102 protein-coding genes, 2 tRNA genes, 1 pseudogene and 1 riboswitch (1 of these 106 only partly in view) are annotated in these 112338 nt (G+C 71.9%); of the genes and pseudogenes, 49 read left to right on the top strand and 56 right to left on the bottom strand.

All coding sequences use genetic code 11. The features are described 5' to 3' along the window. The 3 genes in view from ABZ490_RS20045 to ABZ490_RS20035 are tightly spaced (at most 34 nt apart) and all read left to right on the top strand, a layout consistent with a single transcriptional unit that may run on beyond the window. Positions 1-64 carry the 3' portion of a transcriptional regulator gene (locus tag ABZ490_RS20045; protein ID WP_358991724.1) on the top strand. The gene continues 935 nt to the left of window position 1, outside the view, so only the last 64 of its 999 coding nucleotides appear in the window; the start codon falls outside the window, past its left edge; it ends in the stop codon at positions 62-64. Between the two features lie 34 nt (positions 65-98). Next, the gene (locus ABZ490_RS20040; protein ID WP_358991721.1) at positions 99-677 is read left to right on the top strand and encodes a roadblock/LC7 domain-containing protein; all 579 of its coding nucleotides are present in this window, start codon (positions 99-101) and stop codon (positions 675-677) included. Beyond that, complete coding sequence (locus ABZ490_RS20035; protein ID WP_358991718.1) at positions 653-1027, top strand: hypothetical protein; 375 nt, start codon at positions 653-655, stop codon at positions 1025-1027. Before ABZ490_RS20040 ends, ABZ490_RS20035 begins: the two co-directional genes overlap by 25 nt. A 47-nt stretch (positions 1028-1074) precedes the next feature. Here ABZ490_RS20035 and ABZ490_RS20030 read toward each other — a convergent pair whose 3' ends face one another. The 3 genes from ABZ490_RS20030 to ABZ490_RS20020 form a co-directional block, all read right to left on the bottom strand. Further along, positions 1075-1659 carry a hypothetical protein gene (locus ABZ490_RS20030; RefSeq protein WP_358991716.1) on the bottom strand — a complete coding sequence of 195 codons (585 nt, stop codon included), beginning with the start codon at positions 1657-1659 and terminating at the stop codon, positions 1075-1077. A gap of 133 nt (positions 1660-1792) precedes the next feature. Then, complete coding sequence (locus ABZ490_RS20025; RefSeq protein WP_358991713.1) at positions 1793-2662, bottom strand: MurR/RpiR family transcriptional regulator; 870 nt, start codon at positions 2660-2662, stop codon at positions 1793-1795. Continuing rightward, positions 2659-4167, bottom strand: coding sequence for an aromatic amino acid ammonia-lyase (locus tag ABZ490_RS20020; protein ID WP_358991710.1), 1509 nt, complete (start codon positions 4165-4167; stop codon positions 2659-2661). The genes ABZ490_RS20025 and ABZ490_RS20020 overlap by 4 nt, the downstream gene beginning before the upstream one ends. A 141-nt stretch (positions 4168-4308) precedes the next feature. Here ABZ490_RS20020 and ABZ490_RS20015 point away from each other — a divergent pair, with 141 nt between their 5' ends. From ABZ490_RS20015 to ABZ490_RS19995, 5 genes are all read left to right on the top strand, one after another. Then, positions 4309-5343, top strand: coding sequence for an ABC transporter ATP-binding protein (locus ABZ490_RS20015; RefSeq protein WP_358991707.1), 1035 nt, complete (start codon positions 4309-4311; stop codon positions 5341-5343). After that, entirely contained in the window at positions 5340-5981 is a 642-nt protein-coding gene (locus ABZ490_RS20010) for an ABC transporter permease (protein WP_358991704.1), read from the top strand. Before ABZ490_RS20015 ends, ABZ490_RS20010 begins: the two co-directional genes overlap by 4 nt. Position 5982: 1 nt before the next feature. Beyond that, entirely contained in the window at positions 5983-6645 is a 663-nt protein-coding gene (locus ABZ490_RS20005) for an ABC transporter permease (protein WP_358991700.1), read from the top strand. A gap of 11 nt (positions 6646-6656) precedes the next feature. Next, positions 6657-7589 carry an ABC transporter substrate-binding protein gene (locus ABZ490_RS20000; RefSeq protein ID WP_358991697.1) on the top strand — a complete coding sequence of 311 codons (933 nt, stop codon included), beginning with the start codon at positions 6657-6659 and terminating at the stop codon, positions 7587-7589. 120 nt (positions 7590-7709) lie between these two features. Next, the gene (locus ABZ490_RS19995) at positions 7710-8138 is read left to right on the top strand and encodes a hypothetical protein (RefSeq protein ID WP_358991869.1); all 429 of its coding nucleotides are present in this window, start codon (positions 7710-7712) and stop codon (positions 8136-8138) included. Between the two features lie 354 nt (positions 8139-8492). Here ABZ490_RS19995 and ABZ490_RS19990 read toward each other — a convergent pair whose 3' ends face one another. Next, positions 8493-9881 (bottom strand): cystathionine beta-synthase, encoded by a 1389-nt coding sequence (locus ABZ490_RS19990; protein ID WP_358991694.1) that lies wholly within the window; start codon positions 9879-9881, stop codon positions 8493-8495. 149 nt (positions 9882-10030) lie between these two features. On the opposite strand from ABZ490_RS19990, the gene ABZ490_RS19985 reads away from it, so the two are divergent. From ABZ490_RS19985 to ABZ490_RS19975, 3 genes are all read left to right on the top strand, one after another. Further along, entirely contained in the window at positions 10031-11074 is a 1044-nt protein-coding gene (locus ABZ490_RS19985; protein ID WP_358991691.1) for an SGNH/GDSL hydrolase family protein, read from the top strand. Between the two features lie 107 nt (positions 11075-11181). Continuing rightward, on the top strand, positions 11182-12402 hold the full coding sequence (locus tag ABZ490_RS19980; protein WP_358991689.1) for an acetyl-CoA C-acetyltransferase: 1221 nt from the start codon (positions 11182-11184) through the stop codon (positions 12400-12402). A 281-nt stretch (positions 12403-12683) separates the two neighbouring features. Continuing rightward, on the top strand, positions 12684-13475 hold the full coding sequence (locus ABZ490_RS19975) for a hypothetical protein (RefSeq protein ID WP_358991686.1): 792 nt from the start codon (positions 12684-12686) through the stop codon (positions 13473-13475). A gap of 45 nt (positions 13476-13520) precedes the next feature. Here ABZ490_RS19975 and ABZ490_RS19970 read toward each other — a convergent pair whose 3' ends face one another. Continuing rightward, a complete protein-coding gene (locus ABZ490_RS19970; RefSeq protein ID WP_358991683.1) occupies positions 13521-13832 on the bottom strand; it encodes a hypothetical protein in 312 nt (103 codons plus the stop codon). A 104-nt stretch (positions 13833-13936) separates the two neighbouring features. Between ABZ490_RS19970 and ABZ490_RS19965 the strand changes: the two genes are divergently transcribed. Beyond that, complete coding sequence (locus ABZ490_RS19965) at positions 13937-14164, top strand: DUF4287 domain-containing protein (RefSeq protein ID WP_358991680.1); 228 nt, start codon at positions 13937-13939, stop codon at positions 14162-14164. Between the two features lie 83 nt (positions 14165-14247). Here ABZ490_RS19965 and ABZ490_RS19960 read toward each other — a convergent pair whose 3' ends face one another. The 3 genes from ABZ490_RS19960 to ABZ490_RS19950 form a co-directional block, all read right to left on the bottom strand. Next, a complete protein-coding gene (locus ABZ490_RS19960; RefSeq protein WP_358991677.1) occupies positions 14248-15150 on the bottom strand; it encodes a Bax inhibitor-1/YccA family protein in 903 nt (300 codons plus the stop codon). 214 nt (positions 15151-15364) lie between these two features. Further along, the gene (locus ABZ490_RS19955; RefSeq protein ID WP_358991674.1) at positions 15365-16540 is read right to left on the bottom strand and encodes a 4-hydroxybenzoate 3-monooxygenase; all 1176 of its coding nucleotides are present in this window, start codon (positions 16538-16540) and stop codon (positions 15365-15367) included. Positions 16541-16695: 155 nt separating this feature from the next. Beyond that, positions 16696-16779 (bottom strand) — tRNA-Leu (locus ABZ490_RS19950). Between the two features lie 432 nt (positions 16780-17211). On the opposite strand from ABZ490_RS19950, the gene ABZ490_RS19945 reads away from it, so the two are divergent. After that, on the top strand, positions 17212-17982 hold the full coding sequence (locus ABZ490_RS19945; protein WP_340378351.1) for an ABC transporter ATP-binding protein: 771 nt from the start codon (positions 17212-17214) through the stop codon (positions 17980-17982). Beyond that, entirely contained in the window at positions 17982-20510 is a 2529-nt protein-coding gene (locus ABZ490_RS19940) for an FtsX-like permease family protein (RefSeq protein WP_358991670.1), read from the top strand. The genes ABZ490_RS19945 and ABZ490_RS19940 overlap by 1 nt, the downstream gene beginning before the upstream one ends. A 70-nt stretch (positions 20511-20580) precedes the next feature. On the opposite strand, the gene ABZ490_RS19935 is transcribed toward ABZ490_RS19940, so the two are convergent. The 12 genes from ABZ490_RS19935 to ABZ490_RS19880 all read right to left on the bottom strand — a co-directional run bounded on the left by ABZ490_RS19935 (position 20581) and on the right by ABZ490_RS19880 (position 34198). Next, positions 20581-21870: a cyclopropane-fatty-acyl-phospholipid synthase family protein gene (locus ABZ490_RS19935; RefSeq protein ID WP_358991666.1), complete on the bottom strand. Its 1290-nt coding sequence runs from the start codon at positions 21868-21870 to the stop codon at positions 20581-20583. A 233-nt stretch (positions 21871-22103) separates the two neighbouring features. Then, positions 22104-23489: an NAD(P)/FAD-dependent oxidoreductase gene (locus tag ABZ490_RS19930; RefSeq protein WP_358991663.1), complete on the bottom strand. Its 1386-nt coding sequence runs from the start codon at positions 23487-23489 to the stop codon at positions 22104-22106. Positions 23490-23935: 446 nt separating this feature from the next. Further along, positions 23936-24895, bottom strand: a complete 960-nt coding sequence (locus ABZ490_RS19925; protein WP_358991660.1) for a Ppx/GppA phosphatase family protein — start codon at positions 24893-24895, stop codon at positions 23936-23938. Between the two features lie 124 nt (positions 24896-25019). Further along, positions 25020-25547, bottom strand: a complete 528-nt coding sequence (locus ABZ490_RS19920) for a DUF501 domain-containing protein (protein ID WP_358991657.1) — start codon at positions 25545-25547, stop codon at positions 25020-25022. A gap of 26 nt (positions 25548-25573) precedes the next feature. Beyond that, positions 25574-26050 carry a septum formation initiator family protein gene (locus ABZ490_RS19915; protein WP_358991654.1) on the bottom strand — a complete coding sequence of 159 codons (477 nt, stop codon included), beginning with the start codon at positions 26048-26050 and terminating at the stop codon, positions 25574-25576. A 104-nt stretch (positions 26051-26154) separates the two neighbouring features. Beyond that, positions 26155-27456 (bottom strand): phosphopyruvate hydratase, encoded by a 1302-nt coding sequence (eno, locus tag ABZ490_RS19910; RefSeq protein ID WP_358991651.1) that lies wholly within the window; start codon positions 27454-27456, stop codon positions 26155-26157. Between the two features lie 347 nt (positions 27457-27803). Beyond that, entirely contained in the window at positions 27804-28520 is a 717-nt protein-coding gene (locus ABZ490_RS19905; protein ID WP_358991648.1) for a transglycosylase family protein, read from the bottom strand. Between the two features lie 3 nt (positions 28521-28523). Beyond that, a riboswitch (cyclic di-AMP (ydaO/yuaA leader) is annotated at positions 28524-28693 on the bottom strand. A gap of 205 nt (positions 28694-28898) precedes the next feature. Beyond that, positions 28899-29888 (bottom strand): transglycosylase family protein, encoded by a 990-nt coding sequence (locus ABZ490_RS19900; protein WP_358991645.1) that lies wholly within the window; start codon positions 29886-29888, stop codon positions 28899-28901. A 191-nt stretch (positions 29889-30079) separates the two neighbouring features. Next, a complete protein-coding gene (locus tag ABZ490_RS19895; protein ID WP_358991642.1) occupies positions 30080-31390 on the bottom strand; it encodes a cytochrome P450 in 1311 nt (436 codons plus the stop codon). 64 nt (positions 31391-31454) lie between these two features. After that, positions 31455-32480 carry a nucleoside triphosphate pyrophosphohydrolase gene (locus tag ABZ490_RS19890; RefSeq protein ID WP_358991639.1) on the bottom strand — a complete coding sequence of 342 codons (1026 nt, stop codon included), beginning with the start codon at positions 32478-32480 and terminating at the stop codon, positions 31455-31457. Between the two features lie 84 nt (positions 32481-32564). Continuing rightward, complete coding sequence (locus tag ABZ490_RS19885; protein WP_358991636.1) at positions 32565-33209, bottom strand: SurA N-terminal domain-containing protein; 645 nt, start codon at positions 33207-33209, stop codon at positions 32565-32567. A gap of 158 nt (positions 33210-33367) precedes the next feature. Further along, complete coding sequence (locus ABZ490_RS19880) at positions 33368-34198, bottom strand: glycoside hydrolase domain-containing protein (RefSeq protein WP_358991633.1); 831 nt, start codon at positions 34196-34198, stop codon at positions 33368-33370. A gap of 214 nt (positions 34199-34412) precedes the next feature. Between ABZ490_RS19880 and ABZ490_RS19875 the strand changes: the two genes are divergently transcribed. Beyond that, positions 34413-34790: a hypothetical protein gene (locus tag ABZ490_RS19875; RefSeq protein ID WP_358991630.1), complete on the top strand. Its 378-nt coding sequence runs from the start codon at positions 34413-34415 to the stop codon at positions 34788-34790. A 16-nt stretch (positions 34791-34806) separates the two neighbouring features. On the opposite strand, the gene ABZ490_RS19870 is transcribed toward ABZ490_RS19875, so the two are convergent. Then, positions 34807-35553, bottom strand: coding sequence for an HNH endonuclease family protein (locus ABZ490_RS19870; RefSeq protein ID WP_358991627.1), 747 nt, complete (start codon positions 35551-35553; stop codon positions 34807-34809). A 194-nt stretch (positions 35554-35747) separates the two neighbouring features. On the opposite strand from ABZ490_RS19870, the gene ABZ490_RS19865 reads away from it, so the two are divergent. After that, positions 35748-35942, top strand: a complete 195-nt coding sequence (locus ABZ490_RS19865; RefSeq protein WP_358991624.1) for an antitoxin — start codon at positions 35748-35750, stop codon at positions 35940-35942. Between the two features lie 210 nt (positions 35943-36152). Here ABZ490_RS19865 and ABZ490_RS19860 read toward each other — a convergent pair whose 3' ends face one another. Beyond that, positions 36153-37052 (bottom strand): hypothetical protein, encoded by a 900-nt coding sequence (locus tag ABZ490_RS19860; RefSeq protein WP_358991621.1) that lies wholly within the window; start codon positions 37050-37052, stop codon positions 36153-36155. A gap of 107 nt (positions 37053-37159) precedes the next feature. Between ABZ490_RS19860 and ABZ490_RS19855 the strand changes: the two genes are divergently transcribed. The 3 genes from ABZ490_RS19855 (at position 37160) to ABZ490_RS19845 (ending at position 39016) form a co-directional block, all read left to right on the top strand. Further along, positions 37160-37717 (top strand): TetR/AcrR family transcriptional regulator, encoded by a 558-nt coding sequence (locus ABZ490_RS19855; protein WP_358991618.1) that lies wholly within the window; start codon positions 37160-37162, stop codon positions 37715-37717. Positions 37718-37808: 91 nt separating this feature from the next. Continuing rightward, the gene (locus ABZ490_RS19850) at positions 37809-38579 is read left to right on the top strand and encodes an SDR family oxidoreductase (RefSeq protein WP_358991615.1); all 771 of its coding nucleotides are present in this window, start codon (positions 37809-37811) and stop codon (positions 38577-38579) included. 59 nt (positions 38580-38638) lie between these two features. Next, positions 38639-39016: a MerR family transcriptional regulator gene (locus tag ABZ490_RS19845; RefSeq protein ID WP_358991867.1), complete on the top strand. Its 378-nt coding sequence runs from the start codon at positions 38639-38641 to the stop codon at positions 39014-39016. A gap of 16 nt (positions 39017-39032) precedes the next feature. Here ABZ490_RS19845 and mfd read toward each other — a convergent pair whose 3' ends face one another. The 3 genes from mfd to ABZ490_RS19830 all read right to left on the bottom strand — a co-directional run bounded on the left by mfd (position 39033) and on the right by ABZ490_RS19830 (position 46203). Beyond that, positions 39033-42566 (bottom strand): transcription-repair coupling factor, encoded by a 3534-nt coding sequence (gene mfd / locus ABZ490_RS19840; RefSeq protein ID WP_358991612.1) that lies wholly within the window; start codon positions 42564-42566, stop codon positions 39033-39035. A gap of 269 nt (positions 42567-42835) precedes the next feature. Next, positions 42836-45418 (bottom strand): FtsX-like permease family protein, encoded by a 2583-nt coding sequence (locus tag ABZ490_RS19835; protein WP_358991609.1) that lies wholly within the window; start codon positions 45416-45418, stop codon positions 42836-42838. Next, entirely contained in the window at positions 45415-46203 is a 789-nt protein-coding gene (locus tag ABZ490_RS19830) for an ABC transporter ATP-binding protein (protein WP_358991607.1), read from the bottom strand. Before ABZ490_RS19830 ends, ABZ490_RS19835 begins: the two co-directional genes overlap by 4 nt. A 511-nt stretch (positions 46204-46714) precedes the next feature. On the opposite strand from ABZ490_RS19830, the gene ABZ490_RS19825 reads away from it, so the two are divergent. The 3 genes from ABZ490_RS19825 (at position 46715) to ABZ490_RS19815 (ending at position 50550) form a co-directional block, all read left to right on the top strand. Beyond that, on the top strand, positions 46715-48322 hold the full coding sequence (locus ABZ490_RS19825) for an MFS transporter (protein ID WP_358991604.1): 1608 nt from the start codon (positions 46715-46717) through the stop codon (positions 48320-48322). Between the two features lie 177 nt (positions 48323-48499). Continuing rightward, positions 48500-48907: a DUF485 domain-containing protein gene (locus tag ABZ490_RS19820; protein WP_358991601.1), complete on the top strand. Its 408-nt coding sequence runs from the start codon at positions 48500-48502 to the stop codon at positions 48905-48907. A gap of 59 nt (positions 48908-48966) precedes the next feature. After that, on the top strand, positions 48967-50550 hold the full coding sequence (locus ABZ490_RS19815; RefSeq protein ID WP_358991865.1) for a cation acetate symporter: 1584 nt from the start codon (positions 48967-48969) through the stop codon (positions 50548-50550). Between the two features lie 75 nt (positions 50551-50625). Here ABZ490_RS19815 and ABZ490_RS19810 read toward each other — a convergent pair whose 3' ends face one another. From ABZ490_RS19810 to ABZ490_RS19800, 3 genes are all read right to left on the bottom strand, one after another. Next, positions 50626-51477, bottom strand: coding sequence for a cellulose-binding protein (locus ABZ490_RS19810; protein WP_358991598.1), 852 nt, complete (start codon positions 51475-51477; stop codon positions 50626-50628). A 221-nt stretch (positions 51478-51698) separates the two neighbouring features. Then, complete coding sequence (locus ABZ490_RS19805) at positions 51699-54482, bottom strand: SUKH-4 family immunity protein (protein WP_358991595.1); 2784 nt, start codon at positions 54480-54482, stop codon at positions 51699-51701. 8 nt (positions 54483-54490) lie between these two features. After that, the gene (locus ABZ490_RS19800; RefSeq protein ID WP_358991592.1) at positions 54491-55486 is read right to left on the bottom strand and encodes an SMI1/KNR4 family protein; all 996 of its coding nucleotides are present in this window, start codon (positions 55484-55486) and stop codon (positions 54491-54493) included. A gap of 316 nt (positions 55487-55802) precedes the next feature. On the opposite strand from ABZ490_RS19800, the gene ABZ490_RS19795 reads away from it, so the two are divergent. After that, positions 55803-56336, top strand: a complete 534-nt coding sequence (locus tag ABZ490_RS19795) for a YwqJ-related putative deaminase (protein ID WP_358991590.1) — start codon at positions 55803-55805, stop codon at positions 56334-56336. A 79-nt stretch (positions 56337-56415) separates the two neighbouring features. Further along, positions 56416-56913: an SUKH-3 domain-containing protein gene (locus ABZ490_RS19790; protein WP_358991587.1), complete on the top strand. Its 498-nt coding sequence runs from the start codon at positions 56416-56418 to the stop codon at positions 56911-56913. Positions 56914-56922: 9 nt separating this feature from the next. On the opposite strand, the gene ABZ490_RS19785 is transcribed toward ABZ490_RS19790, so the two are convergent. Beyond that, the gene (locus tag ABZ490_RS19785; protein ID WP_358991584.1) at positions 56923-58233 is read right to left on the bottom strand and encodes a histidine kinase; all 1311 of its coding nucleotides are present in this window, start codon (positions 58231-58233) and stop codon (positions 56923-56925) included. A 133-nt stretch (positions 58234-58366) separates the two neighbouring features. Between ABZ490_RS19785 and ABZ490_RS19780 the strand changes: the two genes are divergently transcribed. From ABZ490_RS19780 to ABZ490_RS19750, 7 genes are all read left to right on the top strand, one after another. Then, a complete protein-coding gene (locus ABZ490_RS19780; protein ID WP_358991581.1) occupies positions 58367-59227 on the top strand; it encodes a hypothetical protein in 861 nt (286 codons plus the stop codon). Between the two features lie 14 nt (positions 59228-59241). Then, positions 59242-59313, top strand: a tRNA-Gln gene (locus tag ABZ490_RS19775). 112 nt (positions 59314-59425) lie between these two features. Then, positions 59426-60874 carry a bifunctional UDP-N-acetylglucosamine diphosphorylase/glucosamine-1-phosphate N-acetyltransferase GlmU gene (glmU, locus tag ABZ490_RS19770; RefSeq protein WP_358991578.1) on the top strand — a complete coding sequence of 483 codons (1449 nt, stop codon included), beginning with the start codon at positions 59426-59428 and terminating at the stop codon, positions 60872-60874. Between the two features lie 83 nt (positions 60875-60957). Beyond that, positions 60958-61932 (top strand): ribose-phosphate diphosphokinase, encoded by a 975-nt coding sequence (locus ABZ490_RS19765; protein WP_358991575.1) that lies wholly within the window; start codon positions 60958-60960, stop codon positions 61930-61932. Between the two features lie 183 nt (positions 61933-62115). After that, entirely contained in the window at positions 62116-62712 is a 597-nt protein-coding gene (locus tag ABZ490_RS19760) for a 50S ribosomal protein L25/general stress protein Ctc (protein ID WP_358991572.1), read from the top strand. Positions 62713-62796: 84 nt separating this feature from the next. Continuing rightward, positions 62797-63399 (top strand): aminoacyl-tRNA hydrolase, encoded by a 603-nt coding sequence (gene pth, locus ABZ490_RS19755; protein WP_358991569.1) that lies wholly within the window; start codon positions 62797-62799, stop codon positions 63397-63399. Between the two features lie 42 nt (positions 63400-63441). Beyond that, positions 63442-63993, top strand: a complete 552-nt coding sequence (locus ABZ490_RS19750; RefSeq protein WP_358991566.1) for a hypothetical protein — start codon at positions 63442-63444, stop codon at positions 63991-63993. Positions 63994-64099: 106 nt separating this feature from the next. Here ABZ490_RS19750 and ppc read toward each other — a convergent pair whose 3' ends face one another. Beyond that, positions 64100-66853, bottom strand: a complete 2754-nt coding sequence (gene ppc / locus ABZ490_RS19745; protein ID WP_358991563.1) for a phosphoenolpyruvate carboxylase — start codon at positions 66851-66853, stop codon at positions 64100-64102. 308 nt (positions 66854-67161) lie between these two features. On the opposite strand from ppc, the gene ABZ490_RS19740 reads away from it, so the two are divergent. After that, positions 67162-68172 carry an acyl-CoA desaturase gene (locus ABZ490_RS19740; protein ID WP_358991560.1) on the top strand — a complete coding sequence of 337 codons (1011 nt, stop codon included), beginning with the start codon at positions 67162-67164 and terminating at the stop codon, positions 68170-68172. Beyond that, positions 68169-68855: a TetR/AcrR family transcriptional regulator gene (locus tag ABZ490_RS19735; RefSeq protein ID WP_067251129.1), complete on the top strand. Its 687-nt coding sequence runs from the start codon at positions 68169-68171 to the stop codon at positions 68853-68855. The genes ABZ490_RS19740 and ABZ490_RS19735 overlap by 4 nt, the downstream gene beginning before the upstream one ends. Before the next feature lie 41 nt (positions 68856-68896). Here ABZ490_RS19735 and ABZ490_RS19730 read toward each other — a convergent pair whose 3' ends face one another. The 3 genes from ABZ490_RS19730 to ABZ490_RS19720 all read right to left on the bottom strand — a co-directional run bounded on the left by ABZ490_RS19730 (position 68897) and on the right by ABZ490_RS19720 (position 70302). Next, positions 68897-69070: a CsbD family protein gene (locus ABZ490_RS19730; RefSeq protein WP_358991557.1), complete on the bottom strand. Its 174-nt coding sequence runs from the start codon at positions 69068-69070 to the stop codon at positions 68897-68899. A gap of 72 nt (positions 69071-69142) precedes the next feature. Next, complete coding sequence (locus ABZ490_RS19725; RefSeq protein WP_358991554.1) at positions 69143-69505, bottom strand: glyoxalase; 363 nt, start codon at positions 69503-69505, stop codon at positions 69143-69145. Further along, complete coding sequence (locus tag ABZ490_RS19720; protein ID WP_358991551.1) at positions 69505-70302, bottom strand: trans-aconitate 2-methyltransferase; 798 nt, start codon at positions 70300-70302, stop codon at positions 69505-69507. The genes ABZ490_RS19725 and ABZ490_RS19720 overlap by 1 nt, the downstream gene beginning before the upstream one ends. Positions 70303-70421: 119 nt before the next feature. Between ABZ490_RS19720 and tamR the strand changes: the two genes are divergently transcribed. Beyond that, positions 70422-70919, top strand: coding sequence for a MarR family transcriptional regulator TamR (tamR, locus tag ABZ490_RS19715; protein ID WP_055636625.1), 498 nt, complete (start codon positions 70422-70424; stop codon positions 70917-70919). Here tamR and ABZ490_RS19710 read toward each other — a convergent pair. Further along, positions 70878-71675, bottom strand: coding sequence for a response regulator transcription factor (locus ABZ490_RS19710; RefSeq protein ID WP_358991547.1), 798 nt, complete (start codon positions 71673-71675; stop codon positions 70878-70880). The two genes, tamR and ABZ490_RS19710, sit on opposite strands and share 42 nt — an antisense overlap. 272 nt (positions 71676-71947) lie before the next feature. Here ABZ490_RS19710 and ABZ490_RS19705 point away from each other — a divergent pair, with 272 nt between their 5' ends. Continuing rightward, positions 71948-72403, top strand: coding sequence for a GNAT family N-acetyltransferase (locus tag ABZ490_RS19705; protein ID WP_358991863.1), 456 nt, complete (start codon positions 71948-71950; stop codon positions 72401-72403). 16 nt (positions 72404-72419) lie between these two features. Here the strand turns inward: ABZ490_RS19705 and galK are convergent, their stop codons facing one another. From galK to galT, 3 genes are read right to left on the bottom strand one after another with little or no spacing between them, the layout of a single operon-like run. Beyond that, positions 72420-73586, bottom strand: coding sequence for a galactokinase (gene galK, locus ABZ490_RS19700; RefSeq protein WP_358991544.1), 1167 nt, complete (start codon positions 73584-73586; stop codon positions 72420-72422). Beyond that, entirely contained in the window at positions 73586-74548 is a 963-nt protein-coding gene (gene galE, locus ABZ490_RS19695) for a UDP-glucose 4-epimerase GalE (protein WP_358991541.1), read from the bottom strand. Before galE ends, galK begins: the two co-directional genes overlap by 1 nt. Next, positions 74545-75606, bottom strand: a complete 1062-nt coding sequence (galT, locus tag ABZ490_RS19690; protein ID WP_358991538.1) for a galactose-1-phosphate uridylyltransferase — start codon at positions 75604-75606, stop codon at positions 74545-74547. Before galT ends, galE begins: the two co-directional genes overlap by 4 nt. 121 nt (positions 75607-75727) lie before the next feature. Here galT and ABZ490_RS19685 point away from each other — a divergent pair, with 121 nt between their 5' ends. Further along, positions 75728-77416 (top strand): sodium:solute symporter family protein, encoded by a 1689-nt coding sequence (locus ABZ490_RS19685; protein WP_358991535.1) that lies wholly within the window; start codon positions 75728-75730, stop codon positions 77414-77416. 37 nt (positions 77417-77453) lie between these two features. After that, on the top strand, positions 77454-77822 hold the full coding sequence (locus ABZ490_RS19680) for a hypothetical protein (RefSeq protein ID WP_358991532.1): 369 nt from the start codon (positions 77454-77456) through the stop codon (positions 77820-77822). Positions 77823-77826: 4 nt separating this feature from the next. On the opposite strand, the gene ABZ490_RS19675 is transcribed toward ABZ490_RS19680, so the two are convergent. The 9 genes from ABZ490_RS19675 to ABZ490_RS19635 all read right to left on the bottom strand — a co-directional run bounded on the left by ABZ490_RS19675 (position 77827) and on the right by ABZ490_RS19635 (position 91836). Continuing rightward, complete coding sequence (locus ABZ490_RS19675) at positions 77827-78753, bottom strand: dihydrodipicolinate synthase family protein (protein ID WP_358991529.1); 927 nt, start codon at positions 78751-78753, stop codon at positions 77827-77829. Next, positions 78750-79766: an ABC transporter ATP-binding protein gene (locus tag ABZ490_RS19670; RefSeq protein ID WP_358991526.1), complete on the bottom strand. Its 1017-nt coding sequence runs from the start codon at positions 79764-79766 to the stop codon at positions 78750-78752. The genes ABZ490_RS19675 and ABZ490_RS19670 overlap by 4 nt, the downstream gene beginning before the upstream one ends. Further along, the gene (locus ABZ490_RS19665; RefSeq protein WP_358991523.1) at positions 79763-81727 is read right to left on the bottom strand and encodes a dipeptide/oligopeptide/nickel ABC transporter permease/ATP-binding protein; all 1965 of its coding nucleotides are present in this window, start codon (positions 81725-81727) and stop codon (positions 79763-79765) included. Before ABZ490_RS19665 ends, ABZ490_RS19670 begins: the two co-directional genes overlap by 4 nt. Next, complete coding sequence (locus tag ABZ490_RS19660; RefSeq protein ID WP_358991520.1) at positions 81727-82683, bottom strand: ABC transporter permease; 957 nt, start codon at positions 82681-82683, stop codon at positions 81727-81729. Before ABZ490_RS19660 ends, ABZ490_RS19665 begins: the two co-directional genes overlap by 1 nt. Positions 82684-82687: 4 nt before the next feature. Further along, positions 82688-84283, bottom strand: a complete 1596-nt coding sequence (locus tag ABZ490_RS19655) for an ABC transporter substrate-binding protein (protein WP_358991517.1) — start codon at positions 84281-84283, stop codon at positions 82688-82690. 699 nt (positions 84284-84982) lie between these two features. Next, on the bottom strand, positions 84983-85684 hold the full coding sequence (locus tag ABZ490_RS19650; protein WP_358991514.1) for a response regulator transcription factor: 702 nt from the start codon (positions 85682-85684) through the stop codon (positions 84983-84985). A 258-nt stretch (positions 85685-85942) separates the two neighbouring features. Then, the gene (locus ABZ490_RS19645; RefSeq protein ID WP_358991511.1) at positions 85943-88054 is read right to left on the bottom strand and encodes a PQQ-binding-like beta-propeller repeat protein; all 2112 of its coding nucleotides are present in this window, start codon (positions 88052-88054) and stop codon (positions 85943-85945) included. Positions 88055-88136: 82 nt separating this feature from the next. Continuing rightward, positions 88137-89858, bottom strand: a complete 1722-nt coding sequence (locus ABZ490_RS19640; protein WP_358991508.1) for a PQQ-binding-like beta-propeller repeat protein — start codon at positions 89856-89858, stop codon at positions 88137-88139. A gap of 169 nt (positions 89859-90027) precedes the next feature. Next, complete coding sequence (locus tag ABZ490_RS19635; protein ID WP_358991505.1) at positions 90028-91836, bottom strand: ABC-F family ATP-binding cassette domain-containing protein; 1809 nt, start codon at positions 91834-91836, stop codon at positions 90028-90030. 157 nt (positions 91837-91993) lie between these two features. Here ABZ490_RS19635 and ABZ490_RS19630 point away from each other — a divergent pair, with 157 nt between their 5' ends. Continuing rightward, entirely contained in the window at positions 91994-92587 is a 594-nt protein-coding gene (locus ABZ490_RS19630; protein WP_358991502.1) for a Uma2 family endonuclease, read from the top strand. An 8-nt stretch (positions 92588-92595) separates the two neighbouring features. On the opposite strand, the gene ABZ490_RS19625 is transcribed toward ABZ490_RS19630, so the two are convergent. From ABZ490_RS19625 to rsmI, 6 genes are all read right to left on the bottom strand, one after another. Beyond that, entirely contained in the window at positions 92596-93492 is an 897-nt protein-coding gene (locus ABZ490_RS19625) for a 4-(cytidine 5'-diphospho)-2-C-methyl-D-erythritol kinase (RefSeq protein ID WP_358991499.1), read from the bottom strand. Next, complete coding sequence (rsmA, locus tag ABZ490_RS19620) at positions 93489-94400, bottom strand: 16S rRNA (adenine(1518)-N(6)/adenine(1519)-N(6))-dimethyltransferase RsmA (RefSeq protein ID WP_358991496.1); 912 nt, start codon at positions 94398-94400, stop codon at positions 93489-93491. Before rsmA ends, ABZ490_RS19625 begins: the two co-directional genes overlap by 4 nt. 34 nt (positions 94401-94434) lie before the next feature. After that, positions 94435-95814, bottom strand: coding sequence for a ubiquitin-like domain-containing protein (locus ABZ490_RS19615; RefSeq protein WP_358991492.1), 1380 nt, complete (start codon positions 95812-95814; stop codon positions 94435-94437). An 84-nt stretch (positions 95815-95898) separates the two neighbouring features. After that, on the bottom strand, positions 95899-96801 hold the full coding sequence (locus ABZ490_RS19610; RefSeq protein ID WP_358991489.1) for a TatD family hydrolase: 903 nt from the start codon (positions 96799-96801) through the stop codon (positions 95899-95901). A 93-nt stretch (positions 96802-96894) separates the two neighbouring features. Then, the gene (locus tag ABZ490_RS19605) at positions 96895-97293 is read right to left on the bottom strand and encodes a hypothetical protein (protein WP_358991486.1); all 399 of its coding nucleotides are present in this window, start codon (positions 97291-97293) and stop codon (positions 96895-96897) included. Positions 97294-97585: 292 nt separating this feature from the next. Further along, entirely contained in the window at positions 97586-98458 is an 873-nt protein-coding gene (gene rsmI / locus ABZ490_RS19600; RefSeq protein ID WP_358991483.1) for a 16S rRNA (cytidine(1402)-2'-O)-methyltransferase, read from the bottom strand. A 127-nt stretch (positions 98459-98585) separates the two neighbouring features. Between rsmI and ABZ490_RS19595 the strand changes: the two genes are divergently transcribed. The 5 genes from ABZ490_RS19595 to ABZ490_RS19575 all read left to right on the top strand — a co-directional run bounded on the left by ABZ490_RS19595 (position 98586) and on the right by ABZ490_RS19575 (position 105490). Beyond that, complete coding sequence (locus ABZ490_RS19595) at positions 98586-100340, top strand: phospholipid carrier-dependent glycosyltransferase (RefSeq protein ID WP_358991861.1); 1755 nt, start codon at positions 98586-98588, stop codon at positions 100338-100340. A gap of 131 nt (positions 100341-100471) precedes the next feature. After that, a complete protein-coding gene (locus tag ABZ490_RS19590) occupies positions 100472-101086 on the top strand; it encodes a DUF1326 domain-containing protein (RefSeq protein WP_358991480.1) in 615 nt (204 codons plus the stop codon). Then, a complete protein-coding gene (locus tag ABZ490_RS19585; protein ID WP_358991477.1) occupies positions 101074-101850 on the top strand; it encodes a DUF2182 domain-containing protein in 777 nt (258 codons plus the stop codon). Before ABZ490_RS19590 ends, ABZ490_RS19585 begins: the two co-directional genes overlap by 13 nt. A gap of 182 nt (positions 101851-102032) precedes the next feature. After that, positions 102033-103652 (top strand): penicillin-binding transpeptidase domain-containing protein, encoded by a 1620-nt coding sequence (locus ABZ490_RS19580; RefSeq protein WP_358991474.1) that lies wholly within the window; start codon positions 102033-102035, stop codon positions 103650-103652. A gap of 173 nt (positions 103653-103825) precedes the next feature. Beyond that, positions 103826-105490, top strand: a complete 1665-nt coding sequence (locus tag ABZ490_RS19575; protein WP_358991471.1) for a penicillin-binding transpeptidase domain-containing protein — start codon at positions 103826-103828, stop codon at positions 105488-105490. 31 nt (positions 105491-105521) lie between these two features. On the opposite strand, the gene ABZ490_RS19570 is transcribed toward ABZ490_RS19575, so the two are convergent. After that, positions 105522-105872 carry an SsgA family sporulation/cell division regulator gene (locus ABZ490_RS19570; protein WP_358991468.1) on the bottom strand — a complete coding sequence of 117 codons (351 nt, stop codon included), beginning with the start codon at positions 105870-105872 and terminating at the stop codon, positions 105522-105524. 191 nt (positions 105873-106063) lie between these two features. Here ABZ490_RS19570 and ABZ490_RS19565 point away from each other — a divergent pair, with 191 nt between their 5' ends. The 6 genes from ABZ490_RS19565 (at position 106064) to ABZ490_RS19540 (ending at position 110940) form a co-directional block, all read left to right on the top strand. Next, entirely contained in the window at positions 106064-107113 is a 1050-nt protein-coding gene (locus ABZ490_RS19565) for an energy-coupling factor ABC transporter permease (RefSeq protein ID WP_358991464.1), read from the top strand. Positions 107114-107117: 4 nt separating this feature from the next. After that, the gene (gene cbiQ, locus ABZ490_RS19560) at positions 107118-107879 is read left to right on the top strand and encodes a cobalt ECF transporter T component CbiQ (RefSeq protein WP_358991461.1); all 762 of its coding nucleotides are present in this window, start codon (positions 107118-107120) and stop codon (positions 107877-107879) included. Further along, the gene (locus tag ABZ490_RS19555; RefSeq protein WP_358991458.1) at positions 107867-108631 is read left to right on the top strand and encodes an ABC transporter ATP-binding protein; all 765 of its coding nucleotides are present in this window, start codon (positions 107867-107869) and stop codon (positions 108629-108631) included. Before cbiQ ends, ABZ490_RS19555 begins: the two co-directional genes overlap by 13 nt. 11 nt (positions 108632-108642) lie before the next feature. Continuing rightward, on the top strand, positions 108643-109110 hold the full coding sequence (locus tag ABZ490_RS19550; protein WP_358991858.1) for a MarR family transcriptional regulator: 468 nt from the start codon (positions 108643-108645) through the stop codon (positions 109108-109110). A 102-nt stretch (positions 109111-109212) separates the two neighbouring features. Beyond that, positions 109213-109668, top strand: a complete 456-nt coding sequence (locus tag ABZ490_RS19545) for an organic hydroperoxide resistance protein (RefSeq protein ID WP_358991454.1) — start codon at positions 109213-109215, stop codon at positions 109666-109668. A gap of 105 nt (positions 109669-109773) precedes the next feature. Further along, on the top strand, positions 109774-110940 hold the full coding sequence (locus ABZ490_RS19540) for a serine hydrolase domain-containing protein (protein ID WP_358991451.1): 1167 nt from the start codon (positions 109774-109776) through the stop codon (positions 110938-110940). A gap of 6 nt (positions 110941-110946) precedes the next feature. Here ABZ490_RS19540 and ABZ490_RS19535 read toward each other — a convergent pair whose 3' ends face one another. The 3 genes and pseudogenes from ABZ490_RS19535 to ABZ490_RS19525 form a co-directional block, all read right to left on the bottom strand. Next, positions 110947-111222: a DUF1876 domain-containing protein gene (locus ABZ490_RS19535; RefSeq protein WP_358991448.1), complete on the bottom strand. Its 276-nt coding sequence runs from the start codon at positions 111220-111222 to the stop codon at positions 110947-110949. 67 nt (positions 111223-111289) lie between these two features. After that, on the bottom strand, positions 111290-112120 hold the full coding sequence (locus ABZ490_RS19530) for an arylamine N-acetyltransferase (RefSeq protein ID WP_358991445.1): 831 nt from the start codon (positions 112118-112120) through the stop codon (positions 111290-111292). A gap of 5 nt (positions 112121-112125) precedes the next feature. After that, a pseudogene (locus ABZ490_RS19525) lies at positions 112126-112338 on the bottom strand (EamA family transporter); the annotation flags it as partial.

The raw sequence follows: 112338 nt of genomic DNA, 5'->3' as shown, positions 1-112338 counted from the left end.
CCGTGTCAACGACCCCGACATCACCTTGCTGAAGAGGCTCAGAGATGCGCTGGAGGCCCTTTGAGCGGCAGCGACCGCGCGACGGGAGGAGTGAACTGATGGCCGCCGGGCCCGAGATCCTCGAAGAGCTCCGCCGGTTGCGGGCCCGGCTGCCGCAGCTGACCGGTGCGCTGGCGGCCGGTGTGGACGGCCTCGTCCTCGCCCACGACACGCCCGGCGTGGAGCCGGAGGGGGTGGCCGCGCTGACCGCCGCCGCCCTGGGCGTCGCCGTACGGCTCACGGACAGCACCGGGCAGGGCGATCTGCGCGAGCTGCTCGTGCGCGGGCGGTACGGCTATGTCGCGACGTACGCGGCGGGCGGCCACGCCGTGCTGACGGTGCTCGCGCAGGACCGCGTCAACGTCGGCCGGCTGCACCTGGAGGGCCGCCGGGCCGGGGCCCGGATCGGGGAGCTGGTCGACGCGTACGAGGCGAGGGCGCGCGAGGCGCGGGCCCGGGAGCCGAGGGCCGCGCCCGCCAAGCCGCCGGACCGGCCGCCCGTGCGGACACCGGCCCGGCCCGCCGCCGCCCCCCTATGGACCAGATCGGCGCGCGACACCACCACGGACGCGCGCACCACCACGGAAAGTCGAGAGGAACCGAGGAACACGTCATGGCCAACACCGAAACCGCACTGAAAGAGGCGCTCGCCACCATTGAGGGCGCATCGGCCGCCGCGCTCGTCGACTACACCAGCGGGATGGCGCTGGGCACGCTGGGCGGCACCAAGACCTTCGATCTCAACGTGGCCGCGGCCGGCAACACCGACGTGGTGCGCGCCAAGATGCGCACCATGGAGCACCTCGGGCTGAAGGCCCAGATCGAGGACATCCTGATCACGCTGTCCGACCAGTACCACCTGATCCGTCTGATCAGCGGGCGCGGCGGCAACGGGCTCTTCCTGTACCTCGTCCTGGACGCCAAGCGGGCCAACCTCGCGATGGCCCGCCACCAGCTCAGGAAGATCGAGGAGGACCTGGAGGTCTAGGACAGTCCCGTCGGGCGGAGGAATCCCGTCAGACGCAAGGAATCCCGTCAGGCGTAGGAGGGAGTGCCGCGGCGGGTGCCGCCCGGGGCCGCGTCGCCCGCCCCGATGCCGGTGCTGCGGTACGCCTTGACCGCCTTTCCGGCCGGACGGCCTCCGTACCGGCCGAGCCAGTCGACGCGCACCCACAGCAGCGCGTCCCCGGCCCGCTCGCGCCGCCCCAGCCAGGCGGCCTTCAGCCGCAGCCCGGTGCCGCAGCCGGCGATCAGCATGCCGACGGCGGCGGGCACGGCGAAGGAGCCGGCCAGCGCGGCCGCGAAGGCGAGCAGCAGCCACCAGCGGTGGCCGCGCCGCCACGTGCGGACGGTGACCGCCCGGTCCTGGAGCACATCGTGCTTGCCGGCCCGGGCGGCACCGCCCGCGAGCGCGGTGTAGCGCCTGCGGCCGTACAGCGCGACCACGGCCGCCGCCACGAGGAACAGCGCGGCCCCCGCCATGACCCCGATCCGGCGGCCGGTGATCCCGGGCGGCAGGACGCCGACCCCCGCCGTGAACACCCCGCACCACCACAGCGGTGCGGCCCCGGCCCGTACGACGACGGCCACCCGGGCCAGCCCTTGACCTCCGCGCGCCACGTCCGTCTCCTCTTCGCCCGGTCTTCGCCCCGGTCTTCGCCCCGGCACAGTTGTCGTTGGCCGTCCAGGCTAGAGAGCGAACGTGAGACGAGTCTGAGAGCGGCCCCGGCTGCCGGGCCATTCGGCTGCCGGTCTACTCGACGAACAGCCCGCGGGCCGCCGCCCGGGTGTCGAACTCCTCCAGGCGGGCCTGCGCGTCGGGCAGGTCGTCGCACATCGCCTCCAGCAGGACCCGGCCCAGCAGCATCGGCGCGCACGCCGTGTCGAAGGCGAGGCCGGTGCCGACGGCGGCGGGCAGCAGCAGGTCGGAGACCTTGGCGACCGGGGCGAACGCGGAGTCGGCGACCGTGACGACGGTCAGCCCCGCCTCCTTCGCGCAGGTCAGCGCGTCCATGACCTCACGCGGGTGCCGGGGCAGGGCGAAGCACAGCAGCGCGGTCGCACCGGCGCGCACGGCGGCGTCGATCCGGTCCTGGATCATCGTGCCGCCCTCGTTGAGCAGCCGGACGTCCGGGTGGACCTTGGCGGCGAAGTAGGCGAAGCCGTAGGCCTGGGAGGCTGCGGCCCGCAGGCCCAGCACCGGGAGGGGCCGGGAGGCGGCCAGCAGCCGGCCGGCCCGGTGCACCGGGCGCGGGTCGGCGAGGAGTTCGGCGAGATGCCGCAGGTTCTCGATCTCGGCCTCGACGGCCTGCTGGTACTCGTTGTACGAGGCGGAGCCGGCGGGCTGGTCGGCGGGCGCGACCTCGCGCAGGTGCCGGCGCAGGGCGGGGTAGCCGTCGAAGCCGAGGGCGACGGCGAACCGGGTCACGGAGGGCTGGCTGACGCCGGCCAGCTCGGCCAGCTCGACGCTGGACAGGAACGGCACGTCGGCGGCGCGCCGCACCATGCTGTGGGCGATGCGCCGCTGGGTCGGTGTCAGCCGGTGCCCCTCGAAGAGCGCCTGCAGCCGTCCGGCGGGGGTGTCCGCCCCACCCCTGCCGTCCATGTCGGTCTCCCCGTTCATGCCCCGCTCCCCCTCCAGATGTCCGTGAACCGGTCCAGCAGCCGGGCCGCCGCGCTCACGTCGTCCGTGAGCGGCCGGTCGGCCTGGTCGGCGTCGAGCGCCGCCTCGGCGAGCTCCAGCGCCGCCCCGGCCGGGAGTCCCGGCTCGGGCCGCAGCTCGCGCTGGCGCAGCGCCCGTACGGCGGCGACGAGTTCGCAGCCGACCACGAGACGGTACGCGGCGCAGGCCCGCAGTGTCTGCCGGGCGGCGAGCGAGGCGAAACTGGCCTGTTCCTCGACGCCCCGGGAGAGTACAGCGTGGCCGAGCGACGCGGGCGCGGAGAAGGCCCGCAGGTCGCCGAGGGCGGCGCCGGCGGCGTACTCCAGGATCATCACTCCGGAGGAGGCGGGCCGCTCGTCGGCGAGGAAGGGCCGCAGCCGGGTGTAGGCGGGCTCGTTGAGGGTGGAGAGCCGGGCGGTGGACAGCCGCGCGACCTGCACCAGCGAGAGTCTGAAGTGGTCCAGGGCGAGGGCGAGCTGGGCCTGGTAGAAGCCGCCGTGGTGGTAGGCGGTCTGGTCCTCGGGGGAGATGAGGGGGTTCTCGGCGGCGGCGTTGATCTCGATGCCGAGCACCTCCTCCAAGGCGTCGGCGGCGTCGTGCGCGGGGCCGTGGATCTGGGGCAGGCAGCGGAAGCCGTACGGGTCCTGGATGCGCCCGAGGGGCGGGGTGGGCCGGTCCTCGGCGCCGATCAGCCTGCGCATGCGGCGGGCGGCCTCGCGGGAGCCGCGGTGGGGGCGGGCGGCGTGCACGGGGGCGGCGTACGCCTCGTGCGAGCCGTCGACGGCGAGCAGCGAGAGCGCCGCGACGACCTGGGTGGCCTCCAGCAGTCCGCGCAGCTCGTCGAGGGCGAGGGCGGACTGGCCGAGGGTGAGGGCGTTGCTGCTGATCAGGGCGAGGGCGTCGTTGTTGTCCAGCTGCTGGGGCGCGGGGGCGCCGTCGCCGCGCCAGGGGTGTTCGCCCGCCAGCGCCAGCCCCACCTGGGCCAGGGCCGCCAGGTCGCCGGTGCCGACCGAGCCGAACTCGTTGACGACCGGGTGCGCGCCGCCGGTCAGGGCCTCGCACAGGGCGGTGACGACGCCGGGGCGCAGTCCCGCGCCGCCGGCGAGGAGCTGGTTGGCGCGGACGGCGAGCATGGCGCGGACCTGCCGGGCGGGGAGTTCCTCGCCGATGGCGCCGGCGTGGCTGCGCAGCAGCCGGAGACCGTGCTCGGCGGCCTCCTCGGTGGGCACGTCCTCGTTCCGGTTGGCGCCGACGCCGGTGGAGCGGCCGTAGACGCGTCCGGTCGCGGCGATCTGCCGGGCGGCGTCCCAGACCTCGGTCATCCGGAGCATCGCGTCGGTGCCGGGCACCGGCCGGGCGGTGCCGTCGGCGAGGCGGACGACGTCCGGGACGCCGAGGGCGACGCCGTCGAGGACGACCAGGCCACTGTGCACGACCCCCGGGCCATCCACGATCTGAGACGACATTGACCCCAAACCCTTCCCAATGTGGACACTCGATCTTGCCCAACGGTCATCTGTTACGTCGGATTAACGCCGAACCGTTGACAAGCTATTCAGTCACCAAGAACTCTGCATGACGTTATACAGCCGGGCAAGGGACATCTCATGATCCAGTTCGATGCGGTCCACAAGCGCTTCCCCAACGGCACGACAGCAGTGCACGACCTCACCCTGGACATGCCGGAAGGCGGCGTGACCGTGCTGGTCGGCTCCTCCGGCTGCGGCAAGACCACCACCCTGCGGATGGTCAACCGCATGGTGGAACCGACCTCCGGAACCATCAAGGTCGGCGGCAAGGACGTCACCCGGCAGGACGCGGCCGAACTGCGCCGTTCCATCGGGTACGTCATCCAGCAGGCGGGCCTCTTCCCGCACCGCACGGTGCTCGACAACATCGCCACCGTGCCGCTGCTGCTCGGCCACGGCCGCCGCCGGGCCCGCGCCCGCGCCGCCGAGCTCCTGGAGACCGTCGGCCTCTCCGCCGACGCCGGGAAGCGCTACCCGCACCAGCTCTCCGGCGGGCAGCAGCAGCGCGTCGGCGTGGCCCGCGCGCTCGCCGCCGACCCGCCGGTGCTGCTCATGGACGAGCCCTTCGGCGCGGTCGACCCCGTCGTGCGCACCCAGCTCCAGGACGAACTGCTCCGGCTCCAGAAGGAGCTGAGCAAGACCATCGTCTTCGTCACCCACGACATCGACGAGGCCGTCCGCCTCGGCGACCGCATCGCCGTCTTCCGCACCGGCGGGCACCTCGTCCAGTGCGCCTCCCCGGCCGAGCTGCTCGCCCGCCCCGCCGACGACTTCGTCGCCGACTTCCTCGGCGCCGAGCGCGGCCTGAAGCTGCTCTCGCTGAAGACCCTCGCGGGCGTCCCCCAGGGCCCGGCCCCCGAGGGCGGCGCCTGGACCCTCGTCCTCGACGAGGCCCGCAAGCCGCTCCACTGGGCCAACCAGGACGCCGAACTGCCCGTACGGCCGCTCAGCGACGACGACTCCCTGCTGTCGGCGCTCAACGAGTCCGTCGCCTCGCCCACCGGCCTGGTCGCCCGCGTCGACGCGGCCGGCGTCCTCACCGGCGTCACCTCCCGCGACGACATCCACGAGCACGCGGGCCAGGCCCACGCGGAAGCCCGGGTGGCCGCATGACCATCGACTGGTCCTGGATAGCGGGCCACACCGACGACCTGACCACGCTCACGATCTCCCACCTCCAGGCCGCGCTGACCGCCGTCTTCTTCGGCCTGCTGATCTCGCTGCCGCTCGCCGTGGTCGCCCACCGGATCCGTCCCCTGCGCGGCTTCCTCCTCGGGCTCTCGAACGTCCTGTTCACGATCCCGTCGATCGCGATCTTCGTGCTCCTGCTGCCGGTCAGCGGGCTGACCCGCACCACGACCGTCATCGGCCTGACCGTCTACACCCTGGTCGTCCTGCTGCGGAACACGGTCGAGGGCCTCGACTCGGTGCCGGCGCGGACCAAGGAGGCGGCCAAGGCCATGGGCACCCGCCCGCTGCGCACGCTCCTCACCGTCGAGCTCCCGCTCGCGCTCCCCGTGATCATGGCGGGCGTCAGGATCGCGACCGTCATGTCGATCTCCCTGGTCTCGGTCGCCACCTACATCGGCGACGGCGGCCTCGGCCAGCTCTTCACCGACGGCTTCCAGCGCGACTTCCCGACCCCGGTGATCGCGGGCGTGGTCCTCACGATCCTCCTCGCCGTCGTCGCGGACGCGGCGCTGGTCGCCCTCCAGTACGTCCTGACCCCGTGGAAGAGGCGGCGAGCCTGACATGTACGAACTCTTCACGAACCTCGGCTCCTGGCTGACCAGCGGCACCCAGTGGTCCGGCACCGACGGCATCGCCCACCGGCTCGCCGAGCACCTCCAGTACTCGCTGCTCGCCACCCTCATCGCCGCCGCGATCGGCCTGCCCCTCGGGCTCCTCATCGGCCACACCGGCAAGGGCGCCTTCCTCGCCATCAACCTGGCGTCGTTCGGCCGCGCCCTGCCGACCGTCGGCCTGGTGGTGCTGGTCTTCCTGGCCGGCGGGCTGTCGATGCTGCCGGTGTACGTCGCGCTGGTCGCCCTCGCGGTCCCCTCGATCGTCACCAACACCTACGCGGGCATGACGGCCGTCGACCCGGAGGTGAAGGACGCGGCCCGCGGCCAGGGCATGCGCGGCCACCAGGTCCTCCTCCAGGTGGAGCTGCCCCTCGCGCTCCCCCTGATCATGACCGGCCTGCGGCTCGCGCTCATCCAGGTCGTCGCCACGGCGACCATCGCCGCGTACGTCTCCTTCGGCGGCCTCGGCCGCTATGTCTTCGACGGCCTGGCCCAGCGCGACCTCGTGCAGGTGATGGGCGGCGCGGTGCTGGTCGCCGTGGTCGCCGTCACGCTCGACCTGCTGCTCTCCGGCCTCCAGCGCTTCCTCTTCCGCCACCGCACCGCCTAGGGACACCGCCCATGAACCGTCGTACCCTCCTCGGTGGCCTGCTCGCCGCCGGCTCCGTGCCCGTCCTCGCCGCCTGCTCCAGCGGCATCACCTCGCTGAACGAGCAGAACGGCTCGACCGCCGGCGGTGGTTCGAGCAAGGGCGGGATCACCATCGGCACCGCCAACTTCACCGAGAACCAGGTGCTCGGCTTCCTGTACGCGGCCGTGCTGGAACAGGCCGGCGTCAAGGTGAAGGTCCGCCCCAACCTCGGCACCCGGGAGATCGTGATCCCCGCGCTCAAGGCGGGCGACATCGATCTGCTGCCCGAGTACCAGGGCGCCCTGCTCAACTACCTCGCCCCGAAGGACGACTCCGCCGAGCCCGGCACCATGCAGAACGCGCTCACGGTGGCGCTGCCCGGCGGCCTCCAGGTGCTGCCGTACGGACAGGCCGCCGACTCCGACTGCTTCGTCGTCACCCGGGCGACCGCGCAGAAGTACGGCCTGACCTCCCTCGCCGACCTGGCCAAGCAGAACGGCAAGCTGGTCATCGGCGCCGCGCCCGAGGTGAAGAAGCGGCGGGTGGGCGCGGTCGGTCTGCAGGAGGTGTACGGCGTCGAGTTCAAGGAGTTCAAGTCGCTGGACTCCGACGGACCGCTGGTCAAGGGCGCCCTGAAGAAGGGCGATGTGGACGTGGCGAACCTGTTCACCACCGACACGGACATCGAGGCCAACGACTGGGTGGTGCTGACCGACCCGAAGAACCTCATCCCCAGCCAGCACATCGTGCCGCTCATCGCCGACCGCAAGGCCGACGACACGGTCCGCAAGGCCCTCGCCCGGCTCGGCAACGTGCTCACCACCGAGCAGCTCACCCAGCTCAACAGCCAGGTCGACAACGACAAGAAGGACCCCGAGGACGTGGCGAACGCGTACGCCAAGCAGCACGGGCTGGCGAAGTAGGCGAGGCCCCCCGGTCGGGTCCACCCCGGTGGACCCGACCCGGAAGAGGGGGGCTGTCCCCCGTGCGCGGGGCGCCCGCACTCCCTACCGTGGAGGTCCATGACGGGATGGGAGACCACCATGGACGCGCGCGACAGCGACCTGAAGAGAGAACTCGACGCCACTCTGCAGACCCGCAGGGAGCTGGGCGAGGAGTACGAGTCCGCGCTGGTGGACTCCTTCCTGGAGAAGGTCGACCAGCGCATCGACGCGGCGGTGGAGCGCCGGGTGCGCAGGGGGTTCGCGGAGGCGCAGACGGCGACGGCCCGTGATTCCCGTTCCCCGAGGGCCACGGACTCCTGGGGCGAGCGGTTCGGCTTCGGCATCGTGTCGCTGGTGCTGGCGGTCCCGCTGTCCGCGATCGGCGCGGGCACCGCGCAGCTGCCCGGGCTGATCGTCACCTGGGTGGGCATCGTCGGCGTCAACGCCGTCCAGGCCGCCCGCAGCAACCCCGGCCTGTTCGGCGCCGCCCGCCGCCGGTCGTCGAAGGACGACGCCTGGAAGGACTGAGCGGAAGGACTGAGCCGACGGAGAAAGCTGTGCGCGGGGACCGCCGCACCCCCGTTGCCGGGGGGCGGGACGACGGCGGTCCCCGCGAGGGACGCGGGCCGGGTCAGGCCGGGCTTGCGCGTCCATGGCGCCTGTGGAGGTCCGGGAGCCGCTCCGGAGGTCCGTGACGCCGTTCGGTTGCCGGCCCGGGCGGGGAGCCGCTCCCGCCCTGCCGACACCCACTAATGTGCCGGACCCGTGTTAAGCGGGTGCTGCGCGGACGTGACGCGCTCGTACCACTTCCGCGAAGTCCATCACTTCGGTAGGTAAACGGAACTTCGCCGCCGGCACCGGCAGTTCACCGGACGTTCGCCGTCACTTGCCGCCCTTGGCCAGGAAGGCCAGCAGGTCCTGACGGCTGACCACACCGGTGGGCTTGCCCTCGACGAGGACGATCGCGGCGTCCGCGGTGCCGAGCACGGACATCAGGTCGCCGACCGGTTCGCCGGAGCCGACCTGCGGCAGCGGGGCCGACATGTGCTTCTCCAGCGGGTCGGAGAGGGAGGCCCGCTGGGTGAACAGCGCGTCGAGCAGCTCGCGTTCGACGACCGAGCCGACGACCTCCGCGGCCATGACGTCCGGGTGGCCGGCGCCCGGCTTCACGATCGGCATCTGCGAGACGCCGTACTCGCGCAGCACCTCGATGGCCTCGCCCACCGTCTCGTCCGGGTGCATGTGGACGAGGGACGGCATCGCGCCGTGCTCCTTGTCGTTCAGGACGTCGCCGACGCGCGCGGACGGGCCCTCGTCCTCCAGGAAGCCGTAGTCGGCCATCCACTCGTCGTTGAAGATCTTCGAGAGGTACCCGCGGCCGCTGTCCGGCAGCAGCACGACCACGACGTCGTCGGGGCCGAGCCGCTCGGCGACCCGCAGCGCGGCGACGACGGCCATGCCGCAGGAGCCGCCGACGAGCAGGCCCTCTTCCTTGGCCAGCCGGCGGGTCATCTGGAAGGAGTCCTTGTCGGAGACGGCGACGATCTCGTCGGCGACGGTCCGGTCGTAGGCGGTGGGCCAGAAGTCCTCACCGACGCCCTCGACCAGGTACGGCCGCCCGGAGCCGCCGGAGTAGACGGACCCCTCGGGGTCGGCGCCGACGACCTGGACGCGGCCGTCGCTGGCGTCCTTCAGATAGCGCCCGGTGCCGGAGATGGTGCCGCCGGTGCCCACGCCCGCCACGAAGTGGGTGATCTTCCCTTCGGTCTGCTCCCACAGCTCCGGGCCGGTGGAGTGGTAGTGGGAGAGCGGGTTGTTGGGGTTGGAGTACTGGTCGGGCTTCCAGGCGCCGGGCGTCTCGCGCACCAGCCGGTCGGAGACGTTGTAGTAGGAGTCCGGGTGCTCGGGGTCCACGGCGGTCGGGCAGACCACGACCTCCGCGCCGTAGGCCCGCAGTACGTTGATCTTGTCGGTGCTCACCTTGTCGGGGCACACGAAGATGCACTTGTACCCCTTCTGCTGCGCCACGATGGCCAGCCCGACCCCGGTGTTGCCGCTGGTCGGCTCGACGATCGTGCCGCCCGGCTTGAGCGCGCCGCTCTCCTCCGCCGCCTCGATCATGCGCAGGGCGATGCGGTCCTTCACGGAGCCGCCCGGGTTGAAGTACTCCACCTTGGCCAGAACGGTGGCCTGGATGCCCTGGGTCACGCTGTTGAGCTTCACCAGCGGGGTGTTGCCGACGAGGCTGATCATCGAGTCGTGGAATCGCACCGTTGTCTCCGGTTGCTTGCAAAAACAGTGGTCGTAGTGGTTACGCCAGCCTACGGCCCGTCCGTGAGGTTCACTCCCCGTCGAGATTGGCCGACGGTCCGTACGGGGCAAGGAGTGGGTGTACGGACACGAGGAGGTGGCGGCGAGGCATGACGAGCATGTCGAGGGCGAGAGTGGCCCGGCGCATCGCGGCCGGCGCGGCCTACGGCGGCGGCGGCATCGGCCTGGCCGGGGCGGCGGTCGTGGGACTGCTGCTGGCGGAGGCGCAGCTGGCCCGGCGCCATGTGAACGGAGTCGGCGAGCACCACCGCGCCCCGCACGCGGACGGCCGCTACGGGCGGACCTACGACGCCCCCGGCACCCCCGCCGCACCGCCCCTGCGGCTGGTGCTGCTCGGTGACTCCACGGCGGCCGGCCAGGGCGTCCACCGCTCCGGCCAGACCCCGGGCGCCCTGCTGGCCTCCGGCCTCGCGGCGGTCGCGGAACGCCCGGTGGAGCTGCGCAACGTCGCCCTGCCCGGCGCCCAGTCCGACGACCTCGACCGGCAGGTCGCGCTGATCCTGGGCACCTCCGACCAGGTGCCCGACATCTGCGTGATCATGATCGGCGCGAACGACGTCACCCACCGGATGCCGCCGACCCGCTCGGTGCGGCACCTGTCGGCGGCGGTACGGCGGCTGCGCACGGCCGGTACGGAGGTGGTGGTCGGCACCTGTCCCGACCTGGGCACGATCGAGCCGGTCCCGCAGCCCCTGCGCTGGCTGGCCCGCAGAGCCTCCCGTCAGCTGGCGGCCGCCCAGACGATCGGTGTGATCGAACAGGGCGGCCGCACGGTGTCGCTGGGCGATCTGCTGGGCCCCGAGTTCGAGGAGAATCCGCGCGAGCTGTTCGGCCCGGACCACTACCACCCCTCGGCGGAGGGGTACGCGACCGCCGCGATGGCCGTCCTGCCCACGCTCTGCGCCGCGCTCGGCCTGTGGCCGGAGGAGGAGCGCCCGGACGTCTCCCGCCGCGAGGGCTTCCTGCCGGTGGCCCGCGCCGCGGCCGAGGCGGCGTCGGAGGCGGGCACCGAGGTCACGGCGGCGATGCCGACGGGCCCGCGCGGCCCCTGGGCCCTGCTGAAGCGGCGCCGCAGGAGGAGGGTCGAGGAGACCGAGCCGAGCCGGCCCGCCCCTGACCAAGCAAGCGCTTAGAAAGTGCGGTCAGGGTCACACCGCGACACGGGTGACCGCGAGAGTACGGACAGGTAACTTCCCAAGCAGCCGTGCCCGAACGAACCCCTTCCGCCACTGGAGCCGTGATGCCCGAAGCCGTCATCGTCTCGACCGCCCGCTCCCCGATCGGCCGCGCCGTCAAGGGCTCCCTGAAGGACCTGCGCCCGGACGACCTCACCGCCACGATCATCCAGGCCGCCCTGGCGAAGGTCCCCGAGCTGGACCCGAGGGACATCGACGACCTGATGCTCGGCTGCGGCCTCCCCGGCGGCGAGCAGGGCTACAACCTGGGCCGGATCGTCGCCGTGCAGATGGGCATGGACCACCTGCCGGGCTGCACGATCACCCGTTACTGTTCCTCGTCGCTGCAGACCTCCCGCATGGCCCTGCACGCCATCAAGGCCGGCGAGGGCGACGTCTTCATCTCGGCCGGTGTCGAGACGGTCTCCCGGTTCGCCAAGGGCAGCTCCGACGGCCTCCCGGACACCAAGAACCCGCTCTTCGCCGAGGCCGAGGCCCGGACCGTCGCCACCGCCTCCCAGGAGGGCTCCACCTGGCACGACCCGCGCGAGGACGGCCTGATCCCCGACGCCTACATCTCCATGGGCCAGACCGCGGAGAACCTGGCCCGCGCCAAGGGCGTCACCCGCCAGGACATGGACGAGTTCGGCGTCCGCTCGCAGAACCTCGCCGAGGAGGCCATCAAGAACGGCTTCTGGGAGCGCGAGATCACCCCGGTGACCCTCCCCGACGGCACCGTGGTCAGCAAGGACGACGGCCCGCGCGCCGGCGTCACCCTGGAGGCCGTGTCGGGCCTGAAGCCGGTCTTCCGCCCCGACGGCCTGGTCACGGCCGGCAACTGCTGCCCGCTCAACGACGGCGCCGCCGCGGTCGTCATCATGTCCGACACCAAGGCCCGCGAGCTGGGCCTGACCCCGCTCGCCCGGATCGTCTCCACGGGCGTCTCCGGCCTCTCCCCCGAGATCATGGGCCTCGGCCCGGTGGAGGCGTCGAAGCAGGCCCTCGGCCGCGCCGGTCTGACGATCGGCGACATCGACCTGGTCGAGATCAACGAGGCGTTCGCCGCGCAGGTGATCCCCTCCTACCGCGACCTGGGCATCGACCTCGACAAGCTGAACGTCAACGGCGGCGCCATCGCCGTCGGCCACCCCTTCGGCATGACGGGCGCCCGGATCACCGGCACGCTCATCAACTCCCTCCAGTTCCACGACAAGCAGTTCGGCCTGGAGACGATGTGCGTCGGCGGCGGCCAGGGCATGGCGATGGTCATCGAGCGCCTGAGCTGACCCCTCCGGCCGTCTCTGCGTAACCGTTTCGGCACCTGCCGTCACGTGATGGCCCGGAGTCCGGGAAACCCCTGGACTCCGGGCCGATTTGTGATCCAATCTCCCCCAGGATGTGACCTATCTCCCTCTGTCAGGGATTTACGCAGCTCAGCACGGCTCACAGCCGCACCACAGACCCAATTTCCTGTCCGTTTCGTGACGTTACGCACTGACAGCGGGATAGTCCGCCCTTCAAGCTGATGTAGGAAGTCGGGGGTCGACTTTGAACCGGGAGTACGTCAGTGAGCGCCATGCCGATCGCGTTGCTGGTCACCACGGCCGCCACGGGCGCCGTGGGCGTCGCCGTCCTGCGCACCCTCTTGCAGCTGCGCCGACAGGTCGCCGCCCTGCACACCCAGCTCGCCGAGAACCTCGCGGCCGAGCGGCGGGGCTTCGTACCGGCCGCCCGCAGCACCACGGACACCGCCGAGATACGCGCGGCCGTGGCCGAGGCGCTCGCGGAGGAGCGGGAGCGGGAACTGGCCGAGGCGCGCGCCTTCTGGGCCGCCCAGGAGGCGCGTGACGCCTCCGACGCCCCCTCCCTGCTGGGCCTGCCGGACAGCGAGCTGTTCCTGCCCCGGCAGACCGACTTCGTGGGCCTGGAACCGCTGGAGCCGGTGACCGAGCCGCCCGCGGACGCCGACGAGTTCGCCGGGGACTCCCCCGAACTGGCCGCGGCCCGCCGCCGGCACCCCTCCCACCCCGACTTCGTCCCGGTCCAGTCACCGGTCGTGAACGACCATGAGCGCACGGTCGCCGCACTGGAGGAACTGGCCGAGTCCCGCACCGAACTGACGGACGTCCGCCCGGGCCCGCTCGGCACCCTCGACGTCTATGTCTTCGCCGACGGCACCACCCTGTGCATGACCCCGGGCCACCGCGAGACGGCCGACCGCCTGGCCGGCGCCCTCACCGCGGGCGAGACCCCGTACCTCCTGGGCGGCTCGGGCATCTCGGGCGCGTACACCCTGACGTTCGCGTGCGGCGAGGAGAACGTCTACATCCTGGCGGACAGGGTCATCGCGAGCCTCTGAGGGCTTCTTTTTCGACACCGGGGGACTGCACCCGCCGACCCGCCCTCAGACCCCCGCCCGCTTCTGCGCCTCCGCGACCAACCGCACAGCGTCATCGACCTGGCCGTCGTCGGAAAGCACCACCGCCAGATCATGGACAGCCACGGTGATCTGATCAGCCGCCGCGAACATCCCCGCATCCGGCATCTCCCGCGGCTCCGTCCCCGGCTCCTCGATCCGCTGCGCCCACCGGGCCAACTCCCGGGCCAGCCCCAGCGCCTCGGCCGCCGCCCCTCTCTGCAAGCGGCTCTGCGGAGCGGCACGCAAACGATCGGCGAAGTGATCCACCGCACGGGTCAGAGACGTCGTATCCACCACGCCGTGAGCGTACGCGTCGTACCCGGACTGTTGCCAACGGGCGAACGCTCAGGCACCGTGACCTGAAGGACCGGCTTACATCCCCTTTGCAACCGGAGGCGCCGATGTCCCATGTCCTCTCCGAGGAGACCCACCGCAATCTGCTCGCCCGTATCCCCCACTGCACCGGCCGTGAAGTCTCCGACTGGCTGCGCACCGTCGACGAAGGCCCCGCTCTCCGCTTCGAGGAGAAGGTCAGCTGGCTGCGCCACGAGCACAATCTCGCGTACGGCCACGCCAAGGCGATCATCCACGAGTACGAACTGAGGAGGGCCGCGCGCAAATTCGCCTAGCGCGCACATCGGCAGGACGGTTCACCGGACACGACGAAGGGCCCCGGGGAAACCCCGGGGCCCTTTCGCGCCGTACGACGGCGTCAGTCGCTCTGGTTGAGGATGGCGAGGAGTCGCAGGAACTCCATGTAGATCCAGACCAGCGTCAGCGTGAGGCCGAAGGCGGCGAGCCAGGCCTCCTCGCGCGGGGCACCGTAGGCGATGCCGTCCTCGACCTGCTTGAAGTCCAGGGCGAGGAAGCAGGCACCCAGGATGATGCCGATGATCCCGAAGACGATGCCGAGGCCACCGCTGCGGAAGCCCAGGCCGTCGCCGCCGCCGAAGACGGTGAACAGCAGGTTCACGGCCATCAGCAGGACGAAGCCGAGCGCCGCGGCCATCACGAAGCCGTAGAAACGGCGGTTGACGCGGATCCAGCCGGCCTTGTAGGCCACCAGCACGCCGGCGAAGACCGCCATGGTGCCGAGGACCGCCTGGACGACCACGCCGTCCGCGATGTACGTCGACACCGTGGACGAGATCACGCCGAGGAAGACGCCCTCGAGGGCGGCGTACGACAGGATCAGCGCGGGGGCCGGGCGGCGCTTGAAGGACTGGATGAGCGCCAGCACCATCGCGACGAGACCGGCGACGACCGCGATGCCGTAGGACTTGCCGAGGTTGGCCTCGTCCACGGGCAGCAGCAGCCAGGACAGGACCGCCGTGACGATCACGGTGCCGAGCGTGGTCGCGGTGCGCGCGACGACGTCGTCCATGGTCATGGCGCCCGGGGTGACCGGGGCCTGCGGCGGGGCGCCCACCTGCTGGGCGTAAGGGTTCTGCGCGTAGGGGTTGCCCGCCTGCTGGGCGTACGGGTTGCCCTGCGCGTACGGGTTGGCCTGCGTACCGACAGCGGGTCCCCCGGCCTGCGGCGTCGCGTTGAAGCCCGCGTAGCCGTTGTCGCGGCTGAACCCCCGTCGCGAGAAGACCGGGTTTCTGCTCCTCATTTCACTCCTCCATGGCCGCCGTGCGCGGCCTTGGCGTCAAGAGTAATAGGTAGGCAAAGGATTGACCCTAGTGCTTGGGGAGGATCTTTCCCTCGTCTTGCTGCGCAACACGCTACGCGGCAGGCGGATTCCCTCTACGGCGGGGCCGTATTCATGACCAAGCTGCGACATGCCCGGAACCGGCCGGAGATCAACCGGCCGACCGAGGGGGCGTTCACCCGAACGGGAACCCGGTGTACCCCTCGGCCAGATCGGTCTCGGCGGCACGCGAGGAGGTGATCCGTTCCAGCCGGGCGGTCTGGAGCCGGTCCTCGAACGGGGTGGCGTCGGGTGCGCGGTGCAGCAGGGTCGTCATGTCGTACGAGAACCGCTCGGCCTGCCAGACCCGGCTCAGACAGGTCGCCGAGTAGGCGTCGAGCAGCGCGTCCGATCCGGTCTCCCGGCGGTGCGCCAGGGCCCGCGCGAACGTGACGACGTCCCCGACGGCCAGGTTCAGCCCCTTGGCGCCGGTCGGCGGGACGATGTGGGCGGCGTCCCCGGCGAGGAAGAGCCGGCCGTGCCGCATCGGCTCGTGGACGTAGGAGCGCATGGGGGTGACGGACTTCTGGGTGATCGGCCCGCGCTCCAGCCGCCAGCCGTCCTCGGTCTCGAAGCGGCGCTCCAGCTCGTCCCAGATCTCCTCGTCGCCCCAGCTCTCGGCGTCGGTGCCCTCGGGCACCTGGAGGTAGAGGCGGGAGACGGACGGGGAGCGCATGGACAGCAGGGCGAAGCCGCGGTCGTGGCGGGCGTAGACCAGCTCGTCGTGCGAGGGCGGCACGTCGGCGAGGATGCCGAGCCAGCCGAAGGGGTACGTCCGTTCGAAGACGCGGGTCAGTTCGGCCGGGATCGCGCTCCGGGCCACTCCCCAGAAGCCGTCGCAGCCGACGACGTAGTCGCACTCCAGGACGTCCTCGACACCCTCGTGCCGGAAGCGCACGCGCGGGCTGTCGGTGGCGGCGCCCTCCACGGCCAGCGCCTCGGCCTCGAAGAGCAGCGGGCCGCCCTCCTTGAGCTGGAGGGCGATGAGGTCCTTGCAGACCTCGGTCTGGGCGTAGACGGTCACGGACCGGCCGCCGGTGAGGGCCGGGAAGTCGACGCGGTGGCGCTTCCTGTCGTAGCGCAGCTCGATGCCGTCGTGGCGCAGCCCCTCGCGGTCCATGCGCTCCCCGGCGCCGGCCGCGCGCAGCACGTCCACCGTGCCCTGCTCCAGGATCCCGGCGCGCTGGCGGTGCTCGACGTAGGACCGGTCGCGGCTCTCCAGGACGACGGAGTCGATGCCGGCGTTGTGGAGCAGACGGGCGAGGAGGAGGCCGGCGGGGCCGGCGCCGATGATGCCGACGGTGGTGCGCATCGGGCTTCCCTTCAGACAGCGGATCACATGATTGTTCGCCTGGTGAAATTTTCTTCACTATGACTGCATGTGAGTCTGCGCCCGGGTGCACCTGGTGTCAACGAGGGGGACGCAGAGGGGGACGCAGGGGTCGGTGATCGACGAGGTGTCGGAAGTGCCCAGAGCCGGACTTGAACCGGCACGCCCGCGAAGGGGCAGCGAGGTTTAAGCTCGCCGTGTCTGCATTCCACCATCTGGGCAGGCCTTGGGCTCCGCGTTGAGCTTCCGACCCTATCGGGATCCGTCCCCCGAACAGCGGAAGAGTGGACCGATGTTGTCTTATTTTATTGACGTCTGAGGGTGCATCAGCACCTGGAACTCGCCATCCGCACTTGCCAGTAGCCTGGCGCGCGGCGACCGCCCATGCATGCGGAATGACGGAATTTCACCGCCCGAACGAGGGTGCTCCACCGGTTCTTGACGAACCGTCCGCTCCGGACGGGGCGTCCCGCTCTCCGGGACGCGTGTCATCCCCAGGTATGACACGGCCGCGCGTGGTCCGACCGGAGTCTGCCTTCAGAACCGGAACAGCGACTGACTACAGGGCCGCCTCGGGCCGGAACGATGGTTCAGGTCCGGATCCTCAGGACTCCAGGACCCCACACCCCTCGTCCCGACAGGAGCGCGTTCCCGTGACCACCAGCCCCCTCGCCGAACGGTCCACCGCCGTGGCCGCACGCGCCACGGACCTTTCGAAGATCTACGGGCAGGGCGAGACCCAGGTGGTCGCCCTGGACCGGGTCTCCGTCGACTTCCGGCAGGCCGAGTTCACCGCGATCATGGGCCCCTCCGGCTCCGGCAAGTCCACCCTGATGCACTGTGTCGCCGGCCTCGACACCTTCTCCTCGGGCTCGGTGCGCATCGGCGAGACCGAGCTCGGCTCGCTGAAGGACAAGCAGCTCACCAAGCTCCGCCGGGACAAGATCGGGTTCATCTTCCAGGCGTTCAACCTGCTGCCGACGCTGACCGCCCTGGAGAACATCACCCTCCCGATGGACATCGCGGGGCGGAAACCGGACAAGGAGTGGCTCGACTCGGTCATCGCGATGGTGGGCCTGAAGGACCGGCTGGGCCACCGTCCCTCCCAGCTCTCCGGCGGACAGCAGCAGCGTGTCGCCGTCGCCCGCGCCCTGGCCTCCCGGCCCGAGATCATCTTCGGCGACGAGCCGACCGGCAACCTCGACTCCCGCTCCGGCGCCGAGGTGCTGGGCTTCCTGCGCAACTCCGTGCGGGAACTGGGCCAGACGGTGGTGATGGTGACCCACGACCCGGTGGCCGCGGCGTACGCGGACCGGGTGGTGTTCCTCGCGGACGGCCGGATCGTGGACGAGATGTACCGCCCGACGGCGGAGACCGTCCTCGACTTCATGAAGCAGTTCGACGCGAAGGGCCGTACCAGCTGATGTTCCGCACCGCCCTGCGCAACGTCCTCGCGCACAAGGCCCGGCTCCTGATGACCGTGCTCGCCGTGATGCTCGGCGTGGCCTTCGTCTCCGGGACCCTCGTCTTCACCAACACCCTGTCCAACGCCCTCCAGAACAGCTCCGCCAAGGGCTTCGACCAGGTCGACGTGGCCGTCACCGCCCAGCCCCAGCCGGACGTCGGCGACCGGATCGTCGAGACGCCCGACCTGACCGAGGCCCTGCGGAAGAAGAGCGCCGAGGTGCCCGGCGCCGCGTCCGCCATCGGGGTCGTCACCGGCTTCACCGCCGTCGCCGACAAGGACGGCAAGCTCGTCGGCGACGGCTTCCAGTCCCAGGGCGGCAACTACTGGGGCACCGACGACCCCCGCTACCCCCTGGCGGAGGGCAGGGCTCCGCAGGGCGCCGGCCAGGTCGCCCTCGACGCGAAGACCGCCGAGCGCACCGGCTACCGGGTCGGCGACCGTCTGCGGCTCTCCATCGACGGCCCGGTCCTCACGCCCACCGTCTCCGGCATCTTCCGGACCGACGACGGCAATGTCGCGGCCGGTGGCAGCCTCACCCTGTTCGACACCCCGACGGCACAGAAGCTGTTCGGCAAGGCGGGCACGTACGACGAGATCGATGTGAAGGCCGCCGCCGGCACCACGCAGAGCGAGCTGCGCACGGCCCTGGACGCGGCGCTGCCGCGCGACCGGGTCGACACCGAGACCGGAAAGCAGCTCGCCGACCGGCAGGCCGAGTTCATCGCCTCCTCGATGAGCGGTCTGAAGCAGGGCCTGCTGGTGTTCGCCGGGATCGCGCTGTTCGTCGGCACGTTCATCATCGCCAACACCTTCACCATGCTGGTCGCCCAGCGCACCAAGGAGCTGGCGCTGCTGCGCGCGGTCGGCGCCTCGCGCCGCCAGGTGACCCGGTCGGTGCTGATCGAGGCCTTCGTGGTGGGCCTGGTGGCCGGCGCGACCGGTCTGGTGGTCGGCATCGGCATCGGCGCCGGACTGCGCTCGCTCATGGGCACCCTGGGGGCGTCCGTCCCCGACGGCCCGCTGATCGTGTCGGCCGGCACGGTCGCCACCTCGTTCGCCGTCGGTGTGGTCATCACCGTGCTGGCCGCCTGGCTGCCCGGCCGCCGCGCCGCGAAGATCCCGCCGGTCGCCGCGATGAGCAGCCTGCACGCCAAGGCGACCACCAAGTCGCTGGTGCTGCGCAACACGCTGGGCGCGCTGTTCTCGGCGGCGGGTGTCGCGACCGTCCTGTACGCGACGACGATGGACGGCTCGGACGGCCAGGCCCCGATGGGCCTCGGCGCGGGCCTGCTGATCATCGGCGTGTTCATCCTGACCCCGCTGCTGTCCCGTCCGCTGATCGCGGCCGCCGCGCCGGTCCTGCGGATCTTCGGGGTCTCCGGCCTGCTGGCCCGGCAGAACTCGGTGCGCAATCCGCGCCGTACGGCCGCCACCGCCTCGGCGCTGATGATCGGCCTCACCCTGATCACCGGGATGACGGTGATGGCGGGCAGTCTGCAGAAGTCGATCGACAAGATGGCGTCCTCGGCGATCCGCGCCGACTACGTGGTGTCGATGGCGAACGGCAACTCGCTCTCCCCGGACGTCGAGAAGACACTGACGTCGGCTGACGGCGTGACCGTCATCAGCCCGATGCGCAACGCGCTGACCCGGATCGACGACAGCACCGAGAGCATCACCGCCGTGAACGGCTCCGCCTTCGCCGAGCTGACCGACCTGCCGGTCGACGACGGCACGTTCGAGGTGGGCGGCACGAAGGTCGTCGTCGACGAGGACACCGCGAAGTCGTACGGCTGGAAGGCCGGTTCGGCGTTCCGGGTGGCGTACGAGGACGGCGCCAAGCAGCGGCTGACCGTCTCCGGGGTCTACCGGGCCAACGAGCTGTTCCGCGGGATCCTCCTCGACACCGCGACGCTCGCCCCGCACCAGGACGCGCCGGACGACATGCAGGTCATGGTGAAGACCTCGGGCGGCGCCTCCGACGCGACCAAGGACCGGCTGGAGAAGGCCCTCGGCTCCAACCCGGCCATCAAGGTGCAGAGCAAGCAGGACCTCTCCGACTCCATCGCCCAGATGTTCACCCTGATGCTGAACATGCTCTACGGTCTGCTCGCCATGGCGGTGATCGTCGCCGTGCTCGGTGTCATCAACACGCTGGCGATGTCGGTCTTCGAGCGCTCGCAGGAGATCGGCATGCTGCGCGCGATCGGCCTGGACCGCCGCGCGGTCAAGCGGATGGTCCGGCTGGAGTCCCTCGTCATCTCCCTGTTCGGCGGGGTGCTCGGCATCGGCCTGGGCGTGTTCTTCGGCTGGGCGGCCGGTGAGCTGCTCGGCACGGAGATGGCGACGTACGAACTCGTCCTGCCCTGGGACCGGATGGCCGTGTTCCTGCTGCTGGCCGCCGGGGTGGGCGTCCTCGCGGCGCTGTGGCCGGCCCGGCGGGCGGCCCGGCTGAACATGCTGGCGGCGATCAAGTCGGAGTAGCCGACGGAGCCGACGCAGGGAAGGGGCCCCGCCGGGTTCACGGCGGGGCCCCTTCTTGCTGTTCCCGCGCTCAGTTCCAGGTGCGGGCGCGCAGCGGCATCCCGGAGTCGCCGGACTCCGGTGTCCGCACGGCGAGGACCTGGTTGACGCCCAGCCGGTTGCGTTCGAAGCCGACGGCGCAGGCGGCCATGTACAGCCGCCAGACGCGGGCCCGGCCGGGGCTGGTGAGCTGTACGGCACGGGTCCAGTCGTCCTCCAGACGGGCCACCCAGCGGCGCAGGGTGAGGGCGTAGTGCTCCCGGATCGGCTCGACGTCACGGACCTCGAAGCCGGCCCGTTCGAGCTGGGTGACGGTGGTGCCGAGGGGGGCCAGCTCGCCGTCCGGGAAGACGTAGGAGTCGATGAATCCGTCGAGGTGGTAGGTGGATTCGTCCTGCTGGGGGCGCCGGGAGATCTGATGGTTGAGCAGGCGTCCGCCGGGGGCGAGCAGCGCGTACAGGTCGTTGGCGTAGTCCAGGTACTTCGCGGCGCCGACGTGCTCCGCCATGCCGATGGAGGAGATCGCGTCGTACGGCCCGTCGGTCACGTCCCGGTAGTCCTGCACCCGGATCTCGATCCGGTCGGTGAGCCCGGCGTCGGCGACGCGCTTGCGGGCGTGGGCCGCCTGCTCCCTGGACAGGGTGATCCCGACGACGCTCACGCCGTGCTCACCGGCCGCGTGGATGGCCAGGGAGCCCCAGCCGCAGCCGACGTCGAGGAGCCGCTGACCGGGCTTCAGGGCGAGCTTGCGGCAGACGAGTTCGAGCTTGTCGCGCTGGGCCTCTTCGAGGCTGCTGCCGGGGTGGGGCCAGTAGGCGCAGGAGTACACCATGGACGGCCCGAGGACGATCCCGTAGAAGTCGTTGCCGACGTCGTAGTGGTGGCTGACGGCCCGTCGATCGGTGCGGCGGGTGTGCAGATGACCGGTGCGCCGGATCTCCTCGACGGGCGGCGCGGGCGGCAGCGGCGGTCCCGCCAGCTTCAGCAGGTCGAGCACGGCCCCGCGGAACACGGGGTCACGCAGGGCCTGGCCGAGGGGACGGGCGTCCTCGTCCCGCTCCCAGATCAGCCCCGAGAGCAGATCCATGGCGACGAAGAGGTCGCCCTCGATCTCCAGGTCCCCGGCGACCCAGGCACGGGCCAGGCCCAGCTCACCGGGCTTGAACACCATTCGGCGCAGGGCTCGGCGATTGCGTACGACCAGCGCGGGCGCCCCGGGCGGACCCGCCTGCGAACCGTCCCAGGCGCGGATGCGCATCGGGAGCGGGCCACCCAGCAACTGTTCGACGATCGCATGGAGCCGCGGCGCGGCATCGGCCATGGAGCACACCTCCGTGACGGTGATCCCGGACTGTCCGGATTCCACGTAAACACGGAAGGTGCCGGAGTTCAGTCCCGCGCGGCCGGTACGACCGGGCAAAAAGAGGTGCAGACGTCACGGGTACGACAGGACGGCCGAAGGGGCCGCCCGCACCACGGATGGCGGGCGGCCCCTTCGGACCGTGCTGCTGTGCTGCTCTCCCGGCGGTGCCGGGCCGTGCTGTCAGCCGGCGATCAGGAGGCCTTGGCCTTCTCGCTCTCCGGCTTGGCGGCGGCCGGCGCCGGGGCGGGCTTGGCGGCCTCGTAGAACTCCTCGCGGGGGTTCTCCATCGCGCCGAGGGAGACGACCTCGCGCTTGAGGAACATGCCGAGGGTCCAGTCGGCGAAGACGCGGATCTTGCGGTTCCAGGTCGGCATCGCCAGACCGTGGTAGCCACGGTGCATGTACCAGGCGAGACGGCCCTTGAGCTTGATCTTCATCTTGCCCATGACGATCATCGCCACGCCCTTGTGGAGGCCGAGACCGGCCACCGCGCCCTTGTTGGAGTGCGCGTACTCCTTCTGCGGGAAGCCCCGCATGCCGGAGACCACGTTGTCGCCGAGGACCCTGGCCTGGCGCAGCGCGTGCTGGGCGTTCGGCGGGCACCAGGCGTTCTCGACCCCGGCCTTGCGGGCGGCGACGTCGGGGACCTGGGCGTTGTCGCCGGCGGCCCAGATGTAGTCGGTGCCCTGGACCTGGAGGGTCGGGGCGGTGTCGACGTGACCGCGGGGGCCGAGCGGGAGGCCGTAGCGGGCCAGGACCGGGTTCGGCTTGACGCCGGCGGTCCACACGATGGTGTTGGAGTCGACCTCGAGGCCGTTCTTCAGCACGACGTGGCCGTCGACGCAGGAGTCCATGGAGGTGGAGAGGTAGATCTCCACGCCGCGGGCCTCGAGGTGCTCCTTGCCGTACTGGCCGAGCTTGGGGCCGACCTCGGGCAGGATCTTGTCGGCGGCGTCGACGAGGATGAACCGCATGTCCTCGCGGGACACCGTCTTGTAGTACTTGGCCGCGTCGCGGGCCATGTCCTCGACCTCACCGATGGTCTCCGCGCCGGCGAAGCCGCCGCCGATGAAGACGAAGGTGAGCGCCTTGCGGCGGATCTCCTCGTCGGTGGTGGAGTCGGCCTTGTCGAGCTGCTCGAGGACGTGGTTGCGCAGGCCGATGGCCTCCTCGACGCCCTTCATGCCGATGCCCTGCTCGGCGAGGCCGGGGATCGGGAAGGTGCGGGAGACCGCGCCGAGCGCGATCACCAGGTAGTCGAAGGGCAGCTCGTACGCCTCGCCGACCAGCGGGGCGATCGTGGCGACCTTGCGGTCCTGGTCGATGGTGGTGACCCGGCCGGTGAGGACCTCCGCCTTGGGCAGCACGCGTCGCAGCGGGACGACGACGTGGCGCGGGGAGATGTTGCCGGCTGCGGTTTCGGGGAGGAAGGGCTGGTAGGTCATGTACGACCGGGGGTCGACGACCGTGACGGTCGCCTCGCCGTAGCGCATCTTCTTGAGGATGCGCCGAGCTGCGTACAGGCCTACGTACCCACCGCCTACTACGAGGATCCTGGGACGCTCCGTGGTGCTCATGGCATCGAGTATCCACCCGCCTCAGGGGGGCCGCTCGTGCGCCCCTTCACAAGCTTGTGGAGGGTGTGTGCTATCCTCCGCGACCCGCGTGATCCACATCATGGCGCGGAGGGGGAACCAGCGTGTAGGGCGAGGCGTTGTCAATGCCGCGTGAGCTGCCTCTCCGGCCGTCCGGGGGTGGGGTGAGGGGTCGGAAACACCCCCTCGGACGACCTCCTCGAAACGTCCGCGCGCGCCTCTTTTGAACACGTTCACACGGGTGTTGACCCCCCGGAAGGGCCAACCGGCCCTCATGGGGCCCTCACCAGGGCCGAAATCCTTGTGAAGAACTTCACGAACTTTCCCGCGGGGGTGTCGTGGAGAACCGTTCCGGCCACCACGAGCACCCCGCCGGGACGCTCATACGTCCTTCGACCTGCTCAGCGGAGTGCCCTCCGCGGGCCCTCTCAGGGGGCCTCCGGAGCCCCCGCCACCGACCACGCGATGCCGTCGAGGATGTCGTGCTCGCTCACCACGACCTCCCGCGCACCGATCCTTTCCATGATCGACAGCAGCACGAGGGCGCCCGCCACGATCACGTCCACGCGGCCCGGGTGCATCGAGCCGATCGCCGCGCGCTCGGCGTGGGTGGAGTGCAGCAGCCACTCGGTGATCTCCCGGACCCGCTCGTGGGAGACCCGCGAATGGTGGATGGCCGCCGTGTCGTACGCGGGCAGCTCCTGCGCGATCGCCGAGACCGTCGTCACGGAGCCCGCGAGGCCGACCAGCGTGTGCGCCTCGCGCAGCGGGACCGTCTCCTCGGCGAGGTCCAGCGCCGCCTCGATGTCGGCCCGCACGGCCGCGATCTGGCCGGCGGTCGGCGGGTCGGTGACCTCGCCGTCCACGACCAGGTGCCGCTCGGTCATCCGCACACAGCCGACGTTCACCGAGCGGGCGGCCCGGACGTGCTCCTCGCCGACCACGAACTCCGTGGAGCCGCCGCCGATGTCCACCACCAGATACGGCCGGGTCAGGTCCGCCCGGCCGGTGAGCTCCTTCGTGGCGCCCGTGAAGGAGAACTCGGCCTCCTGGTCGCCGGTGATGACCTCGGGCTCGACGCCCAAGATGTCCAGGACGCCCCGGACGAACGCGTCGCGGTTCTCGGCGTCCCGGGAGGCGGAGGTGGCCACGAACCGCAGCCGCTCCGCGCCCAGCTCCTTGATCACCGCCGCGTACTCGCGGCACGCGGCGAAGGTCCGCTCCAGCGCCTCGGGCGCCAGCCGGCCGGTCCGGTCGACGCCCTGCCCGAGGCGGACGATCGTCATACGGCGGTCCAGATCGACCAGTTCACCGGTCACCGGGTCGCAGTCGGCGACGAGGAGACGGATGGAGTTCGTACCGCAGTCGATGGCGGCGACACGGGTCATAGGGGTGCCCTTCGAGACGTACGCAAGCAGGATCAGCCCGTCCGGCGTTGGAGGACGAGGCCCTTTCGGGGCCGAAGCGGGGGCCCGGGGGCGGCAGCCCCCGGAAACGGGACCGCGGGAACGGTCACTCCTCGGCGGCAGCCTTCGTCACGCACGTCCCCTTGGCCCACCACTGCGGCAGCATCGCGAGCGCCTCGTCGCCGAGCGGGTTCACCCCGGGGCCCGCCGCGAGGGAGTGCGCCACGAGCACGTGCAGGCACTTCACCCGGTCCGGCATGCCGCCCGCGCTCGGGAAGCCCGTCAGCTCCTCGATCTCGTCCCGGCGCCGGACGTAGTCCTCGTGGGCGGCGCGGTAGGCGGCCGCGAGCTCCGGGTCGCTCTGGAGCCGCTCCGTCATCTCCTTCATCACGCCGTTCGCCTCGAGCGTGCCGATCGCGGAGTTCGCCTTGGGGCACGTCAGGTAGTACAGCGTCGGGAAGGGGGTGCCGTCGGGCAGCCGGGGCGCCGTCTCGACGACGTCCGGCTGACCGCAGGGGCAGCGGTGCGCGATCGCGCGCAGTCCGCGCGGCGGGCGGCCGAGCTGCTGCTTGAAGGCCTCGACGTCGGCGTCGGTGGGCTCGGTGCGCGGGGTGGTCGGCGGGGGCGTTTCCATGCTTCGGGGACTGTCTCTCTGTCGGTTCACTGGTCGGAGGCGTCGGACTTGTCGACCCCGTCCCAGACGTTCGAGTACCAGGGGCGGTCGGCCGCCCCGAGATCGGCGCGGGCCTTCTTGACCGCGTCGGGGTCGATCACGATGAAGCCGGTCTCCCCCGGCATCACATAGTGCAGCCGCTGCCGGATCTGCTGCTCGGCGTACGCGTCGTCCTGCCAGCGTGCCTTGAGATCGCGCAGTTGTTCCACCCGCCGGGTGGCCTCGGCCTTCTCCCGCTCCAGATCGGCGATGTCCGCGCGCTGCGAGACGTACTGCCGCATCGGGTAGGCGAGCGCCACGATCAGGGTGCACAGGACCAGCGCGAGCAGCGCGGCGCGGCCGGTCAGACGGGAGCGGCGGGCCTGGCGCTTGGTCTGGGAGCGGTAGACGCGGGCCGCGGTCTGCTCGCCGAGCACCCGCAGTCTCGTCGCGGTGGAGAAACGGTCCCGGTCCTTCACGGCCATCGGCTTCGCGCCTCCCCTTTCTCACGCGCGTACGTCCCCGCACACGGTACGGGACCGAGTACGGGGACGTACGTACGACTGGCTGTCGCGTGACCCGGGCGGGGTCAGCCCTTGGACACTCCGCCACGGAAGCGCGGGAAGGCCGAACGACCGGCGTACACCGCGGCGTCGTCGAGGATCTCCTCGATGCGCAGCAGCTGGTTGTACTTGGCGACGCGCTCGGAGCGGGCCGGGGCGCCGGTCTTGATCTGGCCGCAGTTGGTGGCGACGGCCAGGTCGGCGATGGTGACGTCCTCGGTCTCGCCGGAGCGGTGGGACATCATGCACTTGAAGCCGTTGCGCTGGGCCAGCTCGACGGCGTCCAGGGTCTCGGTGAGCGAACCGATCTGGTTCACCTTGACCAGCAGGGCGTTGGCGGTGCCCTCCTCGATGCCGCGGGCGAGGCGCTCGGGGTTGGTGACGAACAGGTCGTCGCCGACCAGCTGCACCCTGTCGCCGATGCGGTCGGTGATGACCTTCCAGCCGGCCCAGTCGTCCTCGAACAGCGGGTCCTCGATGGAGACGAGCGGGTAGGCCGCGACGAGCTCCTCGTAGTACTCCGTCATCTCGGCGGCGGAGCGCTCCTTGCCCTCGAAGAGGTACTTGCCGTCCTTGTAGAACTCGGAGGCGGCGACGTCGAGCGCGAGGGCGATCTGCTCGCCCGGGATGTAACCGGCTTCCTTGATGGCCTCGAGGATGAGGTCGAGGGCGGCGCGGTTGGAGTCCAGGTTGGGGGCGAAGCCACCCTCGTCACCGAGACCCGTGGACAGGCCCTTGGTCTTCAGCACCTTCTTGAGGGTGTGGTAGACCTCGGTGCCCCAGCGCAGGGCCTCGGAGAAGGACTCCGCGCCGATCGGGGCGATCATGAACTCCTGGATGTCCACGTTGGAGTCGGCGTGCGAGCCGCCGTTCAGGATGTTCATCATCGGCACCGGCAGCAGGTGCGCGTTGGGGCCGCCCAGGTAGCGGAAGAGCGGCAGGTCGCTGGCCTCGGAGGCGGCGTGGGCGACGGCGAGGGAGACGCCGAGGATGGCGTTGGCGCCGAGGGAGCCCTTGTTGTCGGTGGCGTCCAGGTCGAACATGGCCTGGTCGATCAGGCGCTGCTCGGTGGCGTCGTAGCCGACGAGCTCCGGGCCGATCTGCTCGATGACGGCGAGGACGGCCTTCTCGACACCCTTGCCGTGGTAGCGGTTGGGGTCGCCGTCACGGAGCTCGATGGCCTCGAAGGCACCGGTGGAGGCGCCGGACGGAACGGCGGCACGACCCGTGCTGCCGTCGTCGAGGCCGACCTCGACCTCGACCGTGGGGTTGCCTCGGGAGTCCAGGATTTCCCGGGCTACGACGACGTCGATGGACGGCACGAGCATCTCCTTCTTGGGATGTGACGCTGGTTGTGCGGTGCGCTGGTGGTGCGGGCACAGGGGCCTTGTCGGCCTTTGGTGGGCCTTGCGCCTAGAGCCTATCCGCCCCGGGGCCCGCGGCAGCCGACCGACCGCCCCGTGGACAAACTGACCGTACACATTGTTCCCCATCGGAACAAAGAGCGGGTGGCGCGGAGGCGAACACCTGGGCAAAGAAAACCCCGCTCCGGTGCGTACGGGGGAACGCGCACCGGAGCGGGGAGCCCGTGGGGACGGGGGGGGACCCTCACGAGGTCTTCAGTGTGCGGGGCCTTCATGTGAGCGGCCTGTGGCCCCGCCAGGAAGCGGATGTGTCACTTCAGGTGCAGCTGCTGGCCCGGGTAGATGAGGTCCGCGTCCTCGACGATGTCCTTGTTGAGCTGGAACAGCTTCTGCCAGCCGCCCTTGACCTTGTGCTTCTCGGCGATCGAGCTGAGGGAGTCGCCCTTGACGACCTTGTACTCGCCGTCGCCCTTCTTGACCTTCTTGCCGGTCGGGGTGGTGACCGTCTTGGAGGCGGCCGGGCGCTCGGCGGAGCGGGAGGCGGTCTGCTGCTCGGTGGAGCGGCTGGCGGTGGAGCTGTTCGAGCCGGAGCTGCCGGAGCTGCCGGAGCTCGAGGAGGAACCGGTGCTGCCGGAGCTGGAGCCGCCGCTGTACGGCGTGCTGGACAGGCCGGTGCCGCAGACCGGCCAGGCACCCTTGCCCTGGCCCGCGAGGACCTTCTCGGCGACGGTGATCTGCTGGTCCTTGCTGGCCAGGTCGGCGCGCGCGGCGTAGGCGGTGCCGCCGTACGCGGCCCAGGTGGAGGCCGAGAACTGCAGGCCGCCGTAGTACCCGTTGCCGGTGTTGATGGACCAGTTGCCGCCCGACTCGCACTGGGCGACCGCGTCCCACTCGGAGGCGGTGGCGGCGGAGGCGTTGCCGGCCGCCATCAGCGGGGCGGCGATGGCGACACCGGTGACGCCCGCGAGAGCGGCGACCCGGGTGGCCTTGGACGGACGACGGTGCTTGCCCTTGCCGGAAAACAGCATGGTTCATCCCCTCACCGACGCCTGCGAGGTGAGCTGTCGGGTTCGGGCCGGTTGAGTTGCCCGGCCGCGCACCTCACGGTGCGCGGCTTCACCCCGAGCCGGTTCCGGCGGTCAACCGCCGGGCCCGGCACTTACCTTGGGTCCCCCGCTCCTGCCTACGGCGCTTGACGCGACGACTGTTCCCGGGCCGCCACTGGCAGGATTCGGCGTTGCGGCGGCCGGGGCCCGGATTGCCGAGCGGTCCTGACCGTAGACACCCGATACGGGGAATTTCAAAGACGATCACGACTTCTGAGACTCATCCCACACTTTCACCAAACCGGACAATCGTCGCGAAGTGGGACGTGAACTCCCGGTGTTTTTAGGGGCGTTCCGCCCCTATTGCACCGCTGTGTCGAGGGTCTGACCGGGCATGATGTCGCTCGGATCGGCGCCGATGCGGTCCTTGTTCTCGGCGTAAAGGGCACGCCATCCGCCGTCGATTTCAAGGGAGTCGGCGATGGAGGCGAGGGTGTCGCCCTCGCGGACCGTGTAGGTGTCGGCGGCATGCCGGCCGGCCGTGGCGGTCGAGGTGCCCTCCGTGGCGGCCTCGTCGGCGGTGGCGCCGCGATGGCGCCCGGAGCCGAGGGAGCTGGTGTCGACCAGGCTCCAAGTCCCGGCATCCTGGACCGCATTGTCCGAGTTATCCACTTCTGGGGCGGTCGCGGACGGGCTGCCGGACTCCTGCGCCTCCCCCTTGGACTTGCCCGAACTGTCGGACTTGCCGGAGTCGTTCCCCTTGGAGGAGGAAGCGGACGAAGGGGACTCCGAGGCCGAAGCGGACGAATCGGCCGAGGGGGTGGACGCGTCCTCGCCGGAAGCGTCGGAGGCGTCGGACCCGTCGGAGTCACCGGAGTCGGACGACCCCTTGGACAGGTCGGACAATCCGGAGGACACGGACGAGTCGGACTCGTCGTCCGCCACTCCGGTGTCCACGCCCTCCGCCCCGCCGTTCAGCTGGGTGAGCCCGGACGTCAGCCCACAGGTGCCCCAGGCGCCGACGCCCTCCTTGGCGAGGAGCTGCTGGGCCACGGCGATCTGCTGGTTGCGGCTGGCCAGATCGGGGCGGGTGGCGTAGTCGAGGCCGCCGTACGTCTCCCAGTCCTCCTGGGAGAGGCTCAGGCCGCCGTACTCGCCGTCACCCTTGTTGGCGCTCCAGGACCCGTCGGTCTCGCACTGCGCCACCTTGTCCCACACCGTGCCGTCGGCCGCGCTCGCGCCGCTCGCGGCGAGGAGCGGGATGGCGATGGCGGAGCCGGTGACTCCGGCCGCGACGAGGAGGGCCGGAGCCTGACGGGGGCGACGGTGCCGACCGTTCCCGGAGAGCATGCGAGGGCCTTTCTCTGGACAGCAGTGACCGGCGCGACGGACGTGAGCGCACATGAGTTCGCCGCGCTGACGACCGAACGTATCGGCAGACGATCACTTGTCACAAGTTAATGCCGCGCAGATCACGTGAAGATCACAGACTTGAGGGTCGGTCACCTTTGCTCCCTCGGACGGTCACACTGCGGCTGACCTCAGGTCAGCTCTCCGTGCGCCACCGGCCGGTCACGCACCGCGGTGAACTCCACGGGCAGGGTGCGCAGTCCGCGCATGATGAGCCCGCCCCGCCATCTCAAGTCGGCCGGGTCCACCGCGAGTCGGAGGTCGGGGAGCCGGGTGAGGAGGGTGGCGAGGGCGCTCTGGCCCTCCAGCCGGGCGAGGGGGGCGCCCAGGCAGTAGTGGATGCCGTGGCCGTACCCGAGGTGCTGGTTGTCGCGGCGGGAGAGGTCGAGGGTGTCGGGGTCGGTGAAGCGGGCGGGGTCGCGGTCGGCGGCGGCGAGGACGACGAGGACGGGGTCGCCGGGGGCGATGTCCTGCCCGCCGAGGGTGAGGGGTTCGGTGGCGAAGCGCCAGGTGGCCAGTTCGACCGGGCCGTCGAAGCGCAGGAGTTCCTCGACGCCGGTCTCCAGGAGGGCGCGCTCCCCCTTCGCCAGGGACCGCTGGAGCCGGTCCCGCTGCCCGGGGTGGGTGAGGAGGGCGTAGGTGCCGTTGCCGATGAGGTTGACCGTCGTCTCGAAGCCGGCGAACAGCAGGATGAAGGCCATCGCGGCGGCCTCGTTCTCGGTGAGGTGCTCGCCGTGGTCGGAGGCGCGGATGAGACCGGAGAGGAGGTCCTCGCCGGGTTCCGGCCGCTCGGGGAGTTCCGCGCGCCTGCGGTGGATGAGCTCCAGCAGATAGCCGCGCATCTTCTTCACGGACCGTGCGACACCGCCCCGGGGTCCGCCGCCGTGACGGATCATCATGCCCGCCCAGTCCCGGAAGTCGTCCTGGTCCTCGCGGGGCACGCCGAGCAGGTCGCAGATCACGTAGATGGGGAGCGGGAAGGCGAAGTCGTGGATCAGATCGGCCTCGCCCGCGTCGGCGAACCGGTCGATGAGGCCGTCGGTCAGTTCCTGCACCCGGGGCGCGAACTCGGCGACCCGGCGCGGGGTGAACGCCTTGCTGACCAGCCGCCGCAGCCGGGTGTGGTCCGGCGGGTCGATGTTCAGCAGATGCGTCATCAGCTCGGCCTTGCGCTCGCCCGGAATGCCGGTCTTGCCCCGGGCGTGCTCGGGCTCGTCGTGATGCGCGGGGTTCTTGGAGAGCCGCTGGTCGGCGAGGGCCTGTTTCGCGTCGGCGTACCGGGTGACCAGCCAGGCCTCCACTCCGCTGGGCAGCCGGGTGCGGTGCACGGGTGCGTGCTCGCGCAGCCAGGCGTAGGCCGGGTAGGGATCGGTGGCGAACTCCCAGGTGAAGAGCTCGGGGGCGGGTGGCACGGTGATCGTGGGGTGGGGCCGGCTGGTCACTGCTTTCCTGTTTCTCGAGTGCTCGCGCTTCGCCTTCGCCTTCTGCTTCTCCTCCTTCTCCCCTCTACTCCTGCTCCTGCCCCTGCTCCTGTTTCTGCCCCTGCTTCTCCCGCTCGCGGATCGCGTCCCGGTAGACGCGGGCCGCCGCACGCAGGGCCTCCTCCGGGTCGATGCCCTCGGCCTCGGCCCGGGCGGCGAGGGTGAGCAGTTCGTAGCCGATGCCCTCGGCGGCGGGGAGCGGGACGTCGAGGCCGGCCGAGCGGACCCTCGACGACAGCTTCGCGGCCAGGGCGAGGCCGGGCTGGTGGAGGGGGACGCCGTCCGTGACGGACTCCCGCTGCTTCTCCACCGCCTTGGTGCGCAGCCAGTGCGCCTTGACCTCCTCCGGGGTGGTGGCCGTGGCGTCGCCGAAGACATGCGGGTGGCGGTGGATGAGCTTGGTGACGATGGTGGCGGCCACGTCGTCGATGGAGAAGGGGGCGTCCTCGTCCTCCTCGGCGATCCGGGCGTGGAAGACGACCTGGAGGAGGACGTCACCCAGTTCCTCGCGAAGCTCGTCGCGGTCGCCGTCCTCGATGGCCTCGACGAGTTCGTACGCCTCCTCGATGCCGTACTTGGCGAGGCCCTTGTGGGTCTGCCGGGAGGACCAGGGGCACTCGCGGCGGATGCGGTCCATGACCTGGATCAGATCGAGGAGGCGGGCGCCGGGAAGGTCGTAGGAGGCGGGGAGCAGCTCCAGCTCGGGCATCGCGACCCGGCCGGAGCCGGCCAGCCGGGCCAGTCCGTCCGTCAGGGCCGGTTCGCCCTCGCCGGTCGCGACGACCACGACCGTGCGTCCGCCCGCGCAGGCGGTGAGCAGGTCCTCGGCGCTCGGGGCGGACTCCTCGACCCGTATCCCCGCCTCGCGCAGATACGGCAGCTGCGGGTGGGTGCCGTCGGCGCACAGCACCCGGTCCGCCTCGCGCAGTGCCTGCCAGGCGGGCCAGGACAGCAGGCCGGGGGCGACGCGGTGGCTGGTGGTCAGCAGGACGATCCGGCCCGTCGGGGAGCCGGTGGGTGCGGAGCCGGTGGGTGCGGTCACATCGTTCACACCCCGAACGTAACCCACTCCCGCCGGCCGCTTCGCCCGGTTGTCCACAGGCAGAGCGGCCGGTCATACCGTCGTACCGTCAGGTCAGGCAGGCTGGGTGCCCGCCGCCGTGACCTCGCGGACCCAGGGGGTCTTGGCGTCCACGCGGCTGACCTTCTTCGCGTCCCAGGTCCCGTAGCGCGGGTTGACGTCGACGCCGAGTTCCTTCGACGTCACCGACAGCGCGCTCCAGAACGCGGGGTCGCTGGTGGTGGTGCCGAGCTGCGTGGCGAGCTTCTGGGCCTCCAGCTGGAGGCGGAGGTTGTCGTCGAGGCGCTCGGGCGCGACGCCGTACTGCTGGAGCCAGGAGGTCTCCAGGCCCTGTGCGCCGCCCGCCTGCTGTTCCAGGCCGGCCCGCACCTGCTGGACCTCGCGGCGGCTGACGGTGATGCCCGCGTCCTCGGCCGCCCGGTCCAGCACCTCGTCCAGGACCATGCCGTGCAGGGTGTCCCGGGTGAGGGTGCTGGTCTGGGCGAGGACCTGGGCGTACTGCGCCTCGTCGGGAACGGCCGCCCGCTGGGCCTCGCGCACCTCGTTCACCCGGTTCTCGAGCTGGGCGACGGTGATCCGCTGACCGCCGACGACGGCCGCCGCGCCGGGATGCGCGTCGTTCCCGCAGGCGGTGAGGAGGGGGGCCGCCATGATCGCGGCGGACAGCAGGAACGCGGTACGGCGGCGACGGCGGTGCAAGGGAACCTCCCGGTCGGAGATTGTGCGACGGTGCACAAAGTCTTGCGGTGATCGATGGTAGGCAGTGGGGCGCCTGGGGCCAACCCATTCGACCAACGATTCACCAGGACTTCGGGCACCGCCGCGCTCGGACCCGGCCCGCTCGTCGGTGCGAGAGGTCAGCCGACGAGGGCGACCGGGGCGTCCCAGGCGTCGCGGTCCACGGTGATGGTGTAGCCGCCGCGGGTCTCCTTGCTGTTGACCAGGTACTGGTGGCCGCGGCTGTGCCCGGTGAACTGCGTCGCGCCCCACGGCCAGTCGGTGGTCGTGGTGTTCTTCTTGTCCCACAGCGCGTACCACAGGTTGCCGGGCAGGTCCGTCTTGTCGGTCGCGTTGGCGATCGCCTTGGCGCTGGAGCTGCTGAAGCCGTAGTAGCCGGCGCGGTAGGTCTTGGCCCGCAGGGTCTTGGTGAAGGAGCGGACGTAGGCGAGGACGGCGTCGTTGCACGATTTGTTCGTGATGTCGTACGCCTCCATGTCGAGGTAGATCGGGCTGCCGGTCTTCATGCCGAGCGCGGAGGCCTTGGCGACGGCGTCCGCCGCGTCCGTGGCGCCCAGGGAGGTGGCCGTGGCGGCGGTGATCTTCTCGGGGCTGGAGCCGGTCTGGCAGGGCGGCTGGGCGCCGACGTACAGCGGGATGAGCTTCCAGCCGAGGGAGTTGACCGACTTGACCCAGGAGGCGGTGAGGTTGGGCTGGTTGCAGCCGCGGTTCTTGCCGCCGACGTAGACGGCGGCGGCACCGTAGAAGCCGTCGGTCTTCCAGGCCTTCATCGCGGACAGGGAGGGCGCGGTGCAGGTGTCGAAGGCACGGCCGGTGTAGGTCTTCTGCGCGGGCCAGGTGGTCGCCGCCATGGACTGCTGGGCGGCGATCCCGGCGCCGGCGACGACGGCCGCCCCGGCCACGCCCCACGTGATGTACCTGCGTCTTCTGGACTGCCGGTGCTCGGCCATCCCCACCCCACCCGTTCTGTAGATGTCTGCGCATGCGGGGACGCATGCGTGTGCGAAACGGATCGCACCGTAACGTGCGCCGACCCTGTGATCGGAAAACACAGGTTCCCCGAAGCCACAAGATTCGCTCACGTCACAGTAAAGAAAGCGGGGCGCCCGGAACCAGCGGCCATGACCTACCCTGTCCCCCAGATGACCTGGGGGCGGGATGAACATGGTGACGACGACGCGCGCGGAGAAGCGGCTGGAGGCCGGCTGGTTCCAGCGGCTGGCCTGGGCCGCCCTGGGATGGTTCTCGCTGGGCTTCCTGGTGTGGGTGCCCTTCCTCTATGTGGCGCTGCGCCGCGGCCGCCCCTCCGACTGGGGCGCCTGCGCCTCGTTCGTGCTGTACGAGTGCGTGACGCTGCCGTGGGCGGCGACCTCCAACAACGACGACGGTGACGCGTTCCTCGGCGTCGCCTGGTTCGTGACCCTGCTGGTGGCGACCGCGCTGCTGCTCTTCTGGCTGTTCGACACGAAGACCCCGAGGCCCCCCGCCATGCCGATGTACGGGCAGCCGCCCTATCAGCAGGGTTATCCGTACGGCCGCTAGGTCGTGCCCCCGGCGCTCAGTTCGCGTGGAAGCGTTCCGGCGCCTTCGTGGGGTTGCCGCCCGTGGGGAGCTTCTGGCCGGGGCAGGAGGAGAGGACCTTCTGCATCGCGGCCTTCTCCGCCGCCGTGACCCACAGCCCGTACTTCTTCTTCACGGCCACCTGCGCCGCGACATACGTGCACCGGTAGGCCTTGTTGGGCGGCAGCCAGGTCGCGGTGTCCCCGTCCCCCTTGGAACGGTTGGTGCTCGCGTCGACGGCCAGGAGGTTGAGCGGGTCGTTGGCGAGCGCTATCCGCTTGCTCCCGTCCCAGTACTTCGCCCCCGTCTGCCAGGCGTCGGAGAGGGCGACGACATGGTCGATGTCGACCTTGCTCGCACCCCGCCGGTAGGTCACGTCCGTGCCGGAGTACGGGTCCGACTCCAGCTCGCCGTACGACACCTTGCAGTCCCCGCCGGTGAACCTCACCTTCTTCAGGTCGCGCTTGAGTATGTCGTCGCGCGTGTCACAGCCGTTGGAGTCGGTGTCGGCCCACGCGGTGCCGAACCTCTCCCGCTCGTAACCGGTCTTGGGCGCGCGCCCCTTCACCGTGAGCGACCCGGCGGCGGTGAGAGCCGCTCCCCCGCCCGCCGTCGATCCCGAGCCGGAACCCGACCCGGATCCGAGGCCGTCTCCCAGGCCCTGGTCGGCACAGCCGGCCACCGCCACGACGGCCACCGCGCTCATCAGCATGGCGGCGGTCGCCGCCCCACCCCTCAGACGCATCCCGTGCGCCCCTCCCCTTGCCGGCCCCGCTGCCACCCCGCACAGGGCGGTTTCCCCGGCGGACGTCGGTGCACACCGTACCGATCGGGTACTCCGCGGCATCCGGGAGGTCCAGACCACCACGGCTTCAAGTGGGCATCTCTCACATCTCGGGAATATCGTCGAGGGTGAGTCACCTCCGGAAGGAGCTCTGCATGGGCATCCTCGACAGGTTCAGGCACAACCGGACGGCGCAGGACAAGGCCAAGGACATGTCCGACGCCGCCGAACGGAAGGTCAACGAGAGGACGGGCAACAAGTACGAGGGTCAGGTCGACGAAGCCCAGCAGAGGGTGGAGGGCTCGCTCGGCATGGACCGCGAACGGCCCGACCGGCCCGAGGGACAATGACCCGGACGACCCGGACCCCTCAGAGGCGCTGACGCCATCGCCGAAGAGACCACGGAGGACCGTCCGGCCCTCGCGCCGGACCCGCACACCACCTGAAACGAGAAGCCGTCCGCGCAGCCTCACCTCCCGCGGGCGGCTTCCCGCGTGCCCCCTCCGGCTCCCACCCCGGCCGCTCCGGGCGACCGTCACACCGCGACCGTCACACCGCTCTCACACCTTGCCTATCCCCAGGGTGGATTCCGAGGGCAGCAGTCCGGAGCCGATGACCGCGACCCAGTAGTCGCCGAGGAGGCCGGCCAGCCGTTCGGTGGCGTCCGGCCCCAGGGCCCGCCAGGGGCCGAGGGCCAGGCGGTCGGTGTCCCGCTCCACGCGGCGGCGCAGCTCGTGGCCCGCCTCCGTCGCCGTACCGTCCGGCTCGACGAGACCGCGGGCGACCAGGCGTTCCCGGGCCGCCGCCCACTCCTCGGCCGGCCAGCCGCGGCTCTCGAAGCGCTCGACCGGGGCGGCGCCTATCGCGGCGAAGGACACCAGCGCCTCGACCGGATCCAGTCCGGCGGTCAGCAGGGCGGCGAGATGGCCGTCGCCGCGGTGCTCGCGCAGGATCGTCGCCGCCTGCCAGAGCTGAAGACGGGGCTCGACCGGCCACTCCAGCGCGGCGTTGGCCGCGGCGAGCGGGCGGCCCGCCGTGTCCGCCGCCTCGGCCGCCCGCCGGGCGAGGTCGGCCGCCTCCTCCAGCGCGGGGCCGTCGGCGAGGTCGCCGAACAGTGTGCGGTAGGCACGGTCGACGCCTCGCAGTCTCGCCCTCAGCGCGGCGTCCGAGGTGGTGACCCGGCGGGCCTCGTCGACGTACCGGGCGACCATGCCGGGCGCGAAGCTGTAGAAGGCCGAGGTCACGGACCCGCTGCCGACCGGCCCCAGGGGCGCGGCGCGGAACGGGAAGTAGCTCGACCAGCGGCCCTCGGCGGAGAGGCCGAGCGCCGCGGCCTCCTCGAAGACCTCGGGCGCGTAGTACAGGACCGCGTGCAGGGGTTCCAGCAGATGCCAGAGCCTGCGGGCCAGGGCGGGCTCCACCCCCGCCACCGGCCGGTTCTCGGACTCACTCTCGGACATGACGTCTCCCCCTCGTCGCATTCGGCGTCCGCCATAACTTGACATCGACAAGATTGCCCGACGTCACCCCAACTTGTCAATGGCTAGATTCGCCGTAGTCTGCTCCCATGAGCCCGTACCACCATGGCGATCTGCGCCGCGCCATCCTCACCGCCGCCCTCGACGTCATCGCCACCGACGGCCCCTCCGCGCTCAGCCTGCGCGACCTCGCGCGCCGCGCCGGCGTCTCGCACGCGGCCCCCGCCCACCACTTCCGCGACCGCACCGGTCTGCTGACCGCGATCGCGGCGGAGGGGCACGGACTGCTGGCCGAGGAGCTCGCCGGAACGACGGACCTGCGGGACGCGGGCGCCCGCTATGTGCGGTTCGCCCGGCAGCACCCGGCGCACTTCCAGGTGATGTTCACACCGAACCTGCTGCACACCGACGACCTGGAACTGACCACGGCCCGCGCCCTGTCCGGCGCGGCCCTGACCGACGCCCTCGCCCCCACCGCGCCCACCGGCGACGACCCGCACGCCCGGTACGCCCGCCTCGCCGTCTGGTCCCTGGCCCACGGCTTCGCCACCCTGCTCCTCGGCCACAACCTCGACCGCCTCCTCGGCGACGAGGACCCCGAGGAGGTCCTGCGGGAACTGCCGATGTTCCTGCTCCCGCCGGCCTGATCCACCCCCGAACCGCCCTGATCCACCCGAACCCCCCATGCCGGTCCGGCGCTTGACCCTGACACCGGCGTCAGGGTCCGAGGATCCCCGCATGACCGATCCCCGTATGACCGAAGCGCACAGCCCCCGTACCGTCCTCGTCACCGGTGCCGGCACCGGCATCGGCCGCGCCACCGCCCACGCGTTCGCCGCCCGGGGCGACCGGGTGATCGCCGTGGGCCGCCGCCCGGCGCCCCTGGCCGAGACCGCCGCCCACGACGAGGACCGCATCCTCCCGCTCGCCGTCGACCTCACCGCCGAGGACGGCCCCGCCACGGTCGTGCGCACCGCGCGGGAACGCCATGGCCGTATCGACGTCCTCGTCAACAACGCGGCCGTGGTCACCACCGGGTCCCTGCGCACCTGCACCCGCGCCTCCGCGCAGCCCCTGCTCGCGACGAACCTGGTCGCGCCCGTCCTCCTCACCCAGGCCGCGCTGCCCGCGCTGGAGGAGAGCCGGGGGGTCGTGGTGAACGTGACGACGTCCGTCGGACAGCGCGGCTGGCCGGGCAACTCCCTGTACGCGGCCGGGAAGGCGGCCCTGGAGGTGCTCACCCGCAGCTGGGCGGTCGAACTGGCGCCCCTCGGGATCCGGGTCGTCGCGGTGGCCCCCGGAGCGGTCGACACCCCGATCGGCGAGCACGCCGGCCACACCCCCGAGCAGCGTGCCGCGCTCCGCGCGTGGCAGCTCGCGCACACCCCGCTCGGCCGGATCGGCCGCCCGGAGGAGGTCGCGTGGGCGATCACCCGGCTCGCCTCGCCCCAGGCCTCGTTCATCACCGGGGTGATCCTCCCGGTGGACGGCGGCGCGGTCGTCGCATGAGACTGGCGCGCATGCGGAAACCAGGCGACCCGGCGGCCCCCGGCACACCGGCACCCCCTCTGCGGATCGGCGGACTGGCCCGGGTCACCGGCGTCTCCGTACGCGCCCTGCGCCACTACGAACAGGCGGAACTCATCTCCTGCGAGCGCGCCGCCAACGGCTACCGGCTCTACGCCCCCGCCACCGCCGTCCGGGTCCGCAACATCCGCGCACTCGTCGGGGCGGGGCTCACCCTGGACGACGTGCGGGTGTTCCTGCCGTGCCTGGACGGGGACGTGACCGCGTCGCCGCCGACCGCGCGGACCCTCGGTGTCGCGCTGCGGCGGCTCGCGGTCATGGACGAGCGGATCGCGGCCCAGGTCGCGGTCCGGGACCGGCTGGCCGCGGCACTGGCCGAGGCCACCGGCGGACCCGTACGGATCCGGCCGGTGGCCTGAGCGGGCCGCTCCCGTCCTACGAGCCCAGCACCGACGCCAGGAACTCCCCCACCCAGCCCAGCAGTTCCCGGCCGACCAGCGGCCTGCCGCCGACCTTCGCCGTCTTCGGGCGGGGGACCAGGATCTGGTGGACGGCCGGCTTGATGACGGAACCCGGGTACAGGCGCTTCAGGCGCAGTTCCTGCGACTCGCGCAACTCCACCGGCGCGAAGCGGATGTTGGTGCCCTGGAGGACGATCTCGCCGACCCCGCACGCGCGTGCCAGCATCCGCAGCCCGGCCACCAGCAGCAGGTTCTCCACCGGCTCGGGCAGCTTGCCGTAGCGGTCGACGAGTTCCTCGCGTACGGCCTTGATGTCGTCCTCGGAGTTCGCCGAGGCGATGGCACGGTAGGCCTGGAGGCGCAGCCGCTCGCCGGGGGCGTAGTCGTGCGGGACGTGTGCGTCGACCGGCAGCTCGATCTTGACCTCGAGCGGCGGCTCCTCCTCGATCCCACCGGTCTCCAGCTGACGCCGGTAGTCCGCGACCGCCTCGCCGACCATCCGGACGTACAGGTCGAAGCCGACACCCGCGATGTGCCCGGACTGCTCGCCGCCCAGCAGGTTTCCGGCTCCCCGGATCTCCAGGTCCTTCATCGCCACGTACATGCCCGCGCCCATCTCGGTGTGCTGGGCGATCGTGGCGAGCCGTTCGTGCGCGGTCTCCGTCAGCGGCTTCTCCGGCGGGTACAGGAAGTACGCGTACCCGCGCTCGCGGCCACGGCCCACCCGGCCGCGCAGCTGGTGCAGCTGGGAGAGACCGAAGGTGTCGCCGCGCTCCACGATCAGGGTGTTGGCGTTGGAGATGTCGATGCCGGACTCGACGATCGTCGTCGAGACGAGCACGTCGAACTTCTTCTCCCAGAAGTCGACGACGACCTGTTCGAGGGCCGACTCGGACATCTGGCCGTGCGCGGTGGCGATCCGCGCCTCGGGGACGATCTCCCGCAGCCGGGCCGCCGCGCGGTCGATCGACTCGACCCGGTTGTGGATGTAGAAGACCTGGCCCTCGCGCAGCAGTTCACGGCGGATGGCGGCGCCGATCTGCTTCTCCTCGTACGGGCCGACGAAGGTGAGCACCGGGTGGCGCTCCTCCGGCGGGGTGGTGATCGTCGACATCTCGCGGATGCCGGTGACCGCCATCTCCAGGGTGCGCGGGATCGGGGTCGCGGACATGGTCAGCACGTCGACGTTGGCGCGGAGCTTCTTCAGCTGCTCCTTGTGCTCGACGCCGAAGCGCTGCTCCTCGTCGACGATGACCAGGCCGAGGTCCTTGAACTTCGTCTCCGAGGAGAACAGCCGGTGGGTGCCGATGACGACGTCCACCGCGCCCTCGTGCAGGCCCTCCAGGACCGCCTTCGCCTCGGTGTCGGTCTGGAACCGGGACAGCGCCCTGACGTTGACCGGGAACTGCGCGTACCGCTCGCTGAACGTGCCGAAGTGCTGCTGGACGAGCAGGGTCGTCGGGACGAGGACCGCGACCTGCTTGCCGTCCTGGACGGCCTTGAAGGCGGCGCGGACCGCGATCTCCGTCTTGCCGTAGCCGACGTCGCCGCAGATCAGGCGGTCCATGGGGACCGTCTTCTCCATGTCCTCCTTGACCTCGGCGATGGTGGTGAGCTGGTCGGGGGTCTCCGCGTACGGGAACGCGTCCTCCAGCTCGCGCTGCCACGGGGTGTCCGTGCCGAACGCGTGTCCGGGGGCGGCCATCCGCGCGGAGTACAGCTTGATCAGGTCGGCCGCGATCTCCTTGACGGCCTTCTTCGCGCGCGCCTTGGTCTTCGTCCAGTCGGCGCCGCCGAGCCGGTGCAGGGTGGGTGCCTCGCCACCGACGTACTTGGTGATCTGCTCCAGCTGGTCGGTGGGGATGTAGAGGCGGTCGCCGGGCTGGCCGCGCTTGGCGGGGGCGTACTCCACGACCAGGTACTCGCGCGTGGCGCCCTGCACGGTGCGCTGCACCATCTCGATGTAGCGGCCGACGCCGTGCTGCTCGTGGACGATGTAGTCGCCCGCCTCCAGGGTGAGCGGGTCGATCGTCTTCCGGCGGCGCGCGGGCATGCGCGCGCCGTCCTTGCCGGCCGCCTTCTGGCCCGAGAGGTCGGTCTCGGTGAGGACGACCAGCTTCAGTGCCGCGTCGACGAAGCCGTACTCGACGGAACCGCACGCCACATGGACGACGGAGGGGCTCAGCGCGCCGAGGTCGGTGTCGAGGCGGGCGGCGACGCCCTCGCCGCCGAGGACCTCCACCGTGCGGGCCGCCGGGCCGTGGCCCTCGGTGACGAAGACGACGCGCCAGCCGTCGGCGAGCCAGCCCTTGGTGTCGGCGAGGGCCTTCGCGGTGTCGCCGCGGTAGGTCTCGGGGGCGTGCATGCCGAGCTGGAGGGTGTCCGCCTCCAGTTCGAGGTCGGCGGCGAACGGCGACACCGACCACCACATCATGTCCAGCTCGCGCGCGCGGTCGCGGACGTCCGCGATCGACCAGAGGGAGGCCGCGCCGACGTCGATGGGCGCCTCGCCGCCGCCGGCCGTGGCCGCCCAGGACGCCTGGAGGAACTCCTGCGAGGTCGCCACCAGGTCGGCGGCACGGGTGCGGACCCGCTCCGGGTCGCACACGACGGACATGGCGCCCTTCGGCAGGACGTCGATCAGCAGTTCCATGTCGTCGACGAGGACGGGCGCGAGGGACTCCATGCCCTCGACCGCGATCCCCTCGGCGATCCTGTGGAGGAGTTCGCCGAGTTCCGGGTGCTGTTCGGCGAGGGCACGCGCACGCGTGCGGACGTCGTCCGTCAGCAGGAGTTCACGGCAGGGCGGGGCCCACAGGCCGTGCTCGGCGACTTCGAGGGAGCGCTGGTCGGCGACCTTGAAGTAGCGGATCTCCTCGATGTCGTCGCCCCAGAACTCGATGCGCAGGGGGTGTTCCTCGGTGGGCGGGAACACGTCCAGGATCCCGCCGCGCACGGCGAACTCGCCGCGCTTCTCGACGAGCTCCACGCGCGCGTACGCCGCTGCGGCGAGGGCGGCGACGGTCTGGTTCAGGTCGGCCTGACCGCCGGTGCGCAGGGCCACCGGCTCCAGGTCGCCGAGGCCCTTGACCTGCGGCTGGAGGACCGAGCGGACCGGTGCCACGACGACCGAGACCGGGCCCGTCTCGGGGTCGTCCGGGCGCGGGTGGGACAGCCGGCGCAGGACGGCGAGACGGCGGCCCACGGTGTCGCTGCGGGGGCTGAGGCGCTCGTGCGGGAGCGTCTCCCAGGAGGGGTACTCGACGACCGTGTCGGGCGGGAGCAGGGAGCGCAGGGCGGCGGCCAGGTCCTCGGCCTCGCGGCCGGTCGCGGTGACCGCGAGGACCGTGCGGCCGGTCTCACGGGCGAGGGCGGCGATGGCGAAGGGGCGGGCCGCCGGGGGGCCGACCAGGTCGATGTGCATGCGGTTGCCGTCTGCGGCCGCGGGGATCGCTTCGGCGAGGGCGGTGTCCTTGACGACGGCGTCGAGCAGACCGTGCAGGCTCATTCGGGGCGGCTTTCGTCGGTGGGTGGGCAACGCGAAGGACCCGACACGCGTCACGGGCCGGGGGTGTCCAGGGTACGACGGGGCGCAGCCGTTCGCCGGGGCTGTGGACAACCAGGGTTTCTCAGGGTGCGGCCCCGACACTCCCGCCAGGGGGCTCCGTCCCTGGACCCCCGGCCGCCGCCCACCCACCAGCCGACTCGCTCGGACGGAGGAGGCACCGAGAAGCCCCCCGCGCTTCTCGGTGCCTCGGCCGTGCCGCGTGTCGGCGTCTAGTCCGTCGCGATCGCGTTCAGGACGTTCATGCGGCCCGCGCGGAAGGCGGGGACGAGGGCCGCGAACAGGCCCACGAAGGCCGAGCCGATGAAGACGGCGGTGATCGTCGGCCAGGGGATCTCGAGCACGGTCAGGCCCTGCAGGGCGAGGAGCTGCTGGGCGGTGGCGCCCCAGCCCATGCCCAGACCGAGGCCGAGGAGGGCGCCGAAGAGGGCGATCACCACGGACTCCATGCGGATCATGCGGCGCAGCTGGCGGCGGGAGAGGCCGATGGCGCGCATCAGGCCGATCTCGCGGGTGCGTTCCACCACCGACAGGGCCAGGGTGTTCACCACGCCCAGGATCGCGACGATGATCGCGAGCGCCAGGAGGCCGTAGATCAGGTTGAGGAGCTGGCCGATCTGGTCCTTGAGTGCCTGCTTGTAGTCGGTCTGGTCGCGGACGGTGTACTGCGGGTAGTCGTGCAGGGCGGACTTGAGGGACGTGTAGGCGGCGTCCTGCTGTCCGTCCTTCGCCGAGGCGAAGAGGAGCTGGTCGAGGGGGAGCTTGTCGGCCGGGACGTACTTCTTCATCGTGTCGATGGAGGTGTACATCGCGCCCTGGTCGATGACGACGTCACTGCTGGTGATCGCGCGGACGGTGAGGCGGGCCGTGGAGCCGTTGTCGAACGCCACCGCGATCTTGGATCCGAGGTGGATGCCGTGGTCCTTGGCGAACGTCTCGTGGACGGACATCGAGTCGGGCTCGTAGGCGTCGGCGAGCTTGCCGGCGACCGTCTCGGTGCGCAGGTCCGTCGCGTAGGTCGGGTCGGCCGCGGTGATGGCCGTGCCGTCGAGCGTCTTCCCGTCGGGCGTGGTGAAGTCGGCCTTGGTCCACTTGTACTCGGTGACCCGCTCCAGGCCGGGCGTGTCCTTGACCGCGCGCACGGCCTGCGGGGTGATGAGCTGACCGTTGTCGCTCTGGATGATGAAGTCCGTGCCGACGGTCTTGTCGAGCTGGTCGGTCGCGGAGGCGACCATGGAGGAGCCGACGACCGACAGGCAGGCGACGAGGGCGAGGCCGATCATCAGGGCGGCGCCGGTGGCGCCGGTGCGGCGCGGGTTGCGCAGGGCGTTGCGTTCGGCCAGGCGGCCGACGGGTCCGAAGGCCCTCAGCAGGACCGCGCCGAGGACGCGGACCACACCGCCTGCGAGCAGCGGGCCGATGACGACGAAGCCGATCAGGGACAGCACCACGCCGAGGCCGAGCCAGAGGGAGCCCTCCTTCGCCTGGTCGGCGGCGGAGGCCAGGTAGAGGCCGTAGCCGCCCGCGCCGGTCAGCAGCAGGCCCAGCACGGCCCGTACGGCACCGGCCTTGGCGTCGGCCGGGGCGCCCGCGTCGCGCAGGGCGGCCATCGGGGAGACCTTGCCTGCGCGGCGGGCGGGCAACCAGGCGGCGAGGACGGTGACGATCACGCCGAGGGCGAGGCCGGCCACCGGGGTCGTCCAGGCCACCGTCAGGTCGTCGGTGGAGAGGTTCATGCCCGTCATGCCCATGAGCTTCATCAGGCCGACGGCGAGACCGACGCCCGCGCCGACGCCGAGGACCGAGCCGACGACACCGAGCAGCAGGGCCTCGGCGAGGACGGAGCGGTTGACCTGCTTGCGGCTGGAGCCGATGGCCCGCATCAGGCCGATCTCGCGGGTGCGCTGGGCGACCAGCATGGAGAAGGTGTTGATGATCAGGAAGATGCCGACGAGGAAGGCGATCCCGGCGAAGCCGAGCATCGCGTACTTCATGACGTTCAGGAAGTCGCCGACGTCCGCGCGGTTGGCGTCGGCCGTCTCCTTGGCGGTCTGCACCTTGTAGCCGGCCGTGCCGAGTTCCGCCGTGACGTTCTTCTTCAGCTGGTCGTCGCTGACGCCGGCCGCGGCCGTGACGTTGACGTTGGTGTACACGTCCGCCTGGCCGACCAGGGTCTGCTGGGCGGTCTTCGTGTCCAGGTAGAAGATCGCGGCGCCGGGGTTGGTCACCTGGAAGGCGGCGATGCCGGAGATCCGGGCGGTGTGCGTGCCGACCGCGCTGATGACGCCGATCTCGTCGCCGAGCTTCAGGTGGTGCTTGTCGGCGGTGTCCTTGTCGACCATGATCTGGCCGGAGCCGTGGGGCGCCGCACCGGAGGTGATCTTCATGGTGCGGGCGTCGTTGCCGTTCCAGCTGCCGACGATGGTCGGGGCGCCGCTGGACGGGGAGAGGTTGTCCTTGTCGGCGTCCACGACGGTCACCGAGGTCGAGAAGACGGTTCCCTCCGCCGTCTTCACGCCCTGGGCCTCGCGCACCTTGCCGAGCACGGAGGCCGGCATGACCGGCGGCCTGCCGTTGTCGGAGGTGGTCTCCCCGGTGTCCGAGGCGTCCTTGGCGCTGACCGTGACATCGGAGGAGGTGGCGGCGAACAGCTTGTCGAAGGTGGTGTTCATGGTGTCGGTGAACACCAGCGTGCCGCAGACGAAGGCGACGGAGAGCAGGACCGCGACGGCCGACAGGGCCATCCGTCCCTTGTGCGCGAAGAAGTTGCGCATCGAGGTCTTCATGACGGTCATGACGTACGCCCCCGCGCGTCGAAGTCCTTCATACGGTCCAGGACGGCGTCCGCGGTCGGCTTGAACATCTCGTCGACGATCCGGCCGTCGGCGAGGTACAGCACGCGGTCCGCGTAGGAGGCCGCCACCGGGTCGTGGGTGACCATCACGATGGTCTGGCCCAGCTCGTCGACGGAGCGGCGCAGGAAGCCCAGGACCTCGGCGCCGGCGCGCGAGTCGAGGTTTCCGGTCGGCTCGTCACCGAAGATGATCTCGGGGCGCGCCGCCAGGGCGCGCGCCACGGCGACGCGCTGCTGCTGGCCGCCGGAGAGCTGGGTGGGGCGGTGCCTGAGCCGGTCGGAGAGTCCCACGGTGTCGACCACGCGCGTGAGCCACTCCTTGTCGGGCTTGCGGCCCGCGATGTCCATCGGGAGCGTGATGTTCTCGATCGCGTTGAGCGTGGGCAGCAGGTTGAACGCCTGGAAGATGAACCCGATCCGGTCCCGGCGCAGCTTGGTGAGCTTCTTGTCCTTCAGGCCGGTGATCTCGGTGTCGTCCAGATAGATCTGACCGCTCGTCACGGTGTCGAGACCGGCGAGGCAGTGCATCAGCGTGGACTTGCCGGACCCCGAGGGGCCCATGATCGCGGTGAACTGGCCGCGGGCGATGTCCACGTCGACGTGGTCGAGGGCGACGACGCGGGTCTCGCCGGACCCGTACGCCTTGACGACCTGCCGCGCCCGCGCGGCGACGGCCGTACGCCCTCCAGTGCCCCCGTGCCTGGGAATGGTCACAGCCGAAGTCACGGTAAATCTCCTATGTCGGAAATGGATGGAACGCACTGGACCGCGAGGATGACCCGGGGGAAGTGCGAGGGGGAAAGCGAGAAGTGCGGGAAGTACGAGAAGTGCGGGAAGTGTTACGTCGAAGAGTCTGGCGGGGGGAAGGGGTCCGGCGCGCTGGTGCCGGGACCCGTCTTCCCGGGGGGTTACCCCCACCCTCCGCCGGTGGGGCTGGCCACCCCCACCGGCATAAAGCCAGGTTAAGGAGGCACCCGGGCCGGTCTCGTCCTCCGTCGGTACGAACCCTCCCCGAGACGTAGTACGGAGGTACCCCTAGGGGCTCTCCACCGTCGGGTGGAGCGGCTCTCGGGGCCGCCTCCACCCTTCGGCCCCGCGCCGCTCCGCCCCGGCGGTTCCAGCCTGCACCCTTCCGTCGCGTGAAGGTCAAGGCTCCCCCGGTGCGCGGGACAAGTGGGAAGCTGTGCTCCGGCAGATAGGTGCAGGGGGCACGGGAGACGGCAGGGGAGGGCATCCGGTGGGGGACACGAGACCCGCGGCACGCGAGGCCGCACCGCGGCGCACGGGCGGAGGGCGGCGGGGCGCGGTGGTGGCCGCGCTGATGCTCTCCATGGCGCTGGCGGCCCTGGACTCCACCGTGGTCTCCACGGCCGTCCCGCAGATCGTGGGCGACCTGGGCGGGTTCTCGGTGTTCTCCTGGCTGTTCTCGGGCTATCTGCTCGCGGTGACGGTCACCCTGCCCGTCTACGGAAAGCTCTCCGACACCTTCGGCCGCAAGCCGGTGCTGGTGGTGGGCGCCGCGCTGTTCCTGCTGGGGTCGCTGCTGTGCGCGCTCGCCTGGAACATGGCGGCGCTGATCGCGTTCCGTGTGGTGCAGGGACTGGGCGGCGGCGCGCTCCAGGGGACGGTGCAGACGCTCGCCGCCGATCTGTATCCGCTGAAGGAGCGACCGAAGATCCAGTCGAAGCTGTCCACGGTGTGGGCGGTATCGGCGGTGGCGGGCCCCGGCCTGGGCGGGGTGCTCGCGGCGTACGCGGACTGGCGGTGGATCTTCCTGATCAACCTGCCCATAGGGGTGGTGGCGTTGTGGCTGATCGTCCGTCACCTGCATGAGCCGCAGCGGGAGACGCAGAGGCAGACACAGAGGGAGTCGCAGCGGGAGTCGGGGACGGGGGTGTCGGCACGCGCGCGTGTGGACTGGGCCGGGGCGCTGGCCGTGTTCGCCTGTGGTGGGGTGTTGCTGACCGCGCTGGTGCAGGGCGGTGTGGCCTGGCCGTGGTGGTCCGGGCCCTCGCTGGGGCTGTTCGGGGCGGGGCTGGCGCTGGCGGGGCTCGTGGTGGTCGTCGAGCGCCGGGCGGCGGAGCCGATCATCCCGGGGTGGGTGTGGCGGCGCCGTACGATCGCGGCGGTCAATCTGGCCCTGGGCGCGCTGGGTCTGCTGATGGTGGCGCCCTCGGTGTTCCTGCCGACGTACGCGCAGTCGGTGCTGGGGCTCGGCCCCGTGGCGGCCGGTTTCGTACTCTCGGTGTGGACGCTGAGCTGGCCGGTGTCCGCCGCGCTGAGCCAGCACGTCTACCGGCGGATCGGCTTCCGTGACACCGCCCTGCTCGGCATCGGCGCCGCCGCGCTGATCCTGCTGGCCTTCCCCTTCCTGCCGTATCCCGGAGCGGCCTGGCAGCCGACCCTGCTGATGCTGGTGCTCGGGGCGGCGCTCGGTCTGTTCCAGCTGCCGCTGATCGTGGGGGTGCAGTCGACGGTGGGCTGGTCGGAGCGGGGGACGACGACGGCGTCGGTGCTGTTCTGCCGGCAGACCGGCCAGACGATCGGCGCCTCGGTGTTCGGCGCGGTGGCCAACGGGGTGCTGGCGACCCGGCTGGGCGGGGCGGGCGATCTGGACTCGGTCACCCGCGCGCTGGACGCCGGTACGGCGCCCGATTCCGTCCGGCACGCTGTCGCGAGCGCCGTGCACGCCGTGTACCTGGGCGCGGCAGGCGCCGCCGCGCTGGCCTTCCTGGTGCTGCTGTGCGTGGCGCCGCGCCGGTTCCCGGTGCTGGCGGAGCAGGACCGGAGCGAGCTTCCGACGGCGGACGAACAGCCGGAGGGCCGGGCGGAACAGCGCGGTTAACGCGGGTAACAGCCCAGGTCAGCGGCCGATTCGCATAGTAAGCGCATACCGACCGATCAGTTTGGTGAAAAGACTTCGCACCGACCGTACTCCCGAGTAACGTGCGTGGCTCGCCACCCCCCACCCCACCTCCCTGCGGTCCGCCGCCACGGACCCGAGCCGCGCAAGGAGCACGGGATGTCCTACGACCCGTCCCGCCCCCACCCGACATACCCCTGGCAGCCGCCACCCCCGTCACCACCCGCGCCCCCGCGCCGGCGACCGGACCACCACACCCCGCTCGGGCACCACAGCGACCTGCGGACGCTGCGCGGCGCCTACCACCGCCAGCGCCGCGTGGCCACGCTCACCGCGCTCGGCTACTTCGTCGTGTTTCTCGTCCTGTCCGGCTTCGCGCCGTCCCTGATGACGGCCACCGTCACCACCGGACTGCCCGTCGGCCTGCTCCTCGGGCTGATCCAGCTGCCCGTCACCTGGCTGGCGATCGGCGTCTACGAACACACCGCCCGGCGCCGGGTCGACCCGCTCGCCGACCGCATCCGCAAGCAGTCCGAGATCGACGCACGGCGGGGGGCCACCCGGTGAGCACGGCACGCACCCCCCTCGCGGCCTCCGTCACGGAGTTCAGCGGCGACGCGCAGACGATGTCGCTGGCCGCCTTCACCGCGGTCGCCACCGTCACCCTGCTGCTGTGCGTGATGACCGGCCCCGACCGCGACGACCTGGACGAGTTCTACACCGGCTACCGGTCCCTGTCCCCGCTGCGCAACGGCCTCGCCATCGCCGGCGACTACATCTCCGCCGCCACCGTCCTCGGCACCGGCGGAGTCATCGCGCTGTGCGGTTACGACGGTGTCGTCCTCGCCCTCAGCACGGCCCTGTCGCTGATGCTGCTGATGTTCCTGCTGGCCGAACCCCTGCGCAACGCGGGCCGGTTCACCATGGGCGACGCGCTGGCCAGGAGGATGCCGGGCCGCGCCGTACGGATCACCGCCTGCGCCGTCACCCTCGCCGCGCTGCTGCCGATGATGCTGGTGCAGCTCGCCGGCACCGGACAGCTCCTCGCGTTCATCCTGGGCTTCTCCGGGGACTCCGTGAAGACCGGCTGTGTCGTCGTCATGGGCGCGCTGATGATCAGCTACGCGGCGATCGGCGGCATGAAGGGCACCGCCCTCATCCAGATCCTGAAGATCGTGACCCTGCTCGGCTCCGGGGTCGGCGTCGCCCTCGTCGTCCTCGCCCGCTTCGACTGGAACCCGGGCACCCTGTTCGACGCGGCCGCGAAGGGCAGCGGGGTCGGCGACGCGTTCCTGCGCTCCGGCCTGGAGTTCGCCGGCAGCCCGTACCCCCGTGTCGACATGATCACGGCCCAGCTGTCGGTGGTCCTGGGCGGCGCCTGCCTGCCGCACATCACCATGCGCATGTACACCGCCTCCAGCGCCCGCCAGGTGCGCCGCTCCCTGTCCTGGGCGGTGTCCGGCGTGGCGGTGTTCGTCCTGGTGATGACGGTCGTCGGGTTCGGCGCCACGGCCCTGGTCGGCCGCGCGGCGATCGCCGCCGCGGACCCGCGGGGCAACACCGCCTATCTGCTGGGCTCACGGGCCGCCTTCGGCACGGACGTGTCCACCGCGGAGACCCTCCTGTTCACGGCGGTCACCACGGCAATCTTCCTCACCGTCCTGGCCTCCGTCGCCGGCATGATCCTCGCCTGCGCCAACTCCCTCGCCCACGACGTCTTCGCCGCACGCGCGCGGGGGACGACGCCGCAGCGCGAGATGCTGATCGCCCGGCTGTCCGCGCTGGCCGTCGGCGCGCCGACGATCCTGCTCGCCACCCAGGTGCAGCACCGCAGCCTGCAACCCCTGGTCACGCTCTCCTTCTGCCTGGGCGCCTCCGCGCTCGCCCCCGCCCTCGTGTACAGCCTCTTCTGGCGCCGCTACACCCGTACCGGTCTGCTGTGCACCCTCATCGGCGGCACCCTCGCCGTCCTGCTCCTCATGCCCGGCACGAACCTGGTCTCCGGCTCGCCCGCCGCCGCGTTCCCCGAGGCCGACTTCAACTGGTTCCCCTTCACCACCACGGGCATCGTCACCGTCCCCCTCGGCTTCGCCTTCGGCTGGCTCGGCACCCTGGCCTCCGGCCGGCACGGCGCCGAGGAGCAGCGCCGCCGGTACGAGGCCGTGGAGGGCTGGATCCTGGCGGGAGCGGCGGTGCGCAAGGGCGACTGACGGACAGACGGAAGGCACGGCACGCGCGCGTGCGCGCGCGTGCCGTGCCCGTCCCCGTCCCGCGGCTCGGTCCGATCACTCCGCGGGGCGGCCCGTGAGCGCCCTGAGGCTCTCCTGGACCTGCTCCATGTGTGCCCGCACCTCGTCCGAGAGCTCGTGGTGCTTGCGCACCACCCGTTCGGTCTCCTGGGCGATGCGGTCCTCCTTCAGGCGGGCCTCGGCCAGGACCTGCGTGGCACGCGCGCGTGCCTCCTCCTGGCGCCGGCCGATCGACTCCTGGGCCTCGGTGAACTCGCGCTGCGCCGCGGCCAGGGCCTCCTCCGCACGGGCCACCGCCCGCTCGTTGTTCGCCTCCATGGCGGCGATCCGCTCGGCGAGCTCGCGGTCCGCCTCGGCCCACTTCTCGGCGTGGTCGTGCTTCGGTTCCACCAGCAGGCCCGCGGTGCGCTGCCGTACGTCACGCAGCGCGTCGAGCTCCGCGCCGCGGAACTCCTTCACCTTGCGCCGCGCGGTGACCCGGATGCCCTGCGCCTCGGCGCGTGCGGCGAGCAGCCGCTTGTGGGCGTGCTCCTTGGCCTGTGTGCGGATCGCCTCCGCCTGCTCCTGCGCGGTACGGCCCAGTGTCTCCGCGTGCTCCTCGGCCTGCGCGACCTCCTCCGCCGCCTCCTGCCGGGCGCGCTCGACCATCCCCGCCGCCTCTTCCTGGGCGAGATCCCACAGGCGCCGTGCACGCTCCCCGAGGGTGTCGTACGTCTGCGGCTTGATCTCCGTGCAGGCCTCGCGCAGCCGCTTGGCCTCCACCACCATGTCCTTGGCGAGCATGGTGAGCCGGGTGACCCGCTCCCAGGCCGCGTCGCGTTCGGCGGAGAGCGCGGCGGTGAACGTGTCGACTTCTTTGGGCCGGTAGCCGCGCCCGAGTACGGTCACGAACCCAGGCGATGACACCCGTGCGCTGCTCATGCTGTAGCCCCTTCCACCAGACGGACGCGAAATGATGATTTCCCGCATATCTTGATGTATCGGACTTAAGTGTTCATAACGCGACACTCCGGGCATGAGGTGCGGGCGATCAGGCCACACAAAAGGGCCGGGCCGGTCATATGACCGGCCCGGCCCTCGACACCCCCGGTGTCAGCGGGACGCCCGCCTCACAGCAGCCCGTCCCACATCTGCTCCAGCAGCACCGACCACCAGCTCTCCGGCGAACCCAGCGCCGCCGGATCCAGCGAGGCCAACTGGGCCTGGAAGTCCACCGTCCAGCGCCCCGCCTGCTCCTGGTTCAGCCCGAACCGCAGCCGCCACATCCGGCCCAGCAGCGCGAGACACCGCTGGAACTCGGGCAGCCCGGAGTTCACGAACTGCGGCGGCACCGACCCGCCGCCCGGCCCCGCCTCCACCGGCACCGCGACGATGTTCGCCGTCCCGTACTGCACACAGATCGCCTTGCCGAAGTCGCTGCCCATGACGAGGTACGACCCCGCGTCCGGCGCCGGCTGCACCCCGCGCTCGGCCGCCAGCTCCGCCAGCGTCGGCACCGGCCGCCCCGGCTGGGCCTGCGCCCAGAAGAACGGCCCCATGTCCATCGGCAGACCCGCCACCACCAGCGTGTGCGCCACGACCGGCGGCACCCCCTGCCGGGACACCGCCGCCTGCTCGAACCGGAACAGCCCCGGCCCGAACGCCGCGCCCAGCTCCTGCGCGATCGCCTCCGGCGGGATCGGCGGGACCGGCTGCACCGGCGGCAACGGCGCCCGCACCGGCGCGGGCCGCGCGGGACCGTCGGCCACCTGGTGCAACTCGCCCTGGTGCGCCAGCAGCTGCTGCATGCCCTGCTGACGGCTCGCGTGGTCCGTGCCGTACGGCGCGATGCTCGCCAGCCGCGCCTGCGGCCACTGCTCCCGGATCATCCGCGCGCAGTACGCGCCCGGCAGCTCGCAGGACTCCAGCTCGGTGTGCAGCTCCAGCACCTGGTCCGGGGGCACGTTCATGGCCCGCAGCTCGTGGAAGATCTGCCACTCCGGATGCGGGGTGCCCGGCGCCGAACGCCGGATCACCTGCTGCTCCGACCCGTCCTGCGCGCGGTAGCGCAGCACGGCCTGGTAGCCCGGACCGACGGTGGGCTGCCCGGGCGGCTGCTGGGGATACCCGTACGCCGGCGGCTGCCACGCTCCGGGCACCCCCGGGGGCATGCCCTGAGGGACACCCGGGGGCATACCCGGAGCGCCCGGAAAGCCCTGCACGCCCGGGGCGGGCGGCGGGGGCGCGCCGGGAGCGCCGACCGGAGGTCCGGCCAGCATGGTCGGCGCCTGGTGCGGGGCGCCGGGAACACCGGGGGCTCCCGGAGCGCCGGGTGCCTGCGGTGCGCCCGGTGCGCCCGGTGCGCCCGGTGCGCCCGGTGCGCCCGGTGCGCCCGCCGGAGCCTGCGGCACCCCAGGGGCGCCCGGCGGCTGCGGCACGCCCCCGGGCCCGCCCGGGCCCATCCGCCCCGGGTCGGCCAGCATGGTCGCGGCATGGTGCACACCGCCGGGAGGAGCACCGCCCGGCGTGTTCGGGCCGGCGGGCGGGTTCGGCGCACCGGGACCGGCCGGCCCCTCCGGCCCCAGGGCCGACACCAGCTGCGTGGGCACATAGCCACCCGCCGCGCCGGCCCCGGGCGCACCCGGACCGGGAGGCGGAGGAGGCGGTGTACCGCCCGGCCGCGCCCCCGGAGCGCCCGGAGCCCCCGGCGGGGGCGGCGGCGTGGCCCCACCGCGCGCGGGGCGCCGAGGCGGAGCAGCCTTGCTGGTCGCGGCGTCGGCGATCTCACCGGCGTTCGGCGCGAGCGGCCGCCCCGGCGCACCCCCGCCCGCGGCACCGGCCCCGTAGGACGGCGCACCCGACTGCGGCTGAGGAGGCGGGGGCGGAGGCGTGGCCCCCTGCCCGGCACCGGCACCCCCCGGTCCCTGCGGATACCCGTACGACGACCCGGCGGGCCCCTGAGGGGGAGCCGGCGGCGCGGGAGCGGCCGACGGCCCGGAGCCCGCACCCGGCCCCTGGGGATACCCGTACGACGCCCCGCCCGGCCCGGACGGCGGAGGCGGAGTCGGCGCGCCGCCCTGCGGGCCCGCGACACCCTGCGCGCCCGGGGCGTCCATCGCCGGGGCGACCGCCGTCGGCGGGAGCTGGCTGCCGCCCTTCATCAGGGCCGTCTTGGCGTCCGGCAGCCCGGCGGGCGGCGGCGCGGGCTCGTCGGAGCCGCTCAGCGCCGGCGCGAAGACCGTCGCGGGCAGCGGTACGGAACGGTCGTCGCCCGCGTCGGCGTTGGTGTCCGTCCCCGTCCAGGGCGTGGCCCCCGCGGGCGTCGGCGCGACAGGACCTCCCGGCGCACCGGCCGCGGGCCCCGTCGGCACCCCGGGCTGCGTCTGCGGCAGCCCGCTGCCCGGCACCCCGGCCTGCGTGCGCGGCAGCGAGGGATCCGGCACCGCACCCCCGGCCGCGGCACCGGCACCAGCACCAGCACCAGCACCAGCACCAGATCCGGTACCCGCAGCCCCGCCGTCGGACTCCCGCCGCTCCCCGATGCCCAGCTTGTCCGCCGCCTCCTGCAACCACTCCGGCGGCGACAACAAGAACGACGTCTGATTCAGATCCACCCGCGCCGCAGGCGCCGGCGCCGCGTCCCGGGGCTCCTCCGGACGGCCGTACTCCTCCTCGTAGCGGCGGATCACCTCACCCACCGGCAGCCCCGGCCACAACGTGGCCTCCCCGCTGTCCCGGGCGATCACCAGCCGCTGCGCGCCCCCGTCCGACCGGGGCCCCTCCGCGCGGTCCTCCGCCCACACCACGAACCCGAGCCCGAACTCCCGCACCCGCACCTCACGGTGCTGGTACGCCGGAACGTCCCCGTTGACCCACTCCTCGGCGCGCTCCTGCGCCTGCGCGAACGTCACCATCGCTCAGCTCACTCCCCCGCACCGACGGACGCCACGGGCACCGCGTGCGCGAACCCGCCGTCCACCATCAGATTCGCCACCGTCTCCAGCTCCGGCGGATTGCCGGCCAGCCGCGACAGGAACACGTCGAAGTCCTCACCGCACGGCAGCAGCAGCCGCTGCGTACGCTCCGCCTGCGGCAACGCGGGATCCACGTCCCGGACGTCGTCGTACGCGCAGAACCACACCGAACCGACCCGCTCGCCCTTCACCTTCACGGCGAGCAGCCCGCCCTGCACGAACCCGACGCCCAGGTAGTCCTTCGTCAGATGGTCCCGCAGACACTTGTTGACGTACACGAGATCGTTGACGGCCGCCTCGTCCCGCACCGTGAAGAACGGCTGGTCCACCAGCAGCCCCAGCTCGGCGTCGAGCGCCGCGCCCACCGGCGCGCACCCGCCCGCCGCCTTCAGGAACGACCGGTACGCCCCCGGCAGCCGGTACCCGAGGTCCTCCTCGACCCCCTGCACCTGCGCCTCGGTCACCGCCACACCCGACTTCGGCAGCCCCACGTGCGCCGGACGCGTCTCCTGCAACGGACGCGTCCCCCGCTTCGACTGGTCCACCGCCGCGGTCGCCAGCCCACCGTGATGCCTGAGCAGCGCCTTCACCTCGACCGGAACCAGCTCCAGCCGCCGCGAACCCACCACGTGGTGCCACGTCCAGCCGTGCGGCGTCGCCACGTTCGGCACCGTGTCCCACAACGCGTGCCCCGAGGCCGCGAGCACCGCGTTCGCCGACACGTAGTCCGTCAGCCGCAACTCGTCGACCCCGAAACCCTCCGGGGGCTCGGCGATCTCCGCCGCCGCGCGCGCGTACGGCGAGAAATCCGGATAGCCGCGCTCGTCGATCCGCACCCCTCTCGGGTGCCGCGCCGCACGCACCGGATCCGGGAAATGCACGACCTGCCCGGCATAGGCCGCGTTGGGCGGCGCGGCTTGCTGCCCGAGCCGACTCGTCGTCATGGCGGTTGCCCCCTGCGGCACTCTGGTACGGCCCGCAGCGACCGGTTCCGCTTCCGGACCCGGACCACCACGCCCCGTATCGACTGTCTCCAACGGTTCTCCAACACGCGCCCACCGCGCGCATCACGGTGCCGACAGCCTATGCGGTACGACGACACGGGTCACCGGCCCTCCGTTCGACGCCCCCCACATCCGTGACCAGCCGTCACCTCACCCTCACGGACCGCCCAAACCCGGGCGTGTCGCACCGCCCCAGCTTCCGCACCCGCCACGCCATTTGGCACCCTGTGACGTCCGAGGGCATGCTCGGGAGGGGATGACGATCATGAACGCAACGCAAACGGGGCAGCACAACGGGCCGCAAACGCCCGCATCAGGCGACCCCCGCATCGGCTGGTCCAGCACCGAGACCCCCCACACCCCCACACTCCGTCACCGCCGCGACGGCATACTCCCCACGATCGCCGCCGCCCTCTCCGTGCGCGGCGCCACCCTCACCAGCACCGCGGCCCGGGGCGACCAGCCCCCGGCCCTGCACCACCTCGTCCAGGACTTCCTCGACACCCTCGGCAGCGCCCAGCGCGACCGCTTCACCGGGCGCTGCGCCGAAGCACTCCTCATCTCCCGCCACATCGCCGCCGCCGACGCGGCCCGCAGCAGACGCGCCGCCCGTAAACCCATGACCAACGGCGAAGCCCGCAAGGCACTGAAACAAGCCAAACTCACCGCCCGCCGCATCCGCGAGGACGGCGACCCGCTCCACGGCAGCTTCGCCGCGCCCTGCCGCGCCTGCACCGCCCTCAGCGCCCACTTCGGCGTCCGCATCGTCGACCCGGAAGCCGGCGACTGACGCCCACAACAGCACCGCGAACGAAGCACCGCGAACGAAGCACCGAGCACGACGCACCGCGAACGACGAACGAAGGCCGATGCACCCGGACCCGCGCACCTCCAGCACCCGCTTCCCCGTCCCCGTCGACGCCGCCCTGCGCGCCGCCGGCTGGCAACCCGGACGCTGGGACATCAAAACGGCCGAGATCTGGGCCGACACCCTCCGCGACCACACCAGCCCCGCCGGCCACCGCCACGCCGTCTTCCCCGCCGCCGTCGAGGCCTGGGCCGAATTCGGCGGCCTCACCCTCACCCCCGCCGGACCCGGCCGCCAGGTCGCCCCCACCCCCCTCCACCTCGACCCCCTGCACGGCCTCCACATGGCCCGCACCCTCGCCGACCTCGGCCGCGCCCTCGACACCGACGTCAGCCCCCTCGGCACCGAGACCGACACCCACTCCCTGCTCGCCATCGACGCCGAGGGCCGCGTCTACGCCCTCGACCACACCGGCGACTGGTACCTCGGCCCCGACATCGACCAGGCCCTCGCCGCCCTCGTCTCCGGCATCGAACCCGTACGCCTCACCGCCGGCTGACCGCCCCCCTCACGGAGACGGAATCACCGCCGACACCCGGAAACCCCCCGCCTCCGTCGGCCCCGACACGAACACCCCGCCGAGCGCCACCACCCGCTCCTTCATCCCCACCAGACCGTTCCCCCCCGACGGCAACCCCGCCGAACCCGCCGAACCCACCTCCGGCGGCGGCTCGTTCTCCACCTGCATCGCGATCTCCGCCACCCGATGCGCGAGCCGCACATGCGTCTTCGCCCCCGCCGCATGCTTGTGCACGTTCGTCAACGCCTCCTGCACCACCCGGTACGCCGTCTGCTCGATCTCCCCCGCGTACGACCGCACCTCCCCCTCCACCGACAGATCCACCACCATCCCCGCAGCCGCCGACTGCCCGATCAACTCCTCCAGCTCCTCCAGACACGGCCCCTCACCGGGCTGCTCCACCACCGCCCGCGAAGCCGCCGCCGCGGCCGCCACCCCCACCGCCGCCAACGGCACCGCGGCCGCCGCCCGCTCCCGCTCCCCGCCGCTGCGCAGCACCCCGAGCATCTCCCGCAACTCGGTCAGCGCCTGCCGCCCCATGTCCCCGACCAGAGCGGCGTTCCGTACGGCCTTCTCCGGATCCTTGCGCGCCACGGCCTGGAGCGCGGCCGCATGCACCACCATCAGGCTCACCCGGTGCGCGACCACGTCGTGCATCTCCCGCGCGATCCGCGTCCGCTCCTCGCCCCGCGCCCACTCCGCCCGCTCCTCGGCCCGCTCGGCCAGCAGCTGCAACTCCCGCTCCAGGCTGTCGGCCCGCTCCCGCAGGCTCTCCATCAGCCGGCGCCGCTGACCGACGTACAGGCCGAGCAGAACGGGCGGCGCGGTCAGCCCCAGCGACATCACGAGCGCCGCGAACGGAATGAACCAGTCCCCGATGGTCAGCCGCCCCGAATCCATGCTCTGCCGCACCCGTACGAACGTCACGATCAACGTCCCCATCAGCTGCATCCCGGCCAGCGAGGCGATGATCCGGCGCGGCAGCTCGGACGCGGCGAGCGTGTACAGGCCGACCAGGCCCATCAGGAAGCCCATCTGGGCCGGCGTGATGGCGATCGCCACCAGCACCACCGCGATCGGCCACTGCCGCCGCACCACCAGCACGGAACCGGCGAGCCAGCCGAAGACGATCCCCGCCGCCTCCGGGATCCCGGCGTCCCGGGCGAACGCCACACCCTCCGCCGCGCACTCCACGGCAGACACGGCGGCCAGACTCCAGTCGAACGCGGCACTGCGCCACCTGGCCCACCACAGCGGCCCCCTCAGGTCCGCCGTGGTCTCTTCCCCCGTCGTGGTCATGCCTCCAGCCTACGGGCGAGGCCCCCACGCTTTCCGTCGACTTTCACCGACCGAAACCGTCCCCATTCCCTCGAACAGGTGAACCCCACGTGTTCGACCCCGGAACCCCGCATTCCGCCCGGACGGTATGCGTATGGCACATGCACTTGGCAAGTACGCGGACTTCGAGACCCTGCGCGAACAGGCGGTCGCCCTGCGGCGGGCCGGACTCAGCCGACGGCAGATCCGCGACCGGCTGCACATCGACAACAACGACATCCTCAACCGCCTCCTGGAGGACGAGCCGCCTCCGGAATGGACGAAGCGCCCGAACGCGAAGGACGACCTCCGGGAGAAGGCCCGCGAGCTACGGCTCCAGGGCTGGACGTACGACCGGATCCAACTGGAACTGGGCTGCTCGAAGAGCTCGATCTCACTGTGGGTACGGGATCTGCCGAAGCCTGAGCGGCGGGAACCGACGGAACAGGCGAAGCTGGCTGCTCGGAAGCGGTGGGAGCACGAGGGGGCGATCCGCGACGCCGAGCGGACGGAAACGAAGGCGACTGCGGCACGCGAGATCGGCCCGATGACCGACCGCGAGTTGTTCTTGGCCGGAGTCGCCCTCTACTGGGCCGAGGGATCCAAGGACAAACCCTACGACCGACGCGAGAGCGTCATCCTCGTCAACAGCGACCCCGGAGTCATCGAGCTCTACCTCGCTTGGCTGGACCTGCTCGGTGTAGCGCGTGAGCGCCTCCGCTTCACCCTGATGATTCACGAGACCGCAGATGTCACCAGCGCCGAGCGGTACTGGGCAGACCTCGTCGGCGCCGACCGCTCCGCCTTCTACAAGACCACCCTGAAGAAACACAACCCCAAGACAGTGCGGAAGAACATCGGGGACTCCTACCGGGGCTGCCTGGCCGTCAGAGTCCTGAAGGGAGCCGACTTGTACCGTCGTATCGAGGGCTGGTGGTCTGGCATGGTGGTGGAGGCCCAGCGTCGGACCGCGTAGGCTGCAGGCTGTAGTCCCCCGTGGTGTAATCGGCAACACACGTCACTTTGGATGATGTATTTCAGGTTCGAGTCCTGGCGGGGGAGCTTGGTTCGGGTCCTGACCCAGCAAGGTCAGGGCCCGCTCTCATGTCCGCCAAGAAACGCCCCGGTATCCTTCGGATGTCCCCACCTCACTCCACAGCCGAAGGGCACATCCGTGAGCGCCATTCGCCCGGCAGCCGTCGTCGTTCTCGCAGCGGGTGAGGGCACCCGTATGAAGTCGGCCACACCCAAGGTCCTCCACGAACTCTGCGGCCGCAGCCTCGTCGGGCATGTGCTGGCCGCCGCCCGTGAGTTGGACCCCGAGAACCTGGTCGTCGTCGTCGGGCACGCGCGCGAGAAGGTCACCGCGCACCTCGCCGAGGTGGACGCCGCCGTACGGACCGCCGTGCAGGAGCAGCAGAACGGCACCGGTCACGCCGTCCGGATCGCGCTGGAGGAGCTGGGTAGCCGGGTCGACGGCACGGTGGTCGTCGTCTGCGGCGACACGCCCCTGCTGACCGGCGCCACCCTCTCCGCGCTGGCCGCGACCCACCACGGCGACGGCAACGCGGTGACCGTGCTGACCGCCGAGGTGCCGGACGCCACCGGGTACGGGCGGATCGTGCGGGACGAAGCCACCGGGGCCGTCACCGCGATCGTGGAGCACAAGGACGCCTCGGCGGAGCAGCGGGCGATCCGGGAGATCAACTCCGGGGTGTTCGCGTTCGACGGGGCGCTGCTGGCCGACGCGCTGAAGAAGGTGCGGACGGACAACAGCCAGGGCGAGGAGTACCTGACCGACGTCCTCGGGATCCTGCGCGAGGCCGGGCACCGGGTGGGGGCGTCGGTGGCCGCCGATCACCGGGAGATCGCCGGGATCAACAACCGGGTGCAGCTGAGCGAGGCCCGTCGGATCCTGAACGACCGGCTGCTGACCGCCGCGATGCTCTCCGGTGTGACGGTGATCGACCCGGCGACCACGTGGGTCGACGTGACGGTCACGTTCGAGCAGGACGCGATCGTGCACCCCGGTACCCAGCTGCACGGTGCCACGCACATCGGTGAGGGGGCGGAGGTCGGTCCGAACAGCCGGCTGACGGACACGGTCGTCGGTGCGGGTGCCCGGGTCGACAACGCGGTCTCCTACGCCTCGCACATCGGTGCGCACGCGAGCGTGGGGCCGTACGCCTATCTGCGGCCGGGTACGCGGCTGGGCGCGAAGGGCAAGATCGGGACGTACGTCGAGACGAAGAACGCGTCGATCGGGGAGGGGACGAAGATCCCGCATCTCTCCTATGTCGGTGACGCGACCATCGGTGAGTACAGCAACATCGGTGCGGCGAGCGTGTTCGTGAACTACGACGGACAGGACAAGCATCACACCGCCATCGGCTCGCACTGCCGTACGGGCTCGGACAACATGTTTGTGGCTCCTGTCACGGTCGGGGACGGTGCGTACACCGCCGCCGGGTCCGTGATCACGAAGGATGTGCCGCCCGGTTCGCTGGCCGTGGCCCGCGGTCAGCAGCGGAATATCGAGGGCTGGGTGGCTCGCAAGCGTCCGGGGAGTGCCGCCGCGCAGGCGGCCGAGGCGGCCGCGCGGCAGGGCGAGGGCGAAGACTGACCGGAAACGGGTGCGTCAAACACGGCGTACCGTGATAAGTGCGAACCCGCACCCCCCTGAGAAACCTCTGAGGAGACAGTGCTGTGACCGGGATCAAGACGACCGGCGAGAAGAAGTTGATGTTCTTCTCCGGCCGCGCCCACCCCGAGCTTGCCGAGGAGGTCGCCCACGAGCTGGGTGTCGGGGTCGTCCCGACGAAGGCCTTCGACTTCGCCAATGGTGAGATCTACGTCCGCTACCAGGAGTCGGCGCGTGGTGCGGACTGCTTCCTGATCCAGAGCCACACGGCTCCGATCAACAAGTGGATCATGGAGCAGTTGATCATGATCGACGCGCTGAAGCGTGCTTCGGCGCGTTCGATCACGGTGATCGTGCCGTTCTACGGCTATGCGCGGCAGGACAAGAAGCACCGTGGCCGTGAGCCGATCTCGGCGCGGCTGATCGCGGACCTGATGAAGACGGCGGGTGCGGACCGGATCCTGACGGTGGATCTGCACACGGACCAGATCCAGGGCTTCTTCGACGGGCCCGTCGACCACCTGTTCGCGCTGCCGCTGCTGGCGGACTACGTGGGCAGCAAGGTGGACAAGTCGAAGCTGACCGTGGTCTCTCCGGACGCCGGCCGGGTGCGGGTGGCGGACCGTTGGTGCGACCGGCTGGGCGCGCCGCTGGCGATCGTGCACAAGCGGCGCGACAAGGACGTGGCGAACCAGGTGACGGTCCACGAGGTCGTGGGCGAGGTCAAGGGCCGGGTCTGTGTGCTGGTCGACGACATGATCGACACGGGTGGCACGATCTGTGCCGCGGCGGACGCGCTGTTCGCGCACGGTGCGGAGGACGTCATCGTGACGGCGACGCACGGTGTGCTGTCGGGTCCGGCGGCCGACCGTCTGAAGAACTCGAAGGTCAGCGAGTTCGTGTTCACCAACACGCTGCCGACGCCGGGCGAGCTGGAGCTGGACAAGATCACGGTTCTGTCCATCTCGCACACGATCGCGAGTGCGGTGCGCGAGGTGTTCGAGGACGGATCGGTGACGAGCCTGTTCGACGAGCAGTAGGCCTGTTCGCGCTTCGGGATGATCGATTTTTCTGCGGCCTCCCTCGCCGAGTAGACTTCTCCAGTTGCTCGGCGAGGGAGGCCGCATCCTTGGATGCGACGCTCCGTTATCGACGCGCTCTTCGTAGCAGGCCGTTCGTGGCCGGGTGACCACGTCCGATCCGAGTTCCTACGAGGAGTGATCATGTCCGAGGTCAAGATCTCCGCCCAGAGCCGCACCGAGTTCGGCAAGGGTGCCGCCCGTCGTATCCGTCGTGACAGCAAGGTCCCCGGTGTCCTGTACGGGCACGGCTCGGACCCGCTGCACCTGACCCTCCCGGGCCACGACCTGCTGCTGGCGCTGCGTACGCCGAACGTCCTGATCTCCCTGGACATCGACGGCAAGACCAGCGAGCTGGCCATCCCGAAGGCCGTCCAGCGTGACGCGATCAAGGGCTACCTGGAGCACGTCGACCTGCTGCTGGTCAAGCGGGGCGAGAAGGTCACGGTCGAGATCCCGGTGCACGCCGAGGGTGAGCTGGCCGCCGGCGGCAACCTGCTGGAGCACGTCCTGAACGCGCTGCCGGTCGAGGCCGAGGCCACCCACATCCCCGAGGGCGTCACGGTGTCCGTCGAGGGCCTGGAGGCCGGTACCTCCGTCCTCGCCAAGGACATCACCCTGCCGAAGGGCACCACGCTGGCCGTGGACGGCGACACCGTCGTCCTTCAGGTGCTGGCCGCGCAGGCCGAGGAGGCCCCGGAGGGCGAGGCCGCCGAGGGCGAAGAGGTCGCCGAGGCCTGAGCCGCGTAGCTTTCCCAGCGGTACATCGGCTCCAGCCGCTGCTTCCCTCGTCCGGGGGAAGCAGCGGCTGCTGCGTAAGGAGACATGGACGTGACGACCCCCGCCAACGCCCCGTGGCTGATCGTGGGCCTCGGCAATCCCGGTCCTGAGTACGCCGGCAACCGCCACAACGTCGGTTTCATGGTGGCCGATCTGCTGGCCGAGCGGATCGGGGGGAGGTTCAAGCGGGCGGGCAAGGCGCAGGCCCAGGTCGTGGAGGGGCGGATCGGGCCGCCGGGGCCGGAGAACCGGCGGGTGATCCTGGCGAAGCCGATGTCGTTCATGAATCTGTCCGGCGGTCCGGTGAACGCGCTGCGGGACTTCTACAAGGTGCCGGTGGCGAACATCGTGGCCGTGCACGACGAGCTGGACATCGACTACGGCACGCTGCGGGTGAAGCTGGGCGGCGGGGACAACGGGCACAACGGTCTGAAGTCGATGACGAAGACGATGGGTGCGGAGTACCACCGGGTGCGGTGCGGGATCGGGCGTCCGCCGGGGCGGATGCAGGTGGCGGACTTCGTGCTGAAGGACTTCTCCTCGACCGAGCGCAAGGAACTGGACTGGTTCGTGGACCGGGCCGCCGACGCGGTCGAGTGTCTGGTGATCGAGGGCCTGGAGCGGGCGCAGAGTACGTACAACTCGTGATGTGTCGCCCAGGAAGGTTGACTGACCGCAGAGGCGTGGCCAATGATCCCGGCCATGCCTGCCGCTGCCGTCGCGTCCCATCGCCGTAAAGGCCGTAAAGGCCGGAAGAACGGCCCGCCCCCGGCCCGTCGGACGTCCGTGGCCGCGCTGCGCGTGGGGCGGCTCGCGGCAATGGGGGCGGTCGCGGCGCTGATCCTGTTCGCCGGGGTGTGGGGTTCGTGGGGTACGGCGCAGCAGGTGATGCTGACGAAGGGGCGGGAGCACGGCACGGTCGAGGTGACGCGGTGCGGTGCGCGGACCTGTTCGGGGCCGTACACGCCGCTGTCGGCGGGGTCGACGGCGCGGTCGCGGGTGGTGATCGAGAAGTCGGTGGCGGTGCGCAAGGGGCGGACCTACACGGTCGTGGTCAAGCCGGACGGTGACGAGGTGGTGCGGTCGGGTCCGGCGGGGGTGCTGTACGCGTGGGTGCCGATGGGGGGTGCGCTGCTGCTCGCGTCGGTGGTGGTCGCGGGCGGGCTGGGGCGGGCGCGGTGGGGGTGGGCGCTGGCGGGGTCCGGGGTGGCCTTGCTGACCGCCGCCTTCGTGACGATCTGAGCGCTTTCGGCCCGCTTGACCTGTCGCTGCGGAGAGAGCCGGGTGCCCCCGGGCCTCGTACGTCTCCGAGGCTCGGGGGCACCCCCTCTGCTGTGGTCGTGGGCGCTCAGCCGGTGTTGCGCAGGCCCGCCGCCACGCCGTTGACCGTGAGGAGCAGGGCGCGGGAGAGCAGCGGGTCGGGTTCGGCGCCCGCGGCCGCGGCGTCGCGCTGCCGCTTGAGCAGGGTCACCTGGAGGTAGGAGATCGGGTCCAGGTAGGCGTCGCGGATGGTGAAGGTCTGCTTGAGGACGGGGGTGGCGTCCAGCAGTTCGCGCTCGCCGGTGACCCTGAGGACCTCGGCGACGGTGAGCTCGTGTTCGGCCCGGATGCGGTCGAAGACGTGCTTGAGGTCGTCGGGGACGAGGGTGTCGACGTAGTGCTGGGCGATCCGCAGGTCGGTCTTGGCGAGGGTCATCTCGACGTTGGAGACGAAGTTGCGGAAGAAGTGCCACTGCTCGTGCATCTCGTCGAGCACGGTGGCCCCTTCCTGCCGCAGGCCTGCCTCGCGCAGTGCCTTCAGGCCGGAGCCGACGCCGTACCAGCCGGGGACGATCTGGCGGGACTGGGTCCAGCCGAAGACCCACGGGATGGCGCGCAGTCCGTCGAGCGAGACGCCCGAGCCGGGGCGGCGGGAGGGCCGGGAGCCCAGGTGCAGGTCGGCGAGCTGGTCGACCGGCGTGGAGGCGAGGAAGTACGTCGGCAGGTCGGGGTCCTCGACGAGTTCGCGGTAGGCCGCGTGCGCCGCGTCGGAGACGACGTCCATGGCGGCGTCCCAGCGGGCGAGGGCTTCGCCGGACTGGCGGGGCGCGGTGTGCAGGGCGGAGGCCTGGAGGGTGGCGGCGACCGTCAGTTCCAGGTTCTCCCTGGCCAGGGAGGGGATGAGGTACTTGTCGGAGATGACCTCGCCCTGTTCGGTGACCTTGATCTCGCCTTCGAGGGTGCCCCAGGGCTGGGCGAGGATCGCGTCGTGCGAGGGGCCGCCGCCGCGGCCGACGGTGCCGCCGCGGCCGTGGAAGAGGCGCAGGCGTACGCCGTAGCGGTGGGCGACGTCGCGCAGCCGGCGCTGGGCGCGGTGGATCTCCCACTGGGAGGTGGTGATGCCGCCGAACTTGGAGGAGTCGGAGTAGCCGAGCATGACCTCCTGGACGTCTCCGCGCAGGGCGACGAGGCGCCGGTAGGAGGGGTCGGAGAGCATCTCCTCCAGGATGGTGTCGGCGGCCTTGAGTTCGTCGGTGGTCTCCAGGAGGGGCACGATGCCGATCCGGGCCCAGCCGGCGTGCAGGTCGATCAGGCCGGCCTCGCGGGCGAGGACGGCGGCGGCGAAGACGTCGTCGGCGCCCTGGCACATGGAGATGATGTACGACTCGATGACCTCGGGTCCGAAGACCTCCAGGGCCCGCTTCACGGTGAGGAAGACGCCGAGGGTCTTCTCGCCGGCCGCGTCGACGGGCGCCGGGGTGGGGGCGAGCGGCCTCCTCGACCGCAGCTCCTTGGCCAGCAGCTTCGTACGGTATTCGCGGGGCATGTCCACGTACCGCCAGGACTCCTCGCCGAGGCGGTCGAAGAGCTGGCCGAGGGCGTGGTGGTGGGCGTCGGCGTGTTCGCGGACGTCCATGGTGGCGAGCTGGAGGCCGAAGGCGGCCAGGGTACGGATGGTGCGGTTCATCCGGCCGTCGGCGAAGAGGGCGCCGCGGTGCTCGCGCAGGGAGCTCTGCACGAGGGTGAGGTCCGCCAGGAGCTCGCCGGTGCCGAGGTAGTCGCGGCCGGGTTCGTGCGGGGTGCCCTTGGCGAGGCGCTGCTTGGTGTTCTCCAGCTTCTGCCGGACGCAGGTGGCCTTGAGGCGGTAGGGCTCCTCGGCGTTGAGGCGCTTGTAACGGGGGCTGATCTCGGGCAGGCGTTCGAGGTCGGCCTTGAGGGACTCCAGCAGTTCCTCCGTCGCCCCGGTGTAGCGGATGGAGTTCGACAGGAAGCCGCGCAGCTCGTCGATCATCTCCAGGGCGTCGTTGATGCCGTGTTCGTGCTGGAGGATCAGGACGTCCCAGGTGACCTGGGGGGTGACGTTGGGGTTGCCGTCGCGGTCGCCGCCGATCCAGGTGCCGAAGGTGAGGGGGCGCGTGTCCTCGGGGAGGTGGACGCCGACCCGCTCCAGCTCGGAGGTGAGGTCCTCCAGGACGTCGCCGACGGCGTTCGCGTGCAGCTCGTCGAGGTAGTAGATCGCGTTGCGGGCCTCGTCGGCGGGCTCGGGGCGTACGACGCGCAGTTCGTCGGTCTGCCAGACGAGGTCGATGTTCTCGGCGAGGCGCGTGTCGTGGCGCCGGCGGTCGGCCTCGATGACGGGGGTGTCCAGGAGCGCGGCGATGCGCCGGAGCTTGTTCAGTACCGACCGGCGCGCGGCCTCGGTGGGGTGGGCGGTGAACACCGGGCGGACGTTCAGATGGCGGACGGACTCGCGGACGTGCTCGGGGTCGGCGTCCTTGAGGCGGTCGGCGGTGCGGGCGAGGAGACCGCCCTCGGCGGCGCGCTTGGCGCGCAGCTCACGGCCGCGGTGGACCTGCTCGGTGACGTTGGCGAGGTGGAAGTAGGTGGAGAAGGCGCGGACGAGCTTGGCGGCGGTCTCCAGTTCGGTGCCGCGCAGCAGGTCGGCGGCGGCCTCTCCGTCCTCGCGGGTGAGGCGGCGGACCTTCTCGACCAGGTCGAGCAGCTCGGGACCCTCCTGCCGGACGAGGGTTTCTCCGAGGAGGTCACCCAGTCGGCGGATGTCGGCCCTCAGTTCGGTACTGGTGGTCGCCGTGGACTCGGTCTGGTCGTCGGCACTGCTCACAGGTGCGGCTCCTTGCAGTGGTGAAGCTCGTCTGGGCGGGCCCGGGACCGTCCTGGCGGCGGCGGGTGCCGCATACGGGCCGGACATCCGGGAAGAAAACAGAGCGGACCGCGCTGTCCGACCGCCTCCAAGGATAGGTGGCGGACGGGACGCGCAGACGGTCGGGCTCTTGCCGCCGGGCAGGGCACTGCCATACTTACGATGCCGTAGGTTACGGAACCGTAGGAAGCTGTACACGGCATCCTGCGTGAGGTGGCCGTGACCCGGCGACCTGCCACAACTCCCTCGAACCCCCCAGGGGACGCCCCATGACCACGCGCTCCGATGTGATCGACGACGCCCCGAAGGCGAACGACGGCGCTCCACTTCCCTCCGCGACGCTCGGTGGCGAGCAGAAGCGTTCGCTGGAGCAGATCACCCTTCTCCTCTTCATCATCGTTCCGTTCCTGGCGCTGCTCGCGGCGGTACCGCTGGCCTGGGGGTGGGGGGTCAGCTGGCTGGACCTGGGCCTGCTGGTCTTCATGTACTACCTGGGCTGTCACGGCATCACGATCGGTTTCCACCGCTACTTCACCCATGGTTCCTTCAAGGCGAAACGGCCGCTGCGGATCGCGCTGGCGGTGATGGGGTCGATGGCGGTGGAGGGGCCGCTGGTGCGCTGGGTGGCGGATCACCGCAGGCACCACAAGTTCTCGGACGCGGAGGGCGACCCGCATTCGCCGTGGCGGTTCGGGGAGACGGTCCCGGCGCTGGTGAAGGGCCTGTGGTGGGCGCACATCGGCTGGATGTTCGACGAGGAGCAGACCCCGCAGGACAAGTACGCGCCGGATCTGATCAAGGACGGGGCGATCCGGGCGATCTCCCGGCAGTTCATCTTCTGGACGATGCTGTCGCTGGCGATCCCGCCGCTGGTGGGCGGGCTGGTGACGATGTCCTGGTGGGGCGCGTTCACGGCGTTCTTCTGGGGGTCGCTGGTGCGGGTGGCGCTGCTGCACCACGTCACCTGGTCGATCAACTCGATCTGTCACGCGGTGGGCAGGCGCCCCTTCAAGTCGCGGGACCGCTCGGGCAACGTGTGGTGGCTGGCCGTGCTGTCCTGCGGTGAGTCCTGGCACAACCTGCACCACGCGGATCCGACGTCGGCGCGGCACGGTGTGATGCGGGGACAGCTCGACTCCTCGGCGCGGCTGATCCGCTGGTTCGAGATGTGCGGATGGGCGTACGACGTGCGCTGGCCGTCACGCTCGCGTATCGATTCGCGTCGCAACACGGATGCGGACGGCTCCCGGCGCCGGAAGGCGGCCGCGAAGGCGGCATGATTGACGCCGTGGCGACCGACTCCAGCAGTACCCCCAGTCCCGGCGGCGAAGCGAAGCCGCGGCGCGCCCGGCGCACCCGGATGACGGGGGCCGAGCGTCGCCAGCAGTTGCTGGAGATCGGTCGCACCCTGTTCGCGGCGAAGGGCTTCGAGGCCACGTCGGTGGAGGAGATCGCGGCGAAGGCCGGGGTCTCCAAGCCGGTGGTGTACGAGCACTTCGGCGGCAAGGAGGGGCTGTACGCGGTCGTCGTGGACCGGGAGATGCGGCGGCTGCTGGACATGGTGACCAGCTCGCTGACCGCCGGTCATCCCCGCGAGCTGTGCGAGCAGGCGGCCTTCGCGCTCCTCGACTACATCGAGGAGTACACGGACGGGTTCCGGATCCTGGTCCGGGACTCGCCGATCCCGCAGTCGACGGGGTCCTTCGCCTCGCTGATCTCGGACATCGCCACCCAGGTGGAGGACATCCTGGGGCGTGAGTTCAAGAGCCGCGGCTTCGATCCCAAGCTGGCGCCGCTGTACGCGCAGGCGCTGGTGGGGATGGTGGCGCTGACCGGCCAGTGGTGGCTGGACGTACGGCGTCCGAAGAAGGCCGAGGTCGCGGCCCATCTGGTCAATCTGGCCTGGCACGGGCTGGACGGGCTGGAGGCGAAACCGCATCTGATAGGCCGCCGCAAGGCGTAGCGCCGGCCCGGGACCGGCGGGGACACGGTCGGAACCCGGGGTCAGTGCTTGAAGGCGTCCTTCGTCTTCTCCTTCGCCTGGCGGGCGTCGCCCTTGGCCTGTTCGGCGCGGCCCTCGGCCTCCAGCGGCAGGTCGTGCATCGCCCGGCCGGTGACCTCCTTGGCCTTGCCCTTGAGCTGTTCCTTCTTCGCCTTGGCCTTCTGGTCGCGTGCCATGGTGTTCACACTCCTCGGTTCGTCGGCCGTCGGTGGTGTCGATGTCGTCCGAGTGGCCGTGTGCGGCCCTCCTCAAACACGGGATTCGAGGAACTCCAGACGATTGCCGACGGGGTCGCGGGCGTAGAAGCGGTCGTGGCCGGGGAGGTCGTCGTCCCAGGTGAGGTCCACTCCGTGGGACCGGAGCCGGTCGGCGTAGGCGGCGATGGCGGTGACCCGGAGTCCCGGGTGGGCCTTGGCCGACGGCCGGAAGTCCCGTTCCACCCCCACATGGATCTGTACGGCGCCGGCCCGGAACCAGCAGCCGCCGCGTGCGGCGAGGACGCCGGGCTTGGGGATCTCGGTCATGCCGAGGACGTCGGTGTAGAAGGGGCGCAGGAGGTCCTCGGTGCCGGGCGGGGCGGCGAGCTGGACGTGGTCGACGGCGGTGATCATCACGCCCCCTTGACGGCCACGGCGAACAGACGGCGGAAGGGCAGGACGGTGCCGTACGGGGTGCGCGGGTAGGCCTCGCGGAGCAGGTCGCGGTACTCGGTGACGAAGGCGTCCCGGGCCTCGGGGTCGTCGGCGAGGGCGTCGAGGGCGGGGCGCAGTCCGGTGCCCTTGACCCAGTCGAGGACGGGGTCCTCGCCGGTGAGGACGTGGTGGTACGTCGTCGTCCAGACGTCGGTGGCGCAGCCGAGGCGGGCGAGGCGGTCGAGGTAGACGCCGGGGGCGTGGACGGAGTCCGCGGGGCGCAGGACGTGGGCGAGGCGGTCCTTCCAGCGGGGGGTGTCGCCGAGGGCGCGCATGAGGGCGTGCAGGGGGGCGTCGGTGTTGTGGGGGACCTGGAAGGCGAGGGTGCCGCCGGGGGCGAGGCCGTCGAGCCAGGCGGGGAGGGCGTCGAGGTGGCCGGGGACCCAGTGCAGGGCGGCGTTGGAGATCAGCAGGTCGTAGGTCTCGCCGGGGGTCCAGGTGGTGAGGTCGGCGTGGGCGAAGTCGAGGAGCGGGCCGGCGTGTGCGGCGGCGTCGGCGAGCATCTGCGGGGAGTTGTCGTAGCCGGTGATGCGGGCGGTGGGCCAGCGGTCGGCGAGGACGGCGGTGACGTTGCCGGGGCCGCAGCCGAGATCGGCGATGCGGGGCGGGTCGCCGGGGAGGCCGGGGACGCGGGCGAGGAGGTCGTGGAAGGGGCGGGCGCGGTGGCCGGCGTGACGGAGGTACTGGGCGGGGTTCCAGGAGGGGTTGGTCGTCATACCCGTAACCCTCCCCCCATATTTCTCTCGATGTCAAGAGACTCGATATCAAGAGACTTGACTTGAAGAGACTTGATCTGAAGAGACTTCATGTCGACACAACCACTACACTGATCGCCATGGAGGACGAGGTCGATCGGCTGGTCGCAGCGTGGCGCCGGGAGCGCCCGGACCTCGACGTGGAGCCGCTGGAAGTACTCAGCCGGGTGAGCAGACTGGCCCGGCATCTGGACCGGGCGCGCCGGCTGGCGTTCTCCGAGCATCAGCTGGAGCCCTGGGAGTTCGACGTGCTGACCGCGCTGCGGCGCGCGGGGGCGCCCTACCAGCTCTCCCCCGGGCAGCTGCTGACGCAGACGCTGGTGACGTCGGGCACGATGACGAACCGGATCGACCGGCTCGCGAAGAAGGGCCTGGTGGAGCGGCTGCCGGACCCGAGCGACCGGCGCGGGGTGCTCGTCCGTCTCACGGACGACGGCAAGGACCGCGCCGACCAGGCGCTGGCCGGGCTGCTCGACCAGGAACGGGCGATCCTGGCCGAGCTCTCGCACGCCCAGCGCGGCGAACTGGCCGCCCTGCTACGCCAGCTGACCGCCCCGTTCGACAACATCCCCGGCTAGGTCCACCGGCCCCACGCCCGCCCTGCGGGCCAGGGCGACGGCGGCGAGGGTGGAGTGGACGCCCAGTTTGCCGAGGACGTTCTGCATATGGGTGCGGACGGTGTGCGGGGACAGGAAGAGGCGCTCGGCGACGGCCTTGCGCCCCAGGCCCGCCACCATGCACCGGAGCACCTCGCGTTCCCTCGGGGTGAGGGACTCCACGAGCCGTTCGCTCTCGGTGCGGTGCTTGCGGGCGGCGGTCAGTTCGCGCAGGACGCCGGTGAGCAGGGCGGGCGGCAGATGGGTCTCCTCGCGGAGCACCCCGCGGATGACGGTGAGCAGCCGCGACAGCGAGCAGTCCTTGGCCACCCACCCCGAGGCCCCGGCCTGGAGGGCGAGCGCGGCGCGGCGCGGGTCGTCCTTCTCGGCGAGGACCACGACCCGGACATGGGGCTGGCCGGAGCGGACCCCCGCGACGAGGGAGATCCCGTCGACGAACCCGTCCTCGCCCACCTCGTGCACCGGCACGGCGGGCCGTATGCCGGGCAGCGCACCGCCCGGACCACCCCCCGCTCCCGCTCCGGCGCCGAGATCGGCGTCGACGAGCAGCACGTCGTAGCGGCGCCCCTCGGCGGCCGCGCGCTCCAGGCTGCGCAGCGCCGCGGGGCCGCTGCCGGCCGCGGAGACGTCGACGTCCGGCTCCGCGGCGAGCGCCGCGGCGAGCGACTCGGCGAAGATGCGATGGTCGTCGACGACCAGGACTCGGATGCGAACCACGAAACCCCCTTCCCCAGGCCCCTGTCCGGAGCCGGGGATACCCCAAGGTCCTGAAAGACGGAGAACGACGACCGGCGCGGGTACGACGCCCGGAGGGGATACGGGTCACCGCACGGCCGCCGCCGTGCAGAGACTGCTACCCCGACTCCGGGCGTCGTACCCGACTGTCTCGCCCCCTGATCGGCACCGGCCCCCACCGGTGCTGTTCATCAGGGTAGGGCTGTGGGCGGGCAGCGGAAGGAAAAACGCAGAACTGGTTGGCCAGGGCGTTTATGGTGTGCCGCATGTTTCGTCTTGAGACAGAAGTCGACAGCACGAGGCGCGATCTTCTTCGCTCGCGACTCCGCGACACCAACACGGCGGCCTCCCCCGTCCTGCGGGCGCTGCGCGGAACGCCCGCCGAACGGGAGACCCCGCTGCACGTGTGGGCCTCGGACGCGGCCGGTGACCTCACGGGCGGGCTGGTCGGCCACACCTGGACGACCTGGCTGCACGTCGCCCACCTCTGGGTCGACGAACGCCACCGCGGTGCCGGGCTCGGCAGCCGGCTCCTCGCCGAGGCGGAACGCGTCGCCGCCGAGGAGCGCGGCTGCCGTCACGTCCGTCTGGAGACCTGGGACTTCCAGGCGCCGGACTTCTACCGGCGCCTGGGCTACGACGTGGTGTGCGTGATCGAGGACTATCCGCCGGGGATCACGGAGTACACGCTGACCAAGCGGCTGGGCTGAGACAGGGAGACGGAGGTCAGATCAGGCGGCGCGCTCCCGGCGACGGGACCGCCTCGAAGACGCGGGGAGCGGTGTGGCCGGCCGCCGCGAAGGCCTCCTCGATCGCCTTGGTGAGGGTGTCGACCTCGGTGGCGTCGGTGAGGACGATCGCGGAGCCGCCGAAGCCGCCGCCGGTCATCCGGGCGCCGAGGGCGCCATGGGCGACGGCGGTGTCGACGACCAGGTCCAGCTCGGGGCAGGAGACCCGGAAGTCGTCGCGCAGGGAGGCGTGGCCCTCGGTGAGGACCGGGCCGACGGCGCGGGTGTCCCCGGCCTCCAGCAGGGCGACCGTGCGTTCGACGCGGGCGTCCTCGGTGACGACGTGGCGGACCAGGCGGCGGACCTCCTCCTCGTCGCCGAGCCGGGCGAGGGCCTCGTCCAGGTCGGCGAAGGGGATGTCCCGCAGCGCGTCGACGCCGAGCAGGGCGGCGCCCTTCTCGCAGCCCTCGCGCCGCTTGCCGTACTCGCCGGTGCTGTGGGAGTGCTTGACCTGGGTGTCCACGACCAGCAGCCGCATCCCCTCGGCCGCGAGGTCGAGCGGGATCTGCTTCTGGGAGAGGTCGCGGGTGTCGAGGAAGAGGGCGTGGCCCTCCTCGCAGCAGGCCGAGGCCGTCTGGTCCATGATCCCGGTGGGGGCGCCGACGTAGACGTTCTCCGCGCGCTGGCACAGGCGGGCGAGCTGCCAGCGCTGGAGGCCCAGTTCGTAGAGGTCGTTCAGGGCGAGGGCCACGACGACCTCGATCGCCGCCGACGAGGAGAGGCCCGCGCCGGTCGGGACCGTCGAGGTCAGATGGATGTCGGCGCCGGTGACCGGGTGGCCGGCCTCGCGCAGCGCCCAGACGACCCCGGCCGGGTACGCCGTCCAGTTCGCGTCGGACTCCGGGACGAGGTCGTCGAGGCGGAGCTCGGCGACGCCGCCCTCGATGTCGGAGGAGTGCAGGCGCAGGACGCCGTCCGCGCGGCGGGAGACCGCGGCGAGCGCCTGGTGGGGCAGCGCGAAGGGCATCACGAAGCCGTCGTTGTAGTCGGTGTGCTCACCGATGAGGTTGACGCGGCCGGGCGCGGCCCACACCCCGTCGGGCTCGGCGCCGTACAGCCCGGCGAACGCCTCACGCACTTCCTGTGCCGCCACTGCTGCCCCCACTACTGCTCCCTTGCGATGTGCTGCGCGAACTCCCAGGCGTCCGCGACGATTCCGGCGAGGTCCGCGCGGGACGGGTTCCAGCCCAGCCGTTCGCGGGCGGTGGCCGCGGAGGCGACCAGGACGGCCGGGTCGCCGCCCCGGCGGGGGGCCACGATCTCGGGGATCGGGTGACCGGTGACCTCGCGGACGGTCTCGATGACCTCGCGGACCGAGAAGCCGTTGCCGTTGCCCAGGTTGCAGATGAGGTGCTCGCCCGGGGTGGCGGCGGCGACGGCGAGGAGGTGGGCCTCGGCGAGGTCGGCGACGTGGATGTAGTCGCGCACGCAGGTGCCGTCGGTGGTCGGGTAGTCGTCGCCGTAGACGGAGATGGCCTCGCGGCGGCCCTGGGCGACCTGGAGGACGAGCGGGATGAGGTGCGACTCGGGGTCGTGGCGCTCGCCGTGCGCCCCGTACGCGCCCGCGACGTTGAAGTACCGCAGGGAGACCGCGCCCAGGCCGTGCGCCGCGGCCTCGCCGGTGATCATGTGGTCGACGGCGAGCTTGGTGGCCCCGTAGGGGTTGGTGGGCTTCGTCGGCGCGGTCTCGACGATCGGGACCTGCTCGGGCTCGCCGTAGGTGGCGGCGGTGGAGGAGAAGACGAGCTTGCGCACGCCGGCCTCGCGCATGGCGGCGAGCAGGGCCATGGTGCCGCCGACGTTGTTGTCCCAGTACTTCTCGGGCTTCACGACGGACTCGCCGACCTGCGAGGACGCGGCGAAGTGCAGCACGGCGTCGAAGGAGGCGTCGAGCCACTTGGCGGCGTCGCGGATGTCGCCCTCGACGAAGGCGGCTCCGGCGGGGACGCCCTCGCGGAAGCCGGTGGAGAGGTTGTCGAGGACGACGACCTCGTGCCCCGCCTCCAGCAGGTGCTGGGCGACGACGCCGCCGACGTAGCCGGCCCCTCCGGTCACCAGGTACTTCATGAACTCGCTACCTCTCGCAGTCGCTCGGCCGCGCGCTCCGGTGGCACGTCGTTGATGAAGACGTTCATGCCGGATTCGGAGCCCGCGAGGAACTTCAGCTTGCCGGACGTCCGGCGGATGGTGAAAAGCTCGAGGTGGAGCGCGAAGTCGTCGCGGTTGACGCCGTCGAACTCCTCCAGCGCGCCGAACGGCGCCTGGTGCCAGGCGGCGATGTAGGGCGTGGGCGGTTCACCTTCACCGAAGATACGGTCGAAGCGCCTCAAGAGTTCCAGGTAGACCTGGGGGAACTCTGTGCGGGCCTCCTCGTCGAGCGCGAGCAGGTCGGGCACCCGCCGCCTGGGGTACAGGTGCACCTCGTACGGCCAGTGCGCCGCGTACGGCACGAAGGCGACCCAGTGTTCACCCTCCAGGACGACCCGCTCGCCGGCGAGTTCACGCTCGAGCACGGCGTCGAAGAGGTTCTCCCCGCCGGTGGCCTCCTTGTGCGCGGCGACCGAACGCAGCATCAGGGCGGTGCGGGGGGTGGTGAACGGGTAGGCGTAGATCTGCCCGTGCGGGTGACCCAGGGTCACACCGATCTCGGCACCCCGGTTCTCGAAGCAGAACACCTGGTCGACGGAGGGCAGATGCGACAGCTCGGAGGTCCGGTCCGTCCAGGCGTCGAGGACGAGACGCGCCTGCTCCTCGGTGAGGTCGGCGAAGGACGCGTTGTGGTCGGAGGTGAAGCAGACCACCTCGCACCGCCCGGAGTCGCCGGCCAGCGAGGGGAAGCGGTTCTCGAAGACGACGGCGTCGTACGACGAGTCCGGGATCTCGCTGAGCCGGTCGCCCTGGGAGGGACACAGGGGGCATTCGTCGGCCGGCGGGTGGTAGGTGCGCCCCTGCCGGTGGGAGGCGATCGCGACCGAGTCGCCCAGCAGCGGGTCCCGGCGTACCTCCGAAGTGGTGACCGTGGGATCCAGCGGGCGCCGGTCCACCGCGTCGCGCACCGAGTCGTCCTTCAGGTCGTAGTAGATCAGCTCACGACCGTCGGCCAGCCGGGTCGAGGTCTTCTTCACCGCGACTCTCCATTGCCAAGTAAGTACTCATCAAACAGAACCGAACACATAGAAACATAAACACGCGCGGGAAGTAACCCCCCACAACCAAACAAAGACCACCAGACAAGGTGAGCTACGGATGCAGACCCCCACAGACTCCGTGCGGCTGGCAGCCGAGCTGCGGCTCCCCACGAACGCGCTCGACTACACGATCCTCGGCATCTACTTCGTCGTCGTCCTCGGCATCGGCCTCGCCGCCCGCAAGTCGGTGAGGACCAGCCTCGACTTCTTCCTCTCCGGGCGCTCGCTGCCCGCCTGGATCACCGGCCTCGCGTTCATCTCGGCCAACCTCGCCGCCACCGAGATCCTCGGCATGGCCGCGAACAGCGCCCAGTACGGCGCCTACACCGTGCACTGGTACTGGATCGGCGCCATCCCCGCGATGGTGTTCCTGGGTCTGGTGATGATGCCGTTCTACTACGGCAGCAAGGTCCGCTCGGTGCCCGAGTTCCTGCTGCTGCGCTTCGACCGCGGCGCCCATCTGCTCAGCTCGGCCCTCTTCGCCTTCGCCGCGATCCTCATCGCGGGCGTCAACCTCTACGCGCTGGCGATCGTCGTCGAGGCCCTGCTGGGCTGGCCGCAGTGGGTGGCCATCGTGGTCGCGGGCTTCTTCGTCCTCGCGTACATCACCCTGGGCGGCCTGTCCTCGGCGATCTACAACGAGGTGCTCCAGTTCTTCGTGATCCTGGCCGCGCTGATCCCGCTGTCCGTGCTCGGCCTGAAGCGGGTCGGCGGCTGGGACGGCCTCACCGACAAGCTGACCGCGACCCACGGGGAGAACTTCACCACCGCCTGGGGCGGCACCGGCATCGGCAGCGCGAACCCGCTGGGCGCGAACTGGCTCACCATCGTGCTCGGCCTCGGCTTCGTCCTCTCCTTCGGCTACTGGACGACGAACTTCGCCGAGGTCCAGCGCGCCCTGTCCGCGAAGAACCTCTCCGCGGCCCAGCGCACCCCGCTCATCGCGGCGTACCCCAAGATCTTCATCGTCTTCCTGGTGATGATCCCCGGGCTGGTCGCGGCGGCCCTGATCCCGGGCTTCGGCACCGACAGGTCGGGCTACCAGTACAACGACGCGATCCCGTTCCTGATGGTGGAGCTGCTGCCCAACGGCGTGCTCGGCATCGCGGTGACCGGGCTGCTCGCGGCGTTCATGGCCGGCATGGCGGCCAACGTGTCCTCCTTCAACACGGTGTTCACCACCGACATCTGGGCGAAGTACGTGGTGCGCGGCCGCGAGGACGCCTACTACGTCCGCTTCGGCCGGCTGATCACCGCGATCGGGGTCGCCGCCTCGGTCGGGACGGCCTTCCTGGCCTCGTCCTTCTCCAACATCATGAGCTACCTCCAGACGCTGTTCTCCTTCTTCAACGTCCCCATGTTCGTGGTCTTCATCATCGGGATGTTCTGGAAGCGGGCGTCGATGAAGTCGGGCTTCTGGGGCCTGCTCGCCGGCACCACCGCGGCGATGGTCAACTACTTCGTCCTCTACAAGCAGGACGTCATCGGCATCCCCACCGACCAGGGCGCGAACTTCGTCTCCGCGATCGCCGGATTCGTCGCGGGGGCGGTCGTCATGGTGGCGGTCTCGCTGTTCACCGCGCCCAAGCCCGACGAGGAGCTCCAGGGCCTGGTCTACGGCACCCGCTCCCCCGGCATGGCCGAACCCCCGGCGGCCGGCGACGACGCCTGGTACCGCAGGCCCGCGCTGCTGGGCTGGGGGGCCGTGATCCTGGCGGCGGCCTGCTACATCCCGTTCTCGTTCTGAGCCCGCGAGCGGGAGACCGCGGGAGACTGGAGAGACCATGTCCGAGCACTTCGAACCCGAGGAACGCCACGAGGCCGCCGAGCGGCTGCGGCGCGCCGGGTACTCCGAGGCCGAGCTCCAGCGCGAGATCACCGAGCTGGAGCAGCAGTCGACGACCGCGGCCCGCCTCTTCGACCTGCGCCGCATCATCGGCGGCCTGTTCGTCCTGTACGGCGTCATCCTCACGCTGACCGGCCTGACCGACAGCGACGCCGAGATCGACAAGGCCCAGGGCATCAACATCAACCTCTGGACCGGCCTCGGGATGCTGGCCCTCGGCGTCTTCTTCCTGGTGTGGCTGTGGCTGCGCCCGGCGTCGGCCCCGGCCCCGCCGCTGCCGGCACCGGGGGACACACCCTCCGAGTGAGGCGCTAGAGGAGCCCCGCCGCCGCCAGGAACTTGGCCACTCCCTCGGTCTCCTCGGGGGACAGCGGGATCTGGGGCTCGGCCGTCGCGGGGCAGTCGATGACACCGCGCAGATGCAGGGCCGTCTTGAACGCGCCCAGGGCCGCCGAGCCCGCGCCCATCCGGGCCGGGTCGGCGACGGACACCATGCCGAACAGGGCGTACAGCCGCTCCTGTTCGGCCCGCGCCCCCTCCGGGTCGCCCGCCCGGCACCGGCGCACCAGCCGGACGTACCCGTGCGGGTCCACGTTGGCCAGACCGGGTACCGCGCCGTCCGCGCCCAGCGCCAGCGCCGCGTCGACCAGCAGCTCGGAGCCGGTGAGGACGCCGAAGCCGGGCAGGTCGCGGGCGCCGGCGGCGACCTCGCGGAAGCCGGCCAGATCGCCGCTGGAGTCCTTCAGACCGGCCAGCACGCCCTCGGAGGCCAGCTCCAGGACGAGTGCGGCGGGCAGCTTGGTGTGCACGGCGACCGGGATGTCGTAGGCGATCACCGGGAGGCCGCCGCGCTCGGCGAGAAGCCGGTAGTGGCGGGCGATCTCGGCGGGGTGGGTGCGGGTGTAGAACGGCGCGGTGACGACGACCGCGTCCGCGCCCGCCGCCTCCGCCGCCGCGACGTGGTCCAGCACCCGGGACGTGGTCATGTCGACGGCGCCGGCCAGGACGGGCACCCGGCCCGCCACGTGCCCGACGACGGTCTCGGTGACCAGCCGGCGCTGCCGGTCGGTGAGGAACGCGACCTCCGAGGTGGAGCCGAGCACGAACAGCCCGTCCACTCCGCCCTCCAGGAGGTGGTCGACGAGCCGGCACAGCGAGGGGACGTCCACCTCGCGGTCCGGGGTCAGGGGGGTGCAGACCGGCGGGATCACTCCGGCGGGCGGGGCGGGCAGGGTCATCGCAGCTCCCTGGGCAGGCTCTCGCGTACGAGGTCGTCGGTCGACTCGTTCTCCTGCACAGGATGGTGGCAGCGGTAGCGGTGTCCGGGCGACGACGCGGCCGAGAACCCGGGCATCTCTCGCACGCACACGGCGTCCGCCCGCCAGCAGCGGGTGCGGAACGGGCAGCCGCTCGGCGGCCGGGTCGCCGACGGCACCGGGCCGGTCAGCGGGATCGGGACGAGCGGGCGCAGCAGGCTGGGCGTGGCGGAGAACAGGGCGCGGGTGTACGGGTGCCGGGCCTCGCCGGTGATCCGGCCGGCCGGGGCCTCCTCGACGATCCGGCCGAGGTACATGGTGATCACCCGGTCGCTCATCCGCCGGACGGTCTGGATGTCGTGGGAGACGAACACCAGGGCGAGACCGAGGCGTTCGCGCAGGTCGAGCAGGAGGTTGAGGATCTGGGCGCGGACGGAGACGTCGAGGGCGCTGGTGGGTTCGTCGGCGACGAGCAGCGCGGGGTCGAGGGCGAGCGCGCGGGCGACGGCGACGCGCTGGCGCTGGCCGCCGGAGAGCTGTCCGGGCAGCGCGTCGGCGAGGGCCGCGGGCAGCCCGACGAGGGCCATCAGCTCACGCACGCGTGCCTCGCGTTCGGCGGTGCCGCCGCGCCGGTGGACGTCCATCGGGTCGCGCAGGATCCGCCGTACGGTCAGCCGGCGGTTGAGGGCGGTCGAGGAGTCCTGGAAGACCATGCCGGTGCCCGCGCCGACCGTGACGCGGCGTTCGCCGGCGGGCATCGCCCACAGGTCGCGGCCCCCGAGGAGGACCGTGCCGGAGGTGGGCCGCCGGATGCCCACGAGCACCTGGGCCAGCGTCGACTTCCCGCATCCCGACTCGCCGACCACGCCGACCGCCTCCCCGGGCGCGACGGTGAGATCGGCGCCGGTGAGCGCGTACAGCGGGTCCCGGCCGAAGGGGCCGCCCCGGGCCCGGTGCACGACGTGCGCGTCCCGCAGCTCCACCACGGCGGTCATGACACGGCCTCGCTCTCCGGCTCGGGGGTGGGTTCCACGGCGGGGTGGTGACAGGCGACGGCGTGGAAGGGGCCGGGGCCGGCCGCGCCCCCGGGGTGGGGCGCGGCCGGGCGCAGGGGCGGGGTGGCGAGGCAGACCGTCGTGGCGGTCGGGCAGCGGTCGGCGAAGCGGCAGCCCGGCGGGAAGTCCGCGGGCGCCGGTACGACGCCGGCGATCCGGGTCAGCCGGGTGTCGGCGGACTCCAGGGAGAGGACGCCGGCGAGCAGGCCGCGGGTGTAGGGGTGGGCCGGGGCCGCGAGCAGATCGGGCGTCGGGCCGGTCTCCACGATCCGCCCGCCGTACATCACCGCGACCCGGTCGGTGACCTCGGCGACGAGGGCGAGGTCGTGCGAGACGAGGACGAGCGCGAAGCCCCGTTCCGCGCGCAGCCTCAGCAGCAGTTCCATGATCTGGGCCTGCACGGTGACGTCGAGGGCGGTGGTGGGCTCGTCGGCGACGATCAGGGAGGGGTCGCGGGAGAGGGCCATGGCGAGGAGGACGCGCTGGCGCTGTCCGCCGGAGAGTTCGTGCGGCCGGCTGCGCAGGGTGCGCGCCGGGTCGAGGCCGACCATGGCCAGCAGGTCCTCGGGGGTACGGCGGCCCCCGCGCCGGACGAGCTGGCCGAGCTGGGCGCGGACGGTCATCGCCGGGTTGAGCGCGGACAGCGCGTCCTGGTGGACCATCGCCATCTCGTGGCCGAGGAGCCGGCGCCGGGCCCGGGGCGACCGGGTGAGCAGGTCCCGGCCCTGGAAGAGGATCCGGCCGCGCACGCGCGCGTGCCGCGGCTGGAGGCCCATGACGGTGAGCGCGGTCAGCGACTTGCCGCTGCCGGACTCGCCGACCAGGCCCAGCACCTCGCCGGGGTACACCGCGAAGCCCACCCCGTCGACGACGTCCACGCCGCGGTGCCGGTCGGGGAAGCCGACCGCGAGGTCCTCCACCTCCAGTACGGGCCCGGCGCCGCGGTCCACCGGGGGCCGGGCGCGGGCGCGCAGCCGCCGGGCGGCGTCGGCGAGCCCGGGCAGCGGGTGTACCGCGGCGCCGGGCGCCGCCGGGTCCGCCGTCGCGGCGCGGTCCTCCGGTGCGGTGGTCATGGTCGTGGTCGTGGTCGTGCGGCGGGCCGCCGGGGCCGCCCAGGCGTCGGAGACGCCCTCCGACAGGAGGGTGAGCGCCAGGACGGTGACCAGCATCAGCAGTCCGGGGAAGACGGTCGCCCACCAGCCGCCGGTCAGCACCATGGAGCGGCCGTCGGCGATGACGCTGCCCCAGGACGGGTCCGGGGGCCGTACGCCCGCGCCGACGAAGGACAGCGAGGCCTCGAAGACGATCGCGTCGGCGACCTGGACCGTGCAGAACACGAGCACCGGTGCCGCGCAGTTGACCGCGACGTGCCGCAGCACGATGTGCGGGGTGCGGGCGCCGAGGAGGCGTTCGGCCGTCACATAGTCCTCGCCGTACTGGTCGAGGACGTCGGCGCGGACGAGGCGGGCCACCGCCGGGGTGAACAGGAAGGCGATCGCGCAGGTCAGGACGGTGATGCCGCCGCCGAAGACGGCGACGAGCACGGCGGCCAGGGCGATGCCCGGGAAGGCCATCACCACGTCCAGGGCCCGCATCAGCGTCTCGTCGACCCGCCGCCGGGAGGTCGCGGCGAGTGCCCCGAGGAACGCGCCGGCGGCCAGGGCGAGCGCGGTGGCGCCGAGCCCGATCGCGAGGGACCAGCGGGCGCCGTACAGGAGTCTGCTGAGGATGTCCCGGCCGAGGCTGTCCTGGCCCATCCAGTGGGTGGCGGAGGGGTGTCCGGTGCCGTCGACGGGGTCCTGCTGGTCGAGCGGGTCGTACGGGGCGAGGAGCGGGGCCAGGACGGCGGCGAGGGCGACGGCCGTCAGGAAGCCGACGGCGAGGCGGGCGCGGGTGGGCATCAGGCCGCCCTCAGACGTGGGTTGACGAGGAGGTGGAGGAGGTCGATGAGGAGGTTGACGACGACGAAGCCGGTGGCGGTGGTGAGGACGACGCCCTGGACGACGGCCGGGTCGCCGTTCTGCACGGCGTCGATCATCAGTTTGCCCATGCCGGGCAGGGCGAAGACGGTCTCGATGACGACGGCGCCGCCGAGCAGGTGACCGACGCGCAGCCCGAGCACGGTCAGCGGGTTCGTCAGGGCGTTGCGCAGCACGTTGCGGCCGACGACCACGCGGGGCGGGAGCCCGGCGCCGATCGCGGTGCGGACGTAGTCCTTGTCCAGTTCCTCCACCACCGAGGTCCGGACGATCCGGGTGAGCTGGGCCGCCACCGGCAGGGACAGGGCGAGCGCGGGCAGCGCCAGCGCGCGCAGCCAGCCGGTGAGGGAGTCGGCGGGGTTGACGTACCCGCCGGCCGGGAACCAGCCCCGGCCCACGGCCAGGTACTGGATCATCAGCAGCGCCAGCCAGAACCCGGGCGCGGCCACCCCGACCAGGGAGAGGACCCGGATGGCCTGGTCGGGGAAGCAGTCGCGGTACACGGCGGCCGCGATCCCGCCGGTCAGGGCGAGGACGACGGCGAGGGAGAGGCCGAGGAGGGTCAGCTGGAGGGTGAGCGGCAGCGCGGTGGCGATCTGGTCGGCGACCCGGGCGCCGGTGAGGGCGCTGGTGCCGAGGTCGCCGTGGAGGAGGTCGCCGACGAAGTGGACGTACCGCACGGGCAGCGGGTCGAGAAGTCCGTTGCGTGCGCGGAAGTCGTGCAGCTGGCGCGGGGTGGGGTCGGCGCCCTGGAAGAAGGCGGAGGCGGGGTCGGCGTCGGAGAACCGCATCAGCACGAACACGAACAGCGCGACGCCGAGCAGCAGTGGCACCAGGAGGGCGACGCGGCGCAGCAGGATCCGCAGGACGGCCGTCATGCCGTCAGGCCCATCCGGCCTGGAGGAGGTTGAGGCCGGGGTAGGGCTGGGCGGGGACGCCGGTGAGCCGGCGCGGGTCCCAGGCGGTCATCAGTTCGTTGTGGACGACCGGGTAGAGGACGGCCTGTTCGGCGACGGTGTCGAGACAGTCGCCGAGCAGCGCGGTCCTGCGGGGCGGGTCGGGTTCGCGGGTGGCGCGGTCCAGGGCGGCGAACAGGCGCCGGGCGACGGGGTGGTCCGCCCAGCGGGCGTAGCGCGTCCACTGGTTGTGGGGGCCGTAGGTGTGGCGGAGGATCAGGTCGGCGTCGAGGCCGAACTGGTTGGCGTTGGAGGCGGCGGCGACCACCTGGTAGTCCCTCCTCTGGTCCAGCTTGGTGAAGACGGCCGTGGTCTCCTGCGGGGCGAGGGTCGTCTCGACGCCGATCGCGTCCCAGGACGCCTTGACGGTGGGCAGGCAGTCGAGGACCCAGCTCACGTTCACGGCGAGCAGTTCGACCTTCAGCCGGTGCACGCCGGCGGCCCGCAGCAGGGCACGCGCGCGTGCGGGGTCGTGGTGGTAGACGGTGCGCGCGGGGCGGTGGGCGGGGTTGCCCTCGTCCAGGAAGGACGTGGCCGGTCTGCCGTGCCCCTTGAGGGCGACGTCGACGATCCGCTCGGCGTCGACGGCGAAGTGCAGCGCCTGGCGTACGCGTACGTCGTCGAAGGGGCGGTGGCGGGTGTTGAACATCAGGAACAGGTTGTTCATGCCGGAGGCGCCCGCGACGGTGAGGCCGCGGCGCCGGAGCCAGGGGACGTGGGCGTAGGGGATGTTGTCGGCGATCTGCGCGCCGGCGCTCACGCCGGAGATGCGGGCGACGCGGGAGGCGGCGTCGACGATCGTCAGCCAGTTCATCCTCCGGAAGGCGGGTGGGCGGGGGCCGTTGTAGGCGGCGAACGCCTCGAAGGCGGTGTTCGACTTCGGGTGGTGGGCGGTCAGCCGGTACGGTCCGGAGCCGACCGCGAGTCCCCGGACCGCGTCGTCCCAGGCGCCGGGCCGGGCGAAGACGTGCCGGGGCATGATCTTGGCGAGGGTGAGGCGGGGGAGGCCGTCGGGGAAGGGGAAGCGGAGGTGGAGTTCCACGGTGCGGGTGTCGACCGTGCGGACGCCGGCGAGCCAGGTCGTGAAGAAGCCCCGGGCGAGGGTGTCGGTGCCGGGGTCCAGGATCCGTTCGTAGACGAAGGCGACGTCGTCGGCGGTGACGGGGCTGCCGTCGTGGAAGAGGGCGCCGGGCCGGAGCGTGAACCGCCAGACGGTGGCCGCGGGGTCCTCGGGCAGCTGTGTCGCGAGGGCGGGGTAGGGGGCGCGGGTGACCGGGTCGGTGTCGACGAGCCCCTCGTAGAGGTGGGCGTTCGCGGCCGTCGCGAAGGCGGACGCCGTGCGGGTGGGGTCCCAGCTGCCGTCGTTGCCGTAGCCGATCACCGCGGTGAGGGTGCGGTCGGGGCCGTCGGCGCCGGTGTCGTTGGTGGAGGGCGGCCCGCCGCAGGCCGCGAGGGCGGCGGACAGGGCGGCGGTGCCCGTCAGGAACGCCCGGCGGCCGGGCACCGCGGTGTCGTGGTCCACGATGCGTCCCCTTTGTCTCCTTGACCGTCGCGACCCTAGGAAGGGTGCGCGGGGACGGTCAAGGAGGGCCACGGAGCCCCACACGAATGGCGCAACCGCAGACCAGGGACGACTGACGGGCGCGGCGGGTTGGGCGGGGGCCGGGTGGGGCTGAGGGCCGGGCGCGGGCGGGGCTGGGCGGGGGCCGGGCGGGGCTGGGGGCCGGGCACGGCTGGGGGCGGACATGGCCGAGGGCCGGGCTCGGCTACGGACCCGGCTCGGCCGAGAGCCAGGCACGGCTACGGACCCGGCTCGGCCGAGAGCCAGGCACGGCTACGGACCCGGCTCGGCCGAGAGCCAGGCACGGCTACGGACCCGGCTCGGCTACGGACCGGGCGTGGCTGGGGCCCGACGCAGCCGAGGGCCCGGCATAACCGAGGGCCCGGCATAACCGAGGGCCCGGCATAACCGAGGGCCCGGCGCGGCTAAGGACCGGGCATGGCTGGGGCCCGGCGCAGCCGAGGGCCGGGCACGGCCGGGGGGCCGGCACGGTTACGGACCAGGCACGGCCGAGAGCCGGACGCGGCCGAGAGCCGGACGCGGCCGAGGGCCAGGCACGGTTACGGACCAGGCATGGCTGGGGGCCGGCTCGGCCGGGGCCCGGCGCGGCTACGGACCGGGCGGGGCTGGGGGTCCGGCGCGGTCGAGGGTCCGGCGGGGCTAAGGTGCATCGTCGGGGTCTGTGCGGGTGAGGGTCAAGGGGCCCGCGCGGTCGAGGAGGCCGGTGCGGGCGGCCAGGGCCGCTGCCTCCAGGCGGGAGCCGACGCCGAGTTTCATGAGGACGCGCTGGACATGGGTGCGGGCCGTGGAGGGGGCGATGCCCATGCCGGCCGCGATGAGCCGGGTGTCCTCGCCGTCGGCGACCCGGACCAGGACCTCGACCTCGCGCGGGGTGAGCATCTGAAGGAGCCGCTGCCCTTCGTCGTCCGGCTGCGCGGCGGGGTTGAGGAGTTCACCGAAGGCGCCCTGGAGGAGCTGCGGGGCGACCGCGGCCTCCCCCGCCCTCGCCTTCATGATGGCCCGCTCGACGCCCTCGATGCGCTCGTCGTGGCGCACATAGCCGGAGGCGCCCGCGGCGAACGCGGCGGCGATGCCCCGGGGGCTGGGCACCGGCCCGAGGACCAGGACCGCCACCTGCGGGCGCTCCCGCTTGATCCGGACCACCGGGTCGAAGATGCCCGGCTCGGCCGGGGCCGCCGTCCCGAGCAGACACACCTCCGGCGCCCGGGTGATCACCAGCTCCGCCGCCCCCGCGGCGGGCGCCGCCGCGGCGAGCACCCGGTGCCCCCGCAGCTTCAGCGCCGAGGCCAGCGCCTCGGCGAGCAGTCGGTGGTCGTCGACCACCATCAGCCGCACTCCCATCGGCAACCCCCCAGTCCCCCCACGGAACACAACAAGACGGAACACAACAGAACTGTCACAACAGACAAAAGGTGCCCCCCGGCACCCCGTCCTTCATGCCCCCGGAAGCTACACGCTTGTTCGACGTTGCGCTCCCCCTACCGGCGAGAAGTGCCCCGGATCGTCGAAATTCCTCGCATTCGAGGGTGATGAGCGGTAAGTGCACGGCCCCACCCCTGAGCAGGGGCGGGGCCGTGCGTCCGGGCGGGCCGCAACGGCTCAGCCGGAGGTGCCGAACGCGATCGCCAGGTACCCCTTGTCGCCGCCGGTGCCGGCGTCGGCGTAGGTGGCCGCCAGATACATCCGGCCGTCGGCGTACAGGATCTCCGAGTACTCGGGGGACATGTCGCTCTCCATCTCCCGGGCGTCCTCGGAGTCCGTGTTCTCCAGCAGCGTGGTCTCCTTGAACGAGCCGCCGTCGATGCTGACGACCTGTCCGCCCTTGTCGTACGGCGGCTCCTTGTAGGCGAGCACGTTGCCGCCGTCCATCCGCAGCGGGAAGAGCGTGTAGTCGGTGCCGGAGTCGGCGCGCTGACCGGTCTGCCTGCCGGTGGCGAGGTCGAAGGCGACGATCGAGTTGCCGCGGGCGCCGTCGCCGTTGTCGTCGCGCTCCTCGGTCGCGACGTACAGCCGGTCGTTGCCGACGGTCAGGCCCGTGCAGGCCTCGGGCGTGTCGATGCTGTCGCACTCGGCCGCGTACTCGTCGCCCGGCGCGGAGATCCGGGTGCGCAGCTCGCCGGTCTTGTTGTCGATGGAGAAGAAGTCCGAGATGCCGCTGCCGTCACCGGCGTTGTCGCCGACGTCGGCGGCCACGACCAGCGGGTCCGTCGAGACCACGCCCGCGTACTCGATGTCGGTGGCCATCTTGTACTCGGAGATCACCTTCCCGGAGGCGGGGTCGATGGTCTGGATGTGCAGCTGCGGCGCGTCGTACGCACCGCACTTGCGCACGGCGACCAGCTTGGCGCCGCCGCCGTAGCCCGCGTCGTAGCAGGTGTCGGAGGTCTTGGGCGCCCAGAGCACCTTGCCGCTCGCGATGTCGAAGGCGGCGCCGCCGTCGGTGCTGCCCACGGCGACCGTGTTCGCGCTGACCGTGACGTTGTCGAAGTCGATCGGGGCGTCACCGGAGTCGACCGTCTTCGTCCACAGCTGTTTGCCGGCGTTCAGGTCGATCGCCGCGACCTGGGTGCAGCCGGCCGTGGAGTCCTTCGGGGGCATCTTCGGCTGGAAGACGACCGCGGTGCGGCCGTCGTCGTTGGTCTGCCGGCTGGCCGCGCACACCGGGCCGGGCAGCTTCACCGTCCACAGCCTCGTGCCCTTGTCGCGGTCGTAGCCGACGATCTCGGCGACCCCGCTCTTCACATACGCCGTGTCGGTCAGCCAGGAGCCGTCCACGGCCACGCTGTCGTCCTTGGCGACGGTGGGCATCGGCAGCTGGAAGAGGGCCTTGGCGCCCGGGTCGGAGGGCACCTTCTCGCTGCCCTTGGCGACCCCGCCCTTGTCGTCGCCGCCGGTGCCGCCGGTGCCGCCGGAGGTCGTGGGGCCGTCGTGTCCGCCGCCGCCGGAGGACTTCGAGTACCAGACGCCGCCACCGATGATCAGCGCGATCGCCGCGACCGCCGCGACGATGATCACCATCGAGGCGTTCATCCGCCGCTTCCCTGCCGGGGCGGCGGGCGGGTGCGACTGCATCGGCACGGTCATCGGCTGCCCGGGGTAGCCGTAGCCGGGCTGCTGCCCGTAGGGCCCCGGGGCCCCGTACGGGGAGGGCTGCTGGGGAGCGGCCCCGGGGTACCCGTAGCCCGGCTGGGGCTGCGGGGGCTGGGGCGCGGCGGCCGGGTAGCCGTAACCGGGCTGGGGCTGCGGGGGCTGGGGGGTGTGCGGGGCCTGCGGGGCCCCTGGGTACCCATAGCCAGGCTGGGGCTGGGGCGCGGCGGCCGGATAGCCGTAGCCCTGGGGCGGCTGCGGGGGCTGAGGAGCCTGCTGGGAGGGCTGGAGCGGCTGTGCACCCTGGTCTGCCTGGGCCTGCGCCTGGGCCGCCTCGGCGTTCTTCCTCAGCTGCTCCGCCATGGCCGCCTGGTGCGGCATGGGGCCGCCGGTCGGCCGGCTCAGCTGCGGCCCCTCGGGCGGGGCGGGCGGCGGCGCCGGCGGCCGGAACGGCGGGGCACCTTCGGGCGCGGGGGCCTGCGGTACGGCGTCCTGCGGCCCGGGCGGCTGCGGTACGGCGTCCTGCGGTGCCGCGTCCTGCGGCGGTTCGGGCGGGCCGAAGGCGCCCTGCTGCGGGGGCTGGTTCGGGGGCTGGTTCGGGGGTGGGGGCGGCGGCTGGGTCATGGTGTGGGATTCCTCGGCGGAGGCGGAACGCTCGGCGAAACGCTGGGGACGACGGGACGGAAAGGGCGTGGAGGGGATCCGCTCACTTGCCGTAGGCGAGCATCAACTTCTCCTTCCCGTCGTCCTCGCCGGTCAGCTGGGTGGAGGAGAGGTAGAGACGGCCGTCGGCCCAGGCGCGGTCGCCGCCCGAGAAGCCGTCCTCGAGGTCGACCGTGCCCGTGGGCATCTGGAGCAGCGTCGTCGGGGTGTGGGCGGATCCGGCCGTCGGGATCGACACCACCCGGCCGCCCGCGTCGGAGGACGGCTCGACGTACGCGACGAGCTTGCCGCTCTCGGTCGTCATCGGTGCCATCGGCTCGCCGGTGGGCGACTTCACGCGCCACTTCTCCTTGCCGGTGGCGAGGTCGATCGCGACGATCTCGTTGGCGGAGCCGCTCGCGTCGGTGGGCAGGTAGAGCGTGTCCGCGTCGACCGCCGTGCCGAGGCAGCCGGTGAGGTCGCTGTCGAAGAGCGCCCAGCCGCACTGCGGGTCGAAGTCCTCGTCGACCCCGACCTGCGAACGGAAGCTGCCGTCGGCCTTGAACGTCGAGATGTTCCAGCTGTTCTTGTCGTCGTTGGTGCTGTAGACGACGAGCGGGTCGAGGGAGTACACCCGCTCGACCTCCCAGCCCTTGTCGAGCTTGCGGGTCCACTTCGCCTTGCCGGTGGCCGGGTCCAGCTCCTGGAGCTCGACGTGCTCGTCGGCCTTCAGCGCGGCGCAGGACGCCACCATGACCAGCCGGGCCCCGCCCGCGAACGCCTTCGGGAAGCAGGAGTCGCCGTACTTCTCGATGTCGTAGAGCTTCTTGCCGGTGCGGGCGTCGTACGCCACCCCGGACTGCGAGCGGCCCACGACCAGCGTGTTGCCGGCGAGGGACAGCCCGAGGTCGCTGCCGACGCTGTCGAAGAGCCGCCCGTCCGCGACCTTGGCGGTCCAGCCCTTGGCGCCGGTGGCGAGGTCGATCTGCTGGAGCTGGTTGCACTGGGCGCGGTCGCTGACGCCGCTCATGTACGCGACGACGATCTTGTCGTCGGCGGTCCTGTCCTGGGTGACCGAGCAGATCTTCTGGGGGAACGTGACCGGGTCCCAGGCGGGCTTGCCGTCGCCCACGTCGTACGCGACGACCTCCTTGTACGCCGCCTTCGCCGCCACCTTCGAGGTGATCCACATGCCGGGTGCCTCGGCGCCGTCGGCGGGCGCGTCCGGTGCCTCCTTGTACCAGAGCACCTTGGCCTCGCCCGCCTTGCGGCCCTCGTTGAGGTCCTGCGGGTCGGTGCCGCCGTCGCCGCTGCCGTCCCCGGGGTTGACCGGGCTGTCGCTCGCGCCCTTGTGGTCCTCGCTCGCGTCGGCGACCGGCTTCCCGCCGTCGTCGCCGCCGCGGGTGACCGCGAACACGACCCCGCCGATCACCAGGAGCGCGGCGACCGCGGCGGCCACGACCATCGCGGGGCGCCCCTTGAAGGGGTTGCGCGAGCCGGGGCCGGGCGGTGGGGTGCCGGGGGCGCCGGGGAACTGGGGCGGGCCGGGGGGATAGCCGTAACCGGGCTGGGGCTGCTGGGCGTAGGGGCCGGGCTGCCCATAGGGCCCCGGCTGCCCGTACGGCCCCTGCGGCTGGGGCGGTCCGTACGGTCCCGGTGCGGCCGGCGGGCCGTAGGGCCCTGCCTGCTGCGGATAGCCGTACCCGGGCGCGCCCTGCGGCTGGGGCGGCATCTGCGGTGCTCCGAAACCGCCCTGCTGCGGCGGCTGATCAGGCGGCTGGGCCATCAGCGTGTTCCCCCTTGTCACTGATTTTTGGCCAGCCCTTTGTATCACCCGGCCCGGACACCAAATCGGGCCGGATCCACCCCTGTTCCCAAGGGAGGACCGGCCCGTGATGCCCTTGTTATGCGCCTTCACGCCCCCTTCACGGGGTCCACGCGCGCGCGTGTAAGTGCTACGCGTCCTCGGCGAGTTCCAGCCAGCGCAGCTCCAGGTCCTCCCGCTCCCCGGCCAGTCCGCGCAGCTCCGCGTCGAGTTCGGCGACCTTCGCGAAGTCGGTGGCGTTGTCGGCGATCCGGGCGTGCAGCTTGGCCTCGCGCTCCGAGATCTTGTCCAACTGGCGTTCGATCCGCTGGAGTTCCTTCTTGGCGGCGCGCTGGTCGGCGGCGCTCTTCTCGGTCGTGGCCGGCTTGGGCGCGGCCGCCGGGGCGGAGGCGGCCGCGGCCTCCTCCATGCGCGCCCGGCGCTCCAGGTACTCGTCGATGCCACGCGGCAGCATCCGCAGCGTGGCGTCGCCGAGGAGGGCGAACACCCGGTCGGTGGTGCGCTCGACGAAGAACCGGTCGTGGGAGATGACGATCATCGAGCCGGGCCAGCCGTCGAGGACGTCCTCCAGCTGGGTGAGGGTCTCGATGTCGAGGTCGTTGGTGGGCTCGTCGAGGAAGAGGACGTTCGGCTCGTCCATCAGCAGCCGCAGCAGCTGGAGCCGGCGCCGCTCACCGCCGGACAGGTCGCCGACCGGCGTCCACTGCTTCTCCTTGTTGAAGCCGAACGTCTCGCACAGCTGGCCCGCCGTCATCTCGCGCCCCTTGCCGAGGTCGACGCGCTCGCGCACCCGCTGGACGGCCTCCAGGACCCGCAGGTTCGGGTCGAGTTCGCCGACCTCCTGGGAGAGGTAGGCGAGCTTCACGGTCTTGCCGACGGCGACCCGGCCGCCCGCGGGCTGGGTCTCGCCCTCGGTGCGCCAGGCCTCGGCCATGGCGCGCAGCAGGGAGGTCTTGCCGGCGCCGTTGACGCCGACCAGGCCGATGCGGTCGCCGGGGCCGAGCTGCCAGGTGACGTGCTTGAGCAGCACCTTGGGTCCGGCCTGCACGGAGACGTCCTCGAGGTCGAAGACCGTCCTGCCGAGCCGCGAGGAGGCGAACTTCATCAGCTCGCTGCTGTCGCGGGGCGGTGGCACGTCCTTGATCAGCTCGTTGGCGGCCTCGACGCGGAAGCGCGGCTTCGAGGTGCGCGCGGGGGCGCCGCGCCGCAGCCAGGCCAGCTCCTTGCGGACCAGGTTCTGCCGCTTGACCTCCTCGGTCGCGGCGATCCGCTCCCGCTCCGCGCGCGCGAAGACGTAGTCGGAGTAGCCGCCCTCGTACTCGTGGACGTCACCGCGCTGGACGTCCCACATGCGCGTGCAGACCTGGTCGAGGAACCAGCGGTCGTGGGTGACGCACACGAGCGCCGAGCGGCGGGTGCGGAGGTGGTCGGCGAGCCAGGAGATGCCCTCGACGTCGAGGTGGTTCGTCGGCTCGTCGAGGACGATCATGTCCTGTTCCTCGATGAGCAGCTTGGCGAGCGCGATCCGGCGGCGCTCACCGCCGGAGAGCGGTCCGATGACGGTGTCGAGCCCCTGCGGGAACCCGGGCAGGTCGAGGCCGCCGAACAGGCCGGTCAGCACGTCCCTGACCTTGGCGTTGCCCGCCCACTCGTGGTCGGCCATGTCCCGGATGACCTCGTGCCGCACGGTCGCGGCCGGGTCGAGGGAGTCGTGCTGGGTGAGGACGCCCATGCGCAGCCCGCCCAAGTGGGTGACCCGCCCGGAGTCGGCCTCCTCCAGCTTGGCGAGCATCCGGATCAGGGTGGTCTTGCCGTCGCCGTTACGGCCCACGACCCCGATCCGGTCCCCTTCGGACACGCCGAGCGAGATGCCGTCGAGGAGGGTACGGGTGCCGTACACCTTGCTGACGTTCTCGACATTGACCAGGTTGACGGCCATTTCTCTCCTGCGCATGGGGGTCGGTCAGCCTTCTAGCGTAGGGCCTGCCGGGTGAGGGGCGGGGCGCGAGGGTGCTGTCACTCTTTGTAATGACGTGATCGGGAAAGGGCCGCTACCGTGGAGGGCAGGCGCCAGGATGCCGTCCATGGGAGGAACCATGACCGCCGAGCCCACCACCGAGCCGAAGTCGAGGTGGCGGATGCCCCCGCTGGACGGCTACACCGTGGACGACCTGTTCGACCTGCCCGACCTCCCGCCGCACACCCAGTTGATCGACGGGAGCCTGGTCCTTGTGAGCCCGCAGCGCTATTTCCACTTCCTCGTGATCGAACTGCTGATGAGGGGCTTGGGACGAACGCTGCCGTCGGAGTTGATGCTCCTGCGGGAGATGACTGTCGTGCTCGATGACCGGAATGCCCCGGAGCCGGACATCATGGTGGCTCGGGCCGATGCTCTCAAGGACCTGGATCAGAGCCGCTTCGAGGTTGCGGACGTTCTCCTCGCCATTGAGGTGGTTTCCCCGGAGTCGGAGTCCCGAGACCGCACGACGAAGCCGTTGAAGTACGCCAGGGCCGGAATCCCCCACTACTGGCGTGTCGAGCGGAACGGGAGCACGGACCAACCCGTCATCCACGTCTACGAACGCGACCAGCTCACCAAATCGTACGTACATATGGGCTTGCAGCGTGACCGGATCAAGGTTGCCGAGCCCTACGACATCGACATCGACCTCACTGTCACCAAGCCCTGAGAACACCCTCAGGGCGCTACCGTCGCCCCCGCCGCCGGAGCCGTCGCCACCCGCACCGTGCGGCAGGTGCCGGAGGCGCGCAGGGCCTCGGCCACCGTCTGAGCCGACCCCGGGTCACGGACAAGGAAGGCCGTCGTCGGGCCTGAGCCCGAGACCAGCGCCGCGAGCGCGCCCGCCCCGCGTCCCGCCGCCAGCGTGTCGGCCAGCTCGGGGAAGAGGGAGAGAGCGGCCGGCTGGAGGTCGTTGGAGACCGTCGCGGCGAGCGCGTCGGGGTCACCGGCCGCCAAAGCGTCGAGGAGGGCCTCGGAGGCGACCGGCTCCGGGATGTCCCGACCCTCGGCGAGACGGTCGAACTCACGGAACACGGCCGGCGTCGACAGCCCCCGCTCGGCCATCGCGAACACCCAGTGGAAGGTGCCGCCCACCTCCAGCGGCGTCAGCTTCTCGCCGCGCCCGGTGCCGAGGGCCGCCCCGCCGACCAGGCTGAACGGGACGTCGCTGCCCAGCTCGGCGCAGATGTCGAGGAGTTCACCACGGGGCGCCCCGATGCCCCACAGCGTGTCGCAGGCGAGCAGCGCGCCCGCGCCGTCCGCGCTGCCGCCCGCCATGCCGCCGGCCACCGGGATGTCCTTGGCGATGTGGACGTGGACGCGGGCGTCACGGTCGTACCGCTCGGCGAGGGCGAGCGCCGCGCGGGCCGCGAGGTTCGTCCGGTCCAGGGGGACCTGGGCGGCGTCCGGGCCCTCGCAGGTGACGCGGAGTGCGTCGGCCGGGGTGACGGTGACCTCGTCGTACAGGCCGACCGCCAGGAACACGTTCGCCAGGTCGTGGAAGCCGTCCGCGCGCGCGGCACCGACCGCGAGCTGGACGTTGACCTTGGCGGGCACGCGGACGGTGACGCTCACGCTGTGTTCTCCTGCTTGTTCTCGGCGACCTTGTGGGCGGCCTCGTCGGCGACCTTGTTCTCGGCGATGCGGGCGAATTCCTCGACGGTCAGCGACTCGCCGCGCGCCTGCGGGGACACCCCGGCCGCGACCAGCGCCGCCTCGGCCGCCGCCGCCGAACCCGCCCAGCCGGCGAGCGCCGCGCGCAGGGTCTTGCGCCGCTGGGCGAAGGCCGCGTCGACGACGGCGAACACCTCGGCCCTGGACGCCTCGGTCCTGACCGGCTCGGTGCGGCGGACGAGCGAGACGAGCCCGCTGTCGACGTTCGGGGCCGGCCAGAAGACGTTGCGGCCGATGGCACCGGCCCGCTTGACCTCGGCGTACCAGTTGGCCTTGACCGACGGGACGCCGTACACCTTCGAGCCGGGCGCGGCGGCGAGGCGGTCGGCGACCTCGGACTGGACCATCACGAGGGTGCGGTCGATGCTCGGGAAGGTGGCGAGCATGTGCAGCAGGACGGGCACGGCCACGTTGTAGGGGAGGTTCGCGACCAGCGCGGTCGGGGCCGGGCCGGGCAGCTCGGTGACGTGCATCGCGTCGGAGTGCACCAGCGCGAACCGGTCGGCGCGCTCCGGCATGCGCGCCGTGATCGTCGCGGGGAGCGCGCCGGCCAGGACGTCGTCGATCTCGACGGCGGTGACCCGGTCGGCGACCTCCAGCAACGCGAGGGTGAGGGAGCCGAGCCCCGGGCCGACCTCGACGACCACGTCGTCGGGGCGGACCTGGGCGGTGCGGACGATACGGCGGACCGTGTTCGCGTCGATCACGAAGTTCTGGCCGCGTTGCTTGGTGGGACGCACACCGAGGACCGCCGCGAGTTCACGGACGTCGGCGGGACCGAGGAGGGCGTCGGGGGTGGGGCTGCTCACGGGACAAGGGTACGGGGGCCCGGCGGGCGGTCCCTCACCCGTGCAGCCGTGCCCCGCAGTGCGGCCAGGGGCTCGCGCCCCGGCGTACGTACAGCTTCTTGGCGCGGAGGGTCTGTTCCGCCGCCGGTGCGTCCTGGGGGCGCCCGCCGCCGCCGAGGGCGTGCCAGGTGCGGTCGTCGAACTGGTACAGCCCGCCGTACGTGCCCGACGGGTCGACCGCGTCGGGCCGGCCGCCGGACTCGCAGGCCGCGAGGCCCTGCCAGTTCAGCCCGTCGGCCCCCCGCGCCGACGTCGGCAGCGGTCTCGTGCCGACCCTGACCAGCTGGTCCCGGGGCGCGCGGACCACCTCGGTGCCGGTCCGGCGCGGTTTCTGGCGCACGCCGTTGACGGTGCGCAGGGCGTACGTGATGCGCCGCAGCCCGGGCTGTCCGGCCCGTTCGACGACCTCCGTGCCCCGGAAGAGGGCCGGGTCCTCGGTGCGCCGTACCGCGAACGGGATCGGCTCCTCGCGCACCTCCTTGCCCCCGGTGATCCGCAGCACGGTCACCGTCTGCCCGTCGCGCGGGAAGCTGCCGGCCGGCACGGAGGTGGTGTCCTCGCCGCGCAGGGTGATCCCGGCCTGCTCGACGGCCTCGCGCACGGTCGCCGCGTTGGTGCGGATCGTGCGGGCCCGGCCGTCGGCGAGGACCGTCACGGAGCGCTCGGTGCGCACGTCCAGCGCGAGCCCCTCCCGCCCGATGCGCCGGGTGCGCGCCAGCGAGAGGTACGCGCCGTCCGCGCGCACCCCGAACTGTTCGAGCGCCGCCTCCACCGTGCGCGCGGTCGTCCACACGTCGTGCCGGTGGCCGTCCAGGGTGAGCCGTACGGGCCGCCCGTACCGCACCTCGATCTCGTCGCCACTGGCGAGGGCCGTGTCCGGGGCCGGTGCCACGACGTCGTGCGCGCCGACCGGCACGCCCTCGTCGGCCAGCAGTTCCGTGACGTCGTCGGCGAAGGTGTGCAGGGTGCGCGCCTTGCCGTCGACGGTCAGCTCGACCGCCTTGTCCTCGGCGACGAACGCGGTGGTGCCCCCGGCCAGGAAGGCGACGACGAGGGCCTGCGGGAGCAGCCGGCGCAGGGCGGAGTCGGGGCGGTCGGCGGGCCGTGCCCGGCGCCGGCGCGCGGCCCGCCCGCCCTCCTCCGCGGGCACCGGCGCGCCCTGCTGCGGCAGGAACGGCCCCGGCAGCCGGAGGGTGTCCGGGGGCCGGGGCGTCTCGTAGGCGGGCCGGTAGGTGTCGTCGTACGGCGGCCGGTACGGGGCGTCCCCGGCCTCGGGGCCCGTGTGCACGCCGTGGGCGACGGTCTCCGCGTTGTGCAGGTCGACGTACGTGTCGCCGCCGCCGTAGGGCTCGTAGTACTGCTGCGAGTTGCTCACGCCGACACGCTCCAGGGGTCCTGGCGGTCCAGATCGGGCCCCCAGAACCTAGCGGAGAGGCGGTCACTCTCCAAAGCGGCGCAGCTACCCAGCGTTGTGTTCGGGTGACGTGTAACCGAACGCGCGTGCGGTGTTGGCGGCGAGTGCCGTCGCCAGGGTGTCCTCGTCGACGTCCCGTACGGCGGCCATGGCGCGCACCGTGACGGGGATCAGGTAGGGCGCGTTGGGCCGGCCGCGGTAGGGGGCGGGGGTGAGGAAGGGGGCGTCGGTCTCGACCAGGACCAGTTCCAGGGGGGCGACCGTGAGGGCGTCGCGCAGGTGCTGGGCGTTCTTGAAGGTGACGTTGCCGGCGAAGGACATGAAGTACCCGGCGCGGGCGCAGATCTCGGCCATGTCGGCGTCGCCGGAGTAGCAGTGGAAGACGGTCCGCTCGGGGGCGCCCTCCTCCTTCAGGATCCGCAGGACGTCGGCGTGGGCGTCGCGGTCGTGGATGACCAGGGCCTTGCCGTGCCGTTTGGCGATCTCGATGTGGGCGCGGAAGGAACGCTCCTGCGCCTCCTTGCCCCCGGGGCCGGTGCGGAAGTGGTCGAGTCCGGTCTCGCCGACGGCCTTGACGTGCTCCAGCGCGGCCAGGCGGTCGATCTCGGCGAGCGCCTCGTCGAGCGCCGCCTCGCCCCCCGGCTCGCGCGCGCCCTGCCGGGACCAGCCGTCGGGGTCGCCGTGCACGATGCGCGGGGCCTCGTTGGGGTGCAGGGCGACGGCCGCGTGGACGTTCTCGTACGCCGCCGCCGTCTCGGCCGCCCAGCGGGAGCCCTTGATGTCGCAGCCGACCTGGACGACCGTGGTGACCCCGACCGACGCGGCCTTCGCGAGGCCCTCCGCCACCGTGCCGGACTGCATGTCGAGGTGGGTGTGGGAGTCGGCGACCGGCACCCGAAGGGGCTCCGGCAGCGGCGGCGCCGCGTTCTTGTCGCTGGAGGAAGGCATGCCCCGATCCTACGGAAGGGGCACGCCCCGGCCCGGCCCGCGGTCCGCCACCGCAGGCCGGGCCGGGCGGGCCCGCGCTCGGCTCGCCCTCGCTCAGCCCGCCTTGCGGAAGGGGTGCAGGAGGTCGGACAGATGCCAGTGGTGGGGTTCCCTGGTCTGCGCCGGCACCTCGGGCACCTCCACCGGTCCCGCCGGGGGCACCGGGCGGGAGCGGCGGGCCGCGCCCTGCACCGACGACACCTGTCCGGCCCGCATGATGCGCACCACGTGCCCGTCGCAGTTCTGGCACGCGGGCCGGCTCAGCGGGGACGGCACGACCCGCCCGTCCGCCACGTACTGCACGAACTCGTGCCCGCCGCCGTCGATGTGGTGCTCTATCGCGTACGACTGCTCCCAGCCGTGCCCGCAGCGCATGCAGGCGAACGAATACGACTCGTTGACCACGCCGGTCGCCCCGTTGCGAAGGCCGGTCTGCCCTGTGATCTCACTCATGGCCAGCTCCTGTTGTCCGCTGGAGGGACGTGTCACGTCCCGTCATCCAGTGGATGCCTCGCACGGGCCGAAAGGCACCAGATCTGTGCAGTGTTGAAGCCGATTTGGGCGTCCCTTGCCACAAGCCCCGGCCGCCTTTGCCCGCACATGGGGCGCATGCTCATCCGACATGCGCCCTGCTCAGAGGGGGTGTGAGCGCGTTCACACCAGCGATCCGCGGCAGGTCACACCCCGTTCCCCTGGCGTCACAGCCACCGCTCGCCGGGTGCCGGGGCCCGCCCGTCACCCGCTGTCACAGACCCCCGGCGTTCTTCGCCGCCACCACCGCGTCGAACACCTCGCGCTTGGGCAGTCCCGCCTCCGCCGCGACCGCCGCGATGGCCTCCTTGCGGCGCTCCCCCGCCTCCTCGCGCACCCGCACCCGCCGCACCAGCTCCGCCGCGTCGAGCTCCTCGGGCCCGCGCTCGGGCGCGCCGGAGACCACGACGGTGATCTCCCCGCGCACCCCCTCGGCCGCCCACTCCGCCAGCTCGGCCAGCGGACCGCGCCTGACCTCCTCGTACGTCTTGGTCAGCTCACGGCAGACCGCGGCCCGCCGGTCCGCGCCGAACACCTCGGCCATCGCGGCGAGGGTGTCGTCGAGGCGGTGCGGGGCCTCGAAGTAGACGAGCGTGCGCCGCTCCTCGGCGACCTCCCGCAGCCGCGACAGCCGCTCCCCCGCCTTCCTCGGCAGGAACCCCTCGAAGCAGAACCGGTCGACGGGCAGCCCGGACAGGGCGAGCGCGGTCAGGACGGCGGACGGGCCGGGCACGGCGGTGACCCGGATGTCCCGCTCGACGGCCGCGGCGACCAGCCGGTAGCCCGGGTCGGAGACCGACGGCATGCCCGCGTCGGTGACGAGCAGCACGCGCGCGCCGCCCAGCAGGTCCTCGACCAGCTCGGGCGTACGGGCCGACTCGTTGCCCTCGAAGTACGACACGATCCGCCCCTTGGGCGTCACCCCGAGGGCCTGGGTCAGCCGGCGCAGCCTGCGGGTGTCCTCGGCGGCGACGACATCGGCGCCGGCCAGCTCCTCGGCGAGCCGCGGCGGGGCGTCGGAGACGTCGCCGATGGGCGTGCCGGCGAGGACGAGGGTTCCGGGCGCGAGAGCGGGCGTGTCTGTCACGTTCCCCATCCTCGCAGGCGCCGTGTGCCCGGGGTGACGCCCGGCATGACCGGCCGACTGGACCCATGCACGGGACTCACACAGCCCTGTTCCCTACGATGGCGCGGTGACCAGTACCGCGTCCTCCATGGACTCCACGGGCTCCACTGACCACCGGCCCGCAGCGACCGCGCACGACGACCCGCACGACCGGCGTCCGTCGTCGTGGCGGGAACGGCTGCGCCGTTTCGGGTACGCGGCCGAGCCCGCGGCCGATGTCCGGGCGCGGCTGGTGCCGCCGTACACACGGCCCAGTCCCCGGCTGTGGCAGACGCTGGGGCTGCCGCCGGTGTGGGCGGACCGGATCGCGCGCTGGTCGGGCTGGGGCGGTCCGCTGCTGGTCACGCTGGTGGCGGGCGTCATGCGGTTCTGGAACCTGGGCAACCCGAAGAAGGTGATATTCGACGAGACGTACTACGCCAAGGACGCGTGGGCGCTCGTCCACCGCGGGTTCGAGGTCAACTGGGACAAGAACGCCAACGACCTCATCCTCTCCACCGGCGGCCATGTCGCCGTCCCCACCGACGCGGCGTACGTCGTGCATCCGCCGGTCGGCAAGTACGTCATCGGGCTGGGCGAGCTGCTCTTCGGGTTCGATCCGTTCGGCTGGCGCTTCATGACGGCGCTGCTGGGCACGCTGTCCGTGCTGCTGCTGTGCCGGATCGGCCGCCGTATCTTCCGCTCCACGTTCCTCGGCTGCCTGGCGGGCGCGCTGATGGCGTTCGACGGGCTGGCCTTCGTGATGAGCCGCACCTCGCTGCTCGACGGGGTGCTGATGTTCTTCGTGCTGGCGGCGTTCGGGTGTCTGGTGATCGACCGCGACCGGGCCCGCGCCAGGCTCGCCGCGGCCCTGCCGCCGGACGTGGACGGCCGGGTGCGCCCCGACGCGCACATCGCCGAGACCGCGCGCCTCGGGCTGCGCCCCTGGCGCTGGGCGGCGGGTCTGATGTTCGGCCTGGCCATCGGCACCAAGTGGAACGCGCTGTACATCATGGCCGCGTTCCTCCTGATGACCCTGCTCTGGGACGTGGGCTCACGCCGGGTGGCGGGCGCCCGCCACCCCTACCGGGCGGTCCTGCGGCACGACACGGGCCTGACCTTCCTCGCGACGATCCCGGTCGCCCTGGTCACCTACCTGGTCTCGTGGACGGGCTGGATCCTCTCCCCGAGCGACGGTTCGGGCGGCTACTACCGCAACTGGGCGGCCACCGACGGCAAGGGCGGCAGCTGGACCTGGCTGTTCCCGGACTGGCTGCGCAGCCTGTGGCACTACGAGCACGAGGTGTACGAGTTCCACACCCACCTCACCTCGCCGCACAACTACCAGTCGAACCCGTGGAGCTGGCTGGTCCTCGGCCGCCCGGTCTCCTACTTCTACGAGTCCCCCTCCCCCGGCACGGACGGCTGCCCCACCGACGCGGGCGAGAAGTGCGCCCGCGAGGTCCTCGCGATCGGCACCCCGCTGCTGTGGTGGGCCGCCTGCTTCGCGCTGCTGTACGTCCTGTGGCGCTGGCTGTTCCGCCGCGACTGGCGCGCGGGCGCGATCGCCTGCGGCATCGCGGCCGGCTACCTCCCCTGGTTCATGTACCAGGAGCGCACGATCTTCCTCTTCTACGCCGTCGTCTTCCTCCCCTTCCTGTGCCTCGCGGTGGCGATGATGCTCGGCGCGATCATCGGCCCCCCGGGCTCCTCGGACACCCGCCGCGTGGCGGGCGCGACCGGCGCGGGCGTCCTGGTCCTCCTGATCGCCTGGAACTTCATCTACTTCTGGCCCCTGTTCACCGGGCAGGCGATCCCGATCGACCAGTGGCGGTCGCGGATGTGGATCGACACCTGGGTCTAGCCGCACGGTCGGCGGATCTGCGCGAGGGGGGTCGTCGGGAATAGCCTGGAGGGGAGCGGCGCCGGGGCCGAGTGGACCCTCCCGATGCACCCCCTTGACCCCAGGGGGCCGCAGGACAGGGAGGAAGTGTCATGCCCTGGAATCTGAACGGCACGTACCTGGAGAGCTGCAACTGTGACGTGGTGTGCCCCTGCACCACCTCGGGCCTCACCGCGCCGGCCGACCACGAGCGCTGCCAGGTGACCTTCGCGTTCCACGTGGACAGCGGGAGCGTGGACGACGTCGACGTCTCCGGCCGCAATGTGGCCGTCTTCGTCGACGGGCCGCGGGTGATGGCCGAGGGCGGCTGGCAGGTGGCGCTGTACGTCGACGCCTCGGCCGACGACGGTCAGGCGGAGGCGCTGGGCAGGGTCTTCTCCGGCCAGGCCGGCGGGCCGATGGCGGGGCTCACTCCGCTCATCGGCGAGGTCCTCGGCGTGCAGCGCGTCCCCATCGACTACCGCGACGACGGCCGCCGCCATGCCGCGCGGGTGGGCGACGCCATCGACATCGAGATCGAGGACCAGGTCGCCCCGCAGTTCGGCGAGGACGGTCCGGTGATGCGCCTGACGGGCCTGTTCCACCCGGTGAACAGCACGCTGACGGTCGCCCGGTCCACCCGGGCCACCGGCGACGGCGTGTACGGCCGGTCCTGGGACTTCACGGGCGGCAACGGACACGCGGCGCCCTTCACATGGTCCGGCTGACCGGTGGGCCGGGCGGGCCGGCCGCCGTCCGCCTCCGGGCGGCCCCGGCCGGGCTGCTGCTGGTCGTGGCGGCCGCCGCCTGGGTCTGGCTGGTGACGCGCTGGGGCGGCATGCCGGCGATGCCCGGCACCATGGGCCTGGGCGTGGCCGCCTTCCTGGCCGCGTGGACGCTGATGATGACGGCGATGATGCTGCCCGCCACGACCCCCGTCGCCGCCCTGTACGCCCGCACCATCACCGCGCACCGGGCCTCGCGCATGGTCGTCTTCACGGTCGGCTACCTGCTCGTCTGGGCCGTGGCCGGGCTGCCGGCGTACGCGCTGGCCGTCGGCCTCGGCCGGGCGGCGCACCTTCCCTCCGCGGCGGGGACGGCGGTGGCCGCGGCCGTGTTCGCGATCGGCGGCGTCTACCAGCTCACGCCGCTGAAGGACCGCTGTCTGGCGCGGTGCCGTTCGCCGATCGGCCTGATGCTGCGCTACACCTCGTACCCGGGGGCCTCGCGCGATCTGCGGGCCGGAGCCCACCACGGGGCCTTCTGCCTGGGCTGCTGCTGGTCGCTGATGCTGCTGCTGGCGGCGTTCGGCGTGATGAACCTGTGGGCCATGGTGGCCCTGGCCGCCGTGATCACCGCCGAGAAACTCGCCCCGGCCGGCCACCTGGTGGCCCGCACCGTGGGCATCGCCTCGCTCGCCCTGGCCGTCGCGGTCTTCTGGTTCCCGGCCCTGGCTCCGGGCCTGACCGGCGGCGACATGACCGGGATGTGAGGACGTACCGCAGGTCGCTCTCATCGCTAGACAACGTTCACGTACATGATTGAGCACCGCGGGCTAACGATTCCGGAAACTGTCGTCCCCCATGCCTCCCTTTCCGCTTACTGTGAGCCTGGACAGGGATTTCTGAACGTGTTCAGAAACGCCGTGCAGGTGTCAACGGGGAGGGTACGCACATGCGCAAGGGGGCGAAGGCAGCCATAGTCGGCTCGGTGTTCGTCGTGATGGTGGGCGGCGCCGGGTACGGGGCCTTCAACATCGTGAACGCGGTGAGCGGGGGCGGCGCGGGCGGCGGGCCCGCGCCCGTGAAGACCGGGCCGCCGAGCAGCGGCGAGGTGAAGGACACCAGCACGAAGTTCTTCGCCGCGTGGGAGAAGGGCGAGGCCGCGGCCGCGGCCTCGCTCACCAACAACGCCGAGAAGGCCGAGCCGCTGCTGACCGCTTACGGCGCGACCGCCCACATCGCCGGTGTGAAGATCACTCCGGGTGCCGCCACCGGGGACACCGTGCCGTTCAGCGTCAAGGCGACCGTGTCCTACGAGGGCGAGTCCAAGCCGCTCGCCTACAAGAGCGAGCTGACCGTGGTGCGCGGGGTCACCACCGGGAAGGCGCTGGTGGACTGGCAGCCCGCGGTCGTCCACCCCGAGCTGAAGAACATGGACGACACCCTGGTCACCGGCGACGCCTCCGCCCCGCCGATCGAGGCCGTCGACCGCTCCGGCAAGGTGCTCACCAAGGAGAAGTACCCCTCGCTCGGCCCGATCCTCGACGAGCTGCGCGCCAAGTACGGCGACAGGGCGGGCGGCACCCCGGGAGTCGAGCTGGCGATCCGGCACGCCGCCCCGGACACCGCCGACACCCCGCTGCTGACCCTGGCGGAGGGCAAGGCGGGCAAGCTGCCCACCACCCTCAGCGCGCGCGTGCAGGCGGCGGCCGAGAAAGCGGTCACGAAGTACGCCGAGTCCTCGGTGGTGGCCGTCAAGGCGAGCACCGGCGAGGTGCTGGCGGTCGCCAACAACCGCACCGACGGCTGGAACGCCGCGTTCCTCGGCCAGGTCGCCCCCGGCTCCACCTGGAAGATCGTCAGCTCCGCCACCCTCATCGACAACGGGATCACCACGGCGAACGGGCCCGCGCCCTGCCCCGCCGAGGCCGTGTGGCAGAGCCAGACCTTCCACAACATCAAGAACATGCCCCCGAACGAGAACGCCACCCTCTCCGAGAGCTTCGCCCGCTCCTGCAACACGGCGTTCGTGAAGTTCGCCGACGAGGTGAAGGTCGAATCCCTCACCGACGAGGCGAAGAACCGCTTCGGGATCGGCCTCGACTGGAAGACCGGCATCCCGTCCTTCGACGGCTCGGTCCCCGCCTCCGGCGGCCCGGACACCGCGGCCAACCTGATCGGGCAGGGCCAGGTCCAGGTGAACCCGCTGAACCTGGCCTCGGTGACGGCGACCGCGATGACGGGCTCCTTCCGGCAGCCGGTGATCGTGCCGCAGAGCCTCGACGATCGCGAACTGGCACGCGCGCGTGGGCTGTCGGCCGGCACCGTCGCGCAACTGCGCGCCATGATGAACCGCACCGCGGCCAGCGGCACCGCCGCCGCCGTGATGTCCGGCCTCGGCCCGGACTACGGCGCGAAAACCGGCTCCGCGGAGGTCGACGGCCAGGCCAAGTCCGACAGCTGGTTCACCGGCTACCGCGGCGATGTGGCCGCCGCGGCCCTGGTCCAGGACGGCGGGCACGGCGTGGACGCGTCCGGCCCGATCGTCGCGCAGGTGCTGCGCGCCGGGTGACGTCCGGCCGAACCCGCTGACGCAAGTCTGTAACAGCTGGGTGGTTGACGTCACACATGACGTCACCTCCACAGCGCGGGACTCTAGGGTGGTTGCCGTCGTTGGGGTGAGTGAGGGCAACGAGGGCACCGGGGCAAGGGGAGCCCCCTGGGGATCCAGGAGGATCACAGGCTGTGGGCAAGAGAAGGCGCGTCGACGAGCGGCGCAGCAAGCGACGGCCCGCCGTCGTCGGCGGCATGGTCGCCGTCGTCGTCGGCGGGGCCGGGATCGGCGTCTACGCGCTCTACGGCGGCGCGGCGGCCGAGGCCGGTACGGCGGCCAGGCTGAAGCCGGTCGTCAAGACCGGGCCGCTGTCCCAGACCGAGGTGACCACCGCGGCCCGCACGTTCCTGACGGCCTGGCAGCAGGGCTCGGTCGCGAAGGCGGCGGCCGCCACCGACGACTCCACGGCCGCCACCGCCCTGCTCACCGGCTACACCGAGGACGCCCACATCTCGGACGTCACCCTCACCGCCGGCAAGCGCACGGGCGACAAGGTCGCCTTCTCCGTGAAGGGCACGGTGACCTACAAGAAGGTCACGAAGCCGCTCTCGTACGGCAGTGCGCTGACCGTCGTACGCCGCGCGAAGGACGGCCGGGCGACCGTCGCCTGGCACGCGTCCGTCGTCCACCCCGACCTCTCCGACGGGGACACCCTGGTGACCGGCGCGGCGGGCGACCCCCCGGTCACGGCGCTCGACCGGGACGGCGGCGAGATCACGGCGGCGACGTACCCGTCCCTGGGCACGGTGCTGGACGGTCTGCGCGAGAAGTACGGCAAGAAGGCGGGCGGCACGGCGGGCGTCGAGCTGCGGGTGGTGCGCGGCAAGGCGTCGAAGGCGAAGAAGGCCTCCGACAAGACGCTCCTGGAGCTGAGCAAGGGCACCCCGGGCACGGTGAGGACGACCCTGAGCCCGACCCTCCAGGCCGCCGCCGAGCAGCAGGTCGCGAAGACCGCGCGCGCGTCGGTCGTCGTCCTGCGCCCCTCCACCGGCGAGATCCTCGCGGTGGCGAACAGCAGCCATGGCTTCAACACCGCGTTCAACGGCTCCCTCGCGCCCGGCTCCACCTGGAAGGTCGCCGTGTCGTCGCTGCTCATCGAGAAGGGGCTGGCGTCGGCGGACAAGGTGCACCCGTGCCCGAAGACGTTCACCTACGGCGGCTGGAAGTTCCACAACGACGACGACTTCCAGATCAAGGGCGGCACCTTCAAGGCGAGCTTCGCCCGCTCCTGCAACACGGCCTTCATCAGCCAGGCGGGTGAGCTGGACAACGACAGCATGACCAAGCAGGCGCAGCAGGTGTTCGGTCTGTCGATGAACAACTGGGCCATCGGCGTCCCGTCGTTCGACGGCTCGGTGCCGGTGCAGTCGGCGGCCCAGATGGCGGCGTCCCTGATCGGCCAGGGCGGGGTGCGGATGAACCCGCTGAACATGGCGTCGGTCTCGGCGACGGTGAAGTCGGGCACCTTCCACCAGCCGTACCTGGTCTCGCCGACGGTCGACCACCGCACCCTCGCCACGGCGTCCCGCACGCTGTCCGCGTCCACCCTGTCGCAGCTGCGCGAGCTGATGAAGTACACGGCGGACTACGGCACCGCCGCCGAGGCGATGTCGGGTCTCGGTGGCGACGACGGCGCGAAGACCGGCTCGGCGGAGGTCGACGGCCAGTCCAAGCCGAACGGCTGGTTCACGGCCTACAAGGGCGACCTGGCGGCCGCGGGAGTGGTCCAGGCCGGCGGCCACGGCGGAGACACGGCGGGCCCGATCGTGGCGGCCCTGCTGAAGCTGGGCGGCTGAGCGCGTGAGGCCGGGCGGCTGAGCGCGCCCGTCACCTCACCACCGGCTCCGCCGTATAGGTCCGCCGCAGAAACCGCAGCAGAGCCTGGGAGTCGAACTGCACCACCGAGACACCCTGCGAGGAGTGGAACTCGACGACCGCCTGCACCCGCCCCAGCGGCCACACCCGCACCTCCCCCGTCCCGGCCGGCGCGCGCAGTCCCTGCTCCAGCAGGGTCCGCTCGAACGTCCACTCGTGCCGGTCGGGCAGCCCCACCCGCACGGACCGCGGGTCGTCCTCGGGGTCGTAGCGCAGGACGACGGGAACGGCGTCGCGTTCCTCCTCGACCAGGTCGGCGTCCGTGACGATGTGGGCTCGCGCGTACTGCTCGACTACGGACATCGTCGGCCCTCTCACGCTGCGTGACGCAAGGGGAAGCTGTGCGTCAGCTCCCCCTCCAATGTCGCACATTTTCCGGAATGCGCTCCTCCGAGCAGGCGTATCTCATATGTGCGATACGCCGTACAGCGCGCTCTGATTCACGAGCGCCTCGCTCTTGCGAACCGTTCGCATTAAGCCTCTATCATCGACGGGTGCACGTACCCGACGGATTCATCAACGCCCCGACCTCCGCCGTGACCGGAGTCGTCGCCGCGGGCGCCATCGCCGTGAGCCTGCGCGGCGCGCGCCGTGAGCTCGACGAGCGGACGGCCCCGCTGGCCGGCCTGGTCGCGGCGTTCATCTTCGCCGTGCAGATGCTGAACTTCCCCGTCGCCGCGGGCACCAGCGGCCATCTGCTGGGCGGTGCGCTGGCCGCGATCCTCGTGGGCCCCTACACCGGGGTCCTCTGTGTGTCCGTGGTGCTGCTGATGCAGGGCATCCTCTTCGCCGACGGCGGGCTGACCGCGCTCGGCGTGAACATCACCGACATGGCGATCGTGACGACGGTCGTGGCGTACGCCGTCTTCCGCGGCCTGGTGAAGGTGCTGCCGCGCACCCGCCGCTCGGTCACGGTCGCCTCCTTCGCCGCCGCCCTGCTGTCCGTCCCCGCCGCCGCCGGGGTCTTCACGTTCCTGTACTGGATCGGCGGCACCACCGACGTGGCGATCGGCAAGGTCGCCACCGCGATGGTCGGCGTGCATGTGCTGATCGGCGTCGGCGAGGCCATCATCACCGCGCTGACGGTCGGCGCCGTGATCGCCGTACGACCGGACCTCGTGTACGGCGCGCGCGGGCTGCACCAGAGGCTCAAGCTGCGCGTGCACGGCGAACTGGTCGACGCCCCCGACGCGCACCCGGCGCCCGTCGCGGCGCGCACCTCGCGGCGCACGCTGTGGGTGACCGGTCTCGTCACCTCCCTGGTCCTCGCGGGCTTCGTCAGCTTCTACGCCTCCGCGAACCCCGACGGCCTGGAGAAGGTCGCCGCCGACCACGGCATCGACCGCAAGACCGAGGACCACGCGAGCGCGGACTCCCCGCTCGCCGACTACGGCGTCAAGGACGTCACCGACGCCCGCCTGTCCGGCGGTCTCGCCGGCGTGATCGGCGTGGGCGTGACCGTCGTCGCGGGCAGCGCGGTGTTCTGGGCGGTGCGCCGGCGCCGTACCCCGGACGCCGCCCCCACCGCCGTAGAGAGCGCCTGACGGCATGGGAGCGGGACACGCGCACCGGCTCTACCGGCACGGGCACTCGCCCGTGCACGGACTGCCTCCGCACACCAAGCTCGCCGCCGTCTTCGCGTTCGTGGTCGTCGTCGTGTCGACGCCCCGTGAGGCGATGTGGGCGTTCGGCCTGTACGCCGTGCTGCTCGCGTCCGTCGCCCGGCACGCGCGCGTGCCCGCCCGCTTCCTGCTCAAACGTCTGCTGATCGAGGTGCCGTTCGTCGCGTTCGCGGTGCTGATGCCGTTCGTGGCGGAGGGCGAGCGGGTGGACGTCCTCGGGCTGTCCCTCAGCGTGAACGGCCTGTGGGGCGCCTGGAACGTCCTCGCCAAGGGCACCCTGGGTGTCGCCGCCTCCGTGCTCCTGGCGGCCACCACGGAGCTGCGGGAGCTGCTCCTGGGCCTCCAGCGCCTGAAGCTGCCCCCGCTGCTGGTGCAGATCGCGTCCTTCATGATCCGTTACGGCGATGTCATCACCGACGAGATGCGCCGGATGCGGATCGCGCGCGAGTCGCGCGGCTTCGAGGCGAGGGGCGTACGGCACTGGGGCGTGCTCGCCAAGTCGGCGGGCGCGCTGTTCATCCGCTCCTACGAACGCGGCGAGCGGGTGCACCTGGCGATGGTCAGCCGGGGGTACGCCGGTTCGATGCCCGTGATCGACGAGGTGACCGCGTCCCGGGCGCAGTGGTCGTACGCCTTCGCCCTGCCGGTCGCCGCCCTGGTCGTCTGCGTGTTGGGATGGACGCTGTGACTGCTACCGCTTCCCTGGAGGTCTCCGGCCTCGCCTTCGCCTACCCCGACGGCCATCAGGCGCTGTTCGGCGTGGATTTCAGCGTCGCGCGCGGGGAGCGCGTCGCGCTGCTCGGGCCGAACGGCGCCGGCAAGACGACCCTCGTGCTGCACCTCAACGGCATCCTGACCGGCGGGGCGGGCACCGTGACGGTCGCCGGACTGCCCGTCGGCAAGCGGCACATGGCGGAGATCCGCCGCAAGGTCGGCCTGGTCTTCCAGGACCCGGACGACCAGCTGTTCATGCCGACGGTCCGCGAGGACGTGGCGTTCGGCCCGGCCGCGGCCGGGCTGAAGGGCGCGGAGCTGGAGGAGCGCGTGGACCGCGCGCTCGCCCAGGTCGGCATGGCGGAGTTCAAGGACCGCCCGCCGCACCACCTGTCGTTCGGCCAGCGCCGCCGGGTCGCCGTCGCGACCGTCCTCGCGATGGAGCCGGAGATCCTCGTCCTGGACGAGCCGTCCTCCAACCTCGACCCCGCCTCGCGCCGTGAGCTCGCCGACATCCTGCGCTCGCTCGACGTGACCGTGCTGATGGTCACGCACGACCTGCCGTACGCCCTGGAGCTGTGCCCGCGGGCGCTGGTCCTGAGCGAGGGCGTGATCGCCGCGGACGGCCGCACGGGCGAACTCCTCGCCGACGAGGCCCTGATGAACGCGCATCGACTGGAGCTGCCCTTCGGGTTCGACCCGCGCTCCGTCACAATGGGTGCGTGACGAATGGGCGCGTGACCGACGAGAACCGGACGGCCGAGCGTACGCCGCTGCTCGACGAGCAGTTGTGCTTCGCGCTGTACGCGGCCCAGCGCGCGGTGACCTCCGCCTACCGGCCCGTCCTGGACGAGCTGGGGCTCACCTACCCGCAGTACCTGGTGCTGCTGGCGCTGTGGGAGCGCGGCGAGACCACCGTCAAGGAACTGGCGGCGGCCCTGCGGCTCGACTACGGCACGATGTCGCCGCTGCTCAAGCGCCTGGAGGCGGCGGGCCTGGTCCGCCGTGAGCGCTCCGAGCGCGACGAGCGCACGGTCCTCGTCGCCTGCACGGGCCGCGGCGAGGAGCTGAAGGGCCGCGCGGCCCGCGTCCCCGGCACCCTGATGAACGCGACCGGCCTGGAGCCGGCCGAGGTCGCCCGCCTCCGCGAGGAACTCTGGGGCCTGGCGGAACGCGCCCACGGCGCGACGGGCCGCGCGAGCTGAGGTTACCGGCGGTTACCACCCCCTGCTCGAACCACCCCGACCTACCGGCCGGTACCTTGTGCACGATGTAATTGGGGAATGTTTCAGGGGGAGGGTCCCGCTGTGAGCGAAGGTGACGCCGTCGACACCGTCGACACCCGTCCGACGAAGATCATGTACGTCGCCGAGGCGACCGCGCACGGAGGGCGCGACGGGTATGTGACCAGCCAGGACGGCCATATCGAGCTGAAGGTGGCGATGCCGCCGGAGCTGGGCGGCGACGGCAACGGCACCAACCCGGAACAGCTCTTCGCGGCCGGCTACAGCTCCTGCTTCCACAACGCGCTGATCCTCGTCGGCAACCGCGCGGGCTTCGACCTGACCGGCTCCACGGTCGCCGCGAAGGTCGGCATCGGGCCCAACAAGACCAAGGGCTACGGCCTCGCGGTCGCCCTCAGCGTCTCGCTGCCCGTCCTCGACCAGGGCCTCGCCGAGAAACTGGTCGACGCGGCCCACCAGGTCTGCCCGTACTCCAACGCCACCCGCGGCAACATCGATGTAACGATCATTCTCGGCTAGCGGGACGCAGGAATCGCAGGCCCGCCGCACCTGTTGACCGCAAGGTCGAAGGTGTATCGGGCGGGTCGCGCGAGCCGGTCGAGCAGGCGAGAGGGATGTGCGGGCGTGGACGTGAACGGTGCGGTGGCCGAGGGATTCGAGCCGGTCCGGGAGGCGTTCGCACGGAACTTCGGCACGCTCGGGGAGCGGGGCGCCGCCGTGGCCGTCTACCGGGACGGGCACAAGGTCGTCGACCTGTGGGGCGGCACCCGGGACGTCGACGGCACGGCTCCCTGGGAGCACGGCACCGCGCAGATCGTGCGCTCCGCGACCAAGGGCGTCGCCGCCGCCGCACTCCTCCTGCTGCACCAGCGCGGACAGCTGGACCTGGACGCGCCCGTGGGGACGTACTGGCCGCAGTACAAGGCGGCCGGCAAGGAGCACACACGCGTGCGCGACCTGCTCGCGCACCGCGCGGGCGTGCCCGTCCTCGACCGGCCGCTGACGCCCGCCGAGGCCGCCGACCCCGAGCTGGGCGCGGCGGCCGTCGCCGCGCAGGCGCCCGTCTGGGAGCCGGGGAGCGACCACGGCTACCACGCGCAGACGTACAGCTGGCTGACCGGCGAGCTGGTGCGGCGGGTCACCGGGCGGCCGATCGGTGCGTGGATCGCCGACGAGATCGCCGGACCGCTCGGGGCCGACCTGTGGCTGGGGCTGCCGCCGTCGCTCCACGCGCGCGTGGGGCGCGTCGGGCAGATCGACGCGCCCGTGCCGACGGGCGGCCTGCGCACCCGGCCCAAGCGGTCCGTCGCCGACGCCTACGCCGACCCCGCCTCGCTCACCCGCCGCGCCTTCGCCGCGATCACCCCGCTGCCCGACGAGAACGACCCCGCCTACCGCGAGGCCGCCCTGCCCGCCTCCAACGGCATCGCCACCGCCGACGGCCTGGCCCGCTTCTACGCCTCACTCATCGGCGAAGTCGACGGCGGCGTGCGGCTCTTCGCCCCCGGGACGGCCGCCCTGGCCCGCACCGAGCGGTCCGCGGGACCGGACCGGGTGCTGGTGGTCACCACCCGGTTCGGCCTCGGCTACATGCTGCACGGCGGGGCGTCCCCGCTGCTCTCCCCCACCTCCTTCGGCCACCCCGGCCGCGGCGGCGCGCTGGGCCTCGCGGACCCCGACACGGGCATCGCCTTCGGCTATGTCACCAACGGCTTCCGCACGAGCGTGACGGCCGACCCGAGGGCACAGGCCCTGCTGCGGGCGGTCCGGACGGCGGCCGCCACGGCCTGACGGGCCTCAGATGTTGATCGAGTGGGACGTCCGCCCCGACGCGTCGTCGATCTCCCCGTGCGCCTTCGTCAGCAGCTGCATCGCGAGTTCGTTGAGGGCGCGGGCGCCCGCTATCTCCTCGCCGACCCGGGGCTGGTTGCTGTCGATCTGATGGCGGCTGGCGTGCCCGCGGGACCGTACCTCGGTCCCGTCCGGCAGCCGGACCAGCGCGGCGGCGCTCGTGTGCTGATCGTCCTCCTTGAACTCCAGCTCGACGTGCCATCCCACAGCGGTGTGCATCATGTCGGTCACCTCCGGAAGTCCTGCTTCCAGGGTGCTCCTCCGGACGGACGCCCGCACCCACGCGGGTTCAGCCCGGCAGGACCGGCCCCTCGGGCACGTCGATGCCGAACTCCTCCGCGCAGATCCGCCTCACCTCGGCCTCCCCGGACAGCTCCCGCTCGACGACCCGGCCGTCGCCGCCGGTGCGCACGAACCGGACGCCGTCCAGGAGGAGGTGGCCGCCGTCCGGGATGAGACGCAGGACGCGCGGTCGCCGACGGAACGGGGAGCGCGGATGGGCGGCGATGTACCAGTTGGTCACCTCGAAGTCCGGCCGTGCGAACGGCGCGAGGGTGAAGACGTACTGCGCCTGCCAGGCGTCCTCCGTACGGAACTCCAGCGTCCACGGCTCCAGCGGCCCGTCGGAGGGCAACCGGACGAGCCGGTGACGGCGTCCGGCGCCGGAGTGCTCGCCCGCGGCCAGCGGGAGCGGCTCCAGCGGCGCGCCGGGGGCACCGAAGCCGACGTCGGCCAGACGCGGCTGCGGGTCGCCGGGCACCTCGACGAGCAGCGCCATGTGGGTCATCGGCCGGTCCTCGGCCCGCGCCGCGCCCAGCACCACCCGCGCGGCGAGCCGGGTCACCCGGAACCCGAGGGCCGTCAGCACCTCCGCGAACAGCGTGTTCTGCTCGTAGCAGTAGCCGCCGCGCCGGCCGCGCACCAGTTTGGCCATCAGATCGGCGGGGGCCAGGGACGGGACGACACCGCGTACGGGGTCCAGGTTCTCGAAGGGGAACGCGCGCACGTGCGCGTGGTGCAACGCGCGCAGGGTGCCCGCGTCGGCGCCGCGGCCACCGAGGTGGCCGATGCGCTCGCAGTAGGCGTCGAGGTCCGCACGGCTCAGGGAAGAAGTCTCCATGGCGGTCAACCGGCGTGCAGCATCAGGCCGATACCCACGACGAGCAGGCACGCGGCGGCGATGCGCGGGGCGCCGAACGTCTCCTTGAAGAACAGGGCGCCGATGGCGGCGCCGACGATGATGGACGACTCGCGCAGCGCGGCGACGGGGGCCAGTGCGGCGCGGGTCTGGGCCCACAGGACGAGGGCGTAGGCGGCGACGGACAGGGCCGAGCCGAG

Source organism: Streptomyces sp. NPDC005811 (assembly GCF_040630405.1).
Taxonomy (GTDB): domain Bacteria; phylum Actinomycetota; class Actinomycetes; order Streptomycetales; family Streptomycetaceae; genus Streptomyces.
The sequence above is the reverse complement of the archived record's forward strand: the minus strand, read 5'-3'. Positions and strand labels throughout refer to the sequence as shown.

What these genes read in the sequence shown, in the direction of transcription:
- ABZ490_RS19535 (WP_358991448.1), bottom strand. Translation starts at nt 111,222, where the DNA reads ATGATGCACACCGCTGTGGGATGGCACGTCGAGCTGGAGTTCAAGGAG.
- ABZ490_RS19685 (WP_358991535.1), top strand. Translation starts at nt 75,728, where the DNA reads ATGCAGACCCCCACAGACTCCGTGCGGCTGGCAGCCGAGCTGCGGCTC.
- ABZ490_RS19985 (WP_358991691.1), top strand. Translation starts at nt 10,031, where the DNA reads ATGACGAGCATGTCGAGGGCGAGAGTGGCCCGGCGCATCGCGGCCGGC.
- ABZ490_RS20025 (WP_358991713.1), bottom strand. Translation starts at nt 2,662, where the DNA reads ATGAACGGGGAGACCGACATGGACGGCAGGGGTGGGGCGGACACCCCC.
- ABZ490_RS19555 (WP_358991458.1), top strand. Translation starts at nt 107,867, where the DNA reads ATGGACGCTGTGACTGCTACCGCTTCCCTGGAGGTCTCCGGCCTCGCC.
- ABZ490_RS19650 (WP_358991514.1), bottom strand. Translation starts at nt 85,684, where the DNA reads ATGGGAGTGCGGCTGATGGTGGTCGACGACCACCGACTGCTCGCCGAG.
- ABZ490_RS19750 (WP_358991566.1), top strand. Translation starts at nt 63,442, where the DNA reads ATGATCCCGGCCATGCCTGCCGCTGCCGTCGCGTCCCATCGCCGTAAA.
- galE (WP_358991541.1), bottom strand. Translation starts at nt 74,548, where the DNA reads ATGAAGTACCTGGTGACCGGAGGGGCCGGCTACGTCGGCGGCGTCGTC.
- ABZ490_RS19850 (WP_358991615.1), top strand. Translation starts at nt 37,809, where the DNA reads ATGACCGATCCCCGTATGACCGAAGCGCACAGCCCCCGTACCGTCCTC.
- ABZ490_RS19665 (WP_358991523.1), bottom strand. Translation starts at nt 81,727, where the DNA reads ATGCCCACCCGCGCCCGCCTCGCCGTCGGCTTCCTGACGGCCGTCGCC.
- ABZ490_RS19570 (WP_358991468.1), bottom strand. Translation starts at nt 105,872, where the DNA reads ATGTCCGTAGTCGAGCAGTACGCGCGAGCCCACATCGTCACGGACGCC.
- ABZ490_RS19640 (WP_358991508.1), bottom strand. Translation starts at nt 89,858, where the DNA reads ATGGCCCAGCCGCCTGATCAGCCGCCGCAGCAGGGCGGTTTCGGAGCA.
- ABZ490_RS19870 (WP_358991627.1), bottom strand. Translation starts at nt 35,553, where the DNA reads ATGCGTCTGAGGGGTGGGGCGGCGACCGCCGCCATGCTGATGAGCGCG.
- ABZ490_RS19930 (WP_358991663.1), bottom strand. Translation starts at nt 23,489, where the DNA reads ATGAGCACCACGGAGCGTCCCAGGATCCTCGTAGTAGGCGGTGGGTAC.
- ABZ490_RS19595 (WP_358991861.1), top strand. Translation starts at nt 98,586, where the DNA reads ATGGACTCCACGGGCTCCACTGACCACCGGCCCGCAGCGACCGCGCAC.
- ABZ490_RS19965 (WP_358991680.1), top strand. Translation starts at nt 13,937, where the DNA reads ATGTCCCATGTCCTCTCCGAGGAGACCCACCGCAATCTGCTCGCCCGT.
- ABZ490_RS19935 (WP_358991666.1), bottom strand. Translation starts at nt 21,870, where the DNA reads ATGGCCGATGCCGCGCCGCGGCTCCATGCGATCGTCGAACAGTTGCTG.
- ABZ490_RS19705 (WP_358991863.1), top strand. Translation starts at nt 71,948, where the DNA reads ATGGTGTGCCGCATGTTTCGTCTTGAGACAGAAGTCGACAGCACGAGG.
- ABZ490_RS19875 (WP_358991630.1), top strand. Translation starts at nt 34,413, where the DNA reads ATGGTGACGACGACGCGCGCGGAGAAGCGGCTGGAGGCCGGCTGGTTC.
- ABZ490_RS19860 (WP_358991621.1), bottom strand. Translation starts at nt 37,052, where the DNA reads ATGTCCGAGAGTGAGTCCGAGAACCGGCCGGTGGCGGGGGTGGAGCCC.
- ABZ490_RS19815 (WP_358991865.1), top strand. Translation starts at nt 48,967, where the DNA reads ATGTCGCTGGCCGCCTTCACCGCGGTCGCCACCGTCACCCTGCTGCTG.
- ABZ490_RS19590 (WP_358991480.1), top strand. Translation starts at nt 100,472, where the DNA reads ATGCCCTGGAATCTGAACGGCACGTACCTGGAGAGCTGCAACTGTGAC.
- ABZ490_RS19635 (WP_358991505.1), bottom strand. Translation starts at nt 91,836, where the DNA reads ATGGCCGTCAACCTGGTCAATGTCGAGAACGTCAGCAAGGTGTACGGC.
- mfd (WP_358991612.1), bottom strand. Translation starts at nt 42,566, where the DNA reads ATGAGCCTGCACGGTCTGCTCGACGCCGTCGTCAAGGACACCGCCCTC.
- ABZ490_RS19960 (WP_358991677.1), bottom strand. Translation starts at nt 15,150, where the DNA reads ATGAGGAGCAGAAACCCGGTCTTCTCGCGACGGGGGTTCAGCCGCGAC.
- eno (WP_358991651.1), bottom strand. Translation starts at nt 27,456, where the DNA reads ATGCTCGTGCCGTCCATCGACGTCGTCGTAGCCCGGGAAATCCTGGAC.
- ABZ490_RS20005 (WP_358991700.1), top strand. Translation starts at nt 5,983, where the DNA reads ATGTACGAACTCTTCACGAACCTCGGCTCCTGGCTGACCAGCGGCACC.
- ABZ490_RS19580 (WP_358991474.1), top strand. Translation starts at nt 102,033, where the DNA reads ATGCGCAAGGGGGCGAAGGCAGCCATAGTCGGCTCGGTGTTCGTCGTG.
- ABZ490_RS20000 (WP_358991697.1), top strand. Translation starts at nt 6,657, where the DNA reads ATGAACCGTCGTACCCTCCTCGGTGGCCTGCTCGCCGCCGGCTCCGTG.
- ABZ490_RS19790 (WP_358991587.1), top strand. Translation starts at nt 56,416, where the DNA reads ATGCACCCGGACCCGCGCACCTCCAGCACCCGCTTCCCCGTCCCCGTC.
- ABZ490_RS20040 (WP_358991721.1), top strand. Translation starts at nt 99, where the DNA reads ATGGCCGCCGGGCCCGAGATCCTCGAAGAGCTCCGCCGGTTGCGGGCC.
- ABZ490_RS19925 (WP_358991660.1), bottom strand. Translation starts at nt 24,895, where the DNA reads ATGACCCGTGTCGCCGCCATCGACTGCGGTACGAACTCCATCCGTCTC.
- ABZ490_RS19880 (WP_358991633.1), bottom strand. Translation starts at nt 34,198, where the DNA reads ATGGCCGAGCACCGGCAGTCCAGAAGACGCAGGTACATCACGTGGGGC.
- ABZ490_RS19735 (WP_067251129.1), top strand. Translation starts at nt 68,169, where the DNA reads ATGATTGACGCCGTGGCGACCGACTCCAGCAGTACCCCCAGTCCCGGC.
- ABZ490_RS20020 (WP_358991710.1), bottom strand. Translation starts at nt 4,167, where the DNA reads ATGTCGTCTCAGATCGTGGATGGCCCGGGGGTCGTGCACAGTGGCCTG.
- ABZ490_RS19610 (WP_358991489.1), bottom strand. Translation starts at nt 96,801, where the DNA reads ATGCCTTCCTCCAGCGACAAGAACGCGGCGCCGCCGCTGCCGGAGCCC.
- ABZ490_RS19900 (WP_358991645.1), bottom strand. Translation starts at nt 29,888, where the DNA reads ATGCTCTCCGGGAACGGTCGGCACCGTCGCCCCCGTCAGGCTCCGGCC.
- ABZ490_RS19530 (WP_358991445.1), bottom strand. Translation starts at nt 112,120, where the DNA reads ATGGAGACTTCTTCCCTGAGCCGTGCGGACCTCGACGCCTACTGCGAG.
- ABZ490_RS19645 (WP_358991511.1), bottom strand. Translation starts at nt 88,054, where the DNA reads ATGACCCAGCCGCCGCCCCCACCCCCGAACCAGCCCCCGAACCAGCCC.
- ABZ490_RS19905 (WP_358991648.1), bottom strand. Translation starts at nt 28,520, where the DNA reads ATGCTGTTTTCCGGCAAGGGCAAGCACCGTCGTCCGTCCAAGGCCACC.
- ABZ490_RS20015 (WP_358991707.1), top strand. Translation starts at nt 4,309, where the DNA reads ATGATCCAGTTCGATGCGGTCCACAAGCGCTTCCCCAACGGCACGACA.
- ABZ490_RS19920 (WP_358991657.1), bottom strand. Translation starts at nt 25,547, where the DNA reads ATGGAAACGCCCCCGCCGACCACCCCGCGCACCGAGCCCACCGACGCC.
- ABZ490_RS19795 (WP_358991590.1), top strand. Translation starts at nt 55,803, where the DNA reads ATGACGATCATGAACGCAACGCAAACGGGGCAGCACAACGGGCCGCAA.
- ABZ490_RS19630 (WP_358991502.1), top strand. Translation starts at nt 91,994, where the DNA reads ATGACCGCCGAGCCCACCACCGAGCCGAAGTCGAGGTGGCGGATGCCC.
- ABZ490_RS19865 (WP_358991624.1), top strand. Translation starts at nt 35,748, where the DNA reads ATGGGCATCCTCGACAGGTTCAGGCACAACCGGACGGCGCAGGACAAG.
- ABZ490_RS19995 (WP_358991869.1), top strand. Translation starts at nt 7,710, where the DNA reads ATGGACGCGCGCGACAGCGACCTGAAGAGAGAACTCGACGCCACTCTG.
- cbiQ (WP_358991461.1), top strand. Translation starts at nt 107,118, where the DNA reads ATGGGAGCGGGACACGCGCACCGGCTCTACCGGCACGGGCACTCGCCC.
- ABZ490_RS19785 (WP_358991584.1), bottom strand. Translation starts at nt 58,233, where the DNA reads ATGACCACGACGGGGGAAGAGACCACGGCGGACCTGAGGGGGCCGCTG.
- ABZ490_RS19855 (WP_358991618.1), top strand. Translation starts at nt 37,160, where the DNA reads ATGAGCCCGTACCACCATGGCGATCTGCGCCGCGCCATCCTCACCGCC.
- ABZ490_RS19835 (WP_358991609.1), bottom strand. Translation starts at nt 45,418, where the DNA reads ATGACCGTCATGAAGACCTCGATGCGCAACTTCTTCGCGCACAAGGGA.
- ABZ490_RS19660 (WP_358991520.1), bottom strand. Translation starts at nt 82,683, where the DNA reads ATGACGGCCGTCCTGCGGATCCTGCTGCGCCGCGTCGCCCTCCTGGTG.
- ABZ490_RS19680 (WP_358991532.1), top strand. Translation starts at nt 77,454, where the DNA reads ATGTCCGAGCACTTCGAACCCGAGGAACGCCACGAGGCCGCCGAGCGG.
- ABZ490_RS19725 (WP_358991554.1), bottom strand. Translation starts at nt 69,505, where the DNA reads ATGATCACCGCCGTCGACCACGTCCAGCTCGCCGCCCCGCCCGGCACC.
- ABZ490_RS19800 (WP_358991592.1), bottom strand. Translation starts at nt 55,486, where the DNA reads ATGACGACGAGTCGGCTCGGGCAGCAAGCCGCGCCGCCCAACGCGGCC.
- ABZ490_RS19730 (WP_358991557.1), bottom strand. Translation starts at nt 69,070, where the DNA reads ATGGCACGCGACCAGAAGGCCAAGGCGAAGAAGGAACAGCTCAAGGGC.
- ABZ490_RS19720 (WP_358991551.1), bottom strand. Translation starts at nt 70,302, where the DNA reads ATGACGACCAACCCCTCCTGGAACCCCGCCCAGTACCTCCGTCACGCC.
- ABZ490_RS20010 (WP_358991704.1), top strand. Translation starts at nt 5,340, where the DNA reads ATGACCATCGACTGGTCCTGGATAGCGGGCCACACCGACGACCTGACC.
- ABZ490_RS19740 (WP_358991560.1), top strand. Translation starts at nt 67,162, where the DNA reads ATGACCACGCGCTCCGATGTGATCGACGACGCCCCGAAGGCGAACGAC.
- ABZ490_RS19670 (WP_358991526.1), bottom strand. Translation starts at nt 79,766, where the DNA reads ATGACCGCCGTGGTGGAGCTGCGGGACGCGCACGTCGTGCACCGGGCC.
- ABZ490_RS19605 (WP_358991486.1), bottom strand. Translation starts at nt 97,293, where the DNA reads ATGAGTGAGATCACAGGGCAGACCGGCCTTCGCAACGGGGCGACCGGC.
- ABZ490_RS19675 (WP_358991529.1), bottom strand. Translation starts at nt 78,753, where the DNA reads ATGACCCTGCCCGCCCCGCCCGCCGGAGTGATCCCGCCGGTCTGCACC.
- ABZ490_RS19955 (WP_358991674.1), bottom strand. Translation starts at nt 16,540, where the DNA reads ATGCGCACCACCGTCGGCATCATCGGCGCCGGCCCCGCCGGCCTCCTC.
- ABZ490_RS19915 (WP_358991654.1), bottom strand. Translation starts at nt 26,050, where the DNA reads ATGGCCGTGAAGGACCGGGACCGTTTCTCCACCGCGACGAGACTGCGG.
- ABZ490_RS19780 (WP_358991581.1), top strand. Translation starts at nt 58,367, where the DNA reads ATGGCACATGCACTTGGCAAGTACGCGGACTTCGAGACCCTGCGCGAA.
- ABZ490_RS20035 (WP_358991718.1), top strand. Translation starts at nt 653, where the DNA reads ATGGCCAACACCGAAACCGCACTGAAAGAGGCGCTCGCCACCATTGAG.
- ABZ490_RS19805 (WP_358991595.1), bottom strand. Translation starts at nt 54,482, where the DNA reads ATGGTGACGTTCGCGCAGGCGCAGGAGCGCGCCGAGGAGTGGGTCAAC.
- ABZ490_RS19820 (WP_358991601.1), top strand. Translation starts at nt 48,500, where the DNA reads ATGTCCTACGACCCGTCCCGCCCCCACCCGACATACCCCTGGCAGCCG.
- ABZ490_RS19585 (WP_358991477.1), top strand. Translation starts at nt 101,074, where the DNA reads ATGGTCCGGCTGACCGGTGGGCCGGGCGGGCCGGCCGCCGTCCGCCTC.
- tamR (WP_055636625.1), top strand. Translation starts at nt 70,422, where the DNA reads ATGGAGGACGAGGTCGATCGGCTGGTCGCAGCGTGGCGCCGGGAGCGC.
- ABZ490_RS19940 (WP_358991670.1), top strand. Translation starts at nt 17,982, where the DNA reads ATGTTCCGCACCGCCCTGCGCAACGTCCTCGCGCACAAGGCCCGGCTC.
- pth (WP_358991569.1), top strand. Translation starts at nt 62,797, where the DNA reads ATGGACGTGACGACCCCCGCCAACGCCCCGTGGCTGATCGTGGGCCTC.
- ABZ490_RS19980 (WP_358991689.1), top strand. Translation starts at nt 11,182, where the DNA reads ATGCCCGAAGCCGTCATCGTCTCGACCGCCCGCTCCCCGATCGGCCGC.
- ABZ490_RS19760 (WP_358991572.1), top strand. Translation starts at nt 62,116, where the DNA reads ATGTCCGAGGTCAAGATCTCCGCCCAGAGCCGCACCGAGTTCGGCAAG.